The sequence below is a fragment of the Microbacterium sp. genome, assembly GCF_041641055.1.
Taxonomy (GTDB): domain Bacteria; phylum Actinomycetota; class Actinomycetes; order Actinomycetales; family Microbacteriaceae; genus Microbacterium.
Genome location: NZ_JBEPZB010000001.1, coordinates 1 through 115,343, shown reverse-complemented (window position 1 = coordinate 115,343; position 115,343 = coordinate 1). Strand labels below are relative to the sequence as shown.

Below are 115,343 nucleotides of genomic sequence, written 5' to 3'. Positions count from 1 at the left end.
ATCCCGCAGCGGCAGGCCCCGAGCTCGGCGGCCTCGACCTCGACCTGCTCGAGGCGCTCAACATCGACGTCGGAACCCTGAACATCGCACTGCTGACCGACGGCACCACGCCGGGACTCCTGCAGCTCGGTGACCTGGGCGCCGCGCAGAGCTTCAGCTCCTCACCCACTCAGACGCAGTCGATCGCGTCCTCCGGCACGATCACCTCGGGCGGCGCCATCGACGCCGGAGCGATCGACGGGAGCGTGAACCCCGGCACTCTCGAGCTCACGGACCTCTTCGACCAGCTGGCTGTCGCCGGCCTCACCGACGCGGTCCTCGACGAGGCCTCCGTGGGCATCGGCGCGCTCGCCTCTCGCGCCGAGTCGACGACGGACACCGTCTCGTCCGAATACCGCATCGCGGACCTCGGTCTCGACCTGCACAGCAACCTGGTCGGCGGTCTGTCGACGACGCTCGCCTCGGCGATCCAGGGCACGGTCACCCCGGTCAGCGATCTCGCCGGCCCCGGTGGCGCGCTCACCGGGCTCGTCACCACTCTCGTCGACACGATCAACGCGATCCCCGATGTGCCGCTCGTCGCGGCCTTCGAAGCGACCGGCGGCACGGTCGCCATCGCCGGCCTCGACACCGTCGGCCAGACGGTCGCCGACGAGGTGCTGCTCGAGCCGCTCGAGAACACCACCGGCTCGGTCCTCGTCGACCTGAGCGACGGCACCATCACGGTCGACCTCGCCCAGATCCTCGTCGAGACCGGAGCGGGCGCGGACCTCAACTCGATGCCGGCGAACACGGCCGTGCTCTCCGCCACCACGATCGCCGCCATCCAACAGGGCATCACCTCCGCGCTGACCGGCACGCACCCCGAGAGCCTCAACGGCAAGGTCTCCTCGATCCTCGAGACCACGCTCGACTCACTCGTCGCGACGCTCACGATCGGCGTCGACCTCACCAACCCGCTCACGGGGATCGACCTCGTCTCGGGTGACGTGACCGTGGTCGGGTCGCTCGCGCAGTTCGCGGGCACCGCCACCCCGGCACCGGTGGTCGACACCGACATCTCGCTCGCCGGACTCAACATCGGCGCGCTGCTCAACCCGGTGGTCGGCGCCGTCACGACGGCGATCGCCGGAACGACGGGTCCCCTCGTCGGAACGGCGCTCACGAGCGTCATCCCGCTCGTGCAGCCGGCTCTCGCCGCGCTCACCGGTCCGGTGCTGTCGACCCTCGACCCGGTGCTGCAGGGAGTGCTCTCGGGAGTCGCGACCATCACGATCAACGAGCAGTCGACCCCGGGCGACATCCCCGGTGACAGCTTCACGGTCCGTGCGCTCGGAATCGACCTGCTTCCCGCGGTCGGCGGCGGGGTGGAGCTCGATCTCGCCTCGTCCACCGTGAAGTCGGCGGTGGCGGCCGTGGCGGCGATCGACGCGGCAGACACCGTGCAGGCGGGAACGAACCTTCCCGTCACCGGCTCCGGCTGGCCGGCGAACACCGACATCTCGGTCGGCCTGACCGCTCCCGGCGGAGGGATCGCGAACGACCCCGTCACGGTCACGACCGACGGGTCGGGTGCATTCACCCTCAGCTACTTCATCCCCGTGGCGACTCCGGCAGGCGCCGGGTACACGGTGACGGCGACGGACGGCACGAGCACGGCCACCGACACGACCGAGGTCACGGCGGCTCCCGTCGCGACCGTCGACGCGGCGGCGACCGTCCAGGCCGGCACCGACCTCGCGGTCTCCGGCACGGATTGGCCGGCGAACACCGAGATCTCCGTCCAGCTGACCGCACCGGGGGGCGCGGACGTGGGCGGTCCTGAGACGGTGACGACCGACGGCTCGGGCGGCTTCACGCTGGCCTACCCGGTCCCGGCATCCGCCGAGCCGGGTACCGGGTACACGGTGACGGCGACAGCCGGAGCGATCACCGACACCGACACGACCGAGGTGACGGCCGCTGCGGCCGTCGACGCGGCCGACACGGTGCAGGCGGGTACCGATCTTCCGATCACGGGCACCGGGTGGCCGGCGAACACCGAGGTGTCGGTGCAGCTGACCGCTCCCGGCGGCGCGGCGGTCGGCGGTCCTGAGACGGTGACGACCGACGGCTCCGGCGGATTCACGCTGGACTACCCGGTCCCCGCTTCGGCCGAGCCGGGCGCGGGCTACACCGTCACGGCGACGGTGGGAGGCCAGACCGCCACCGACACGACCGAGGTGACGGCCGCCGCGACCATCGACGCGGCAGCCACCGTCGAAGCCGGCACCGACCTCGCCGTCACCGGCGCGAACTGGCCGGCGAACACCGAGATCACCGTGCAGCTGACGGCGCCGGGAGGCGCGAACATCGGCGGACCCGAGACGGTCACGACCGGTGGGCTCGGCGGATTCACGCTCGACTACCCGGTCCCGGCCGGCACCCCGGCAGGGACGGGCTACACCGTCACGGCGACCGTGGGAACGCAGACGGCGACGGACACGACGGAGGTGACTGCGGCGCCCGTCGTCGTGGATGCCGCAGCGCAGGTCCCGGCCGGAAGCAACCTGGCCGTCACCGGTTCCGGCTGGCCCGTGAGCTCCTCGGTGTCGCTGCAGCTGACCGCCCCGGGTGGCGGGGCAGATGTCGGCGGCCCGGTGACCGCGACCACGGACGAGTTCGGCGCGTTCACGGCCAACTACCCGGTGCCGTCGGGGACCACCCCCGGAACGGGGTACACGCTGACCGCGACCTCGGGTGCGTTCACCGACACGGACACCACCGAGGTGACCGCCGGCGATCCGGGCGACGTCAACACGAACGCGGCGGCCTCGGCATCCGCTTCTGCAGACGCGACGGCAGACGGCGACCCGTCGGCACAGGCGGCAGCGGAGGCGGCGGCGCTCGCCGACGCGACCTCTGCGGCCTCGGCGGCGGCCACGGCCGACGCCACCTCGGCGGCGGAATCCGCAGCGACGACCGATGCGTCGGCCGCGGCGACGACCGATGTCACCTCGACGGCCAACGCCTCGGCGGCGGTCGCGGCGCAGGCGGCAGCACAGGCCGACGCCTCGGATGACGTGAACGCCGACGCGTCGACGGCGGCGGAGTCCAACTCCGCAGCCTCCTCCGAGTCGGCGGCCACCACGGATTCGTCGACGGATGCGTCGTCCGAAGCCTCGGCCAACACGAACGCGGCGGCCTCGGCATCCGCATCGGCCAACGCCGACGCCACCACCGCGGCGATCGCAGAGGCATCCGCGCAGGCGGCGGCCTTCGCCGACGCGACCGCGGAAGGATCGGCAGCAGCCGACCCGGCAGCGGAGGCGGCAGCGGAATCGGCGGCCACGGCGACCTCGTCGACGGCGGCCACGGCCGATGCCACGTCGGAGGCGAACGCCGGCGCGGCGATCGCGGCACAGGCCGCGGCACTCGCCGATGCGACGACGGACACCGCGGCCGAGTCCTCGGCGACGTCGGACGCCTCGACGAGCGCGGCATCGAACGCGAGTGCGGCGGCCATCGCCGACGCCTCGACCGATGCCTCCGCTGATGCCGTCGCCGCGGCGGACGCCTCGGCGGAGGTCAACACCAACGCCTCCGCCTCGGCGGCGGCATCGGCGCAGGCCGACGACGACAGCAACGCCTCGGTGGAGGCTGCGGCAGTCGCGGCGGCACTGGCGGATGCGACCAGCACGGCGTCGGCGGCAGCAGATGTCTCGGCGGACGCCGCGGCCTCGGCCGCAGCCACGGATGACGCGTCGACGGATGCCTCGACCACGGCCACGACGGATGCGAACGCCTCCTCCGCGGCCGCAGCACAGGCGGCCGCTCAGAACGATGCGACCTCCACCAGTGCGGCGGACACCTCGGCCTCGGCCGATGCCGACCCGAACGCCTCGGCGGCTGCGGCGGCCAACGCGTCGTCGTCGGCGACCGCATCCGCCTCCGCTGCGGCCGATGCGTCGGCGGAGGCCACGGCAGAGGCGTCGGCGGAAGCGGATGCGGCGGCCGACCCGAGCGGGGACATCGCGATCACCATCAAGGTGCCCGTGCTCGAGCGCGGCGAGCGCCAGACCGCAGTCGGCACCGGGTTCCTGCCCGGTGAGTCCGTCAGCGGGGTGATGTCGTCCGAGCCGATCGCGCTCGGCACGCAGGTCGCCGATGAGGACGGCACGGTGACCTTCACCTGGACGATTCCCGCTGACACCGATCTCGGAACCCACACCGTGACGCTGACCGGAGTGACGTCCGGCAGCGTGGCGGCCACGTTCCAGGTCGTCGCCACAGGACTCGCCACGACCGGTGGTGACGTCCAGACCGGATGGCTCGCGCTGGCGGCGCTGCTGCTGACGCTGGGTCTCGGGGTCACGAGGTTCGCGAGGTCGCGACGCCCGATGGTCCAGACGGAGTAGATGGCAGTGCAGGTGCGCTGAGAGGTCGGGGCCGCCACAGCGGCGGCCCCGGCCGACGGCCGCGAGAGGGATGTGGATGGGCACGATGAGCAGGACCTCGCCGAACCAGGAGCACGCAGACGCCGCCGATGCGGCGGTCGCTGTGCGGCCCCGACCGACCTGGTGGGTGAAGCTCATCGCCTTCGCCGCCTGTCTGCTCACGCTCTGGCACGTGGGGGCATCCTTCCTGTGGATCGCTCCGTACTCGGCGTTGCGTGAGATCCCCACCCAGCAGGTGCTCGCGAGCTACATGCTTCCGATGTTCGGTCAGTCGTGGAGCGTCTTCGCGCCGGAGCCGATCAACGGCGACTACCACTTCAACGTCCGTGCCGTCATCGAGAAGGACGGCGAGGAGATCGAGACCGGCTGGGTCAGCGCGACCGACGTCGAGCTGTCGATGATCAGGTACAACCTGTTCCCGCCCCGCGCCGGCATCCAGTCCAGCGAGGTGGCGAGCGGTCAGATGAACGCATACAACAAGCTGAACGCCGACCAGAAGGCGGTCGTCGGGCTGGACTTCGACGAGGGCGAGTGGGAGGACTGGATGGTCCGCTCCTTCGACGAGCTCGAGGGGGACAATCCGTCGACCGAGGCGTACATGGCCGAGGAGCACCTCTCCACGGCGTACGCCACGCAGGTCGCGTATGCGATCTGGGGAGCGGATGCCGTGGTCAAGGTGCAGTACCGGGTCAGTCGGCAGAACGTGGTGCCGTACGCCGACCGCAACGATCCGAGCGCGCAGCGCCCCGATCCCACCTTCTCGACGACGGGGTGGCGCCTCCCTATAGAAGAGGAAGGGCAGAGCCGCGAGAACTTCGCGGACACCTTCCGCGCGCAGTTCGAGAGGATCCAGCCGTGAGCGCGCCCACCAGGACGGTGCCCCGGAAGCCCGCTCGCACCGCTCCGGCCTCCGCTCCCGACACTCCGGTGACGACCCCGGACTCTCCGTCCGCCCCGGCATCCGCCCCCGCGACAGCACCCGGGCGGGCCACCCCGCCGCGCTCGTTCGTGACCAGGCTGCTGAGCTTCGTGTCGGCGATGATCGCCGGCCTGTGGGCGATGGTGCTCTCGGCCATCGACCGGATCTCGGCGTTCGTGGGCGACTGGCTGTTCAACGGCAAGAAGGCGCTCTACGGCTTGGCCGTGACGCGCATCCTCTTCGGGGTCACGGCGATCGGACTCCTGGCGTCGAACTTCAGCACACGTCTGTACGCGTTCGGCTCCGGTTCGGCCTGGAACGGCGAACTCGCCGAGCCCGTCAGCGACTTCCCGAAGATCTGGCTGTTCAGCGCCTTCCACGCGGCGATGGGCAATGACGTCCTCTATACGGCGCTCTACCTGCTCCTCGGCATCCTCACCGTGCTCTTCGTGCTCGGCTGGCGCTTCCGCATCGTCCTCCCCGTCTTCTTCTGCCTGTGGGTCGGCTTCATCGAGGCCAACGACATGGTGGGAGACCAGGGCGACAACATGTTCCGCATCGCCCTGCTGCTGCTCCTCTTCGCCGACCCCGCTGCACGCTGGTCGCTCGATGCCCGGCGACGGGCCAAGAACGGGGAGTGGTTCGCTCCCGACAGCCAGCCCGCGCTGCTGGGCACCATGTTCCACAACCTCGCACTGGTCGCGCTGACGGCGCAGGTCTGCTTCGTCTACGCCTCCGGCGCGCTGTACAAGGCGGGAGGCGATCCCTGGAAAGAGGGGTACGCCGTCTACAACCCGCTGCAGACCGCCCGCTTCGGGACGTGGCCGGTGCTCAGCGACCTCGTGACGGCGTGGGGTCCGATGGTCGTCGCGGCGACCTGGGGATCCATCATCCTGCAGGTGGCCTTCCCGCTCATGCTCCTCACGCGCCCGACCCGGCTGCTCGGTCTCGTCGGCATCCTCTCGTTCCACATCGGCATCGGTGTCCTCATGGGCCTGCCCTGGTTCTCTCTGACCATGATCGCGATCGACTCGATCTTCATCCGCGACCGGACCTGGGCGCGGCTGAGCGCGGGGACGAAGCGTCGGTGGGAGCAGGCCAAGACGGACTCGCCGACGCCCGTACCGGCCGAGACCTGACCGGCGGACTGTGGTCTGACGACAACGCCGCGGGGACTCGTGCCGGGACATCGTTGGAGGAAGGGCACAGGGCACTTCGCCTCCGGTTGTGGCAGACCTACCATGGGAGCATCCCTACTTCCCTCTGAGAGGAACGCTCATGGTCGACGCCGCCGTCCGTCCGAAGACGACCCGCCCTCACGCCGCCAGCACCGACGCCGAGCTGTCGATCGACATCGCCCGCGTCACCGATCTGCTCATGGGCACCTGGGCCGACACCCGCCGCGAGGCGCGCGAGATGATCAAGGACTCGGCGTTCTGGCGCAAGGACGAGCTCGGCAAGGACGAGCACCGCGAGCGCGTGCTCAGCCAGCTGCACCTCCTCGTCGACAACAAAGCCGTGCACCGCGCGTTCCCGAAGTCGCTGGGCGGCGAGGAGAACAACGGCGGCAACATCGCCGGGTTCGAGGAGCTCGTCGTCGCCGACCCCAGCCTGCAGATCAAGTCCGGAGTGCAGTGGGGACTGTTCGGGTCGGCCATCCTGCAGCTCGGCACGACCGAGCACCACGAGAAGTGGCTCCCCGGCGTGATGGACCTCTCGATCCCCGGCGCCTTCGCGATGACGGAGATCGGACACGGCTCCGACGTGGCGGCGGTCGGGACGACCGCGACGTACGACCCCGAGACCGAAGAGTTCGTCATCAACACCCCGTTCCGCGGCGCGACGAAGGAGTACCTCGGCAACGCGGCACTGCACGGGATCGCGGCGACCGTGTTCGCGCAGCTCATCACGAACGGCGTCAACCATGGTGTGCACTGCTTCTACGTGCCGCTGCGCGGAGAAGACGGCGTCGACCTTCCGGGAATCGGTCGCGAGGACGACGGACTCAAGGGCGGCCTGAACGGCATCGACAACGGTCGGCTCAGCTTCGACCACATCCGCGTGCCGCGCACGAACCTGCTCAACAAGTATGGAGACGTCGCCCCCGACGGCACCTACTCCAGCGCGATCGACAGCCCCGGCCGCCGGTTCTTCACCATGCTCGGCACTCTGGTGCAGGGTCGGGTCTCGCTCGACGGCGCTGCGTCCTGGGCATCCGCTCTGGGGCTGAAGATCGCCATCACCTATGCCACGCAGCGGCGCCAGTTCGACGGCGCCGACGGGCAGGAGGTCGTGCTGCTCGACTACGGCAAGCACCAGCGCCGCCTGCTGCCCCGACTCGCCACCACCTACGCGCAGATCTTCGCGCACGACGAGTTCCTGCAGAAGTTCGACGGAGTGTTCTCCGGCCGCACCGACACCCCCGACGACCGCGAGGACCTCGAGACCCTGGCCGCCGCGCTCAAGCCGCTGTCGACCTGGCATGCGCTCGACACCCTCCAGGAGGCGCGCGAGGCCTGCGGCGGCGCCGGCTTCATGTTCGAGAACCGCCTCGTCGGGCTCCGCGCCGACCTCGACATCTACGTCACCTTCGAGGGTGACAACAACGTGCTGCTGCAGCTGGTCGGCAAGCGCCTGCTCACCGACTACGGCAAGCAGTTCACGGGCAAGGATGCCGCGGCGCTGGCGAAGTTCGCGGTCGGGATGACGGCGGGCAAGGTGTTCCACGGAGCCGGGCTGCGGCAGTTCGGACAGTCGGTCGTCGACCTCGGCCAGGTGGCGCGTTCGGTCGAGAACGGGCTGCGCGAGGAGCAGCAGCACCAGCTGCTCGCCGAGCGTGTGCAGCAGATGGTCGCGGACATCGCCGGTCGTCTGCGTGCGGCGGGCAAGGACAAGGCGCTGGGGGCGCGGCTGTTCAACGAGAACCAGGCCGAACTGATCGAGGCCGCTCGCGCACACGGCGAGCTGCTGCAGTGGGAGGCGTTCACCGACGCCGTCCACCGCATCGACGACGCAGACACGAAGAAGGTGCTCACCTGGCTGCGCGACCTCTTCGGTCTGCAGCTGATCGAGAAGCACCTCGCCTGGCACCTGATCCACGGCCGACTGTCGACGCAGCGCGCGGCGGCGGTCTCGCGCTACATCGACCGCCTGTGCGCGCGGCTGCGTCCGCATGCCCTCGACCTCGTCGACGCGTTCGGCTACGAGCCGGAGCATGTGCGGGCGCCGATCGCCTCCGGTGCGGAGCGCGAGCGGCAGGACGAGGCCCGCGAGTACTACGCGGCGCTCGCGGCCTCCGGCGACGCCCCCGTGCAGGAGAAGGCGCTGAAGAAGAACGCGAAGCGCTGAGGGCGGCGCTGACGCAGCGCTGCTCGAGCGACCGAGACCGGCTGGGATCCTGTGATCCCGGCCGGTCTCGTGCGTGGGGTGTCGAGGCGGGGAGTCAGGACCCGGGCTGAGGAGGGTACGGCGCAGGCGGGTACGGGGCTTGGGCTCCGGGGTACTGGTCTCCCGGGTGCTCCGCGGCCGGGTACGGCGCGGGCGGGTACTGGTCTCCCGGGTGCTGTGCGGGCGGGTACGGGTACGCAGCTGCGGCTCCCGGCGCGTGCGGGTCTTGGGTTCCGCTCAGGCGAGCCTGCGACCGCACCCGCACGAGCACGGCGGTGAAGGCGAGATAGCTGACTCCCGCTGCCGCTGCGGCGCCGTAGAGCAGCAGACCCGGGATCACGGTGTTCACGCCCCGAGGGAGCGTGAACAGCACACGGCTGGCCCACTCGGGTGCGACGAGCATCAGCAGGCCGCCCACGAGCAGGACCAGTGCAGGCAGGATGAGGGCGAACGGCGACCAGCGCGACACGAGGACGCCGGCGAACACGAGCAGGATGCCCGCGAGGACCGCCGCTGCGGCATCCGGTCGCGGGTCGAACTGGAAGCGCTGCACGGCGAACAGCATCCCCTCTGCGACGCCCCAGGCGAGCGCCCAGGCGCCGGCCGCGAGCAGTACAGGCGCCACGACGATCCCGATGATCCCGAGCGCGGTGCCTCGCGGGCGTGGATCGCGACGGACGAGGAAGAGGACCAGGCCCATCGCGCCGAGCGCCGTGAGGACGGCGAGCGGGATGCCGTAGACCAATCCGTCGCCCCATTCCTGGGGGACCACCCGGTAGAGCAGGGGAAGCGTCCCGGGGAGGATGGCGACGACCAGAGGGGCGAGCGCGAAGCATCCGACGACGATCAGACCGGCCGAGCTCCAGATCCCGGTGAGGACGACGAGGACCAGCAGCACCACGGCCAGCGATTGCAGCAGCAGCGGGCCGACCAGGCGGCCGATGTCGCCGTCGAATCCGAACTCGAAGAAGGTGCGGTTCATCGTCACCCCGCCCATCGACAGGAGGACGAGTGCGATGGGTGTGATCACGAGCGCGATCGCGGCGGTGAGCAGGCGGGCGGGCATGGATGAACGGCGCATGGGACTTCCCCTCCGGAGTCGTAGCCCCACCGTACCGACCCTGTGCAGCGGGGCACCAGGGTGGCGCGAGTAGTGTCGATCTGGCTCATCCGAATCGAGCCGCACCGAACCACCCGAGGGAGCCTGAGATGACCCGCGTCAACGCCTATGCCGCACCGAGCGAAGCCGCACCGCTCGAGAAGACCGTCATCGAACGTCGGGAGCTCGGCCCGCACGACGTGCTGATCGACATCGCCTTCGCCGGCATCTGCCACTCCGACATCCATACGGTCCGTGGGGATTGGGGCCCGCAGAGCTATCCGCTCGCGCCGGGACATGAGATCGCCGGCACCGTCGCCGCTGTCGGGTCCGAGGTCACGAAGCATGCCCTGGGCGACCGCGTCGGCGTCGGCTGCCTGGTGAACTCGTGCGGCGAATGCCGCAACTGCCTGCGCGGCGATGAGCAGTTCTGCTCGAACGGCGCGGTCTTCACCTACGGCAGCGCCGACCGCGACGGCACCATCACGCAGGGCGGATACTCCGAGCAGGTTGTCGTGACGGAATCGTTCGTCGTCCGCATCCCTGATGCACTGGGACTGGATGTCGCAGCACCGCTGCTGTGCGCCGGCATCACCACGTACTCGCCGCTTCGCCACTGGAATGTCGGCCCCGGCAGCAGAGTCGCCGTGGTCGGACTCGGCGGGCTCGGCCACATGGGAGTGCAGATCGCGCACGCCCTCGGCGCCGAGGTCACGGTGCTCTCGCAGACGCTGAACAAGAAGGACGATGGCCTGCGCCTCGGCGCCGACCACTACTTCGCGACGAGCGACCCCGAGACGTTCCGCTCGCTGCGCAGCTCGTTCGACGTCATCCTGAACACCGTCAGCGCGGTCGTCGACCTGCGCTCCTACCTCGGGCTGCTCGACGTGGGCGGTTCGATGGTCTGCGTCGGTGCTCCGGCGGAACCGCTCGAGGTGACCGTCGGGTCGCTCATCGGCGGACGGCGTTCGCTCGCCGGGTCGAACATCGGCGGCATCCGCGAGACCCAGGAGATGCTCGACTTCTGCGCCGAGCACGGCATCGCCGCGGAGATCGAGGTGATCAGCGCCGAGCAGATCAACGAGGCGTACGAGCGCGTGCTCGCATCCGATGTGCGGTACCGCTTCGTGATCGACGCCGCGACGTTCGCGGGCTGAGGCCGGCCGGTTCGCTGGCTTGCTGGATCGCTGGCTTGCTGGATTGGCTGGAGCGTCCCGCGCATGAGTGACGCCCGAGTCGCCGAGTTCCTCACCCGCCTGTCGGCACGTGACGCTGCGGCGGCCTGGTTGGCGCGCGAACTGATGCAGGCCGGATGGTCGGTGCACGACTTCTTCGGCCCGGTGCAGATGGACGTGTGGCAGCTCGTCCTCCGACGCGGGTCGTGCGGCGTGCGGTTCGGGATCGAGCGGGGGTACTCCGATGGAGTGGCCGTCGCGGATGAAGTGACGGGCGGCGATGCGGCGGCTGTCGCCGACCGCGCGGTCGCGTACCGTCCGATCACGGTGGCGATGTCAGAGACGAAGCCCGCGGTCGCCTCGGTCATGAGCGACCCGGCAGCTGCTCTGGAGTGGTTGATCCGCCGATCGGGGTGAGGGGTCTCGGCCTGCCCTGGACCGTTCTCTGTTCTTCTCCCTCCTTCTGTTCTGGTCGGGCTTCTCGTTCTCCGGCTCTCGGCTTTCGCTTGCGGTTCTCGGCTCTCGGTCTTCCGCTTTCGGCTCTCAGCTCTCGGCGTTCCGCTTTCAACTCTCGGCGTTCCGCTTTCAGCTCTCGGCGTTCCGCATTCAGCTCTCGGGCTTTCGGGCTCGGGCTTTCGGGCTCGGCTCTCGGCGTTCCGCTCTCAGTCTCGGGCTTTCGGGCTCCTCTCGTTCGGCCTCTTCTTGCTCTCCTCTCGGGCCATCTGCCGGTCCTTCCCGCAGCTTTTGCGTGCTATGCCGGGAGATTGGAATACGGGGTTTGATCTGGGGTTCTGGGGGTGGTTTCGGGGGTCGAATGTCGGTGGGGTGGGGTTGACTGGCGGGTATGAACAGCACCGTGCAGCGTTTGGATCAGGTCATCAGCGACCTGTCCGGTGTGCTGTGTGATGACGTGCTGGCGGGGTTGTCGGACGCGGATCGGGTCGAGGTGCTGCAGCGGGCGGGGGCGGCGTTTCGGCGGGCGGAAGCGGTGGTGGTGGAGACGCTCGCGACGGCGGATGCGGTGGGGTTCCCGCATGCGGTGGGGTGTCGGAACACGACCGAGTTGTTGCAGCGGACGGTGCGGGTCGAGGTGCGTTCGGCGACACGGGTGGGAACGACGGTGACGCGGGTGCGGCGGGAGTCGAGCCTGGTGTCGGGGGAGCGGCTCCCGGGCCGGTGGCCACATATGCGGGAGGCCCTGTTGGATGGGGTGGTGGGGGTGGCGGGGTTTCTGGCGGCGACGGGTCCGATCGAGAAGGTCTGGGACCGGTTGAGCACCGACCAGCGCCTCGCCGCGGACCTCGCCCTGGCTGGTGCTGCCCGCGGGCACAGTCTCGCCCCGGTCGATGACCCGGATGGTGATGACCTCGACGCGGACGGTTCGGGTGATGACGATGAGAGTGCCGAGGTCCCTGATGCGGATGCGGAGGCGGGCATCGATGAGGATGGTCCGGCGCCGACGACGGATGATCTGTCGAGTCTGGCGGAGGGTCTCGCGTCGATCTTCGATCCGGATGGGGAAGAGCCCAAAGATGAGGATGCGCGGCGTCGCCGCGGGGTGACGATCGGCCGGTTGAAGAACGGGTTGCACGCGATCCGCGGGTATCTCACCCCGGAGGTCGCAGCGCAGTTGCTGCTGATCATGGACGCGATCCTGAACCCCAAAGGCCCCGGAGCTCCGATGCCCGGGGTGTTCTTCACCCCCAGTGACACCAGCGACCCCAGCGACACCGGCGACACCGACGACATCGACACCGAGACCGAGACGGCGGACGCTGACGCCAGCGCTGGTGCCGCTGCCGACGATGCTGATCTTGATTCTGATGGCTCTGCCAACGATGGCAGCGCGGATGACGGGGACACGCCCGATCCCGAAGGGGAGGATCCGTTCAATTCGGATCCGCGGAACGTGTTCGATGACCGCACGACGGAACAGAAACGTCATGACGCTCTCGCCGCTGCGCTCGCGATCGCCGCCCGACACACGGACATGCCGACCCTCGGTGGGGCGGCACCGACCGTGGTCGTCACCGTCGACGCGACCGATCTTGCCACCGGGACCGGGTGGGCGACGATCACCCGCACCGGCGCGCACCTGCCCGTCTCGATCGCCGCGCACGCCGCGTGCGCGGGCGCGATCCAGCGGGTCCTGTTCGATGAGGGCCGCATCATCGGGATCACCAGCACCGACCGGGTCTTCACCGTCCACCAACGCCGTGCGATCATCGCCCGCGACAAGGAATGCCTCATCCCGGGCTGCCACGTTCCCGCATCGTGGTGTGAGATCCATCACGTCACCGAGCACGCCCGGGGCGGTCCCACCCATACCGACAACGGTGTCCCGTTGTGTTGGTGGCACCACCGCTCCCTGGACACCTCACCGTGGGAGATCCGCATGCACAACGGCCTCCCCCAAGTCAGAGGACCAGGATGGTGGGACCCCGCCCACCACTGGCGCACCCCACGACACAGCCTCCCACCAGGCAACACCCCAGCCGACTCAACGAGCCCACCGAGCAACACCCGACAACACGGCACACGTGTCGACTCGGCGAGCCCGCCCACGAGCTCGAGGATTCTGATCAGGCCACCGGCGATGTCGGCGCGCACGGATAGCGTGAGGTCATGACCTCTCTGATCGCAGGCCCCGACGACCGAGTGCGCTGCGCGTGGGTCGGCGACGACTCCGAGTACCGGCGATATCACGACGAGGAATGGGGGACGCCGCTGCGCGGCGACCGCGCGCTGTTCGAGAAGATGGCGCTCGAAGGCTTCCAGGCGGGCCTGTCGTGGATCACCATCCTCCGCAAGCGCCCCCACTTCCGCGAGGTCTTCGCCGGGTTCGACCCGGCGACGGTCGCCGAATTCGATGAAGCCGACGTCGAGCGGCTCATGCTCGACCCGGGAATCATCCGCAACCGCGCCAAGATCGAGGCAACGATCGGCAACGCGCGCATCGTCCGGGGGATGGCGGACGGCGAGCTCGATACCCTGATGTGGTCGTTCGCCCCCGATCGCCGAGACAGGCCCGCGTCATTCGCCGAGGTGCCAGCGGTCACGCCGGAATCCACCGCCATGAGCAAGGAACTCCGGCGCCTCGGATTCCGCTTCGTCGGACCCACCACGATGTACGCCCTCATGCAGTCGGCAGGCATGGTCGACGACCACGTCGAAGGGTGCTGGAGAGCCGCAGCAGACACCTGATCGGGGACCGCTGCACCGTGGGCAGTTCTCCCCATCGTGGCCGGTATTCCGGCCGGTTAGGATGTACGGGTGTGCCGTGCATCTTCTGTGCGACGGCCGAGAGTCTGTGAGTGGACGACCCTGGGGGGGAACCGGGCATGAAGGCGCTGTCATGGATGCGTGCGAGACCGAAGACACTGGCCTCGGCGGCAGGGGTGACGGTGGGAGTCGTCGCCCTCACCACCATGGCCTTCACGTATGACGGATTCCCCACCACCAAAGTCGATCTGAACGACGGCGGCGTCTGGATCACCAAGACCTCCAGCCTGCTCGTCGGCCACTTCAACCACGAGTCCACCGTGCTCGACGGCGGCCTGCGCACCACCGGCGAGAACTTCGACATCCTCCAGGACGAGACCAACATCCTCGTGACCGACTCGAGCGCGTCGACGGTCACCGCGATCGATCCGTCCCGCGTCTCCCTCGGCGACAGTGCGCGCATTCCCTCGACCGCCAAGGTCGCCCTCGGACATCAGACCGCCGCCATCCTCGACCAGAAGTCGGGCGACCTCTGGGTCCTCCCGGTGAAGGGCATCGCCGGCTTCAAGATCGAGGCGGCAGAGCCCGTCGCCGAGCTCGGGGCGAACGCCGACATCACCGTCGCAGAGGACGGAACCGTCTTCGGAGTCTCATCCGAGCGCGGCGAGGTCGTCACCGTGCCCGTCGACAACGAAGGCGAAGCCCTCGATCCGTCCAGCGCCTCCGTCGGTGACATCGACGACTCCGAGGCTCCCACCATCACCGCCGTCGGTCGCACCCCGGTCGTCCTCGACGCCGCAGCCGGCGTCGTGACCACCCCCGGCGGCTTCCGCACCGAGATCAAGGATGCGGCGGACGCCGTCCTGCAGCCCGCCTCCGCCACGACCGATGCCGTCGCGCTCGCGACGAACTCCGCGCTGGTGACCGTGCCGCTCGACGGCAGCGAAGCCGTCGTCACCGACGTGGGGGGCAACGGCGCTCCCGCAGCCCCCGTCTCGCTGCGCGGCTGCACCTACGCCGCCTGGGCGGGCTCCGCGGTGTTCCTGCGCGAATGCCCGGGCGAGGGCAACGACGTCAACGAGCGGATCGAAGGGGCCGAGGAGTCCAAGGGGCTCACCTTCCGCGTCAACCGCGACGTCATCATCCTCAACGACGCCGTCGGCGGCGCCGCCTGGATGGCGAACGAGAGCCTGCAGCGCGTCGACAACTGGAACGACCTCACCCCTCCGGAGGGCGAGACCGAGAACGAGGACGACTCGACCGAGGAGACGGTGGAGACGACCCTTCCGGACCGCAAGGAGGAGAACACTCCGCCGATCGCCGAGGACGACGACTTCGGCGTGCGCCCCGGCGCATCGACGCTGCTCCCCGTGCTCGACAACGACAACGATCCCGACGGAGACGTGCTCGTCGCCGCCCTCGCAGAGAAGCAGCCGTCCATCGGCACGGTGCAGCCCATCCAGAACGGCGGCTCCCTGCAGATCGCCGTCGACGAGAAGGCCACCGGTTCGACCACGTTCCAGTACGAGGCGAACGACGGGCGAAAGGGCAAGGACACCGCGACCGTCACGCTCAGCGTCCACGACTTCGACGTGCACAACGCCCCGGTTCCGAAGCGCAACACCGTGCTCACCGTCGAATCGGGCGGGACGATCTCGTACAACGTGCTCCCCGACTTCATCGACCCCGACGGCGACGACATCTACCTCAAGGGCGTCGAGCCCGCACCGGGCGACGAGGTCGACTTCAGCACCGACGGACAGATCACCTACAAGGCCACCGCGAGCATGCAGGGCCGCAAGGAGGTCGGGATCACGGTCGCCGATGGCTTCGGAGAGACCTACGTCGGCACCATCACGCTCGACGTGAGGCCCGCCGGATCCACGGATCCGAAGACCAACGCCGACCACGTCATCACCCGCGTCGGCGAGCAGGTCACGGTCGCGCCGCTCACGAACGACACCAGCTCCGGACGCGAATCGCTGCGTCTCGGCAACGTCGACGAGGTCCCCGGGGCGACCGTCTCGCCGGACTACACGAACAAGACGTTCACCTTCACGGCGGAAGCGCCTGCCACCTACTACGTGCAGTACCTCGCCACCGCAGGCCCGAAGAACGCGCAGGGACTCGTCCGCGTCGACGTCCAGGAAGCCAGCGAGACCGACCTGCCGCCGGTCGCCGTGCGAGACGTCGCGCTGCTGCCCAGCAGCGGCGACGTGCTCGTGGGAGTCCTCGCCAACGACATGGATCCCGCCGGCGGCATCCTCGTCGTCCAGTCGGTGAGCCTCGAACCCAACTCGGGCGTCTCGGTCTCGGTCATCAACCACGAGACGCTGCGCATCACCGACCAGGGTGCCCTCAAGGACCAGGTGCGCATCAAGTACCGCATCTCGAACGGATCGAAGTCCGCCGAGGGCGAGGTCGTCGTCATCCCGATTCCCGCGCCCGACAAGATCATGCCGCCGGTGGCGAACCCCGACACGGTGTACGTCCGCGCGAACGACGTCGTGTCGATCCCCGTGCTCGACAACGACACGCACCCCAACGACGACGTCCTGCACGTGGTGCCCGAACTCGTCGAGGCGCCGGAGCCCGAGGACGGCGAGGCGTTCGTCTCCCAGGACCTCGTCCGCTTCAAGGCCGGTCCCGAGGCGAAGACCGTCTACCTCACCTACGAGGCCGTCGACTCGCGCCAGCAGAAGGCTGCCGGGTACGTCACCATCCAGGTCATGCCGATCGACGAGAAGACCAACGCCGCACCGCGCCCGCAGGACATCGTCTCGCGAGCACTGGCCGGCACCGAGGTCAGCATCGCGGTGCCGCTCGACGGCATCGACTCGGACGGCGACTCCGTCGAACTCCTCGACATCGCCTCCAGCCCGAGCAAGGGGCGGATCGTCGAGACCGGCGCGAACTACTTCACGTACGAGGCGTTCGACGAGTCGGCAGGCGTCGACACGTTCAAGTACCGCGTGCGCGACCGCCTCGGAAAGGAGGGCATCGCCACGATCCGCGTCGGCATCGCCCCCGCCGAGGAGATCAACCAGCCGCCGTACGCGGTGAAGGATGCCGTCGTCGTGCGTCCCGGCCGCGAGATCGCCGTGCCGGTGCTCGCGAACGACTCCGATCCGGAGGGCGACAAGATCGTCCTCGTCAGCGAGAAGAACGACGGTCTCGAGGTCCCCGAGAACCTGACCGCGCGCGTGTCCGGAGACCGCGTGCTGGTGCAGGCGCCCAACGAGTCGCTCGAGACGTCGCTGCAGTACACGATCCGCGATGCCCGCGGAGCGACGTCGACCGCGACGCTGCAGGTCACGGTCGACGAGAACGTGCCGCTGCAGGCACCCGTCGCCCGCGACGACCGCGTGCGCCCCGAAGACCTCAAGGACGGCACCCTCACCGCCGACGTCCCGATCCTCAAGAACGACGAGGACCCGGACGGCACCACGGATGCGCTCGAGGTCACCCTGGGCGACGGCGCGACCGCCCTCGACAACGGCTCCGTGCGCGTGACCGTCGAGGAGGAGCAGCAGCTCATCCGCTACACGCTCACCGACCGCGACGGACTCGAGGCCTCCGCCTTCATCTTCGTCCCGGCGATCTCGGGCCTGCGTCCGATGGTCGACCTCACGAAGCCCGTCGAGGTGATCAGCGGCGAGACCAAGGTGCTCCCGCTGTCCGAGTACGTCACGGTCGCCGGCGGCGGCACCGCGCGGATCACCGAGCACGCGAAGGTGACCGCGGTGTACTCCGACGGCTCCGACCTCGTGCAGGATGCCGAGAACCTCGTCTACACGTCCAAAGCCGGCTACTTCGGTCAGGATGCGATCACGTTCGAGGTGACCGACGGCGACGGCCCCGACGACCCCGAGGGGCGCAAGGCGACGCTGACCATCCCGATCGACGTGCTGCCGCCGGACAACCAGCAGCCGGTCTTCGTCAACAGCCAGATGCAGGTCGCGCCCGGTGAGGATGCCGTGTCGCTCGACCTCGCCGCCCTGACGACCGACCCCGACCCCGAGGACGAGGGCAAGCACGAGTTCACTTTCGTCGACGGCGACGGTGACGGGGTGTCCGCCGAGGTCAAGGGCTCCGAACTGCTCGTCAAGGCGTCGTCCGACGCCAAGAAGGGCACCGCGATGACCCTGAACGTGCGGGTCACGGACGGCGAGACAGAACCGGTCGACGGCACCGTCACCGTGCTCATCTCGGCGTCGACCCGCGCGATGCCGACCGCCAACACCGACACGATCCCTGAGTCCGACCAGGGCAAATCCGTCACGGTGCCGGTGCTCGCCAACGACTACAACCCGTTCCCCGAGACGCCGCTCAAGATCGTGTCCCAGAACGTCGAGGCCGGCATGGGGACCGTGACCAAGAACGGCGACGAGCTGGTCGTCACCCCGGCGGCGACGTTCGTCGGAACCATGGTGGTGCGCTACCGCATCCAGGATGCGACCAAGGACGTCGACCGCGAGGTCAACGGCCAGGTCGTGGTGACCGTGCAGGGCGTCCCCGACGCACCGGGCGCTCCCGTGGTGACGAGCGTGCAGGACCGCACGGTCGTCCTCTCTTACTCCGCCCCGTCGAACAACGGTGCCGAGATCACGAAGTACACGGTGAAGTCGGTGAACGGCAACGCGTACTCCAAGGAGTGCCAGTCGACCACCTGCACGCTGGACGGTCTGACCAACAACGTCAAGTACACGTTCCAGGTGACGGCGACCAACCGCGTCGGCGAAGGCAAGCCCTCGGCCGCCTCCGGTGAAGCACGTCCTGACGCACGCCCGGACACCCCGAACCCGCCCACGCTGAAGTTCGGCGACAAGTCGCTCACGGTCAACTGGACCACGCCCACCACTCCGGGCTCGCCGGTGCAGAGCTACACCCTCGAGATCTCTCCCGCGCCGCCGTCCGGCGTCGCGCAGAAGGAGGTCACGGGCAACTCGATCGTCTGGGAGGGCCTCGAGAACGGCTCCAACTATCAGGTGCGCGTGCAGGCCCACAACCTCGCCCCCGAGCCGTCGAGTTGGAGCAACTGGTCGGCCTCGGAGATCCCCGCAGGACCTCCGATGGCGCCTGGTGCGCCCACGACGACCGAGCTCGCGCCGGTCGGAAACCAGGCCCAGATGCAGGTGAACTGGCAGCCCCCGAACTCCAACGGCGACGCGATCGCCAGCTACACGCTGGAGGTCTACGAGGGATCGTCCCTCGTGCGCACGATGACCCCCGGGGCCGGAGCCTCGTCGCAGGCCGTCACGGTGCCGACCTCCGAGACGCCGTACACGTATCGCATCCGAGCGCAGAACAAGGCGGGCTGGGGAGAATGGTCCGGCATGTCGGCTCCTCGGCGTGGAGTCGTCGCGCCCGGTGCGCCGACCAGCCTCGCCGCCGCGCCGCACGACCGTTACGTCGACGTCACCTACAACCCGGGCTCGCGCAACGGCGCCAGGGAAGGCGAGATCAGCTACCAGTACACGCTCAACGGCGGAGGCAGCTGGCAGACCCTGAGCGGCAACCGCATCGGCGGACTGACCAACGGCACGACCTACAACATCCGGGTCCGTGCGGTGGCGAGCGTCGACGGCGGCACCTACGCCGGAGCCGCGTCGAACCAGGCGACGGCGGTGCCCTACGGGCCGCCGTCCACACCCGAGGCGGGCGCGCAGAATCTCGGCACCCAGGTGAAGCTGACCTGGAACTCGAACGGGACCGGCAACGGCCGGGCGATCGAGACGACTCAGATCGATACCGGCAACGGCTGGGAGACCGTGCCAAAAAACGGCGAGCGCATCGTCGGCAACGGGTACCAGCAGACGCACAGCATCCGCGTGCGGGCGCAGGACTCCGCCGGGCAGTGGACGCCGGTGGCATCGGCATCCGCTCGCACCAGCGACCCGCCCGCCGAGGTGCTCAAGACCGGGAAGGGCGCGTCGGGCAGCTGGCCCGGCGAGTGCGACACTCCGACCTGCGCCTATGTGACGCTGAAGGTGGAGAACTTCCGGAGTCCCGGCACGTACACGCTGCGCTGCGACGACGGCGGCCGGTTCGGCAACTCGAGAAGGGCCGTGCCCGAGAACGGCACGGTGCAGCTGGGATGCTTCTACGGCAACCCGGGTCGATCCATCCGCGTCTACATCGTCGAGCTCAACCGCTACGCCGACGCACTCGTCTGGTATTAGAGCGACCGGCGACGGCGCGACCCGATGACCTTCACAGAACAGGGAAACCCACACTCATGAGCATGACCCCCGAACAGGCCGCCTGGTTCCACGGCACCTTCACGCGCCTCGTCGACAACATCGACAAGGCGGTGCAGGGCAAGCGCGAGATCGTCGGCCTCGTGCTGTCCGCGATGCTCGCCGAGGGCCACGTGCTGCTCGAGGACGCCCCCGGCACGGGAAAGACCAGCCTCGCGAAGGCGCTGGCCTCGACCGTGCAGGGCACCAGCACGCGCATCCAGTTCACGCCCGACCTGCTGCCGTCCGACGTGACCGGCGTCACGATCTACGACCAGCAGTCGCACCGCTTCGAGTTCCACAAGGGCCCGATCTTCGCGTCCATCGTGCTGGCCGACGAGATCAACCGCGCCTCGCCGAAGACGCAGTCCGCTCTGCTCGAGGTCATGGAAGAGTCGCGGGTAACCGTCGACGGCGTCACCCATGAGACCGGGCGCCCGTTCCTCGTCATCGCGACGCAGAACCCCATCGAGCAGGCGGGAACGTACAAGCTCCCCGAGGCGCAGCTCGACCGCTTCCTCATCAAGACGTCGATCGGCTACCCCGACCTCGCGGTCACCGAGAGCATCCTCGCCGGTGCCTCTGACCGCAACCCCTCGGCCGGCCTCTCGGCGATCATCACCACCAGCGCGGTCGCCGACATGGCAGACCTCGGCGCCTCGGTGCACGTCGAGCCCGCCGTGCTGCGCTATGTCGCCGAGCTGGCTGAGGCGACGCGTGAGGACCCGGCGATCCGCCTCGGCGTCTCGGTGCGTGGAGCCATCGCGATGATCCGCATCGCGAAGGTCCGTGCAGCCTCCCAGGGGCGCCACTTCGTGCTGCCCGACGACATCAAGGCGCTCGCGCGTCCGGTGTGGCAGCACCGTCTGCTCCTGGATGCCGAGGCGGAGTTCGCCGGCACCTCGAGCGACTCCGTCATCGCGCGCGTGCTCGAGAACGTCGCCGCACCGCAGGCACGAGCAGCGGCCTGATGACGACGGAGGCACTGCCGACTGCGGCCGCGCCGATCGACCGCGACGCCGGCTGGCGTGACGTCGCGGCGGTCATCGGCGCGCGCATCCTGGCGCGCCTCCGTCTGATCGCCGCCGCCATCCGACCGCTCGCCTGGGTGCTGATGGCCCTCGCGATCGGCTTCTGGATCCTCGGGCAGGTGGCCGGATGGGCCGAGTTCACGATCGCGGCGGTGGTCATCGCCCTCACGGTCGCGCTGTGCGCGCTCTTCTTGATCGGTCGCACCGCCTACGACGTCTCCCTCGATCTCGCCCGCACCCGGGTCGTGGTCGGCGAGCGGGCTGTCGGCGCCCTCACCCTCGCGAACCGCGGTGCACGGGCGATCCTCCCGTCCAGGGTGGTGCTGCCGGTGGGCTCCGGCCGAGGAGAGTTCGGCATCCAGCGACTGGCACCGGGGGAGGAGGCGGAGGAGCTCTTCGCCATCCCGACGCAGAAGCGCGGAGTCGTGAAGGTCGGCCCGGTGAGCGTCGTGCGTGGCGATCCGCTCGGACTGTTCGAGCGCGCCCATCGTCGGGACGACCCCGTCGACCTCTATGTCCACCCTCGTACGGTGCTGTTCGACGGTCAGTCGCTCGGCTACCTCCGCGACCTCGAGGGGCTGCCCGCGGCGGATCTCTCGCGCGATGACGTCTCGTTCCATGCCCTGCTCGAGTACCAGCCGGGCGATGACCTGCGCCACGTGCACTGGCGATCCACCGCGCGCACCGGCACCATGATGGTGCGCCAGTACGAGGAGACCCGCCGCTCGCACTTCGTGATCGGCCTCTCGCGCTCCAGCGGCGACTACGCCACCGACGAGGACTTCGAGCTGGCCATCTCGGCCGCCGGATCGATCGGCCTCCGGGCCATCCGCGATTCGCAGCGCGTCGACGTCAGGGTCCAGGGGCGTGAGCTGGCAGCCGGCACCGGCAAGCAGCTGCTCGACTCGCTCTCGGCCGTCGAGAGCTCCAAGCCCCGCGACGGGGGCATCGACCACCTCGCCGGAGTGCTCGCGAGGACCATGCCGCTCGCAAGCGTCGTCGTGCTCGTCTGCGGCTCGCGAGTGAGCACGGACGATCTTCGGCTCGCGTGCTCGCGACTCCCGTACGGCGCCAAGGTGATGGCGGTCGTCGCCGACCGGTCGGTCTCGGCACCGGCACTTCGCCGGATCGGCGATGCGGATGTCGTCACGATCGGCGCGCTCGAACAGGTTCCCCTCGCACTGCAGAAGGTGCTCGCATGACCGCTCTCGCCACCGAATGGGGCGGACTGCCGCTCCGACGCTGGATCCTCGATGTGAGTGCCACGGCGCTGCTGATCGGCGTCTCCATCGTCGGGTTCTGGCCCACCTTCGCCGGCCCCTCCTACCTCCCCGGCACGATCGGCGCGCTGCTCCTCGGGCTCGCCGTCGCGGTCGTCGCCGCGTGGCGTCGCTGGGGCATCCTGATCGTCACCGGCCTGACGATCGCCGTCTACTTCGTCTTCGGCGGCGCTCTCGCACTCCCGCACACGGCGATCTTCGGGTTCATCCCGACGATCGACACGCTGCAGCGTCTCGCGATCGGCACCGTGACGTCCTGGAAGCAGCTGCTCACGACGGTCGCGCCGGTGTCGACGGCCGACGGGCACCTGCTCGTGCCGTTCCTCCTCACCCTCGTGGTCACGGTGCTGACGGCATCCCTCGCCCTGCGCCTCGGCCAGGTCGCGTGGGCGCTGCTGCCGGCCGGCGTGATGCTCGTGATGGTGATCGCCCTCGGCACCCCCGAGCCCGCGTTCCCCGTGCTGCAGGGACTCGTCTTCGCAGTGCTCTCCATCGCGTGGCTGGCGCTGCGTCAGCTCTGGGCACCTCAGAACGCCGCGATCTCGGTCAGCGAGGTGGACTCTTCCCGTGCCTCGCACATGCGTCTGCGCCGCCTGATCGCGGGCGCGGCGGTGCTCGCGATCGCCGGTGGCGCCGGTGTCGCGACGAGTGCGATCGCAGCCCCCGTGCAGCCGCGCCATGTCTTCCGCGACGTGATCATCCCGCCGTTCAACATCCGCGATTACCCGAGTCCGCTCCAGGCGTTCCGCAAGAACGTGCGCGACGAGGCCGGGGACACGCTCTTCACCGTGAGCGGTCTGCCGAAGGGCGCCCGCATGCGGATCGCCGTCATGGACCAATTCGACGGCATGGTCTACAACGTCACCGACGGCGGCCCCGGCTCCTCGAGTGCGTTCGGCCCCGTCCGCACCAACATGTCGCCGGATGCCGAGGGCATCCCGGTGACCCTCAAGGTCGAGGTCGACGAGTACCGGAGCGTCTGGCTGCCCGATGCCGGAGCCGTCTCGCAGATCGAGTTCACCGGCGAACGTGCGGAGGAGCTGCGGCGGTCGGCGTACTACAACGTCGAGACCGGCACCGCGGTCGTCACGTCGAAGCTCGCGGCCGGCGACACCTACACGGTGGACACCGTGATCCCGAGCGAGCTCGACGACACCCAGCTCGCGGAGGTGAAGTTCGGCACCGTGCCGCTGCCGACGCAGAGCAACGTGCCGGAGGAGCTGACCTCGCTCGCGTCCGAGACGGTCGCCGATGCGGAGTCGCCCATCGAGCAGGTGCGGGCGCTGGAGACCTTCCTCGCCGACGGCGGCTTCTTCAGCCACGGCCTCGAAGGAGAGGTGCTGTCTCGGGCAGGGCACACCGCCGAGCGCATCTCGACGCTGATCGGCGGCGACCAGATGATCGGCGATGACGAGCAGTACGCCGTGGCGATGGCGCTCCTGGCGCGTGAGGTCGGCATCCCGGCGCGCGTGGTGATGGGGTTCTACCCGGACGAGGACAAGGAAGGCGAAGCGGTCTTCGAGGCCACGGGCGACAACGTGCACGCCTGGGTCGAGGTGAACTTCGAGGGAGTCGGCTGGCTCACCTTCAACCCGACGCCGCCGGAGGACAAGGTCCCCAACGACCAGAACACCAAGCCTCGGGTCGACCCCAAGCCGCAGGTGCTGCAGCCGCCGCCCCCGCCGCAGGAGCCGGTCGATCTTCCTCCGACGCTCCCCGACGACCGCAAGGGCGACGACGAGACGCTCAACATCCTGGGCATCATCGGCACGATCCTCGCGATCGGCGGGATCTCGTTGGCGATCCTCGCGCTGCTGGCGTCCCCGTTCATCCTCATCGGCGCCTGGAAGGCCGCCCGGAGACGCGCGAGGCGTCAGGCGGAGCGTGCGGCCGACCGCATCAGCGGCGGATGGGACGAGCTGGCCGATCGTGCCGTCGACTACGGCGCGCGGATCGCTCCCGGTGGCACGCGGACAGAAGAGGCGGCGACGGTCGCCGAGACCCTCACGCTTCCGCAGGTCACCACCCTGGCCCAGCGGGCGGATGCGGAGGTGTTCGGCCCCTCGGAGCCGAGTGCCGAAGACGTCGAGGCGTTCTGGGCGGAGGTCGACACGATCGTCGGCGGCCTCGGCAAGGACGCCGGATTCTGGAAGCGCACGAAGGCGCGTCTGAGCCTGAGGTCGCTGATGGGCGGCACCGCCGTGTCGACGGGGCTGCAGAACCTCAAGGACGCCGCGGCCGCGCGCGTCCGGCGCGAACCTGGCACCATCAAGAGCAGCACTCGTACGACGACGTCCACCTCACCCGAGAGCGAGACACCATGACTCAGGTCCCGTTCGGCCAGATCGCGCCGATCTCCCGGCGCGCGATCGCCTACCTGATCGACGCGCTCATCGCGGGGGGCATCGGCACCGTGCTGACGATCGTGCTCGTGATCGCCGCCAACCTCTCCGGCTCGCTCGAAGGCTCCGTGGCGACGCTGGTCATCGGAGGACCGATCATCAGCCTCGTCCTTCTGGGCTGGTTCGTGTTCTACACGTTCATGCAGGCCGGTGCCGGGTCCATCGGCATGCGCACGCAGGGCCTCCGGCTGATCTCCGAAGACGGGACTCCTCTCGGATTCGGCCGCGCCCTTTTGCGCAACGTGATCTTCGGGCTCGCCGCGGGGATCGTGGTGGGGTACTTCACCCCGCTGTTCGACGGCTCCGGTCGCTTCCAGGGCTGGCACGACAAGGTGGCGAGGTCGCTGATGCTGGATGCCCGTGGCGAGGGCGCCTCGCACGCGCCGCGTCCCTCGGATGCGCACGCAACCGGCACAGCGCAGGTCGCACCGCCGGTTGCGCAGGGAGCGCCGCCCGTTCCGCAGGGAGCCCCGCTCGCGCAGGGCGTGCCGGCCATCCCCGGCATCCCGGTGCCGCCGTCCGTACCCGCTGCCCCCGGCATCCCGGTTCCGCAGAGCGGCGCGCCTGCTCCGTCGTTCGCACGGCCTGACGTCGCACCGGCTGCCCCCTTCGGAGCGCCTCCCGCACCCGGGTTCGCGGCGCCGGCAGCTCCCGGGTTCGCGACGCCGGCAGCTCCGGAGTACGCGGCTCCGGAGTACGCGGCTCCGGCGGCACTCGAGTATCAGGCCGCCCCGCAGCCCGCTGCCCCGGTCCTCTCCGACGCACCGGCCGCATCCGCGGCACCGGCCGCATCCGCAGCACCGGCCGCATCCGCTCCGGCGGAGGCACCGGCGTACAGCTCTCCGGCGGCACAGCCGGCCGATGACGGCGGACTCATCGCGTATGTCCCCGGCATCACGGTGGACGCGCCGCCGCCGCGCACGGCCGACCAGGGCGCGTCGTCGCAGCAGGCCACGCCGGAGCGACCGGCTGCTCCGGCATTCGCGACACCGGAGCCGGCGCCCGCGTTGCCCGCTGCGCCGGCATTCGCCGCGCCTGCTGCGCCGGCATTCGCCGCGCCTGCTGCGCCTGCTGCACCTGCCGCACCGCCCGCCCCCGCCGCGCCCACCGCCGGCATCGCCGCTTCCGCAGACGCTCCCGAGGAGGACGATCTCGAGGAGACGCGCATCAGCATCCCTGGTCATCGACTGGTCTTCACCTGGGACGACGGGACCCGCGTCACGGTGTCGCGACGCACGGTCTTCGGACGCAATCCGGGCCCCGAGGACGGTGCGATCCTCGTGCCGGTCCGCGACGAGACGCTGTCGCTCTCGAAGACGCACTTCGAGGCCGCCGCCTCGACCTCCGGCGGCTGGATCCTCGACCGGTACTCGACCAACGGTATGACGATCGTGCGCGACGGACAGCGCATCGCCTGCCCCGCGGGCCAGCGCGTGCCGGTGCGCCTGGGAGACGCGATCGAGATCGGCGATCGCATCGTGACGATCGGGGGATACGCATGAGCGTCGCCTTGGCGGTATCGACCGGTGCGGCGACGCACACGGGTCTGCGTCGCACCCTCAACGAGGATGCTTTCCTTGCCAGCGCCCCGGTCTTCCTGGTCGCCGACGGCATGGGCGGTCACGAGGCGGGTGAGCGAGCGAGCGCCGCGGTCATCGAGGAGTTCTCCCGGCACATCGGACAGCCGGCACTCGCGCTCGACGAGGTGCGCGACGCCGTCGCGGTCGCACGGGCCGAAGTCGAGTCGCTGTCGACCTCGAGCAACGGGCGCGCCGGCACCACCCTCAGCGGCGTCATCATTGCCACGGTCGACGGCATGGGCTACTGGCTCGTGCTGAACATCGGCGACTCGCGTGTCTACCGCCTGGAAGACGGCGATCTCGAACAGGTCAGTGTCGATCACTCGGTGGTCCAGGAGCTCGTCGACTCCGGGGAACTGCGGCCGGAGGATGCGCAGACCGATCGTCGACGCAACATCATCACCCGCGCGATCGGCGCGGGCAGCGACGGTGAGGTCGACTACTGGTTGTTCCCCGCAGAGATGGGCGACCGGATGCTGATCTGCTCCGACGGCCTGTCGTCGGAGCTCACCGACGGGGCCATCCGGGAGATCCTGATGGTCGAGTCCGATCCGCAGCGCGCCGCCGATTTCCTCGTCTCCAGCGCGGTGCACGCCGGCGGACGCGACAATGTGACCGCCGTCGTCATCGACGCGATCTCCGTCGCCTCCCGCCCGGGCACCCTCGTGGAGACCGACGAACCAGACATCGCGGATACGCGTCCGCGCGAAGCCGCAGGAGGAGTCCGCTGATGCGTGTGACCTATCGTCCGGGAACGTGGAACGCCCTCGTCCGCGAGCAGGCACTGCTCGTCCTCCCCGCCACTGCTGACGCCGCACTGGTCGCCGACGCCTGGACCGGATCCGACGGCATCCGGGAACTCGGAGCCCTCGTCGATCTGCTGACCTCGCGCTCCGGAGGATCCCTGTCCTCCGTGCCCGACTTCGCCGCCGTGGTGATCGCCGGACAGGACGTGCGCGTCGCTGTGCGCGGCGTGCCCGAGATCGTCGTCGAGACCGCAGAGGGCCAGACGCGCATCACCGGCACCGACGTGACGACCTGGAACGAGCGGCTGGTCCGCGGGGCGACCCGCGTCGATGTCGTCGTCGAGCCCGCGGATGACGCCGAGCTGCCGGTGATCGCCGGAGTCGTCCGTGCGGGCGCGCTGGTGCTCGACATGGCGGAGGACTCGCACGCCGGCACCTCAGGCCCAGCGTCAGCCGGGATCTCCGCGGATGCCGCCCCCGTCGCCGCCGCCGAGTCTGCCGCCGCGCCTGCAGCTGCAGCGCCCGTCGGTCTGCCGACGGTCGGGGCCGGTGCGGCGGGCGGGAGCGGCGTGGCGGTCCCGCCTGTTCCCACCCCTTCGGTGGCCATCCCGCCGGTCGCGGTCCCTCCGGTTCCCGTGCCCGCGGTGGCTGCCCCCGCCCCCGCCGCCGCAGATGAGCCCAACATCGAGGACACTCTCCTTCCCGAGCCGGACCCGGCTGACGGTGACGATGCCGAAGTCGAGGATGCCGACGCCGCGCGTGCTGTCCCAGACGACGCGGAGGCCGAGGGCGCCGCGGCGGACAGCACCGACGCCCCCTCCGACATCGACGAGTTCGAGATGCTCTTCGGACAGACGATCCACCGCCCCGCATCCGAATCCGCCGTGCCACCCGCGGACTCGGACCTTCCGGCGGACGTCGCCGTCACGGGCGACCATGACGGAGCGACCATCTCGGCGGCCGAGGCGAGGGCGCTCCGCAAGGACGCCGCACCCGTCTCACCGGAGGCACCGACCGTCGCGCTCGACGTCGTGCCGAGCGAGGGGCGCATCCGTGTCTCCACAGGACAGGTGGTGACGCTGGATCGCACGGTCATCATCGGCCGACGCCCGCGGTCCACCAGGGCGAGCGGAGCCAACCTTCCGCACCTCGTCGCGGTCGAGAGCCCGCAGCAGGACATCTCCCGCAGTCACCTGGAGGTGCGCCCCGAGGGCGACACGGTCGTGGTCATCGACCTGCACACCACGAACGGATCGACTCTTCTTCGCTCGGGCTCCGACCCCGTGCGGCTGCACCCGGGTGAGCAGACGATCGTGATCTCCGGCGACGTGGTCGACCTCGGCGACGGAGTGACCGTCGCGTTCGAGGATCTCCCGTGAATCGGCGCCCCTCGCCGCCGCCCGAGCTGCCCGGCTTCACATATGTGGAGCCGCTCGGCACGGGCGGCTTCGCAGACGTCTTCCTCTACGAGCAGCAGATGCCGCGACGCAGGGTCGCGGTCAAGGTGCTGCTCGCCGACCGGATCACCAGCAGCGCGGCGCAGGAGTTCGCCGACGAGGCCAACGTCATGGCGATGCTGTCGACGCATCCCGCGATCGTCACGATCTACCAGGCGGGAGTGGCCGGCGACGGGCGTCCGTACCTCGTGATGGAGTACTGCCCGCGGCCGAACCTGCAGCTGCGCGCGCGCAAGGAGCCGTTCTCGGTCGCCGAGGCCCTGCGTGTCGGCGTGCAGGTCGCGGGTGCCGTCGAGACCGCGCACCGCGCGGGCGTCCTGCACCGCGACATCAAGCCGGCCAACATCCTCGTCACCGAGTACAACCGCCCGGCTCTCACCGACTTCGGCATCGCGTCGACGACCGGGGCCACGGGCGAGGCGTCTGGCGGCATGTCCATCCCGTGGTCGCCGCCCGAGTCGTTCGCGGATCCGCCCCAGAGCGGACCCCGCACCGACGTGTGGGCGCTGGGGGCGACGCTGTTCACCCTGCTCGCCGGGCGCTCACCGTTCGAGAGGCCAGGAGAGCGCAACTCCAGCGCCGACCTCATCGAGCGCATCGAACGCGCCGCGCTGCCCTCGCTCGCACGACCGGATTCCCCCGAGAGTCTGCAGCGCGTGCTCGAGCGGTCGATGGCCAAGAACCCCGACGCCCGCTACCCCAGCGCCGTGGCTTTCGCCCGAGCGCTGCAGAAGGTGCAGATCGAGCTGTCGCACTCGGTCACCCCGATCGACATCGTCGACGACCACCCGCCGGCCGAGGACCTCGACGATGACGGCGACGGCCTGACGCGCGTCAGGGAGATCGTCAGCATCGATCCGGACGTCGGATCCTTCACCCGGCCGTCGGCGGCGACGCAGCCCAAGGGCACCGCGTTCCCGACTCCCGATGTGCCGCGCTTCGACAGCCCGGATCCCGTCGACGAGGCCACCCAGCTCCGGACGCCGGGCGCTGCCCCGGTCTCCGCGCCGGACGACGACGATCGCACGATCGCGCGCGGCCCCGTCGTCGTCTCCCCGCATCCGGCATCGTCCGCGGGGGCGCCTGTGTCCCCGTCGTTCACGTCGCCGTCGCCGCAGCCCGCCCAGAGCTCGCCCGGGCAGACCTCGCCCGCGGCGACTTCCGCCGCGAAGAACTCCGGAGCCGGCGCGGGGGCCACAGCAGCGGCTGCGACCGCTGATGCCCCCGACCGTTCGGCCCGCAGCCGTCGCGGACGCACGATCGGACTGGTCGCCGCCGGCGTCGTCGTGGTCGTCGGTGCCATCGTCGGCCTGAACCTCATGGTCGCGAACATGCCCACGCCCGAGCCTGCCGCCACGGGCGACGAGGTCGACCCGAAGGACATCGTGTCGGATGTCGTGCCCAAGGTCTCGGACCTCGAGGGCACCCGCTCCGGCGACACCGTCACCTTCACCTGGACCAACACCGACGAGCTCGAGGGTGACAGCTTCATCTGGATCCCCGTCGACCTCACCGGCGAGGGCACACCCTCGACCACGACCGACACGACGGTCACGATCACGGATGCCGCGCCGGGTCAGGTGTGCGTCGATGTGGCGCTGCGTCGCGACGACGGACGCGCCTCGGAACCGGTGCGGGGGTGCGTGAAATGAGCGGGACCGGCACGGTCACGGTCGAGTTCGCCGGCGAGTACTTCACCATCGAGCCCGGCAGCAGGTTCACCGCCGGGCGCGAAGGCGACCTGGCGATCGACGACAACCTCTTCCTGCATCGCAGCTTCCTCGAGATCGCCGAGTCCGGCGGCCTCTGGTGGCTGTCGAACATCGGCTCGCGGCTCACGGCATCCGTGACCGACCGCACCGGCGGTGTGCAGGCCTGGCTGTCGCCCGGTGCCAGGCTGCCCCTCGTGTTCGATGCGACGACCGTCGTCTTCAGCGCCGGTCCCACGACGTACGAGCTCGTCGTGCATGCCACGCAGCCCGCGTTCCGCCCGACCCAGCGCGAGAGCACCGACGGCGACTCCACGATCGGCGACGTGCCCCTCACGGCCAGCCAGCGGCTGCTGATCCTCGCCCTCGCCGAGCCGCAGCTGCTGCGCGACGGCACGGGTATGAGCGAGATCCCCACCTCCGCGAAGGCGGCGGCCCGCCTCGGCTGGACCGTCACGCGATTCAACCGCAAGCTCGACAACGTCTGTGACAAGCTCGACCGCATCGGCGTGCCGGGGATGCGCGGCGGACAGCGCTCCTTCGCCACCAACCGCCGGGCTCGCCTGGTGGAGTACACGATCGCCTCGCGCCTGGTGACGCGCGAGGACCTCGCCGAACTCGACCGGCCGCAGGGCACCGAGGACGAGGATGCCTGACCGCGCCACGGAGCACTCGCCGTGTACGAGCTGAGCGCACTGGGTCTCTCCGCGGTCCAGGAGGACGAGTGGCGTGACTACTTCGGTCGGGGGCGGGCGTTCGCCGCGCCCCTCGACCGGGATGCCGTCCGTCGGCGGATGCGCGTCAACGCCGTCGTGATCGGGGTCGCGTCCGCTGTCCTGGCGTTCGCCGCGGCAGGGCTGTTCGCCGTGCTCTTCCTGCATTTCGGCGGACCGGTGACGGTGCTCCTGTTCGCGCTGCTCGTGATCGCGGCCGGCGTCCTGCTGCTGCGCTTCGCCCTGCTCCGGCGTCGACTGCGCGGCGGGCCGGTCTCGGGTGACGACTATCTGGTGGTCAGTGCTGAGGGCATCCGTCTTGCCGGTCACGTCGATCTGCCGTGGTCGTCCGTCATCGGCGGGGTCGGGTTCGATGATCGTGATGCGGCCGTCCCGTTCCTGCGAGGCCCGGCGGCCGCGGTCGAGCGTGCGGCCGGACGCGTGCAGTCCGAGTTCGTGCTCGGCGTCCGCGGGGTGCGTGCGCTGCGCGACGCGGCGCCGCGGGAGCTGCACGGACTCTTCGAGGTGCTCGGGACGCACGGCGGCATCCGCATGCCGATCGATACCATGGTCGCGCCCGAGAACGTCCGGGCGTCGCTCGCGGCGATCTGCATCGCCGGACTCCGCGCCGGCGTCGATGTCGAGGTGACATCGGACAGGGCGGCGATCTACACCAGAACGGTCGCCCTGCTCGGGCCCGAGAAGTCTGCCCCGTCCACGTCGGGGCAGGGATGAGAGGGAGATGATGGCCGACCTGCGCGCCAGCCGATGTGAACAGCTCGTCGACCCGGTGACGGCATTGACCGTCGCCGTCGTGTCGTGCAACGAGCGCATCCCGCAGAGCTTCACCGACGTGATCCGTGCCGCCGAGGATGTACGCGCGATCGCCGAGCTCGGCTCGGCCGGGGTCGACAGCTCCGATTACGTCGAGTGGGCCGCCGGGGCGCCGGAGACGCTCGGCTCTCTCGTCGAGGCCGCCGAGGCGAAGGACTCGAAGGGGGTCTGGGAGGCGTTCTCGCACCCGCAGTACGGTCTGCACCGCGTCGCTGCCGCCTGCAACGGCCTGCCGAAGTGGGCGCCGCCGGCGGGGTCCGAATTCGTCTGAGTTGCTCAGGAGCCCGCGCGCTCAGCAGCCCGCTGCGGCGTCGAGGTCGGGCAGCTCGACGGCCTCGCCCCAGCCGGAGAACTCCAGCTGGAGGCTTCCCGCGGCATCCGCTCGGGTGAGGGACACCGGCAGCGCCGGGCCTTGCGTCTGCACGCGCAGCGCGCCCTGAGTGCCGTCAGCACCCAGGATGAGGTCGACGCCGCCATCGCTCGGCGCTCCCAGCGCGGAGGCGTCGGAGGTGTGCTCGGCGAGTGCCTGCAGCGGGTGCAGGAGCGCTCCCCAGCGCGTGACCGCCGGGTCGTCGTCGGCGACGCAGGAGAACTCGCCCACCGGACGATCGCTGCCCGCCTCGCCGACGGTCGCCGCGGTGGGGTTGAGGTAGGTCTGTCCGTCGGTCGACACGATGACGGTGGTCTGACCGTCGACCGTGAACTGCGCGACGGTCTCCTCGCTCGACCCGCGCACGTCGATCTCGAGCGCTCGACCGCGTGCGGTGAAGGTGCCGGTCATCGTGGCGGGCCCTGCCTCGCGGACGGCGGTGAGCACCGTGGCGCGCGCGGTGGTCGCGTCGAGCAGCACGAGCCCGTTGCCGGAGGTCTCCTCGTCCCAGGCGCCGAGATCGATGTGGGTGGGGCTCGGCGCAGGCTCCGCGGGCTGCGTGGCGCCCGCGCACCCCGCGAGGACGAGCACGGATCCCAGCGCGAGGGCGGTCAGCCGTGCGTCACTCCGCCGGGGCATCCGCCACACATCCCGAGACCGCGCCCTGCGCGTCGAGCGTGGCGCGGTCGAGCTTGACCTCCGCCTTCTCGTTCCCGTCGGCGGGGCGCACGACGATGCAGGATCCCTCGTCGACGATGGCGGCGGCACGCGGCAGCCAGGCCTCGGTGCCCGTGACGAGCTGCGACACGTCGAGACTCGGACCCGACGGGCCGTCGACCACGATCACCTGATAGGGCACCTCGGGCCCCGACCAGTCGGCGCGCACGACGTTGTCGGTGACCTCGAGGGTGAGGTCGGATGCCGTGGCCCGCCCGGACAGGCCGCCCACGATCACGAACACGAGGAAGGCGATGAGTGCGAGAACGGTCGTGCCGATGGAGATCAGGAACGCCGGATGCCGCCACAGCGGACGCTGCTTCTCGGGCGCCTCCTCGAGCTCGGGGAGGACGTCGCCCGACGTCTCGAGCGTGCGGATGGCGCCGGGCGCGACCTGCATGCTCGGGCGCGGCGAGTCCCAGCCGAGCTGGCCGTCGAGCGCCGCAGGAGCCGGGGTGCGCGACGCGGTCCACGGCACGGGGGCGGCGGTGATCATCCCGCCCGCCGGTCGCTCGCCGACCGGCGCAGCGTTCTGCTGCCGGCGTGTGCGCGGGATGTCGCTCATCGATCTGCTGCAGATTCTCCGTCGTGGTCGGGCGCGTCTATCCTAGTCATGGCCTGCCTCCGACCTGGGAGTCCCATGACCTCGACGCACCGACGCCGGCGAGGAGCTCGCGCTCTCGTCGCGGTGCGGAGTGCCGCGATGACCGCCGTGCTGGTGGCGTCCGCGCTCGCGTCCCCCGGTATCGCCGCGGCCAACGCGTCCGACGAGAACGCGACCACCCCGCAGGGCGGTGCCGTCGAGGTGTCCTACACCGAGACCACCGAGATCCGCTCGGGCGAGGGCTGGCGCATCGACTGCGCGGGCGTCGGCACGCTGGAAGGCATCGACGTGGCCTGCGCCGACGACGGCGTCACGCTCGTGTCTGCGGGTTTCGACGCCGATCTCGGCATCCAAACGCTGACCGTCCCGCAGGTCTCGGGGGCGACGCGCATCTCGCCCGTCTACCGCGTACGCCTCGAGCCGCCCCCGGTGCCGGAGGTCTCCGTCGACCGTCTGGACCTGCCTGTCGTCGTCGGCGAACAGGCTCTGGTGCCGCTCTCGGCGCTCGGCATCGCCTGCGCGGTCTGCACCGCCGACGGGGGAGCGACGATCCGCGTGGACACGCCGCCGTCCGGCGTCTCCGCCGGGGTCAGCGAGACGCACCTCGCGCTCCGGGGAGAGAACGCCGGTGATGCGATCGTGCCGCTCACGATCACCGACGATGCGGGGCAAGCCGTCTCCATCGAGCTCACGGTGACGTTCGTCGCCGCTTCCGCTCCTGCCGAGGCCCCGACGATCGGCGCTCTGCACGTCGTCGGCGACGTCGAGGCCCTCGATCTCGTCGAGCAGACCTGGGGCGACGTCACGATCGTCTGCAGCACCCCGCAGTCCATCGGTCTCCGGTGCACCGAGGACGGCGGCATCGAGCGCACCGGCACCGCAGCGGGCGCCGACGACGGCGCCACCGCCCTCCCCGCGCAGCTGCTGTTCCGGGTCGTGGCCGACGACGGCCGCCTCGCCTGGGGCAGCGTCACGGATGACGCGGACGCGGATGTCGCAGACCTCGTCGCTCCCTCGTGGGAGAGTGAAGCGCCGCTGTCTCTCGTCACGGTCCCCGTCGACGAGCAGCAGGCCGACGCTGCAGTTCCGCTCGCCGGCCTGGCCCGGCTTCTGGAAGGGATACCCGCATCATGAGCCTTCGGCTGACCGTCGCCGACCGCCCCGGCGCGCCCCAACCCGAGTCCTGGATCGTCAAGGTCGACGAGGCCACGACGATCTCCGAGATCGGCGAGTCGCTCGACGTCCCCGCCGACGAGCTCGCTCCGGGTACCGATCCGTCGTCGGCGTTCACCGTCACCGGCATCCGCAGCGGCGTCGTCGTGCCCTCCCGCCACCAGGTGGTGCTGGCGCCGGGCACCCTGCGCCTCGAGTTCGTCGCCGGCCCGTTCGCCGGGGAGTCCGTGCCGATGACCCCGGGGGTTCCGACCACCATCGGCCGCGGATCGACGGCAGCCGTACGCATCGCCGATCCGCACCTGAGCGAGGAGCACGCGACCATCACCGTGTCGGGCGGCGTCGCCGACGACGGCTCCCTGCTGCCCCTGACGGCGCACGTCGAGCTGACGGCCCCCGACGGTGCGCTCGTCGTGAACGGCACCGGCGATGCCCGCGCGGCCGACATCGTCCCCGCCGACCTGATCCAGCTGGGCAGCAGCGTGATCCGCATCGGCGCGGCTCCCGCATCCGACGCCGACATCACGATCGACGAGGTCGGTGCCAGGGCGTTCAACCGCCCCTCCCGCATCCGTCCGTCGCAGATCCCGCCCGTGATCACCCTCCCCGGCGACAAGCCCGAGGAGCAGGACGCCTCGCCGCTGCCGTGGCTCTCCGCGATCGTGCCCGTCGTGCTCGGCATCACCCTCGCGTTCGTGTTCCAGCGTCCGATCATGCTGCTGATGGCCGCCGCGTCGCCGGTCATGGTGATCGGCTCGTTCTTCGCGAACAAGAAGCTCGCGCGCCGCAAGGGCGAGCGCAGCGAGGCCGACTGGATCGAGGAGATCGACTCGGCCCGCAAGCGGATCGCGGTGCACGTGCGTCAGCAGCGTCTGACGAGCTGGTACCACCACCTCGACCCCGTGTACATCCGCGACGTCGTCACCCGTCCGCTCTCCCGGCTCTGGGAGCGCCGCCGCAGCGAGGAGGACGCGCTGCGGGCACGGGTCGGCGTCGCCGACGTGCCGCTGGACGTGCGCTTCGAGGGCGGTCCGCAGAAGGAGCGACGGAACGATCGGCGGGTCGGCGTCTCGCCGTCCCCGGTCGCGGTCGACCTCGCATCCGGTCCCGTCGGCGTCGCCGGCCCTGCCGACGTCGCCAGCGGTGTCGTGCGCGCCATGCTGACGGGCCTCGTCGCGCTGCGCTCGCCGCGTGATCTGCAGGTCGCCGTGCTGTGCGACCGCGACCAGGAGCACGCGTGGTCCTGGGTCCAGTGGCTGCCGCACGCGCAGCCCGGCGTCGGCCCCGTCGCCCTGATCGGCAACACCGACCTCACCCGCCGCGAGAGGATCCGCGAGATCGGCACGCTCCTCGACATCCGGATGCGCATCGGCAAGGACCGCCGGCTGGACTCCGAGTCGCAGATCGTCCTGGTCGTCGACGGCGCCCGCCGCTATCGCATGCTCCCCGGAATGGTGACCATCCTCGAGCAGGGTGCCAAGTACGGCATCCACGTGATCGCCATCGACTCCGACCGCTCGCGACTCCCCGAGGAGGCGACCACGGTCGTCGTCGCCGACCCCGGCGACCCGCTCCTCGGCCGTGTCGAGTCCGGCGACGCGTACCACTCGCCCGTGCTCTTCGATCAGGTGAGCGTGGGCTACGCCGAGGAGATCGCCCGCGCGCTGTGCTCGATCGAGCACGTCCGCGGTGTCGGCGACGACGCCACCGTGCCCAGCAGCGTGCGCTACACCGAGCTGCTCGGCATCGATCTCGCTGACCCGCAGCCGATCATCGATCAATGGCAGGTCGTGCCGCGCCAGTCGTACGTCGTGATCGGCGCCGGCGCCGAGGGCGAGTACGCGATCGACATCGCGACCGACGGTCCGCACGCACTGGTGGCCGGAACCACCGGTTCCGGAAAGTCGGAGTTCCTGCAGGCGCTGGTCATCTCGCTGGCGCTCGCGAACCGGCCGGACGCGCTGAACTTCGTGCTGATCGACTACAAGGGCGGCTCGGCGTTCGCGGACTGCGCCCGCCTGCCGCACACGGTCGGCATGGTCACCAACCTCGACGCTCGCGAGACCGAGCGCGCCCTCGCCTCGCTCGACGCCGAGCTGAAGCGCCGTGAGCGGGTTCTCCGCGACGAGATCGGCGCCAAGGACGTCGACGCCGCCTGGGAGAAGGATGCCGAGGCCGCCGCCAGGCTCGGCCTCGCGCGTCTGATGATCGTGGTCGACGAGTTCGCCGAGCTCAAGACCGAGCTGCCCGACTTCATCAACGGCCTCGTCCGCATCGCCCGAGTGGGTCGATCCCTCGGGGTCAACCTGGTGCTCGCGACGCAGCGCCCGTCCGGCGTCATCACACCCGAGATGCAGTCGAACATCAACCTGCGCATCGCCCTCCGCGTCACCGATCGCGCCGATTCGACCGACATCATCGGCGTTCCGGATGCGGCGCTGATCTCGGCATCCACGCCGGGTCGCGGCTACGTCAGGGCCGGATTGGATGCGGCGCCCGCACCCTTCCAGACCGCCCGGGTCGCCGGGCTGCGGATCGGACACCAGCGCACCACCCGCGTGCTGCCGCCGGCTGCGCGATTCGACTGGCAGACGGTCGGCCTGCCGCCGCGCTTCCCCGCCGCCGAGACGCAGTCGCATCGTCCCGACCAGGACGACACCGACCTGCGAGGACTCGTGCAACTCGCCAACCAGGCGGCGACCGCCCTGGGCATCGAGCGCAGCCCGTCGCCGTGGCTGCTGCCGCTGCCCGACCTGCTCCCGCTCGATCGCTTCGACGAGTCGTCGGCGCCCGAGGGCGGTCTCGTGCTCGGTCTCGTCGACGTGCCGTCGAAGCAGAAGCAGCAGCCGCTCGTCTGGAACGTGCTCACCGGCTCGCACCTGCTGTTCTTCGGTGGCAGCCGCTCAGGGCGCACGACGGCCGTGCGCACGCTGCTCGCGCAGGCCGTGCAGCGCTTCACCCCCGCCGACCTGCACATCTACGCGGTCGACTACGGCACCGGGGCGCTGCTGCCGTTCGTCGACGCCCCGCACACCGGCGCCGTCATCACGCCTCAGGACGCCGCGCGTCTGCCGCGCCTCCTCGACCGGCTGGGCATGGACCTCTCGCGCCGGCAGGCGCTCCTGGCCCGCGCCGGCGTCGGCAGCATCGCCGAGCAGCGGCGGCAGGCGGATGCTCGTGACGCGCTGCCCTACAACCTGGTCGTGATCGACGGATGGGAGCGTCTGGGTGCCTCGATGAGCGCCGACGACATGGTGCTCGTGCGCGACCAGATCATGCGCCTGCTCCGCGAAGGTCCGGCCGTCGGTCTGCGGCTGATCCTCACGGCCGACCGGTCGGTCTCCTCCGACAAGGTGTCGACGTTCATCGACACGCAGTACGCACTGCGGATGCGGGACATCAACGACTACCGCGGTGCCGGCATCATGATTCGCGACATCGCCCCGAACATGCCCCCGGGTCGTGCCCTGTTCGGCTCCGAGGGCACCGAGGCGCAGTTCGCGGTGCTCTCCGCCGACCCGAGCGGCGAGGGACAGACGTCCGCAGCCCGCGGCATCGTCGAGTACGTCGGAGGCCACTTCGGCCAGTTCCCGCAGCTGGCCGAGCTGCCGCAGCCCATGCGCGTCGACCCGCTGCCCTCGCGCATCGGTCTCAGTGTCGTCCATTCGCTGCCGCTGCTGGGCGGCGCGACCGCCGAGACCCCGGTGGTCGCGGTGGGTGGCGACCACCTGTCGCGTGTGACCGTCGACTGGCCGGGCATCGGCGGCTTCGTCGTGGCCGGCGATCGCCGCAGCGGCAAGACGCACACACTCGCCGCGATCGCGCATCAGCTCGGCTGGCACAAGACGCCGATGGTGATCGTCGCCCGCGAGGGCTCGATCCTGGCCGAGGTGGGCAAGAGCCACGGCGTGCCCGTGCTGTCTCCGCGTACCCCGGAGGATGAGATCGCCACGGCACTCGAACCGGCGGATGCGCCACTCACGATCGTCGTGGACGACAGCGAGTCCATCAGGGACACTCCACTGGACAGAGCCCTCGGGGCCGCTCGCTCGCACGCGCGCTTCATCGTCGGCGTCGGAGCCGAATCGGCGGGCTCGTCGCTCACCGTCGCGCTCACCGAGGCGAAGAAGGGACGCACCGGCATCCTGCTCTCGCCGCCGTCGACGATCGTCGGCACGCAGGTGTTCGGCGTGCAGCTCGCGCGCACGCATGTGGGACGCGCGGCACCGGGCAGCGGGGTCTTCTTCAGCGACGGTTCGTACATGCCGGTGCAGGTCCCCGACCTGACCGCGTGACGATCCGCCGCCCCCGGAGGGCGGGATAGAATGACCCGGGCGCTACGGCTGCGAGCAGGGCGGCCGGACGACCACAACGGGGGAGACAGTCGATGAGCACTCAGTGCCGGTTCTGCGGCGAGGCCGTGCGACCGGACAGCATGTTCTGCCCGTCGTGCGGACAGCTCATCGGGATGTCCGGAAGTGTCGTGCCGCCCTTCCCCGGCGGTGCCGCGTCGACCTCGTCGGGAGCGCCCGTCGAACAGCGCCCCTCCGAGCCGCTTCCGCCGGTCCCGCTTCCCGCACCGCTCACCCCCGAGCCCGCGCCGCAGGCAGTCGCAGGGCCTCCACAGACGCCCGCACCGCAGAACGCTTCGGCACCGCAGAACGCGCCCGCACAGTCCGCGCCGCAGCCGCAGGTCTCACCGGCAGCTCCGGCCATCCCGACGACGGTGACGCTGCCGGACGGCCGACTGCTCGGACTCGATCAGGTGCTCGTGTTCGGGCGTTCGCCCGGGCGCGGTGCCGCGGCATACCAGGGCGTCCCCTTCCGTCTCGACGATCCGGAGCGAGCCATGTCCCGCGTGCATCTCGTGCTCGCCCCGGCAGCCGGCGCCGTGATCGCGACCGATCCGGGTTCGGCGAACGGCACTCTCCTCGAGCGGGACGGAGTGCAGTACGCACTCGTCTCCGGTACTCCGAGCGCGCTCGTCGCGGGAGATCGGCTGCTGCTCGGAGACGCCGTCCTGCGCATCTCCTGACGCCGTCGGAAGCATGGATGGGGAGTTCTCCCCATCGGCTCGGGACCCTCTCGTGTGTTACGAATGTACCCGGACCAATTCCGCGGCATCGCCGCATAAAGCAGGGGGTATGACATGGCTGAGATCAAGGTAACTTCCGAGTCGCTCGCGGGCGTCGCGAACCAGCTCGCATCGGGTGCGACGTCGATCGAGTCGCAGCTCGGAAACCTCAAGTCGCTCGTGCAGGGACTCATCGCCGGCGACTGGGGCGGATCCGCCTCGCAGACGTTCAACGAGCTCTACGAGCAGTGGGACGCCGCGGGCATCCAGCTCAAGGAATCGCTGAACGGAATCAGCGACCAGCTCTCGAAGGCAGCGCTCGCCTACGAGGAGTCCGAGAACAACATCGGCAACAGCTTCCGTTCCTAAGTTCTTCCACCCGGTGCGCCGGGTCTGCTGATGTGAGGGGGGTGCCTCGTGGTGCAGTTCCATGTGTCCACACCGGCGCTGGGGTTCTCGGCGTCGTCGATGACCGGTGCGGTCGCGCAGTTCGATGCGCAGCTCGCGCAGGTCACCGCCGCGGTGAACGCCGTGGTCGGATCGACCTGGACGGGGAGCGCGGCCGACGCGTTCCTCGAAGAATGGACCGGGTTCCTCACCAGCGCCGGGGTGACCCGCGAAGCGCTGATGAGCATCGCGGTGCGGCTCCAGAGCGGTCAGAGCACCTACGACGGGAATGAGGCGCAGCTCACTGCGGCATCGCGCTCGTCGAACGTCAGCATCCGCGTGCCCGGCACCGGGGGAAACAGCAGCGGAGGCAGTGCGCAGGCGTCGGCGACGCAGGCGACCTTCGTCACCGAGAACGTGCAGGCCATGCCTGCCGACGTCACCATCGACGCCAGTGCCACCAGGGGAGACAGCGCATGAGCGGCCTGCACACGTACGAGACGGCTGACATCCGCGGACTCGAGTCCGCGCTGAAGCAGCTGCACGGATACTGCAGCGAGCTGCAGGCCCACGCCGCCAGCGCCACCGGCGCCGTCAGCGCGCAGTGGAGCGGTATCGCCAACACCGAGTTCGTCAACTGCGTGCAGACCTGGCAGGTCGGCGCCACCATCCTCACCTCCTACGCCGAGTACCTCGCCACCTGGGCGGGCGACGCCGCGACGCAGTACGAGTCCGCGCAGTCGTCGGTCGGCAGCATGTGGGGCGGCGGCGGCGGTGGCGCCGGCGGCGGCGGCGGATCCACGGCGGTGTGATCCGATGGTGAGAATAGATCCCGCGAAGTTCTCCGCGGCAGCAGACGCATACGACGCCATCTCCCAGCAGGCCCTGAACTACGCCATCGAGGCGCGCGGCTCGCTCAGCGGTTTCGGCGGCATCGCCGGCACCGACCCCGGCGGAGAGTCCTTCGCCGAGTCCTACGACGCGATGGCCGCAGCGGCCCTCCAGACGCTCTACGACATCGCCGTCGCGACCCGCGGTCTCGACCGCACGCTGATGGCATCGGGTGGCACCCACGCGCAGGCCAACGCCAACGCCGAGCGCATCGTCTACGACGCCTCGTCCGCGTTCGTGCTGCGACCGGCGATCGCCGAGTCCTCCGTCGCACCGCCGCCCTCCGCCTTCGGCGGCCGGCCGGACACCATGGTCCAGGGCCTCGACAGCGCGGCTGTCTGGGTGTGGGACCAGATCCTCAACTTCATCGGCACGCTGTTCCCCGACGGCGACCCCGAGCAGCTCGAGGCCGCAGGGACCGCCTGGGCCGGCATCCTCAGCGACATCCGGAGCCTGCGCACCGACATCCGTCTCGGCGACAACGTGCTCGCGGGCATCGAGAGCGGCGAGATCGCGGCGATCCAGCAGAAGATCGACGACTTCGCCGACGGGCTGACGATCTTCCTCAGCGACGACGAGGGCATCGGCCAGATCGACAACATCTGCCGGGAGTACGCGACGACCATCCGGGACACCCTCGAGGAGACCCGTCAGATGATCGCCCAGCTGGTGATCGAGGTCATCGCGGGTGCGGGACTCAGTTTCGCTCTGTCGTTCGTGACCTTCGGCGCCGCGGGTGTCGCCGGCGCCGCGGCCATCACGGCTCGGATCGGCGTCATCGCGGCCAGGATCGGCGGCCTCGTCGCCCGGTGCGTGGCGACGGCCGGACGCCTCGCGTCCCGCCTCCATGGCATCATCCCCGGGCTCGTCCGGGCCGGAGCCCGGTTCCCGAAACTGACCAAGGCGGGCATCGAGATCGTGTCCGGCACGGCATCGTCTGTGCTTGCCGAGACCGTCCAGGGCAGTGAGGCCAACTACGGTGCCGCGTTCCTCTCCGGATTCGCAGGAAGCTCCATCGCCGCCGGGATCGTGGCCCCGTTCGGCCGGGCCGGTGAGCGGTTCGCCGTCCAGGCTCTGGCGAACGGTACCGGTGGTGCCGGAAGCACGGTTGTGGACTCGGCGGTGCGCGGCGAGGAGATCACCGCCGCCTCCATCGCCATGGGCGCGGGTCTCGGCGTCGCAGGTTCCGCGCGTCTGCCCGGACGCCGCAACCCGGGCGCGGCCTCGGGCGGCAGCGGCGGTGGCGGCGTGCACGTCAACGACTACGACGGGCCTTCGGGCACCGGCGATGCGGCGAACGCCTCGGGCGGCGACGGCGGAGGAGCTCCGCGCTCCGACTACGACGGCCCCAGCGGCCAGGGCGGCGACGTCGGCGGCAGCGGTGGCGAGGGCGGCTCGGCCTCCTCGAACCACGGCGACGCTCCCACGGCGACCGACATCCACGTCACGCCCGAGGGCAACGGCGGCGGCGACGGCGGCAACAGCGGCAGTGGCGGCAACAGCGGCAGCGGTGGCGACGGTGGTCACACCAACGCAGGCGGCGACAACACTCCTGCGCCGGAGAACACGCCTGCGCCGGAGAACACTCCTGCGCCGGAGAACACTCCTGCGCCGGAGAACACGCCTGCGCCGGAGAACACGCCTGCGCCGGAGAACACTCCTGCGCCGGAGAACACGCCTGCGCCGGAGAACACTCCTGCGCCGGAGAACACGCCTGCGCCGGAGAACACGCCTGCGCCGGAGAACACTCCTGCGCCGGAGAACACTCCTGCGCCGGAGAACACGCCTGCGCCGGAGAACACGCCTGCGCCGGAGAACACTCCTGCGCCGGAGAACACTCCTGCGCCGGAGAACACTCCTGCTCCCGAGAACACTCCTGCTCCCGAGAACACTCCTGCTCCCGAGAACACTCCTGCTCCCGAGAACACTCCTGCTCCCGAGAACACTCCTGCTGGCGGCGACTCGTCCAGCACGGGCGCCGGCGGCAGCACGTCGACCACGCCGGAGGCTCCGGCAGCCCCGGTCGGCACCGGCGGCGACTCGACGTCGACGGGCGACTCCTCGACGTCGACCGACCCGGATGCCGGAGTCGATGGACCTCCACCCGTGGATCCTGATGGCGACCTCGGTGTCGACCCCACGGCGGACGGCGCGGATGCCGACGCGGGTGACAGCACGGCGGACGGCGACGGCGACGGCGCGGACCCGACGGCTGACGGCGCTGACAGCGACGACGCCCCGGTGCACACTCCGACCGATTCGACGTCGTCGACCGGCGATCAGTCGACCCAGCAGTGGGGCGACGGCGGACCCGCGCAGGATGCGCACGGACGTGACTACCTCGAGCGTGAGGACGGTCGTCGCACTCTCGCCGGCGACCCCGACGACACGTATCGTGACCGCGCCGGTCGGCTGCACGACGAGGACACGCACCAGTTCGTGCCCGACCACAACCGACCGGATGTCAACGACCTCCCCGTCGATCGGGCCGTCCGAGGCGACACGACGGAGGTCGGGCTCGACGGAGATGCTCAGACGGCGCACCAGTCGCAGGTCGACGCTCGCGCCGACCTGCAGGCCGATGCGAACGCCGCCGCGGCTCGCGTCGACGAGCTGGCGGATGCTGCGGGGATCGACCCCCGCCTGCTCGACGGCTCCTCGCACGACGTGCAAACGACGCTCGAGACCCTGAAGAGGGACGGCGTCATCTCGCCTCGGCAGCAGGCCGAGCTCGACAGGGCCATCACCGCCGAGCGGGACGCTCTGGCCGATCTCCGAGGTTCGTCCGAGGAGCTGGGCGACCAGGCGGCCGGCGCCGTGTCGGCGGCTCGTGGAGAGACCACGCTGATCCCGCCGGGCGGCGCAGGCGCCGGCCAGTTCGACCACGTGACCATCACGGGCGACCCGTCGCCGACGCTGCACGTCTACGAGGCGAAGGGCGGCAATTCGTCGCTCGGCTATCGCACCGTCGACGGCGTCCGCGCCGAGCAGGGCACGACCGCGTACCTCAACGACATCGCAGGCCGCGACACCCGCCTCGCAGACAGTCTCGACGCCTACATGCAGAGCCCTGACGCCGACCCGCGCGTGGTCGAGGCGATCCGCAACGGCACGCTCGACGTGCGCTACGAGCTCGTCCAGGCGCGACCGGACGGCACCATCCGCGTCACGGACTTCCAGATCGATCGCAGCCAGGTCCGCGTGCCCGGCTCCGACGACCCGGCCGCGTCCCCGGCGGGCGCTGAGCGGACCACCCCCGGCGCTGACGGGACGACCGCGCGCGCTGAGGCGACGACCGACGCCCCTGACCCGACGACCGCCGCTGAGGCGACGACCGACGCGCCTGAGCCGACGACCGCCGGTCCTGAGGCCGCTCACGGTGGCGACACGACACAGGATGCCGGCGCGACGGATGGCGAGTCCTCCATCGACGGCGACGGCACCGACGGCGACGACACCGACGGCGACGACCTCGACGGCGGCAGCGGCGTCGGCGGCCCCGGCGACGGCGGCGACCCCGTCGATCCGACGAACGGCGCCGGCCACGGCGACGGGCCCGACCGCAGCTCCGACCAGATCATCCGTGAGTTCGCCGAGGCGAACGGTCTGTCGAACCAGGATCTGCACGACCTCCGGCACACGCCGGCGTCGCAGCTCTCGGCGGATCAGCGCGCTCAGCTCCTCGAGCTGCGCGGTCTCATCGATGCGCCCACACCCGACACCCGACTGGTGAAGGTGATCCCGTTCGACGACGTCAGCCGCTACCAGTACGGTCAGTACGGGCCGCAGGTCGGCGGGTTCGTCGCCCGCGCGAGCGACCTGAATCCGTGGGCCGGACTCGACCAGGTCGTGGCCGATGCTCGCCTGGACTACACGCCCAACAGCGGCCAGGTGAACCCGTACACGGCGCCGGGTGCGGACTCCTACGGCTTCATCGAGTTCCAGACCGACGACGTCGACCTCCTCGGCGTGCCGTTCTCGCCGGAGTTCGACGGCACGGCGGAGTACGACCAGCCGTTCGCCGGATCCGGCTTCCTGCTGAACCGCGACGACGTGTGGCGGCCGGAGTACGAGGCATCCGCGCGGATGGATCTGTCGGCAGGAGCGCGTCTGTGGGCGGTCGGCCCTGATGGCCCCCGCCTGGTGGGCATATACGTCCCCGGTCGCGGATTCTTCAGCCCCGGCTCCGGCTCGTGACCGACGCGCTGGAGAAGCGGGGCCTCCACGCCCGGTGGAAGGGCGTCGACTACCGGCTGGTCCGCAAGGGTTCGGGGTGGGTGCTGCAGACGGACAGGGCGACGCCCGGATTCGACGAGGCGGCGTTCACGAAGAATGCTCCTGCACGCTTCGAGCGGAAGGTGGATCCGAAGGAGAAGCTCGAGTGCTTCCGGATCTCCCACTCCGGGTCGTACCGCGGTATCCCGGTGGAGATCTCGCCGAGCAATCAGGGCCGCGTCATGGCGGTCACGAAGGATCCGCGAGCGCGGGACAACGGGTTTGATAGCTTTGAGCGCGATGCCTGGGTGAAGCTCATCCCGGCGAACGATCGGGATCTGAGGATCACCGAGACGCGCACCCCGGTTCCCGCACCGTGGCTAGGGGCCGACCCCGGAGGAAGACGATGACCGAACTGATCTTGGCAGTGACGCCCGCGCGAGGTCGTGCGTGGCTGAGCCAGGGAATCGGCTGGGTCGCAGGGTACGTCGTCCGTCGCGACGATGTGGTCGCGGCGACCACGCCCGCCGCGCTGTTCGCCGAGCTCGGGCTCGCCTACCCCGGCTCCCCTTTCAGCGCAGACGCGCCCTCCATCGACACGCTCCGGATCCCCGCCGCGTCCTACCTCGCTCTCGAGTCGCCCGGGACCGGCGATGTCATCCCGCCCTTCCGGGATCACCCTCCGCTCAGCGGCACCGGGTTCGTCGAGAGCGCCTCCGCCATGGTGCCGTACTGGTGGCTCGCGCCCAGCGCTCTCCCGGCGGGCACGAGCCTGTGGCGGACGCACGCGGACGGTCGCGAGGAGATCCTCGCCGGCTATGCGCACGTCGCCGAGGGGTGGGTGTCCACCCGACCGGACTTCGTCCTTCAGCCCGTCCCGCCGCGCTCTCCCGAGCTCGTCGGAGTGTGGGCCGAGATCGCGGGAGAGCGGATGCTGGCCGACCTGCTTCCCGACGGGACGGCGATCGTGTGCGCTCCCGACGAGCGCGAGGGCATGCGGCAGTCGTCTCGCGGTGTCTGGTGGCGCACGGCGACCGAGGGCGAGATCGATCGCCTCTTCGCCGTTCGCGTGCTGGGGCGCTGGCGCAACCGCCGCGTGCAGCTCGTCGGAATCGAACGGGGTGAGTCGGGCGACCGCGCCCACATCGTCTTCCTCGGGCACGATGCGATCGACGCTGAGTCCCTCGGGCTCACGAAGACCGACGCGGGCGTGTACGAGGGTGTCGTCGATGCCGGCGAGGTCCGCGACCTCGGTGAGGAGCAGACCGAGATCCCGGCAGCGACGGCCGCCGCGGATGCCGCACAGTGATCCTTCTTCCGCCGCACGTGATCGATAGGGTTCTTGTATGAGCTGGAAAGTGATGACCCCGACCGAGGTCTGCGACCTGATGGACTTCTGGATCGCCGCTCCGTGGCCGCTGACGCAGGACGAGACCCAGAAGCTCGCCGTCGAGCGCTTCGGGTGGACCATCGAGGTCGAGAACGGGACGCCGTACCTGATGAACACGGTCTCGAACTTCACGTTCACCGATGTGATGACCACCGATTCGCGCGGCCGGATGATGCACCTGACCCTCGACATCTCCGACACCATCCGCGAAGTCACGGAGGAGTCGACGGCGTTCCTCGGCGATGCGTTCACGCTGATGGTGCGAGAGGGGTCGTCGCGATGGGGCGACCCGAAGAACCTGAAGGTGAAGGACACCGTGTCTGCGCGCTGGGACGTCGCCGGCGGTGCGCGGGTGACCTTCAACTTCGCCCCGAAGGGGCTGTCCGCGCGCTTCGAGACACCGCAGGGTGCCGAGGTCGAGCGCAAGCTGGGCGACCGCTGATGTCCGACTGGGATGAGTTCGGGCAGCGTCTCGCGTCCACGTTCCGCCAGGTGTCGGATCGGGTGTTCCTGATCATCGCGTCGGAGTCCGATCCCGCGCGATACGTGCAGTTCGCCGGCCAGAGCGACCGGCTGGATGCAGAGGCGCCGGCGACGGACGTCGTGGCGGATGCCGACGAGTCGGCTCTGCGCGGCGCCGGGTGGTCGGCTCCGAACAGTGCGCAGCCGAACTGGTCGTCCTCGTTGGTCCTCCCTGCCCTCACGGCCGAGTACGAGGAGCTGGCGGCGCGCTGCGTCGTCGCACTGCGGGATGCGTACGGCATCCACGGTCCGGACGAGCTGGCCTATCGCGCCTGGCGCGAGGGTGAGCAGATGCCGACGGGCGAGACGTGGACGGCCGAGCAGATCGGCCGCCTCGACCGCGGAGCGGAGTCGCTCGAGCTCGACGCGCTGGGGATCGCCTCCGTCTGAGGGTGCCAGCGGAAGAGCCCCATCTCAGGGGCTTCGTCCGCGAAGCCGGTCAGCGGGCCGCGTCGGCCAGGTGCCGGGCGTTGTGGCTGAGCACCTTGACGATGATGCCGTGCCGCCGCAGCTCCTTCGCGGTACGCGCGCCCTCATCGGCGTCGCGCCCCAGCGCGTGGATGTTCGCGACGACGAGGACGTCGCCGGTCTTGAGCGTGGCGATCAGCCGCGAGAGGCGGTCGCTCCAGCTCTCCAGGATGTCGGGCGCGGGGTGACGGAAGCCTTCGATCGGAACGCCGAACCGCGTCAGATCATCCCGCTGCTCGACGACCGACGGCATGCCGTCGCGGGAGACCACGAGACCGACCAGGCGGGAGCCGTCCGGGCGGGCGAGCCAGAAATCGCGGTTCTGCTGCAGCTCGGTGAAGCACTTCGGGCACTCGGCGGCCGCGTGCGGCAGGTGCAGCGGGCTCGTCAGGGCCTCATCGACGGATGCCGTCGCCTTCATGGGATCGATCGCCTCGCTCATCGCGCACCTCCGGCATCCATTCTGCCCTGATCGGAGCCTCCGCGGTGACGTTTCAGAGCAGCCCGAGCGATCGCACCGCTTCGCGCTCGTCGACCAGCTCGGCGACCGACGCATCGATGCGCGCGCGGGCCCAGTCGCTCACCTCGAGACCTTCGACGATCTGCCATCCTCCGTCGACGGATCGCACCGGGAACGAGGAGATGAGGCCCTCGGGCACGCCGTACTCGCCGTGCGAGACGACACCGGCGGAGGTCCAGTCCTCGGTCCCCTGCACCCAGTCGCGCACGTGCTCGATCGTGGCGTTCGCGGCGGAGGCCACCGACGACGAACCACGCACCTGGATGATCTCCGCACCGCGCTTCGCGACGCGGGGGATGAAGGTCTCGTCGAGCCAGGTCGGCACGTCGCCGACGATGGCCTCGAGGGCGGCGACGACCGGCTCCCCGCCGACCGTCGCGTGCGAGACGTCCGGGAACTGCGTCGCCGAGTGGTTGCCCCAGATGGGCAGCCGGCGGATCGTGTCGACCGGCACGGCGAGCGTCTGCGCGAGCTGTGCGCGCGCTCTGTTCTCGTCGAGGCGGGTGAGGGCGCTGAACCGCTCCGCAGGCACGCCGTCGGCGGATGCCGCGGCGATCAGCGCGTTCGTGTTCGCGGGGTTGCCGACGACGGTGACGCGCACGCCCTCTGCAGCGTGCGCGGCGATCGCGGCGCCCTGCGGCCCGAAGATTCCCGCGTTCGCCGCCAGCAGGTCGCCGCGCTCCATGCCGGGTCCGCGTGGACGGGCGCCGACCAGGAGCGCGAGGTCCGCACCCTCGAAGCCGACGGCGGGGTCATCCGTCACCTCGACGTGCTCGAGCAGGCCGAACGCGCCGTCCTGCAGCTCGAGGGCGGCGCCCTCCGCCGCGCCGAGCCCCTGCGGGATCTCGAGCAGCCGCAGCCGTACCTTCTCGTCGGGACCGAGCAGGTCCCCGGCCGCGATGCGGAAGAGCAGCGCGTATCCGATCTGTCCACCGGCACCGGTCAGCGTGATCGTGGTCGTCATGACACGAGCCTACGACTCGGGGGATGCCGTGGCGCGGAGTACCCTCATGGCATGACGTTCAATCCCGATGCCGATGTCTCCGGCAACACCGCCCGTCGTCGAGGACGCGGCGCCGTCGTGGCAGGTGCCGGCGGTGTCGGACTGCTCGGCATCATCGCGCTCATCGCCGGTCCGCTGCTGGGCATCGACCTGACAGGCCTTCTCGGGGGCGGAGGTGCGACCGGCGGTGGCAGCGAGCCCGCCGGCGGCAGCGTGATCGAGGACTGCCTGACGGGTGAGGATGCGAACGAGAACGTCGACTGCCGTGTGGCAGCCTCGCAGCTCGCGCTGGACGGCTTCTGGGAGGACTACATCGGCGACTACCGTCCCCCGCAGCTGGTCATCGTCGACGGGGCGACCTCGACCTCGTGCGGCACGGCTTCCAATGCGGTCGGACCCTTCTACTGCCCGCCGGACGAGACGGTGTACATCGACCCGACGTTCTTCGACCTCATGCAGCAGCAGTTCGGCGCATCCGCCGGCGACCTCGCCCAGCTCTACATCGTGGGGCACGAGTGGGGCCATCACATCCAGTACATCCGCGGGATCATGGACAGCTACCCGAACAACGGCACCGGCCCTGACAGCAACGGCGTGCGCATCGAGCTGCAGGCCGACTGCTACGCGGGTGCATGGATCGGCCAGATGACCAAGGAGAAGGACAAGAACGGCGTCCCCTACCTCCTGGCGCCGACCGACGCCGAGCTCGACGACGCGCTGAACGCGGCGAACACCGTGGGTGACGACAACATCCAGCAGCAGTCGGGGTCGGTCAACCCCGAGAGCTTCACGCACGGCACGAGCGAGCAGCGGAAGTTCTGGTTCGCCAACGGCTATCAGAACGGCCTCGACGTCTGCGAGGAGCCCCTGAGCGTGTCGGGCGACAAGCTCTAGCCTCGAGAGTCAGACGCCGTCGATGCTGGTGAGCCCGCGCGTCGCGGCGAGGTCGTGCTTCCTGGCGTCGAAGTAGCGGTCGGGCTCGACGGCGAAGGGCTCGGTGTCGATCCACACCCTGTTCCCGTCGACCCGGAGCACGCCCACATACATCGCTCTGTCCGCCTCCGACGACCAGATCGTGAGCAGTCGCTCGTCTGCCCGGTTCTTCTGCAGCGCAGCGAGCGCGGCGATCACGCCTGCGCTGTCCGCGCTCCCGGTGCGGATAGCCGCCAGAACCTGCTCGATCGGGAATCCGGCGGCGTAGCCGTGGATCACCGCATTCCGCAGCACTCCGCCACCCTTGACGCGCCACCGCCTGGCGCCGACGAAGATCATCACGAGGCAGATCACGAAGATCACCGGTGGCATTCCGAACGCCGCGACGATGGCCAGTCCGCTGCGGATGCGACCGCCCAGGGTCTCAACCGTGGCGAGCGGATTGAGGTAGACCAGCAGGGCCAGGATCACCATGATCCCCGCGATGATGCCCCACGTCGCGGTCTTGCGCGGCGAGCGCTCCGATTCGAACAGATCGGGGCGGGTGGCGAACCAGGCGGAGAGATCGCGGGACTTCGACCGCAGCGGCGTGAAACTCATCTGATCACGCTAGCGTGGTCTCGTACGACTTGTTCTGACCGGGGGGTCGATGACGATGAACCTGGATGCGCTGTATCCGCCGATCGAACCGCATGAGAGCGGCGAGCTGCTCGTCGGCGACGGGCACCGGATGTACTGGGAGATCAGTGGAGCGCCCGACGGCAAGCCCGTGGTCTTCCTCCACGGAGGACCGGGAAGCGGCACCTCCGCGTGGCAGCGCCGCTTCTTCGATCCGGAGGTCTACCGGATCGTGCTCCTCGACCAGCGCGGCTGCGGGCGCAGCACCCCGCACGCGAGCGCCGCTGACGCCGACCTCCGCTTCGTCACGACCGCGCACCTGATCGCCGACATCGAGCTGCTGCGCAAGAACCTCGGCATCGACCGGTGGCAGGTCTTCGGAGGCTCGTGGGGGAGCGCACTCGCGCTCGCCTATGCCCAGGCGCATCCCGAGGCGGTGAGCGAACTCGTCCTGCGCGGCATCTTCACGCTGCGCCGGGAGGAGCTGGAGTGGTTCTACGAAGGAGGTGCCGCGGCTCTCTTCCCCGACCTCTGGGAGGAGTTCATCGCCCCCATCCCGGTGCTCGAGAGGTCGCGGATGATCGAGGCGTATCACCGACGCCTGTTCGACCCCGATCCCGCCGTGTACGAGCCGGCCGCCCTCGCCTGGTCGCGGTGGGAGGCGTCGACCGTCACCCTGCGTCCGGACGCCGCGCAGATCGAGGCCATGTCGGTTCCGCGGACGGCGACCGCGTTCGCCCGCATCGAGAACCACTTCTTCGTCCACCGCGGCTGGTGGACCGAGGGGCAGCTGATCGCCGGCGTCGACCGCATCCGACACATCCCCGCCGTGATCGTGCAGGGGCGACACGACGTGTGCACGCCGATGATGACCGCGTGGGACCTGCACACCGCCTGGCCGGAGGCGGAGTTCGTGGTCGTCGACGACGCCGGGCACTCCGCCACGGAGCCCGGCATCCAGCGCGCGCTGCGCGAGGCCACCGACCGATTCGCGCTCTGACGACCGCGCGCTGACGACCGCCGCGCGCTGACGACGGCGCTCTCAGGCGCGCAGCGCCTTCGCGAGTGTCTTCAGCAGGCCGATCAGGCCGCCGTCCGCGCGGTACCGGGTGAGTCCCTCGCTGACCGCCGCTCCCGTCCGGGCGGAGACGAACCACGGCGGCTTGGGAAGGATGCTGAGGCGCCCCCCGCCGTTCAGCACCGGCAGAGACCGGGGGAAGGGACGGAACGGCCCTCGGATGGCGGAGCGCTCCACGTCGTCGAGCAGAAGCGCGTTGTGCACCACTCCGATCCCGCTGCCGACATCATCGATCGTGCTGCCGGGGTACGCGCCCCAGGTGAGCGTCGGCGTGATGAATCCGAAGGCGGTCCAGCCGTTGATCGCGATGGATCCGTAGCGCAGCCCGGCGATGGCGCGTCCGAACCCGGAGCCCAGTGACTTCTCCGTCGCCGGATCGATCAGCAGGTTGGCGCCGAGCGTGCCCTGCAGCCGGTCGTTCGCGTAGGCGACCGCCGCATCGAGGAACGCCTGGCCGGTGCCGGGAATCGACACCACACCGAGCACCGGAGCGAAGTACTCGGTGGTCTGCAGCGCCCCGGCGTCGTCGTCCTCGTCCAGCTCGACCAGCACGCGATCGCCGAGCACCAGCGCATCCGGGTATGACTCGGCGGCGAGGTCCATCCGCGCGGGTGACCCGGGGTACCAGATCGGTCGCTCCGGGGCCTGCGCGTAGGCGCGGCGCAGCGCGATGCGGAACTGCTCGGCCTGCGGCCAGTCCTCGGACATCACGACGACCTGGCCCGCGATGCAGTTGTGCCCGCTGTTCTGCAGCCGCATCGTCGCGACGTGCTCGGCCTGGTAGGTGAGGTCGGCCTCCGTCCACTCGCCGGGCACGATGATGATGGGCGAGACGCCGCCGAGCTCGGCCGTGATGGGCTTCTTCAGCTGCGGGCGGTTCTCGCGACGACGACGCGTCGCTGCAGCGCCGGTGCCCCAGACGATCGCGTCGAAGGTCGCGGCAGAGCCGGTGATGTGCACGTGCGCGAGGTCGGGATGCGTCGTCAGGTAGCCGCCGACCGCTGGCCCGCCGCGCACGATGCGCAGCAGCCCTGGACCGATGAGCGGCGCGAAGGCGCGCTTGTAGATCGGCACCAGGGCATCCTGCGTGGGATTGACCTTGAGCAGGGCCGTGCGGTTGTGGGCCAGGAGTTCGTAGAGCACGTCGAGCACGGGGATCGAGGTGATGTTGCCCGCGCCGAGCACGAGGCCGACGCCGCCGGACTCCGTGGGGGTGCGCTGCGCGAGACCCGCGGCGGCGCGCGCGCCGCGTGGGGTCGTTCCCGGCTTCAGCCAGACCTCTCCGGTGTAGCCGGAGAGCAGGATGCGGTCGATGCCGGTGAGCGGGAACGCCTGCACCGCCGTGCGACCGCCCGGGGCCCGCCCGACCGTGAGACCGTCCAGGGGGTTGGTGCCGTCCGCGAGTCGCGTGAGGGTCTCGATGTAGGCGTCGAGTGCCCCGAGCACGCTGTACGGTCCGCTGAGCCACTCTTCGCCCCGCAGCGGATGCCGCCCGTCCAGGCCCTTCGAGGCGGCGGCCGTCTGTGCCCAGTCCTCGGCGGAGGCTGCGACGCTCGTGCGCACCGCCTGCAGCAGCGTGACCCGCTGAGCGAGCGTCAGAGCCGACCACGTTCGCGTTCCGACGTGCAGCTCGGCGATCGCGGCGTCGAGGCGCTCCCGTTCCGCCTCGCCGAGATCGGCGGCGTCGGCCGCGGCCTTCGTCGTGGTGGACGGGGTGGTCGCAGAAGTCATCGGCGTCTCCTTCGGGCGGGATCCCAGCTTAGGCCGCGTCCCTCTCAGGCGTCCCTCACGCGTCGATGTCGTGGCGCCGCAGGCGGTAGCGCCGCAGCGTCAGCAGACTCGCCGCCATCAGCACAGCCGGAAGGATGCTGAAGCTCCACACGATGCCCGTGACGGCCGTATCGGGCTGCGTGGCGGTGGTCCCGGCGACGGTCGAGACATACCCGGTCGCCGCGAGGGTCAGCGACACCGCGGTGGCGCCCAGCGCGAAGCCGATCGTCTCGCCGGCAGTCCACACGCCGGTGAAGGTGCCTGCCCGACCGGCGCCGCTGCGGCGCTCATCGTGGGAGATCACATCGGGGAGCATGGCCATGGGCAGGGACTGCAGCCCTGCATACGCGATCCCGGCCAGGGCGATCGATCCGTACATCCATGCTCCAGGCACCCAGGCGGCGACGATGAGCGATGCCGCGGCGGTGAGGAAGACCGTGCTCGCGATGGCGAACGCCCGCTCTTTGCCGATGCGGCGTGAGACAGCGGTCCATGCCGGGGTGGCGACGAATGCCGGGCCGACCAGCGCGAGGAAGACGAGCGTCACGGCGTCCTCGGAGCGCAGCACCCATGTGGCGACGTACTGCGCCGCGGCGAGCATCGTGCCGGTCGCGAGCGCCTGCAGCAGGAACGTGCCCAGCAGCGCGCGGAACGGCTGACTGCGCCGCAGAGTGTCCAGTGCGGCGGAGTACTGCTCGCGGATGCGCGTCGGCGGGGTGTCGACCGGTTCTCCGCCCTTCGAGGGTGCCTCTGTGCGCTGCGGCGCGGCAGCGTCCGCCGCGCGCGAGGCGATGAGCATCCCGATGCCGATCGTGAGACCGGCCACGACGCCCATCAGCAGGTAGCCGGACACGGGATCGGAGCCGGCGCGGCGCAGCTCGGGGCCGCCGGCGCCGAACAGCAGGATCGCGGCCGTCAGCACGACGACGCGCCAGCCGAGCAGTCGCGTGCGCTCGTCGTAGCCAGAGGTGAGCTCTGCGGGAAGCGCCACGTACGGCACCTGGAAGAGGCTGAACGAGGTGGCGGTGCCGAGGAAGGCGAGGAGCACGCAGATCGCCCCGGCGACCGGCCCCCACGACGGCGGTACGGCGAAGGTCAGGGCGAAGAACACCGGGAGCGTGAGCGCCCCGAGCACCATGAGGCCGCGGCGTGAGCCGGCGCGGCGGTACTGGCGATCGGATGCCGCGCCGATCAGCGGATCGATCACGACATCCCAGATCTTGGCTGCGGTCACGATGAAGCCGGCGGCGAGGGCCGCGACGCCGAGGTTGTCGGTGAGGAAGTACGTCAGCACCAACCCGGGCAGAGTGGCGTAGCCGCCGGTGCCGAGCGAGCCGATCGCGTAGAGCGCGATGGTGCGCGCGGACAGGCGGACGGATGCTCGTTCGGGCCGAGCCTCGGTGCTCATCGCGCCAGTGTATCGGTGCGCGACGAGCCTCCTCCGGTCAGATCAGCGAGAGCTCGCGCAGCTTCGCCTCGACATCGGCGTTCGACGGCTCGACGTGGTGCGAGGAGTCGGGGTAGACCACCACGGGGATGTTCGTGCGGCCCGAGATCTCCTTCGCGACGTCTGCCGCCGCGGGCTCGGCGACGAGGTCGACGTAGGTGTACTCGATGCCGAGCGAGTCGAGCTGCTTCTTCGTGCGGATGCAGTCGCGGCACCAGTCGGCACCGAACATCGTGATGGCGGATTCTGCAGGAGAGGTCATGCATCCAGCCTAGAACCGCCCGGCTGAGCGAGGGCCGACAGCGGATCCTGCCGTCTCGGCAGCAAGCCATTGCGAGGTAAGGGTTACCTTACCTATGCTGAAGGCATGAGCACCGCCTGCGAGCACGTAGAGGATCCGGACTGGGAGAACATCGCGGGTGTCGTGCTGATCGCCGGTGATTCGACCGACGCCGGTGCCATCGCCTCGATCGCGGCGCGCATGCCGTGGGACGCCGAAGGGGTCATCCTCATCGAGGCATCCGCGCGCATCCAGTTCCGCCACATCGACGTGCCCGAAGGGGTGTCCGTCCGGTGGCTGCTGCGTGGCGACGGCGTCCGTCAGCATGCGAAGGGAGAGCGGCTCGCGACCGCGGTGCACTCGTGGTGCGTCGAATGGACCTGCGGCGAACCGCAGCTGCAGTGGACGGTCTGGCTCGGGGCGCACACCCCGCCGCATGTCGCCCGCATGGCGCGCAGCCTGCTCGGCGTGACGAACTGAACTCAGCGCGTCGGGAGCTGGACTCAGCGCGTCGGGAGCACTGGACTCAGCGCGTCGCGAGCACTCGACTCAGCGCGTCGCGAGCACGGGGGCGCCGCCGAGATTCGCACCCGCCGTGATTGCATCGAGGGCACGACGCAGCGACGAGCTCGACGTGTGCGCCGTGTACGGGAAGTACACGACCTCGACGCCGACCTCGGCGAACTCGCGCTCGAGGCGGAGTCCCTTGTCGGTCCCGCGCCAGTCGTCGCCCTTGAAGAAGTGCGTGAACTGCACCTCGCGCCAGGAGTCCATCTTCGACGGAGTCGTCTCGACGTAGACGTCGTCGACGAACGAGATGTGACGGACGATCTCCGCCCGCTCGGCGGTCGGGATGACGGGCTCGATGCCCTTCACCTGCCGCAGCATCTCATCGCTGACGACACCGGCGACGAGAATGTCGCAGTGCTGCTTGGCGTGACGAAGAAGGTTCAGATGCCCGACATGAAACAAGTCGAAGGCACCAACGGCGTAGCCGATGCGCGTCCCCATGATCTCCCCAGATCAGTGATTCCCCAGAGAGCGGATCCCCATCCGCTCAGCGACTCCCACAGCCGCATCGGGCCAGCCTAGCAGGTACGGGTTTCGCTGCCCATAGGAACCCATGGAACTATGGACTCCGCAGTGGATTCCGGTACAGCCGAAGGGGGAGGCGCGTGAGGACAGCGGTCACCGTCATCGTGCCGACCTTCAATGAACGCGACAACGTCGCCGAGCTGGTCTCCCGCACCGCGACCGCGCTCGCCGCCTATGACGCGGAGATCCTGTTCGTCGACGACAGCACCGACGACACCGCCGCCGAGGTCGATCGCGTCGCCGCCGACGCTCCGCTGCCGGTCCGCGTGATCCACCGCGACGACAACACCGGCGGACTCGGCGGCGCCGTCGTGGTGGGCCTGCAGGCCGCATCCGCCGATCTGTGCATCGTGATGGACGGCGACCTGCAGCATCCGCCCGAGCTGCTTCCGGCGCTGCTGCGTCGACACGACGAGGGTGAGGCGGATGTCGTCGCCGCGTCGCGGTACATCGGGGGCGGGGACACCAGCGGCCTCGGGACTGCCGTGCGGTTCGGGGTGTCGAGGGCCGCCACGTGGCTGACGCGGGCGATGTTCCCCATCCGACTCGCGCGCAGCACCGATCCGATGACGGGATTCTTCCTCGTCGATCGGCGTCGCCTCGATCTGCCGGCCCTCAAGCCGCAGGGCTTCAAGATCCTGCTCGAGATCCTCGCCCGCACCGATCTGCGCATCGCGGAGATCCCGATGGAGTTCGCGGAGCGTCGGCACGGCACCTCCAAGGCGAGCCTGCGGCAGGGTGCCACCTTCGTCGCCCATCTGGCGCGACTGCGCTTCGGCAAGATGTCGCTGTTCGCCCTGATCGGGCTGATCGGCGCCCTCGCCAACCTCGGCATCATGTGGCTGCTCACGACCACCGGTGTGCCGTACATCTGGGCGGCGATCATCGGTGCCGAGGTCACGATCATCGGCAACTTCATCCTGCAGGAGCGCTTCGTCTTCGCCGACATGCGCACCGACGCCCGGGGGCTCGGCGGTCGCTTCGCCGCATCCTTCACCTTCAACAATGTCGAGGCCGCGCTGCGCATCCCGGTGATGGCGCTGATGGTCGAGTCCTGGCACATCTCCAGCGTGCTCGCGACGGGACTCTCGCTGATCGTCGCGTTCTTCGCGCGGTTCCTGTTCCACTCGCTGGTCGTGTACGCGCCGCAGCGCCGCAGGAGGACCGAGCCGGTCGGCAGCGAGCCGAAGCCCGACACCGCCGCGCTGCGCATCATCCGGGCGATCGATGCCGAGGCGATGAAGCCGGGCGAGCTCTAGCGCGTCAGTCGACCGGGCCCGCGAGGTACGCCTCGAGCGCGGCGTCCGCATCGCGGGGCGTCCACCCCGTCGAGATGATGCGGCCGAGATCGAGCACGCTGTTGAGCGGTCGGGGCGCGACCGGAGCCTCGCTGCCGGCGAAGTACTCCGCCGTGCTCACATCGCTCACCGCGGCCGGATCGTGGCCCGTCACTCGATAGACCGAGCGGGCGATGTCGGCCCACGAGTGCGGCTCGCCGCCGCCGGTGACGTTGTAGACCCCGAAAGGCGCCTCCGCGGCCAGCAGATGCAGGATCGCCGCGGCGAGGTCGTCGGTGAACGTGAGGCGTCCGATCTGGTCGGCGACGACGCGGGGTGCGATCCCTCTGTCCGCCAGCGACGCCATGGTGCGCACGAAGTTCTGTCCTTCGCCGATCACCCAGGAGGTCCGCACGACGTAGTGCCGCGGCACCGTCGCGACGATGGCGTCGCCGGCGGCCTTGGTCTGCCCGTAGACGCCGAGCGGGTTCACCGGATCGTCCTCGAGGTACGGCGCGGATGTCGACCCGTCGAACACGTAGTCGCTCGACACGTGCACGAGCGTGATGCCGTTCTCCGTCGCGATGCGCGCGAGCGCGGCGACGCCCGCGACGTTCGCGGCCCAGGCCTGCGTGCGTCCCTCGGGCGTCTCGGCCCGGTCGACCGCGGTGTAGGCGGCGGCGTTGATGATCGTGCCGTAGTCGCGCCAGCGGCGAGCGTTCGGAAGGTCGGGGTCGGCGAGGTCGAGGGCCTCCCTGGTGGCGTACTCGACGTGCGAGGCATCGCCGAGGGCGGCACGCAGAGCGAGTCCGAGCTGCCCCGCGGATCCGATGACCAGCGTCGTGCGAGGGCCGATCGGCCTCACGTCGGCGAGCCGCGGGTGGGCGAGGTCCTTGGGGGAGATCTCGACCTGGTCGAGCGGGATCGGCCAGGCGATCGCGGCGGTCTCGTCGGCGAGGTTGAGGAAGGAGTACGCGGCGTCCGGCGACCAGTGGTCGTTCACGAGGTACGTGTATGCGGTGTCCGCCTCGAGGGTCTGGTACGAGTTGCCCACCCCGCGCGGCACCAGGATCGCCCTGGACGGATCGATCTCCGCAGTGAACACCGCGCCGAAGGTGTCGCCGGCGCGCAGGTCGACCCAGGCCCCGAAGATGCGGCCGGTGGCCACCGAGACCCACTTGTCCCAGGGCTCGGCGTGGATGCCGCGGGTGGTGCCGATCGCGTCGTTGAACGACACGTTGTTCTGCACGGGGCCGAAGTCGGGCAGACCGGCGGCGACCATCTTCTCGCGCTGCCAGTTCTCCTTGAACCAGCCGCGGGAGTCGCCGTGCACGGGCAGATCGACCAGCAGCAGCCCGGGGATCGGGGTGCGGGTGACGGTGAGCGCCTTGCCGAACTCCGTCATCACTGTCCCTGGGCGGCGTAGAAGGACTCGGTGGCGTCCTTGGAGGGAGCCCACCAGTCCTCGTTCGCGCGGTACCAGTCGATCGTCGAGGCGAGTCCCGATTCGAAGTCCGAGTACTGCGGCTGCCATCCCAGCTCGGTGCGCAGCTTCGTGGAGTCGATCGCGTAGCGAAGGTCGTGTCCTGCACGATCGGTGACGTGGTCGTAGGCGTCCGCCGGCTGGCCCATCTGCGTGAGGATCAGCTCGACCACCGATCTGTTGTCCTTCTCGCCGTCCGCGCCGATGAGATAGGTCTCCCCGATCTCACCCTTCTCGAGGATCGTGAGCACCGCGGACGAATGGTCGTCCGCGTGGATCCAGTCGCGCACGTTGAGCCCCGCCCCGTAGAGCTTGGGACGGATGCCGCGCAGGACGTTGGTGATCTGGCGCGGGATGAACTTCTCGACGTGCTGATACGGGCCGTAGTTGTTCGAGCAGTTCGAGATCGTGGCCTGCACGCCGAAGGAGCGCACCCAGGCCCGCACGAGCAGGTCGCTCCCCGCCTTCGTCGACGAATACGGCGAGGAGGGGTTGTAGGGCGTGCTCTCGGTGAAGCGCTGCGGATCGTCGAGCTCGAGATCGCCGTAGACCTCGTCGGTCGAGATGTGGTGGAACCGGCGCTCGTGACGGCGCGCCGCCTCGAGCAGCGTGTACGTCCCGATGATGTTGGTGTCCAGGAACGGACGCGGATCGTGCAGCGAGTTGTCGTTGTGCGACTCCGCCGCGTAGTGCACCACCGCGTCGACGCCCGCGAACAGCGAGTCGACGAGTTCCGCATCCGCGATGTCGCCCTCGACGAGCTCGACGCGGTCGGCGGGGAGACCGGCGAGCGAGGCGCGGTTGCCGGCATAGGTCAGCTTGTCGAGCACCGTGACGTGCGCGTCGGTGTGCGCGACGACGTGGTGCACGAAGTTGGATCCGATGAAGCCGGCACCGCCGGTCACGAGCAGGCGGGTCATGCGCGCCCCCTCTCGAGGAGTCCGAGGAGGTACGAGCCGTACCCCGACTTCACCAGGGCGTCCGCGCGGTCGCGCAGCTCGTCGTCCGTGAGGAAGCCCTGTCGCCAGGCGACCTCCTCCGGGACCCCGATCTTCATGCCGGTGCGACGCTCCATCGTGCGGACGTAGTCGGCGGCATCCGTCATCTGATCGAACGTCCCGGTGTCCAGCCATGCGGTGCCGCGGGGAAGCACCTCGACCTGGAGCTTGCCGCGCTCGAGGTACTCGCGGTTCACGTCCGTGATCTCGTACTCGCCGCGTGCGCTGGGTGCCAACGTGCGGGCGATCTCGATGACGTCGTTGTCGTAGAAGTAGAGTCCGGGCACGGCGTAGTTGCTCTGCGGATCCTTCGGCTTCTCCTCGAGCGAGACGGCTTGTCCGTCGCCGTCGAAGGACACCACGCCGTATGCCTCCGGCTCGGCCACCCAGTAGGCGAACACGGCGCCGCCGTCGATGTCGGCGAAGCGCTTGAGCTGCGTGCCGAGGCCGGGGCCGTACAGCAGGTTGTCGCCGAGCACGAGAGCGACGCTGTCGTCGCCGATGAAGTCTGCGCCGATCGTGAAGGCCTGGGCGAGGCCGTCGGGGGATTCCTGCTGCGCGAAGGTCAGCGAGATGCCGAACTGCGAGCCGTCGCCGAGGAGGCGTTCGAAGTGGGCGGCGTCGTGCGGCGTGGTGATCACCAGGATGTCGCGGATGCCGGCGAGCATCAGCGTCGACAGCGGGTAGTAGACCATCGGTTTGTCGTACACCGGGATGAGCTGCTTCGAGACTCCGAGGGTGATCGGATGCAGGCGAGTGCCCGAACCGCCCGCCAGAATGATGCCCTTCATGATCCCCCTCGTGAAAACGTCGATGTCCATGGTGGCGTCACACAGAGGACGGCTTCCCCTCGCCATCCACGACGACCCCCACAGTCGTACGGATCGACTCTATCGGTTCGAGTGCGGAGGCACCGAGAGCGGCGTGAGAAGAGCCGTCGACGCCGCCTTCCGTCTGATGACCTCGGCCACCGGGATCGCGGTGATCGCGAACAGCAGCGCGAGGGTGCGGGAGGACGTGAGCAGCGGACTGAAGAAGGTGTCCCAGGCCCCGAGCAGCGTCAGCAGCACCGCGAGCCCCGACGCCGCGCGCATCGAGACGCTGCGGGCGACCGCGTAGACCGCGCAGGCGACGAGCATGATCGCGAAGACGGCCCCCACAGGTCCGAAGCGGAGCCACATGTCTCCGAGCACCGAGTGCACCTCGTACTGACCGCCGAACATGTAGCCCTCGACGTATCCGTTGTTCGGGTCGTAGTTCAGGCCGCTCATCCCGGTCTTGGCGATCCAGACGTCCTGCGAGGTCGGGAGCACGCCGCTCCCGAATCCCTGCGGTCGATGGGAGATCAGCGCGGTGGCTGCGCCGAGCTCGGGACGGCCGCCGGCGATCAGGGATCCGGAGGTGTCGATCTGCGCCTGGGTGCGCTGCTGTGCGGCATCGCCGAGCGCGCCGTCGAGGATGAGTGCCTGCAGCAGGCTGAACGCGCCCAGGCTGAGCACCCCGAGCATCAGCAGCGTCTGCAGCGGACGGGGTCGTCTCCTCCCCGGCGGCATGAAGGACTGCCACAGCACGATCACCCCCGACAGGAGCAGGAACGAGGTCATCGAGCGCGAGTCCGACACCAGGCAGATCCCGGCGAGCACGGCGAGCGCCAGCAGATCGAGCCAGCGTCGCGCGCTCGTCGACGTCAGGCCCAGGACGATGATGATCACCGGCACCGCGAGCGAGTACTTCCAGAGGTTCGCCGAGTTGCCGCCGGTGAGAGCGACGTTCGCCAGGGCGCCCAGGCCGAAGGCGACGGCGGTGCCGCCGATGCCGAGCTGGGTGCGCGCCCAGAGCAGCGTGCCGATCCCGCCCGCGAGGGACAGCAGCGTGAACGTCTGCTCGAGCAGGAGTGACGCGGATGTCGGTCGCATCGTCTCCGTGCTCGTCAGCACCGCGCCCCAGACCGCGGCGACGACCGCCAGCCCGAGCAGCGGGCGGACGAAGCGGAACTGCTTCATCGCCGGCCACCACACCGGGAGCAGGGCCACCGCGGTCAACAGCGACAGGCTCACACCGGGGCCGAACTGGTAGCGGATGGCGGATGCGGCGGCAGCACCGGCGGCGATGATCGACGTCGTGGTGTACTTCTCCGCCTGGAGCATGCGTCGGCTCAGGATCAGCGCAGGTCCCCGCGGAACACGGCGGTCCGCGCGCCGAACAGGTAGTCCACGGTGATGGTGACGTCTTCTCGATCGGCTTCGGCGACGGAGAACAGGTAGGTGCCCTCGGCGGATTCTCCGGGTGCGAGGGTGCCCTCGAAGGGAGCGCCGCCCGGCTGGGTGAGCGTGCCGGCGGGAGCGCGATCCTTGCCGGAGTACGCGTTTACCGTGACGTACTCGAGGTCCAGAGGCTCCTTCCCGGTGTTCACGACGAGCACCGTGGCCCGGATCGCGGGGCCGGAGGTCTCTCCGGCCGACGTCGCCTCGCCCTGCACGGCCTGGAGGCTCGACAGAGAGAGCTCGATGCCGTCGTCGGCGACGATCGTGGCGTCGGGAGCCACCGGCGACAGCTCGGGGAAGGCGCCCTCGCTCTCCGTGGGGGCGGGAGTCGGCGTCTGCGTCGCTCGCGGCGCGTCGGGGCTCACGATGTCGCGCGGCGGCACGGTCGGCGTCGACGACGGCGACGGCGCGGTGCCTCCTCCGCCCGAGAGCAGCGGCGGCACGACGAATGCGGCCACGACGGCCAGGACGATCACGGCGACGAGCACAGACAGTGCGATCCACCCTCGACGACGAGTGGACTCCGATCCCTCGTGTGCATCCACCGTGTGACCCCCATGACCGATACCGCGCGGCGCCACCCGTCGACACGAGTGGCGTGATCAGAGTTTAGACCGAAGTGCCTGAACCCGATCGAGCGGTCGTCAACAGGCGCTTCCCGTCGCGAACACCTCGCCACGCGGCTCGCAGGGGCGGCAGCGGACGGAGGAACTGCCGCCGACCGCCACGCAGCAGCACCTGCCACGCGTTGCGTGCGGCGGAGCGCGACCACGCCTCGGCATCCTCGGGCTCCAGCAGCAGGCCCGCGAACAGGAGTCGATTGCGGATGTTGTAGTAGTAGTACAGCTCGGATTTCTCCTCGGGCCGCTGCGAGGCCGATCGGTGCGTGCCGCCCTCGTCATGCACGGCGAGGGCGCCCTCCACGACGACCAGCCGTGCGCCGGCCCGGCTCGCCCGCACCGAGATGTCGACGTCCTCCCAGTACAGGAAGTACGCGTCGTGGAATCCGCCGACGCTGTCCCACAGCCGGCGGGAGAACCACAGGCAGGCACCGCTCAGCCACGGCATCCGCTCCGCGTCCGGCTGCTCGCGCCGCCGCCGAGGGCCGCCCATCGAGCCGTCGGCGAGGTAGACGTCCATCCCGGCGAACCAGGTGCGGCCGTGCTCGTCCTCGACGCGCGGTGACGCGAGGGTCATGCCGTCGGCGGTCGCGTCGGCGAGGGCGTCGATCGATGCCGCATCGATGTGGGCGTCCGGATTCAGCAGGAGGATGTCGGTGACCCCGAGGTCGCCGAACGCGACCAGGGCGCCCGCGTTCACGCCGCCGCCGAAGCCCGCGTTGTCGGGCATGGCGACCAATCGCCACCCCTGCGCGGCGCACAGCACCTCGACGCGGTCGCGCTCCTGCGCGCTGGAGAAGTTGTCGACGACGACGATCGACGCGGTCGGCACCGCCCTCGCCGTCGCCGTCAGATTCTTCTCCAGCAGCTGCGACGAGCCGTAGTTGACGACGATGATCCCCAGTGCACGAGACGTGCTCATCGGTGGTCCTCCCAGGTCGCGACGGATCCACCCTCCGCGCGGAAGGCCCTGTCGATATAGTGAAGGCTACATTTCGGCGCCGCCTGGGGGAGTTGTCGTGTCAGAGATCCGAGCCGCCATGTCGCGGCTGAAGCAGGCGCAGAAGTCGTCGAAAGGCGCGGCTGCGTATTCGCGCTACGTCAATCGACCGCTCGGCAGACCGCTCGCGGCCACCGCGTACGTCCTGAAGATGACCCCGACCCAGGTCACGATGGTCAGTGCGCTGTGCACCCTGACAGGCGTCGCGCTGATCGCCCTGCTCACGCCGACGGTGTGGTCGTCGATCGCCGTGGCCGCTCTGCTCGTGCTCGGCTATGCCCTCGACTCCGCCGACGGACAGCTCGCGCGCCTCACGGGCACCGGGTCGCTCGCCGGCGAGTGGCTGGATCACTTCTTCGATTCGCTGAAGCTGGCCACCATCCATCTCGCGGTGCTCGTGTGCTGGTTCCGGTTCTACGAGATCGACGACATCTGGCTGCTGGTGCCGCTCGCGTTCGCCGCGATCGCCAACACGTTCTTCTTCGGGATCATGGCCGCCGACTTCCTCCGCCGGATCCATCGGCTGCAGTCCCCCGTGGCGACGGACGAGGCCCCCCGCGAGGCCTGGCGATCGGGTTCGCTCTACTCCATCGCCGTGATCCCCACCGACTACGGCTTCCTCAGCCTCTCGTTCGTCCTGCTGTGGTGGCAGCCCGGATTCATGTTCGTCTACACGGCGCTGGCGGCGGTCAACGCTCTCATGCTGTGTCTCGCCGCGCTTCGCTGGTACCGCTCGATCCGAGGATTGGACAGCCATGGCTGACTCCGCCAGACCGCTCCGAGTGATGCAGTCGTTCGGAGCGCCGCGCGTCACCACGAATCCGTACATCACCATGCTCGACGCCGCGCTCGCCGCCTCGAGCGAGGTGGAGCACCTGCGTTTCTCGTGGCGGGGTGCGCTGTTCGGCAGGTACGACGTCTTCCACTGGCACTGGCCGGAGGTCAAGCTGCACGGCGGCAGCGCCGTGTCGTCCGTCGGCAAGTACGTCCTCGCCTCGCTGCTCGCTCTGCGGCACACGCTCGACCGTCGTATCGCCGTCGTCCGCACGGTGCACAACCTGGAGCTGCCCGACGACAACGCCGCGCGGCTGTGGCTGCTGCGACGCATCGATCGGCAGGCGGATCACCGCATCGTCCTGAACGAGACGACCCCGCTGCCGGCAGGCACCGCGCAGTCTCTGATCCTGCACGGTCACTACCGTGATTGGTACCGGCCCGCCGCCGACGCGGCACCGGTCCCCGGCCGGCTGGGCACCTTCGGCGGCGTCCGTCGCTACAAGGGCGTCTCGGGATTCGTCGACGCCTACGCGCAGGCCGTCGAGATGGATGCCTCCATCAGCATGGTGATCGGCGGAAAGGCCTCCAGCGCGGAGCTCGCCGAGGATCTGCGGGCACGGGTCGCCGGCCTTCCGGGCGTGACCCTGCAGCTCGAGTTCCTGAGCGACGACGAGCTCGTGGACCTGGTCACCTCGTCCGAGCTGGTCGTCCTCGCCTACCGCTTCATGCACAACTCGGGCAGCGTGCTCGCCGCGCTCTCCCTCGATCGTGCCGTGCTCGTGCCGCGCAACGCCCCGAACGAGGCGCTCGCCGCCGAGGTGGGGGCGGAGTGGGTGCAGATGTACGACGACGAGCTCGACGGTCGGCGCCTCCTGGACACCCTGTACGCGGTGCGGAGCATCGACGGGGCAGCGCGCCCTGATCTGTCCCGGCGCGAGTGGGCCGACGCCGGTTCCGCTCATGCCCGCGCCTATCGTGCCGCGCTCCGCGATCGCCGTGCACGACGCACGCCGCGCGGAAGCACGGGGGCGCGCGCATGATGCGCGAGGCGGCGTTCCGGCTGAAGACGGCACTGGGCGGCCGGAGCAGCCTCGACGCGTACCGCGAGTTCCTGGCGATGGACGCTCTCGACGGCGCCGCGATCGCGGAGGTGTCCGCGCAGCGCTCCGCCGCACATGCGCGGTTCGCCTTCGAGCACAGCGCGTTCTATCGGGACCTGTACTCGTCGCACGGCTTCACGGCGGCAGAGCTAGAGGACCCGGCGTCGTTCTCGGCGCTTCCGATCGTCGACAAGGCGATGCTGCGGGAGAACTTCGACAGCATCCGCACCGATGAGGCGAACGACCGCACCAGCATGGTGTCGAAGACCGGGGGGAGCACGGGCCTGCCCCTGCACCTGCTGCGCGACCTGCGATTCCCGGCCAGGGCGCTCGAGTGGCGTCTGTTCCAGTGGTGGGGTGTCAGGCCCTGGGACGACCGCGGCATCGTGACGCGCCACGTTCTCACCGGCGCCGCCCGGCTGCGGCACGACGTCGGCTGGCTGCCCTCGCGGCGTGTCCAGCTCGACGCCTTCCAGATCACCGATCAGGCCGTCATCGACTTCACGAAGGCCTGGAACCGGGTGCGACCCCGATTCCTGATCGGCTATGGAGGGGGAGTGCTCGACACCGTGCGCAGGATGCAGCGGCTGGGCCTCTCGGTGACCCCTCCGCGGGCGGTCGCGGTGACGGCCGCGCCGCTCACCGCCGGCACTCGGGCCGAGATCGAGTCGGCGTTCGGAGCGCCCTGCTTCGACCACTACCGGTCGGCGGAGATCCCGTGGATGGCCGGCGAATGCGCGCACCAGACGGGCTTGCACGTGTTCGCCGACGCCCGCCGGATCGAGATCGTCGACGCCGACGACTCGGTGGTTCCGGACGGCACCGAGGGCGAGGTCATCGTGAGCGACCTGACCAATCGAGTCTTCCCGATCGTGCGATACCGGCTGGGGGACATCAGTCGGATCCTTCCCGGGGCGTGCGCCTGCGGACGAGGCCTGCCGCGACTCGGCGCCATCTCCGGCCGCTCCTCCGACGCCGTCCGTCTGCCGGACGGCACCACGATCGCCGGCGCTCTGGGGCACATCTTCGACGATTCGCCTCTCTCGATCCGGCAGTTCGAGATCGTCCAGGAGGCGGACTACTCGGTGACGTTGAGGTGCATCCCGAGCGACGCGCCGGACGCACAGCGGGGCATCGACGCCGCGGCGGCACGACTGCGTTTCGCGACGAAGGGCCTCGTGCCGGTGACCGTCGAGCTGGTCGACGGCATCCCGCAGGTCGGCGGCAAGATGCGGTTCATCCGCAGCGCCGTCCCCGCGCCGTCGGGGGATGCTCCGGCGGCGGATCCTACGTAATATCTCGGTTTCACAACGATCGACGCGCCGTCTCCGTATAGACTGGCTCTGGCCGTCGCCCTCCGGGTAGGCGGTGCGTACCGAAACTGCACACCATCTCGCCCGGAGGGGGCTAGCTGGAGGGGCGCGGTGTACGCGGGCTGAAACCCCAAGGAGACAAGCTGTTGCGTTTGCGACATACATTTACCCGACCCCACCCCTCCCATCAGATCGCCGCGGGAACGACCGCGGCCATCGCCGCCGGCGCCCTGCTGGTCGGCCTTATCGGCGCCCCCGCTCAGGCGGCTGAGACGCCAGACCCCGATCCGACATCCACACCGGCCGCGACTGCGCCCCCGACCGACGCGCCGGCACCGACCGCCCCCGCCGATGACGCCGAGCGGACGACCGAGTCGCCTGTCGACGCGGCGGCGCCGGACGGTTCAGCCGATGCTGCCGCCGGCGAACAGCGTGCGGCCGCGGCGACCGCACCGGTCGTGCTGCTCGACGACGACTTCTCCCGTGACGCGACCGCAGGATGGGGGCGCTCCGACAACGGCCTCGCCTACTCGTCCTGGTCCTCGCGCACGACCGTGGCGAGCGTCGACGGCGAGGCAGCCGCGATCGCTCTCGATCCTGGCGAGTCCGCGTACCTGACCCCTCGTGCGGTGAGCGCCGACGACGTGAGGATCTCGGCCGACATCCGACTCACCGAGAGCGGCGGGCGCAGCTACTACGCGTTCACCACCCGCGTGCAGAGCGACGGATCGTCCTATCGGGTGCGCGTCTTCAGCGACGCCGACGGGCGGCCGCAGCTGTCTGTCGTGCGGAGCAAGGGCCGTGTCGACACCGAGCTGAAGTCGGTCCTGCTTCCGACGAGCCTGCTCGGCGACTCGTGGGTCACGTTCGATGCGAGCGTGACCGGCACCGACGCCGTCGTGTTCGAGGCGCGGCTGACCCCGAGAGGCGAGAAGCCGGGAGCGCCCCAGCTCACGGCGACAGATCGATCGAGTGAGCGGCTGTCCGCCGCCGGAGGACTCGCGGTGTGGGGCTACGCGTCCAGCAGCGCCAAGGGCCAGACCGTGCTCCAGCTGGACTCGCTCACCGCTCTGGTCGCCACCACGCCGCTGAGCGGCGAGGAGCCGACCGTGCCGACCGAGCCGGAGCAGCCGCCGACGGAGCCGGAGCAGCCGCCCACGGAGCCCGAGCAGCCGCCCACGGAGCCGGAGCAGCCGCCGACGGAGCCGGAGCAGCCGGAGCAGCCGAACACGTCGACCCGTGGGTCCGCGACCGTCGGCACCGCGTCGTATCCGGTACCCCAGGGAGCCGTGTTCGTGAACGGCGCCTCGACGTCAGGCACTCAGAACGGCCGCGCCGAGACACCGTTCCGCACCGTCCAGGCCGCCGTCAACGCCTCGCCCGCCGGGTCGACGATCGTCATCCGCCGAGGCGAGTATCACGAGTCCGTCAACGTGCCCTTCAGCAAGACGCTCACGATCCAGGCGTATCCCGGTGAGGCCGTGTGGTTCGACGGCTCGACGAGGGTCTCCTCGTGGAGTCAGTCCGGGTCCACCTGGGTGAGCGGCGGATGGACGGCCGAGTTCAGCAGCGACATGCTCAACGGCAACGCGAGCTGGTTCGTCGACCCGAAGTACCCCACGGCGAACCGTCCGGACATGCTGTTCATCGACGGCGTCGCTCAGAAGCAGGTGGCGTCCGCCTCGCAGGTCGTCGCAGGCACCTTCGCGGTGGACTACGCCTCGGATCGCCTGATCCTGGGTACCAACCCGGCAGGCCGCCAGGTGCGCGTCAGCGATCTCCCGCAGGCGCTGAACGTGCAGTCGGCGAACTCGGTGCTGCGTGGCTTCGGCGTGCGTCGCTACGCGACCTCGTACGACGTGCTCGGCACCGTGCGCATGCACAACGTCGGAACCGTGCTGCGCGACCTCGTGATCGAGGACAACGCCACGATCGGTCTCTTCGTCGGGAACGACAGGGCGACCGTCGACAACCTCACCATCCGTCGCAACGGTCTGCTGGGGTTCTCGCTCACCACCGCGTACAACTCGACCGTCACCGACTCGCTGTTCACCGACAACAACGTGGAGCGCTTCAACGGCGCCCCGGTCGCGGGCGGGATCAAGGTCACGCGCTCGCGGGGGGTTCTGATGAGCAACGTCGACACGAGCCGGAACGTCGGCAGCGGCACCTGGTTCGACGAGTCCTGCTTCGATGTGAAGATCGTCGATGTCACCTCCAACGACAACACGGAGATCGGCATCCACGCCGAGCTCTCGTCGCAGGTGACGATCGCCCGCAGCCAGACCTTCGACAACAAGGAGGGCATCCGGATCTTCGACAGCGAGAACGTGCTGATCACCAACAACGACCTCGGCAACAACTCGCGCCATGACATCAACCTGATGCAGGACGAGCGGAGACAGGCTACTCATCGGGTGGGCCGTGACCCGCGTGTGAGCGGGGTCGATCCTACGGTCACCTGGATCACGCGCAACATCTCGATCAACAACAACGTGTTCGGAGCGGGCGGACCTCGAGCGATCTTCGCGCATGACACCGCGACGGGGCGAGCAGTCGACACCTGGAACCTCAGCATCACGGGGAACCTGTTCAGCAGTTCGACCGGCGGGCCCTCGATGGTGACCTGGGGCGGTTCGGGTGATGTCTACGAGACGTTCCAGACCCCGCAGGCGCTGGCGGCGGCGAAGAACCGGACGTGGGTGAATGCCATGACCGCACGCCCTGAGCCCTTCGGGTCCATGACGGAGGAGATCAAGGCCAATGCCTCGGTCGCCGTCCCGCTCAGCTCCCGAGTGGCGACGCTGCTCGGGGTCGCGGCAGGGATCGAGTTCCTCGGCAGCGGTCGCTGAACCGTCCATCCGCCCGTCGTCGTCCTCCGGGGCGGCGGCGGGCGGATCGCGTCCGGGGCCGACGACGCTCCGTCAGCGGGCACAATGGAGGCGTGACCCAAGACACACGAGCCCCCTTCCTCCTCGTCCATGCGGGGTGGGAGCTGTTCGGCTCCGACCGGATGCTGCTGGAGAGCGCGATCGGGCTTCGGCAGGCAGGGGAGCGTGTCGTGGTCGCACTGCCCGAGAGCGGACCGCTGGTTCCGCGTCTCCAGGCCGCGGGCGTGGAGGTGCTCATCCCCCCGACCTTCGTGCTGCGCAAGTCCGCACTCCGGCCCCGCAACTGGCTGCGCACGGTGCGCGATGTGATCCGAGGCAGCGTCGCGGCCGTCACGATCGTGCGGCGCCTGCGTCCCCGCGCCCTCTACGTCAGCACGATCGTCCTGCCGCTGTGGCCCGTGATCGGCCGGCTTCTGCGAGTGCCCACCGTCACGCACGTGCATGAGGCCGAGGCCTCGGCCGCCCGTGTCGTGAACCTGGTGCTCTACGCGCCGCATCTGGCGTCGCATCGGCTGATCGTCAACAGCGAGTTCACGCTGCGCACGGTGGGGGACAGCATCCCGGCCCTCGCCCGTCGGTCGACGGTGATCCCGAACGGGGTCGCCTCCCCGACCGACGTGCCCTCGGCGCGCGTACGTCTCGACGGCTTCCGCGTCGTCTATGTCGGCAGGATCTCGCACCGCAAGGGACCGGACGTCGCCCTCGAGGCCGTGGCGATGCTGCGGGAACGCGGGGTGGACGCGACCCTTCAGCTGATCGGAGCGGTCTTCGCCGGCAACGAGGCGTTCGGCCACGAGCTCACGGCGCAGATCGCCGCACATGGCCTCCAGGACCATGTGGTCCACCACGGATTCCGTGCCGACATCTGGCCGGTGCTCGCCGACGCCGACGCGATCGTGGTGCCGTCCCGTCAGGACGAATCGTTCGGGAACACGGCCGTGGAGGGGATCCTCGCGGCGCGCCCGGTCGTGGTGAGCGACATCCCGGGGCTGCGGGAGGCGGTCGGCGAGTACGACTCCGCCCTCTTCGTCGAAGGCGGCGACGCCCATCAGCTGGCCGAGGCGCTCGTGCGCATCGTCGACGACTGGTCGACATTCGTCGCCCGAGCGGAGGCCGACCGGAGTGCCGCCGTCCGCCGGTTCGCTCCCGAGGCCTACCGGCGGTCCGTCGCGGAGTTCATGCAGAGCGCAGCGCGCGGCTGATCGAGGGCTCGGGGTCGGCGCGGACCGTCGGGTCAGGCCGTCTTGGCCTTGGCTTTGGTCTTGGTCTTCGTCGCGGTGTTCGAGGCGGTTCCCGGACGCTCGTTCGACGCCGATTCCGCCGTCTCCGCCGGGGTCTGCGGTGCCGCCTCCGTCGACGACAGCGCGCCGTCCAGGAACCTGTCGAGCTGTCCGTGGAAGTGCTTCACGTCCTGGACGGTGGCCCGCAGCATCGCCTCATGCTCGCGGTCCGACCCGTGGTGCGCGTCGGCGATGTCGTACGGGTTGCGGCGTCGAGCGCCGAACAGGGTTCGACGGGCAGCGGGCAGTGTGACGAAGCCGCGTCGCGCGTGCAGCGCCTGTGCATAGCGGCGCACTCCGCGCAGATCTTCCGCATCGGAACGGAACTGGGCCTGGAGCTCGAGCTCTCGCTCCGGCACCGGCTCCGCGCCGAGGTGGACGGCCTCGCGCAGCGTGAACATGCGAGAGCGCACCTCGGGGACGAGCGCGGCGACGGCGGAGCGCTCCGCACGACTCGCGGTGAGGATGAGGTCTGCGCTGCGGAGCGTATCCGCATCCAGCGCCTCTGAGCGATGCGCCCGCTTCTGCTTCGCGGTGTTCCCCGACTCGGCGTCGGCGATGGATGCCGAGACCTGGCAGATCTCCAGCCCGCCGGGACCCACGCGGGTGCCGGCACTCGAGATGTGCCAGTCGCTCATGCCGGGCTGCGCACGCATCACGATCTCCATCAACGGCGATCGGCACACGTTGGCTTCGCAGACGAAGATCAGTCTGTCAGTCACAAGTTCCCCCTCGTGGAACCGTCGACTCCGGTTCGATCCTCAAACATAGGCGATAATGGTGCGGATGACGCATCTCGCGACGTCGCGTCGCGTTGTGTCGAGGGGATACGGGGACACATGACACTGCAGGACTACTTCCAATCGCTGAAGAGCCAGTGGATCGTGATCGTCCTCCTGACCCTGGTCGGTGGCGGATCCGCATACGCCTACTCGCAGTTCGTCGATCCCGAGTACCGTGCCGAGTCCCAGGTCATGGTCATCCCCACTCGAGGCGAGAACACGAGCGAGCTGCTCCAGGGGTCGAACTACGTGCAGAGCCTGGTCCAGACCTACACGCTGCTGGTGAGCTCTCCCACCGTGCTCGACCCGGTCATCGAGGAGCTGGGTCTGGATGAGACGCCCAACCGGCTCGCCCGGCGGATCGACGTCAACGTGCCCCTCAACACCGTCGTGATCGAGATCGGCGTCACGGACGCCGACGGCGAGAGCGCGAGTGACACCGCCAACGCGATCGCGCAGGAACTCGCCGAAGCAGTCCGGAACGTCTCGCCGACGAGTGCCGACGGCGAGCCCGCGGTGCGCATCGAGACCATCTCGCCGGCCCGTACGCCCACCGTCCCGGTGTCGCCGAACACGCGCAACAACGTGATCCTCGGCGCCGGCGCCGGGTTCGTGGCCGGTGTGGTGTTCGCCATCCTCCGCCGCCGCCTGGCAACGAGGATCACCACTGCGCGGTCTCTGAGCGAGGTCACAGAGGTCGCGCTGCTGGGCGAGATCCCCGAGGCCGCCGACAAGCAGGCCATCGCCCGAGTCATCCGATCGCAGCCGGACGGACGGGTGGCGGAGGCGATGCGTCAGGTCGCGGCGAGTCTCAAGTTCGTCGAGGTCGACAAGCACCGGCGCGTGATCCTGGTCACCTCGTGCTCCGCGCAGGAGGGCAAGTCGTCGGTGAGCCTCGGCCTTGCCATCACGCTCGCCGAGGGCGGCCGTTCCGTGCTCTTCATCGAAGCCGACCTCCGCCGGCCGAGCACCGCCAGGTACACCCAGCTCGAAGGCGCCGTCGGCCTCACGACGGTCCTCATCGGCGATGCGGAGCTCGCCGACGCCGTCCAGCAGTGGGGACGCCCCGGGCTCGACATCCTGACCGCCGGCGCTCAACCGCCGAACCCCGGGCAGCTGCTCTCCAGCGGGGGCCTTCACCGGGTCGTCGAGGAGGCGCGCGAGTCCTACGACTACGTCATCATCGACACGGCGCCCGTGCTGTCGGTGAGTGATGCCCTGTGGCTGTCGACGATGGCTGACGGCACGCTGTTCGTGGTGCGCTCGAACCGGACGAAGGGCGCAGATCTGACGCGAGCGCTCACCTCCCTCGAGTCCACCAGGACTCCGGTGCTCGGTATCGTGCTCAACGGCGTGCGAGGCGCGGCGAAGAACCCGTATTACACGGACGAACGCGCCAAGGGCCTGGGTCCGCGGCTCCTGCGTCGCGGCGCGCTCCGGTAGTCGTCGTGAACTCGCTTCTCGCCCTCGGCGCTCGGGCGCTGACGATGGTGATCTCGCTCGTCTGCGGAGTGATCACCACCCGCATGATCCTCGGTGAGACCGACATCCAGCACTATGCGCTCTATTCGCTGCTGATCACGATCCCGTCCCTTTTGACCTTCACCGATCTGGGCAGCGGGGCCGTCCTGGTCAACGCCGTCGCGACCAGCGACGACATCCGGACGGATCGCAGGCTCCGTCTGCAGATCACGTCCGTGGGCCGGGTGCTGCTGATGTTCGCCACCGGGCTGATGCTGATCAACACCGTGCTGCTCGTGACGGGCGGCTGGCGGGCTCTGTTCGGAGACGCGGGTGCGATTCCCGGTGCAGCGCTCGCGGCGTTCCTCTGCGTCACTCTGTTCAGCCTGTCGATCACTCTCGGCGTCTGGTTCCGCATCCTCCTCGGACAGCGCCGCAACCACATCGTGATCCTCGTCCAGGGCATGATCTCGCCCGTGACGCTCGGGGGCGTGTGGCTGATGCTGACGTTCGGAGGTCGGGACTTCGACTCGTATCTGGCCATCGCGTCGTATGGGGCGTCCCTGTTCTCGGCGATCGTCGGCTTCGCGCTCGTCACACGATCGACCGCCCCGCTGATCCCCGATGCGCTCCGGATGCTGCTGCGTTTCCGCAGCGTGCGCGGTGTCAGGGTGATGGATGTCGGCTGGCCGATGCTCGCCCAGATGGTGACCTATCCGATCGCCGTGGGATCTCAGCGCTACGTGCTCGCGCAGTTCGGCACGCCGACCGATGTGGCCGAGTACGGGGTCGCCGGCCAGGTCTTCTTCGCGCTCAACGGTCTGGTGATGGCCGCCGGTGTCGCGCTGTGGCCGCAGTTCGCCCGACTGCGGCACAAGGGAGAACTGCGTCGCGGACCGTTCCTGCTGTCGCTGATCTTCGCGGGCGCGATCGCTGCGGCCACCTTCCTGGTGTGGTGGGTCTCGCCGTGGCTCTTCGGGTTCATCACCCAGGGCGAGCTCGAGGTGCGGACGCTCACCATCTTCGCCTTCGGCTGCATGATCATGCTGACGGCCGCCGTGTACCCGCTGGGGATGTTCATCATGGACAAGCCCGGGATCCGGTTCCAGGTCGTGCCGACCCTCGCGATGGCGACCGTGAGCATCATCCTCTCGCTGGTGCTCACCCCGCTCCTCGGCATCGTGGGTCCGCTGATCGGCGTCTCCTTCGCGCTGATCGTGTGCCAGATCATCCCGTACTCGATCTACATCCACCGACACCGCGAGCGTCTGCTCGGGACGGGGGAGGAGCCGAGGGCCGAGGCCCCGACGGAGGTCGGCTAGCCCGGCCAGTCGCTCTGCGCGCGCCGCGCACGGCGTGCGGTGGGATGGATCGACTCACCCCGGGCGATGCGGATCGCGAGCTCCTCATAGGCGGCGGCGACATCGTCCCACGAGAACGCCTCGGCGGCGCGGCGACGCATCGCCTCGGCGTTCGAGGTCACGGCGGTCGGATCGGCCTCGACGGCGTCGACGGCTCGGGCCACGTCGGCGGGACCCTCGAAGTACCACCCACTGCCGTCGAGGACTTCGCGGTTGAACACGACGTCGTACGCGACCACGGCGGTGCCCGCACCCATCGCTCGCAGCAGCGAGGGGTTCGTGCCTCCGACGGAGTGCCCGTGCAGATAGGTGTACGCGTGGTGATACAGCGCGTCGAGGAGCTCCTGGTCGTACACGGCGCCGAGGAGTCGGATGCGGTCGTCCGCCGCAGCGATGCGGTCGATCGCGGCCGTGTACTCGGCTGCATACGGCGCCGAGCCGACGACGACGAGCGGCTTCTGCGCCGCGGACGCCGCGTATCCCTCGACGATCTCGCGCACGTGGTTCTCGGGCTCGAAGCGCGCGACGACGAGGTGGTACCCGCCGGGTTCGAGACCGAGGCGTGCGATGCCGTCCGCGGGCGCGTCGTCGAGGAGCGGGGCACCGTAGCGGATCAGCTCGCTGGGGACGTCGAACTGGTGGTCGTAGTAGTCGGCGATCCCCGGGGCGTCGGAGATGATCGCGTCGGCGGTCTGCACGCCGAACGCCTCGGCCCAGCGGTAGTAGGCCTTGCCGCGGGAGCCCCACTTCGATCGCCGCCACTCGAGTCCGTCCATGTGCAGCGCCACCGGGATCCGGCGGGCCCGAAGGAGCGGGAGGAACGGCGAGTTCGCGGCGTTGAAGACGAACGCGGCGTCCGGGCGGGCCTTCGTGACCGCGTGCAGCGTGGAGAGGGCGGTGTGACTCAGGGTCTCGAGGGCCTTCTGACGCACGGCGGGGAGCGTGACCCTGCGCATCCCGAGATGGGTGTCGCCGACAGTGCCGGCGTCCCGACCGTAGACGAGGACCCGGTGGCCGCGGTCGACGAGTCGGCGTCCCACCTCCTCCACCGCGGTCTCGAATCCGCCGTAGGCGGCGGGGATCCCGCGAGTGCCGATCAGGGCGATGCGGAGCGTCGGCGTCGAGGAGGTCGAATCGGAGCGCATCGCATCAGTATGCCTGAGCCGGGGCTCGGCGTCGGTTCGGTCGCGGCTATCCTGGCGGGGTGTCGACACCGCGCAGAGCAGACCGTCCCCTGTCGTGGGGGTTCCCCGCTGAGCAATCGGTCACCGCATGGCAGGAGCGCCACGCGCGCGGTGAGGTCCCGAGCGTGTGGCCGTACGGCCTGGACGGCCTGCGCGAGTCCGGAGCGGTCGAGGTGCTCGATCTTCCGGCACCGGGGCGTGTCGCTCGGCTGCGCGCGCGGGCGGGGATCGGACGCCGTCCGAGCCCCGGGCTCGCGTTCACATGGGACGAGAACGCCGCGTTCCGTCTGCAGGTGATGCGACCGCATGCTCGTTTCATCTCCGGGGTGATCTGGCTCACCGACATGGTCGAGCGCGGTACGGTCCCGGCTCGACTCATCGAGGTGCTCGGGCGTGCGGAGGCGCTCTGGGTGCTCAGCGAGGCACAGGTCGCTCCGCTGCGTGCGCTGTTCGGTCCGAACGGTCCCCGCGTCGTCGCAGTGCCGTTCGGGGTGGATGCGCAGTTCTTCTCCGCGCGTCCGTACCCCACGCGTCCTCGCGTGGTGAGCATCGGCAACGATCGCGATCGTGATCCCCAGACGCTCTTCCGCGCTCTGGCACGCGTCCGCGATGCGCGACCGGACGCAGAGCTGATCGTGCAGAGCTCAGCCTCAGGCGTGCCGGACGGCATCGAGATCGTGCCGCGGATGACGCACGGCGAGCTGCGCGAGCTGTATGCGACCGCGAGCGTGGTCGCGACCGCGACCCGTCCGAATCTGCATGTCTCGGGCATGACGGTCACGCTCGAAGCCCTGGCCACGGGACGCCCGGTGGTCAACACGGACACCCCGGGCATGGGCCAGTACGTGTCGGAGGGGCGCACCGGCCATCTCGTTCCCGTCGGTGACGACGAGGCGATGGCCCACCGCCTGCTGGCCCTGCTGGACGATCCGATCCGGGCGGATGCGATGGGGCGCGAGGGGCGCCGGACGGTCGAGCAGAGCTTCACCACGCAGGAGATGTGCGCACACCTTGCCACCATCCTGCGAGCTCCGGCGGAGTGACACGCACCTCCGAGGTGATCGGCCGAAAGTCGTAGTGGCGGGACTGGACTCCGTGCGCTAGTCTTGGCGCGGATGCGTCTATGGGGGACGCGGGGGAATCCAACATGCTTGCCGTTCTTCGGCAGTGCCTATGGGGAGGCGCTATGCGAGTCCAACGACTCGATTCAATCGATCATGACTTCACGTCGCGATCATCATCTTTCCGCCGTATCGCGATCGCGGTCGTCGCCACTCTGGTGATCGGGCTCCTGGGGTCGGTGCTCGCTGCGCCGTCAGCGCAGGCGGACACCGCGCCGACGGATCCGACTCTGCCGGCCACGGTGAGCGCCGATGCGCTCCCGACGACGCAGATCAACGGCATCGTCTGGGCCCAGGCCGTCGCCGGCAACAAGGTCTTCGCCGGTGGTCAGTTCACGAGTGCGCGCCCGGCAGGGGCGGCGGCCGGGACGAACGAGACGCCTCGTTCCAACCTGCTCGCGTACAACATCGCCACCGGTGCGCTCGACATGTCGTTCAACCCGCAGGTCAACGGCCGGGTACTCGCCGCCGCCGTCTCACCCGACGGCACGCGCCTGTACATCGGCGGCGGCTTCACCGCCGTCGACGGTCAGAACCGCTACCGCCTCGCGGCGTTCAACACGGCGACCGGCCAGCTGATCGCCAACTGGACCCCCGGCACGAACACGATCGTCCAGGGCATCGTCGCCACCGACACGACCGTGTACGTGACGGGCGAGTTCTCCAACGTCAACAACACCACCCGCACGGGTGTCGCCGCGCTGAGCGCCTCGACCGGTGCGGTGCAGGCCTTCAACCCGGTGCTGGCGGGCGGCTACGGCGCGCGCGCCGTCGTGGTGTCGCCCGACAAGTCGAAGGTCGTCATCGCCGGCTCCTTCACGTCGACCAACGGATCGACGAACCCCGGACGCGGCATGGCCGCGCTCGACGCGACCACGGGCGCGAGCATGCCCTGGGCGATCAACAACGTCGTCCGCAACGCGGGGACCGCATCGTCGATCTACTCGCTCGCCTCTGACGGCGACAGCGTGTACGGCAGCGGCTACGACTTCGGCGGCTCGAAGACCGAGGACGACTTCGAGGGCGCCTTCCGCGCCAGCTGGAGCGACGGCTCGATCGTGTGGATGGAGGACTGCCACGGCGACACCTATTCGGTGTACCCGACCGGCGGCGCCCTGTATACCGCGGCGCACTCGCACTATTGCGGCAACATCGGCGAGTTCCCGCAGCTCGACCCGTGGAACTTCAACTTCTCCCTCGCGTTCGACAAGAACCCGTCGAACCGCACGATCACGCCCGACATCTACGGATACCGCAGCTTCACGGGCAACCCTGCCGCGCGTCTGCTGCACTGGTACCCGACCTGGCAGCCGGGAACGGTGTCCGGCATGAACCAGGCCGCGTGGTCGGTCACCGGAGGCGGGGACTACCTCGTCTACGGAGGAGAGTTCACCGCCGTGAGCGGCACGGCCCAGCAGGGTCTGGTCCGCTTCGCGAAGCCGGGCACCGCACCGAACAAGGTGGGACCGACCATCAAGGGCGGCGCCTATCAGATCAGCGCGCAGTCCTTCCGTGCCGGCCAGGTGCGTGTGGCCTGGCCCGCGAACTACGACGCGGACAATGCCAAGCTCACCTACGAGGTCTACCGCCGCGACATCGCGCAGCCCGTCTACTCGACCACGGCTGATTCGACGTTCTGGGTGCGCCCGCGCATGATGTACTCCGACACCGCCGTGACTGCGGGTCAGGTCTACGAGTACCGCGTGAAGGTCACCGACCCGAACGGCAACACCACGACCTCCGACTGGACACCCGTCACGGCCGCCGATTCCGGCACCGCGAACACGTACAACACGGCGATCCTCGACTCGGCTCCCAAGTACTACTGGCCGCTCAACGAGGCGACCGGCACTTCAGGGATCGACTGGGTCACCGGCAATGATCTGAAGCTGGCCGGCGGCACCACCCGGGGCCTCCCCGGACAGGTACAGGGAGAGACCTCCGGGTCCACCGGGTTCAACGGCTCCACGGGGACGGCCGCGTCGTCGTCTTCCGAAGTGGCGTCGAACACGTTCTCCGTCGAGGCCTGGTTCCAGACCACCAGCACCAGCGGTGGCAAGATCGTGGGCTTCGGGAACAACCCGACCGGCGTCTCCGGCAGCTACGACCGCCACATCTACCTGAGCAACACGGGTCAGATCACGTTCGGCGTGTACCCGGGTGGAACCCGCACGCTCACCAGCAACAGCGGCTACAACGACGGTGCGTGGCACCAGGTCGTCGGCACGATGAGCTCCGCCGGAATGGTGCTGTACGTGGACGGCGTGAGGGTGGGCGTGCGTACCGACACCACGACCGGACAGGACTACACCGGTTACTGGCGCGTCGGCGGTGACAGCCAGGGCGGCTGGCCCTCTGCGGGCTCCTCGAACTTCCTGAACGGACGCATCGCCGACGTCGCCGTCTACTCCACGGCGATCTCGCGCAACGATGTCGACGCGCACTGGGTGGCTTCGGGCCGCACGTCCGCGTTGCCGGCAGCGCCCGCCGACGCGTACGGCAAGGCCGTGTACGACCTCGATCCGACCCTCTTCTGGCGTCTCAACGAGACCACGGGCACCGTCGCGGCGGACGCCGGACGGGACGCGAGCACCGGAGGATACAAGACCAACGGCACCGCCACCATCCAGCGCGGCCAGACCGGCGCGATCGCCGGGACCACCAACAAGGCGATCCGCTTCACGTCGTCGAAGTTCGGTTCCACCTGGAACAACCGTCAGACCGTGATCAGCGATCGTCAGTACGTCTCGCCGAGCACGTACTCGATCGAGACGTGGTTCAAGACGACGTCCACGGGTGGGGGCAAGCTGATCGGCTTCGGCAACAGCAACTCCAACAACGCCAACGCGAGTGCCAACTACGACCGTCACATCTACATGGATTCGACCGGTCGGCTCAAGTTCGGTGTCTACAGCGGCGGCACGCAGGTGTTGACCGCCCCGAGCACCTATCGTGACGGCCAGTGGCACCACGTGGTGGCTCAGCAGTCCGCGAACGGCATGCAGCTGTTCGTCGACGGCACGGAGGTCGCATCGAACGGCGTCGCGACCGCCGATCAGTACAGCGGCTACTGGCGGCTCGGGGGCGACACGACGTGGGAGGGCGACCCCTTCTGGGTCGGCTCGCTCGACGAACCGGCCGTCTATGCCTCGCCGCTGACGGCGAGCCAGGTCCTGCAGCACTACCAGCTGGGTTCGACCGGTACGCCGAACGAGCTCCCGGTGGCGCAGTTCACCACGGCGGCGACGGATCTCTCGATCGCGTTCGACGCCTCCGCCTCGACCGACCAGGAAGGCCCCATCGCGGCATACACCTGGGACTTCGGTGACGGGCAGACGGGAACGGGCGTCGCCCCGACCCACGTGTACGACGCAGCGGGCACCTACACGGTGACTCTGACGGTGCGCGACGGCGGTTCACTCACCTCGTCGATCAGCCATGAGGTCATCGCGCGGAACCCGAACGTCGTGCCGACGGCGGCCTTCACGGAGAGCAAGGACTTCCTGGCTCTCTCGGTCGACGCCTCGACCAGCGCGGACAGCGACGGCTCGATCGCCGCGTACGCCTGGAACTTCGGTGACGGCGCGACCGCCACCGGAGCGACGGCAGCGCACACGTACACCGCCTCCGGCACCTATGAGGTGTCGCTCACGGTGACCGACGACCGCGGCGGCTCCGCCACCACCACGAAGTCGATCACGGTCGAAGCGGCGAACGTCGCGCCGACGGCGGTCGCGAATGTGGTCCGCGGTGCGGACGGCATGTCGATCACCGCGAACGGCTCGGGATCCAGCGACAGCGACGGAACGATCGCCGCCTACGCCTGGAACTTCGGTGACGGTGCGACGGGATCGGGCGCCACGGCGACCCACACCTACGTCGCGGCGGGCACCTACACGGTGACCCTCAAGGTGACGGACGACGACGGCGCGACGCACCAGGTCACGGCATCCGTGACCGTCGCGCCGGCGGCGACGGAAGACGTCATCGCGAAGGACGCGTTCGAGCGGACCGCATCGTCATCGTGGGGCAGCGCAGATGTCGGCGGCGCGTGGACCACCACGGGCGGCTCGGCAGCCTTCTCGGTCGGCGACGGTGTGGGCAAGTTCGCGCTCGCACCTGCGGCGACACGCGAAGCACGTCTCGCCGCAGTCTCGGGGACCAACACGGTGACCTCGCTCACGCTCGCCTCGAGCAATGCGACGAGCGGAGGTGCATTCAACTTCACCGTGAACGGGCGTCAGGTCGGCAGCGACACGTACTCCGGCCGGGTGAAGGTCGAAGCGACCGGTGCGATCCGGCTGTACCTGCTCCGGAACGAGACCGCCATCGGCAACAGCGTGCTCCTCTCGGGCAACTACACCGCGGGGGAGAAGCTCTCCATCGCCCTGTCGGTCCGAGGCACCTCTCCGACGAGCCTGGCGCTGAAGGTCTGGCGCACCGGCACCACGGAGCCGACGAGCCCGCAGCTGCAGGCGACCGACACGACGGCTGCGCTGCAGGCGGCGGGTTCCGTCGGGCTGAAGATGGCCGTGTCCTCGGTCTCCTCGGTATCGACCGTCGTCACGATCGACGACTACAAGGTGGTGACGGGCGCCGTCGTGGCTCCCGTCAACCAGGCGCCCACGGCCGCGTTCACCTCGTCCGTCTCCGCTCTGACCGCGAACGTCGACGGTCGCACGTCGACCGACTCGGACGGGACGATCGCCTCGTACGCCTGGACCTTCGGAGACGGGGGGACGGCGACCGGCGCGACCGCATCGCACGCGTACGCCGCCGCAGGTACGTACAACGTGACGCTCACGGTGACCGACGACAAGGGCAAGACCAACGCCGTCACCGCGCCGGTGACGGTGACGGCTCCCGTCGTGGACCCGCCCGACCCGGGTGACCCCGTGCCGCTGGCCACCGACGAGTTCGATCGTGCCGTCACCGGTGGGTGGGGTGCGTCCGACCTCGGAGGCGCCTGGGCCACGACCGGTGGGAACGCCGCCTTCTCGGTCGCGGCCGGAAAGGGCACCATCTCGCTGGCGCCGTCGCAGACCAGAGAGGGCCGCCTGGCCGTCTCGGGCACCAGCGCGGTGCTGGATGCGACTTTCGCCTCCGATGTCGCATCGGCTGGCGGCACCACCAGCATCACACTCCACGGCCGCACTGTCGGCACCTCCGTCTACTCGGCGAGGGTGCGACTGGAGCCGGCGGGCGTCGTGCGGGTGTACATCCTCCGCGATGAGACGGCGATCGGAAACAGCTTCGTGCTGCCGACGACGTACACCGCCGGACAGGTGCTGCACGCACGGTTGTCCGTCACGGGAACCAGCCCCACGACCATCGCCGCCAAGGTGTGGGTCGAGGGGCAGACGGAGCCCGCCAACTGGCAGTTGCAGGGTACGGATTCCACGGCTGCCCTCCAGGCGGCCGGCGGCGTGGGCATCAAGACGTCGAGCAGCTCAGCGTCGACGAATCCCACGACGAAGATCTCGTTCGAGCGGTTTGCGGTTGTGATCCCGCAGTAATCTGCACGCGGAAGGGGGGCGCGTGGCTTCGGCCATGCGCCCCCTTTTCTGCATGCTCCCCGGGGGCGGGCGCATGCTCGAGGAGGCGGGCCAGGGACGGCATGTGGCCCCGAGGACGGAGCAGAGGAGAAACTGTCCGAACCGGTCGGAGGCGGTGACGGCGGACCCGGGTCGCCAGGAGGGACAGGGGTGGCGCGCCACTTCGTGTGGTTCAGGGCAGCCACGGGCCCCGGAGCGCGAGTGGTCGAGTCGTCAGGATGCGCTGGATGCGCCCGCCGCGCTGGATGCACCCGCCGCGCTGGATGCAGCGCGCGCGTACTCGGGTGTGATGCGACCGAGCGCGCCGAGGATTCGTCCCTCGGCGAACCAGGCGCGGCGGCGTAGGACCGCGTGGGCGGCGATGTCACCGCGCAGGCGCGCGACCATACCCCTCGCGGAGAAGACGAGCAGGCGGATGACACCGCCCACGAGGTGCGCCCCGCGCAGTGCCACACGACGAGCTGCGGAGGGATGCCGCGTGAGCAGGGTCGTGCGCATCTGTCCCTGGGAGACCGTCCGGCGCCGCACGAACTCGCGGGACGTGCGAGTTACCGGCACCTCATCGCGGACGACGGAGTCCGCCGAGGCGACGATGGCGCCCCCGGCGGCGAGCAGCGCGCGCCCGAACAACATGTCCTCGCCGCCGGCGAGACCGAGGCTGGTGTCGAAGCGAACGCCCAGTTCGCGTACCTGTGCCGCGTCGACGAGGACATTCCCGGTCGCCAGTGCATCGAGGCGCTGCCCGGTGGTACGACGTCGACGCCGCATGAACCCCCCGGCGATGATCCACGGGTCGGTGCCCTCTGGCCAGACGTAGTCGACGTACCCCATCACCACTGCGGGCCGATCGGACGACCAGACCGAAAGCAGCGCATCCAACCATCCCGGTTGGGGGAGCACATCATCGTCCACCATCGCGACGAGCTCACCGTCGCGCGCCGCGTCGAGCGCTGCCTGCCGTGCGGCTGCGATGCCCGGCGTCGCCTCGGAGACGTAGTCGACACCGAGAGCGGAGGCTTCCGCTTCCGCCGATCGAAGCGGATCGTTGTCGACGAGGGCGATGCGGAGCCTGGCCCCCGCCGCTCCCGCGTTCTCACGGATGGCGGCGATGAGCGGTGGAAGCAGCTCTGTGCGACGGAACGTCGTGACGGCGACGAGAACGGGAGGGCTCTCGGCGGAGCGCGACGCGGTAGTCATTCGTTCAGTATGCCCCGCTGGGCTGCACCATGACCTTGGCAGTGCGCCACATGATCTGAAGATCGTTCATCACGGACCAGTTCTCGACGTACCGCAGATCGAGTCGCACGCTCTCATCCCACGAGAGGTCGCTGCGGCCGGAGACCTGCCAGAGACCCGTGATGCCGGGCTTGATGTAGAGGCGACGGAACACGGTGCCGTCGTACGCCGTGACCTCGCTCGGCAGCGGCGGGCGCGGTCCGACCACGCTCATGTCGCCGATGAGGACGTTCCAGAACTGCGGCAGCTCGTCGAGCGACAGCTTGCGGAGGATTCTGCCGACCCGCGTGACACGGGGATCGTCCTTCATCTTGAACAGGAGACCCGCGCCCTCGTTCTGAGCCTTGAGCGCCACCAGCTGCTGCTCGGCATCCGTCTTCATCGAGCGGAACTTCATGATCTTGAACGTGCGGCCGTCACGGCCCACCCGCTCCTGCGAGAAGAAGAGCGGTCCCGGGGAGTCCAGCTTGACCAGGATGGCGAGGAGGGGGGTGATCAGTGCGATCGGGATCAGAGCAACCGACGCGACAGCGATGTCGAGCGCGCGCTTGAGCACGTGCTGGCCGCCTTCATACGACGGGATCTGCACCTGGATCAGCGGGAGACCCTCGACGGGTGCGAAGGAGATCCGCGGACCCGCGACGTCGGTGAGACGGCTGGAGAGGACGAGCTCGGCGGCGGTGCCCTCGAGCTGCCAGCTCAGGTGCTTCACGAAGTCGGGCTCCCCGTCGGGACGGCTCGCCACGATGATCGTGTCGGCGCCGAGCTCGGCCGCGACCGTCGACACCGAGTTGACGTTGCCGAGGACCGGGAAGTGCGCGCCGCCGACCTCGACGTCGCGTGCATTGCCGTCGAGCAGCGTCGCGCCCACCACCTGGTAACCGGAGGCGCCGATCGGATGCAGCGTGCGGACGACGTATTCCACATCGTCCCTGTTGCCGACGACGAGCGTGCGCGAGGCGAAACGCCCCTGCGCACGCTGCGCCGTCAGCCAGTGCCGCCACGCCCAGCGGGTGACGAGCAGCAGGAGGACACCGAGCGGCAGGCCGACGAGCAGCACGAGCTGCATCGTCTGCCAACCCAGCACGACACTGAGCATGGCGATGATCCCGAACGCCAGCCCACTGGCGTGGACCACGCCGCGGTACTCGGTGGCGCTGGCACGGAACAGCGCTGCATCACGGGTATGCAGAGCGCTGAGCATCAGATACCAGAGCGTGGCCAGCGGGATGCCGCTGCGCAGGGCCTCTTCCCCTGCGACACCCGCCATCAGCTGGACCGCTGCTGTGATCGCGACCGCGAACAGGATGACCCCAGCATCCGAGATCCGCAGTCGCATCCGATAACGCCGCTCCCACTGGCGGCGTCGCTCCAGCGTCGCAGACACGCGCGGTGTGACCACCGTGCGTGTGAGCGACTTGGCGGCTCGCGGTGCGGCGATCGGCGTGAAGACCGAACCCGTGCGAGAGATGCTCAGGGCATCCTCGACGGAAGTCATGCCGAGGCCCCTTGAGCCGTGTATGTACGCAGAATTCCCCAGTGCGCCATGATTTCCCCAGTGTTTCCCCAGACCACGGACCCCACGTCCATGGCATCGTCTGCATCCCGACCCCTCGGGATTCCTGTTGCAACCGTGATCCCACATCACGGAGGTGCGATCACCGTCCCACACGGTGGCGCTGGCAGCAGGCACTGCAGACTTCGTTCACTCTAGCGGAAGCGATCGTTCAGCGGAAGGTAATTCACGCGACTGGACGAACTAATTTGCAGGGGTGTACTCGGCGGCCGAGAGACGCGGCTATCCTGACCGGCGTGAACTCCCTCTCCACGCCGCGTCTGCGTCTGACCCGCATGGTCCCACGGGACCCCGCCCAGCCCCACCGTCCCGCCAGCACCCTCGAGCTGTTCTTCGACCTCGTGTTCGTGGTGGCGGTGAGCATCGCCTCGGCGCAGCTCCACCACGCCCTGAGCCACGGCGACTTCGTCCACGGCATCACCTCGTACGCGATGATCTTCTTCGCCGTCTGGTGGGCGTGGATGAACTTCACCTGGTTCGCCACGTCCTTCGACACCGATGACTGGCTGTATCGGGTGACCACGATCGTGCAGATGGGTGGTGTCCTGGTGCTCGCGGCCGGTATCCCCGCCGCTTTCGAGCACGGCGACTTCCGGGTGCCGGTGATCGGCTACATCGTGATGCGCGTCGCGATGATCGCGCAGTGGCTGCGCGCCTCGCGCGCTGCGGGCGAGCTGCGCTCGGCGGCACGGCGCTACGCGATCGGCATCGCCGTGGTCCAGGTGCTGTGGATCATCTTCCTCATCGTGCCGTCGGGGCCGCCGCAGATCGTCGCCTTCGTGATCTGCGCGCTGCTCGAGATCAGCGTCCCGGTGTTCGCCGAGTACCGGAGGCAGACGCCGTGGCACCCCCATCACATCACCGAGCGATACGGACTGTTCACCCTGATCGTGCTGGGTGAGAGTCTGCTCGCCTCGGCGAACGCCATCATCGACGCGAGCCACGAGCTGGAGTCGTTCGTCCCTCTGATCTCCATCTCCGCGCTCACGCTCGCGGTCACGGCGTCGCTCTGGTGGATCTACTTCTGGGCCCCGCACCACCGCGCCATCACGACCTTCGCCTCCTCGCTGCGCTACGGGTACACCCACTACATCGTGTTCGCGGCGGCCGCCGCGTTCTCGGCCGGTATCGAGGTGCAACTCGACGTGCTGACGGGGGTGAGTCACCTCTCGAACGTGCAGGCGTCGTTCACCGTGACCATACCGATCGCCATCTTCCTGCTCGGGATCTGGTGGGTCGCCATCCGGGCGAACGCGGACCGGGTGGTCAATACCGTGGTCCCGCTCGGTGCCGTGGTGGTGCTGCTGGATGCGGCGCTGCCGATCCCGGTCGCGATCTCGGCACTCGTGCTCATCGCGATCGTGGTGGTCCTGGTGCTGCACCCGCCGGTGGAGAGGCGCTCATAGGCGGCGCATAGCGCGGACAGGGGGCGTTGATCGACTCGACGGTCAGCATGGGATCCACGCCCGAACCGCGAGAGGAACACGATCATGAGCCGGATCCCCGAACCCGTCCATACACCGGAGGGTCCCACCTACGAAGGTCGACTGCTCGACCGCGTCGATGAGGAGGTGGTCGATCAGGGCGCCGCATTCGACATCCGCACCGTGATGACCCGGCGGGGGATCCTCTCCCTCGCGGGCCTCGGCGTCGGTGCGTTCGTGCTGGCGGCGTGCACGCCCGCCGCCAGCGCCCCCTCGGTCGACGGCGGATCGTCAGCGACGCCCGGCGCCGGCAGCGCCGCCGGCTCGGAGAGCACGGCCGCAGGAGAGATCCCCCAGGAAACGGCAGGGCCATACCCGGGAGACGGCTCGAACGGCCCGGACATCCTCGAGCGGTCGGGTATCGTCCGTGCGGACATCACCACATCGATCGACGGCTCGGCGACCGCCGACGGCATCCCGCTCGAGATCGAATTCCAGGTGCGCGACCTCGCGAACGACGGTGCGCCGCTCGCGGGCGTCGCGGTCTACGCCTGGCACTGCACGGCGCAGGGCGAGTACTCGATGTACTCCTCGGGTCTCGAGGACGTCACCTACCTCCGAGGGGTACAGGTGTCGGATGCCGACGGGAGAGTGGCTTTCTCGTCGATCTTCCCCGGGTGCTACGCGGGCCGCTGGCCCCACGTCCACTTCGAGGTGTATCCGGACGTGGAGGCGATCACCGACTCGGCGAAGGCGATCGTCACCTCGCAACTCGCATTCCCGGAGGATGCCTGCTCGGCGGTGTACGCGGATCCACGCTACGAGGGTTCGGCCCGCAACCTCGCGCAGATCAGCCTGTCGAGTGACAACGTCTTCGCAGACGACTCCGCCGCACTGCAGCTCGCCACGATGACGGGAGACACGGACAGTGGGTACACGGCGGCCCTGGTGGTCGGCGTCGACTGACCCTGAGCGAGGCAGACCGGTGCGACAGGCCCCCTCGCACGGGATCTGCTAGACTGAGTGCGCACCGTGTGTTCTGGCCCCCCTCTAGGCCGCCTCGGAGCCACTGATCAGGGCCATTACGGACCACGCACATCGATGCGCGCGGCATCCGCCCTCGATCTCACCGTTTTGCGGGTCGCGACAACGCGCGCCCGTCACACAGCAATGAGTATCAGCATGACCACGACCACATTTCCCTCCTCCGATCCGTTGACCTGGAAGCAGGCCGACACCGACGTGCACGTCGCGACCAGGGCTGGCGAGTTCGCCGGCTTCATCGAGTTCGACGGCACCGTCCACCTCGTCCGCGACCAGCGCGGGACGGCGCTCGGCTCCTTCGCCTCTCTCGACGAGGCCCGCGCGGCACTCGAGAGCGTGCCGGAGCGCCGATCATCGACCTTCTCCTTCCGCCTGCCGCGCGGACTGTCGCGTCGTCCGCGGCGAGCGCGCGCCTGACCGCCTCCTGTGACCTCACACAGAGTTGTCACAGAGTCGGAACGTATTCCCCACAGCGCATGTGCGGCGGGTTAGCCTGAGGTAAGCGTTGGGCGATCTGCCTTGGGCTTTCCACAGCTCAAGGGCTCCAATCGACAGGAGAGCAACATCTCCATTTCACAGGTCGAAAAGACCGCAGCCACGCTCGGGCCGGTGCGCCAGACGTATTCCGGCAACGCAGAGATCCCGCCGATGACCCACGCCTACAAGCAGGTGTCCCAGGTCGTCCGCGAGACCGGACTCCTGCAGCGCGCCGGCTGGTTCTACATCTTCGTGGGTGCAGGCCTCGCCGTCGCCCTCGGGGGCGCCATCACCGGCTTCATCCTCCTCGGCGACAGCTGGTTCCAGCTCCTCATCGCCGGTGCGCTCGGCATCATCCTCACGCAGGTGGCCTTCCTCGCGCATGAGGCCGCGCACCGCCAGATCCTGTCATCGGGTCCGGCGAACTTCCGCCTCGCACGCATCCTCGCCGCCGGTGTCGTCGGCATCAGCTACTCCTGGTGGGACTCCAAGCACACCAAGCATCACGGCAACCCCAACCAGGTGGGCAAGGACCCCGACATCGAGGTCGACACGATCTCGTTCCTCGAGACGGATGCCGCGCAGTCGCGCGGTCTCATCCGACTGATCACGCGCAAGCAGGGCTGGCTGTTCTTCCCGCTGCTGACTCTCGAGGGCCTGAACCTGCACTTCCTGGGCATCAAGCACCTCGTGACGAGCAAGAAGGCCAAGGGGCGCTGGATCGAGCTCGGCCTGATCGCGCTGCGCTTCGCCATCGTGCTCGTCCCCGTCTTCCTGATGCTGCCGCTCGGCATGGCGTTCGCCTTCATGGGCGTGCAGCTCGCCGTCTTCGGCGTGTACATGGGCGCCTCGTTCGCGCCGAATCACAAGGGCATGCCGATCATCGACCCGAGTGCCCGCCTCGACTTCTTCTCGAAGCAGGTGCGCACGTCGCGCAACATCCGCGGCGGATGGTGGGCCACGTGGCTCATGGGCGGTCTCAACTACCAGGTCGAGCACCACCTGTTCCCGAACATGCCGCGCCCGCACCTGTCGAAGGCCCGTGAGATCGTCCGCGATTACTGCACGGCCAACGACGTGCCGTACACCGAGACGAGCCTCGGACGCTCCTACGCGATCGTCATCGAGTACCTCAACCGCGTCGGGCTCGCGGCCCGCGATCCGTTCGACTGCCCTGCGGCATCGCAGTTCAGCCGCGCCTGATCCGACATCCTCTGCTGGCGGCATCCGTACCGACAGACGAGAACGGCCCCATCCTTCGGGATGGGGCCGTTCTCGTGTGCGATGACCTCAGCGCGACGTCTTCTCGTCGGCCTCGACCACCTCGATGGTGATCTTCCCGTCGATGGTCTCGTCGTCGTCGAGGAGCTCGTCCTCGAGTGCTTCATCGCCGCGGAACTCCTCTGAGGGGGAGTCGTCCTCTGCCGTGTCGTCCTCGACGGCTTCAAGGCCGACGACCTCGACCTCGGCGTCGTCGTCGTCCGCGACCGTCGCGACGGCTCCGAGCGCCGTCGCCTCGTCGCTGAAGATGCCATCGGGGCGGATCAGCTCACGCACCTCCGCCATGAAGCTGGCGAGCTGCTGCTGCTGCCAGCGCAGCTGGCGGGCGTGGTCCTCGGCGTCGCGCAGCACGGTCGAGGTGTGGTTGGTGACGGAGTCGACGATCTTCTGCGACTTCACGCGGGCGCGATCGAGGGTGTCGCGGGCGCGCACCTGAGCATCCGCTTCGATCGTCTGCGCCTGCGAGCGCATCAGTCGCTCGTAATCGTCGGCCTTCGCCGAGATGCGCTGTGCGTGCTCGAGCGATGCGGCGACCTGCTCGTTGGCGTCGGTGGTGATGCGCTCCGCGTGCGCGACGGCCTGATTGTGCAGCACGAGGAACTCCTGCTGGGCGTCGTCCTGACGGCGGGTGAGCGTCTCCTCGAACTCGAGGACGCGGGCGTTCATCTCGCGGACCTCACGTTCGGCGTCTGCACGCAGCTGCGTCGTCTCGCGCGTGACGAGGGAGCGCAACGCGGCGGCGCCCTTCTCCGCCTCCGTGCGGATCGCCGTGGCCTCCTGCGTCGCCTGGTGGACCTTCTCGGCGGCGTGGGCGGCCTCGCGCTCGAGGGTCGCCTGGTGCGCGGTGTACTCGGTGTCGATCTTCAGGCGCACCTGGTCGGCGTCGTGCTGTGCCTGAGCGATGATGCGGGTGACGTCGGCGTCAGCTTCCGCGCGCTGCGTCGTGACCTCTTCGCGAGCGGCGGCCATCAGGCGATCGGCCTGCACGGCGGCGTTCTGGATCAGCACGTTCGCCTGCTCCTCGGCGACACGCAGGATGGCCTCGAACTGCTCGCGCGACGGGGCTTCCTGGCCGTCGGCGCGGGGGGTGTCGACGAGCTCGTTGGTCAGCGTCGCGACCTGCTGCTCCGTCTCGGCCGCCTTCGCCTTGAGGGCGACGAGCTCGGCCTCGAGCTCGTCGCGAGCGGTCCGCTCCTGCTCGCGCAGCTCCTCGACCGCGTCTTCGTGGCGAGCCTCGGTCTCGGCGAGATCCGCCTTGGCCTGCTGCAGCTGATTGCGCAACGCGCTGAGGGCGGAGTCGACCTCGGCCTTGTCGTAGCCGCGGAAGGACGCGGTGAAGCCGGACTGCTCCCGAGGCGTCTCTTCGATCAGCTTGTCGAAGAAGTCGGGAGTCCGGTCGTTGTCGGGGGAAGCACTCATGGGTCAGCCTTTCCGGCGCAGGTCACAGGGACTGAGACTGTGAGGTGAATGATGCCGCCGCATGCCGGCTGCGAGCGAGTCGGTGCGTCGTCGGCAATACCACAGCCTACTTGCGACGGCAGGGAGATGTGCACCCGATCTCATCATCCGGGAATCGGTACGCGGCATACAGCTCGACCGCGGTCAGACGATGTTCCACCGCTCGGTCTCGGGGTCGCGACGGTGGGCCGCCGCGGGGCCGTCGTGTGCGGTCAGCCCGCGAGCGACCGCGGCTTCGGAGACACGGGTGCGCAACTCCGCCCAGGAGGCCGAGGTGTTCGGCATCCCCAGGTACTCGCGGAACCCGTCGAGCTGCAGACGTGTGCCCTGCGGATCGTCGACGAGCCGCGCCACGGCATCGTCGGGCTCGACGAAGCGGATGCCGTAGCGGCCGTCGGAAAGGGGGCTGAATCGGCGTGGCTGCTGCAGCGCGACCGTGTCGACGAGCTCGCGCACCGTGGCTTCCGGTGCATGGACGACGATGGTCCTGGACAGCTCGTCGAGGATCGCGCTCCGCCGACCCTCCGCGTACCGCTGACCCGCCCTGTCGCCGGCGGATCGGCTCGACCTTCGGATCCATCGCGGCAGGAAGACGGCGAGGACGAGGACGGCCGCGATCACGACGACGAAGAGCAGTGCGTTGTCCACGCCTCCAATGTAGAGCGCTCGGTCGACCGGGTCATGCTGGTAGGAATTTCGCTATGGGGCTATATTCAAAAACATGACGATCATCCACAGCGTCCATGCCCGGCTCCGCAGGCGTCTGCTGATCAGCTATCGGGTGGATCCCCGCGTGGCGGCGACCCTTCTGCCGACCGGTTTCCGCCCGCAGATCGTCGACGGCGCAGCTCTTGCGGGGGTGTGCGTGCTCGGTCTCGAGTCCATCAAGCCCTTGGGCATGCCCGGTCGCGCTGGCCTGCGCTCCGAGAACGCCGCCCACCGCATGGCAGTCGAATGGGATGGAGAGCACGGCGTCGAGAGCGGGGTCTTCATCTTCGAGCGTCACAGCTCCGCATGGCATCCGGTGCTCTTCGGAGGGCGATTGTTTCCCGGCGTCCACCGGAGGGCGCGATTCCGCGTCGAGGAGTCCGCCGACCGCTACGCGCTGACCATGGAAGCAGGTGGGCACAGCATCCATGCTGATGTCGAGGTGGGAGGGGAGTGGTCCAGCGGGTTCTTCCCCTCGGTGCAGGAGGCATCCGACTTCTACCGCTCCGGAAGCGTCGGCTGGTCTCTCGGACGCGATGAGCGTCGTGCCGAGGCGGTGACGCTGACCGCCGAAGGGTGGAACGTCGAGGGTGCCCGAGTGCACGGCTTGCGGTCCTCCTTCTTCGAGGCCCTGCCCGAGGGCGCTGCCGTGTTCGACAGTGTCGTCGTGATGCGGGATCTGCCCGTGGTGATGTCCGACGGTCGGCGCGGACGGAGCTGATTCTGATCTTTTATGCGGATGGATGCTTGCAGATCACGAGTCATTCCATACGTTTGTATTCATGAACCAACCGAATCGCCGTCCGGGGACAGCTGTGCACCGCCTGTCCCGACTCCTCGCGGGAGTCGTCGCGGCGATCGCCGTCGTCGCGGGAGTCCTCGTTCCACCTCCCGCCGCGCAGGCCGCTGCGGCCGAGGGCATCTTCGTCATGCCCGTGAGCGGGCGTGTCGCACATCTCGTGAAGGGGTGTCCCGCGGGAAGCCGCCCGACTCACGAGGGCGTCGACATCAACCTCAACTCGAATACGCCCATCTACGCGGCTGCAGGCGGGACCGTGACGACCGCCACCAACTCCAACGCCACGAGCGGCTACGGCTCGCAGGTCGTGATCACCCACCCCAGTGGACACACGACGCGGTATGCCCACATGGTCTACGGCTCTCTGGCTGTGAAAGTGGGGGCGGTCGTCCCTAGGGGGACAGTCCTCGGTCGAGTGGGAAGCACCGGGAACAGCACGGGGCCTCATCTTCACTTCGAGATGTTCCGCAACGGAGTCAATGTCACGAACAGATACTTCATCTGCGGTCAGGTGAATGTCACGGCGCTTGCGCCTCTCGAGCCTCGGCCGTCCAAGCCGGTCAACGCCGACTACAACGCCGATGGCAAGGCCGACATCCTCGGCGTGTCCAGTGCGGGGCGGATGACCGCGTACAACGGGAACGGCAAGGGCGGGTGGGCCTCAGTCGCCCTCGGTTCCGGCTGGGGAACGACGCGACTCATGGTCCACGGAGACTTCAGCGGAGACAACAGGGGCGACTTCGTCGCAGCACGCACCGATGGAAGCCTGTGGCTCTATCGCGGAACGGGAGGCAACCGCTTCGCCGCGTCACAGATCGGGCGCGGCTGGAACGGCCTGACGATGATCTCGGGGGGAGCTGACTACAACAGCGACGGCATCGCGGATCTCGTCGCAGTGGGAGGCGACGGGTACCTGTACCTGTATGCGGGCACCGGCGGGGGAGGTGTCACCGCAGCGGGGACCATCGCCCAAGGGTGGGCCAACAACGACGCGATGGTCGCGGGCGACTTCAACGGCGACGGCGCCGGTGACATCATGGCCAGAGACAAGGCGGGGAAGCTGTTCTTCTACCCGGGGAACGGGTCGGGCGTCGGCGCGCCGACGCAGGTGGGCCAGGGGTGGAGCGGGGTGACCGCTCTGACAGGTGGTGCCGACTACACCGGCGACGGGCGACCCGACCTGCTGGCACGAGACTCGGCCGGCTCCCTCTGGCTCTATCCGTGGCTCGGATCCGCATTCGGCGCCCGCACCAAGGTGGGAAACGGGTGGAACGTACACCGGCTGATCCTGTGATCCTGGGCGACCAGCATCCTGCGCATGCGACATAGCAGTCGCCAACCCCCGAGTCAATGGTCAGGCCCCGATGAGCGTCGTCGGCGCCCCCGCCATACGCTGAGAACACGACGAGCCGCGATCATCGCCGCTCTCCGTCGGTCGAACCGGATGGTGCCTCGAGTTCTCTCGGTCTTGAGTACCCATGGGGGTGGGTGCGCATGCGGACCTTCTCATCGACTGCTCCGGTCCTCCCCGTTCGGGCGCGGGAGGACCGGAACCTCTTCCGGCACCGCGTCCTTCGGCTACTTCAGCGAGAGCATCCTGCGCACCGCACGCACTCCCGCGTTCGCGCTGCGCTCGCGCATCGCCGACTCGAGCTCCTCCAACGACTCCCGCGTGTTCACGCGCGGCTCGTCGAGGTAGAGGTCGCGGAACACGAGATACCAGAAGTCGGTCAGCATCAGCCGGTACAGGTCGTTGAGTGCTCTGTCGGTGAGGAACTCGAACAGCGCGACGTGGGCCTCGATCCAGCCTCCGCCCGACTCCACGGAGTCGATGGCGTCGCGGATCAGCTCGCACGCGATCACGAGATCCTGCTCTGACAGCGCGAGCGCCGCCTCGCGGATGATCTCGCCGCCCTGCGATGCCGCGAACTCGCGAGTGATCCGCGAACGCTCATCGGTGATGTCGGTCACCATCGAATAGCGGTTGGCGTGCACCTCCATGAGGCCCGCCCTGGCGAGGCGCTGCACGGCTTCGCGCACGGGCGTGCGGGTCACGCCGAGGTCGTCCGCGATCGCCTTGTCGCTCAGCTTGGCCCCGGGCGCGTACGTGCCGTCCGCGATGGATGTGGCGAGGCGGCGGAAGAGCTCCTCCGGCCCGAGGTTCCGCTGCGCCCCAGACGCCGCGGGTTGATCTAGTCCCATACCGGCATACTAGGCGCGGTTTCAATGTGGATGCATGAATCCGGGGGTGAAACTTTCGACGTCCTCGATGAAACCGCGACCTTGACAGCAAACTGAGCGTGCTCATAATAGAGTTCAATCTTTTTTCGAGACCCACCGGAGGGCCCCCATGGTCAACGCATTCCACCGCACCCCGATCACCTCGTACACGAAGCAGGCAGGCGCCCGATGAGAGCGTTCGTCCTCTCGAAGTACAAGACGCCCGTCCGTGAGGCGGACGTGTCGGAGCCGGTCGTCGGTGAGCGCGACGTACTCGTGCGCGTGCAGGCCGCAGGGGTGAACCAACTGGACGTGAAGATCAGCGCAGGCGAGTTCGCGCCCATCCTGCCGTACCGGCTGCCGATCACTCTGGGGCACGACCTCGCCGGCACCGTGATCCGGGTGGGTGCGCGTGTCCGTGGATTCGCCCCCGGTGACGAGGTCTATGCGCGCCCGCGCGATCACCGCATCGGGACATTCGCCGAGCGCATCGCCATCGACGAGAGCGATGTCGCTCACAAGCCGGCGGCTGTCTCGATGGAGGAGGCCGGGTCGCTGCCGCTCGTCGCGCTCACGGCGTGGCAGGCGCTGGTCGAGCTCGGCGATGTGCGCCCGGGGCAGAAGGTGCTCATCCATGCGGGAGCCGGAGGTGTCGGCTCGATCGCGATCCAGCTCGCGAGGCATCTCGGTGCCGAGGTCGCCACGACGGCCAGCGCTGCGAACGCCGAGTTCGTCCGTCTGCTGGGCGCCGATCACGTCATCGACTACCGGTCCCAGGACTTCGAGGAGCTCCTCAGCGGGTACGACCTCGTGCTGGACAGCCTCGGGGGCGAGAATCTCGAGAAGTCGCTCCGGGTCCTGCGCCGCGGTGGCAGGGCGATTGGGATCTCGGGCCCGCCGACGCCTGCGTTCGCCAGGCAGGCGAGGCTGAACCCGCTGGTGCGCCTGGCCATCGGTGCGCTGAGCCGTCGCATCCGTTCTCAGGCGAAGCGGCTCGGGGTCGACTACTCCTTCCTCTGGATGCGCGCCAGCGGTGAGCAGCTCGGCCGGATCGCCGACCTCGTCGACGGGGGCAGCATCCGTCCGGTCGTCGGTCGTGTGTTCCCGTTCGACGAGGCGGAGGCCGCGCTCGACTCGCTGTCGGCGGGCGGGTTCCGGGGCAAGGCCGTCATCGCCGTTCCGTGAGCGATGCCGGCCGATCGGGACACCGCGGCGCCCCGATCGGCCGCTCGCCCGCTAGCGGACGCTCTGTCCGAGCTGCGGGTACAGCGCCTCGAGAGGGCCGCTCAGAGCGGCTTTGACCTGGATCGACGTCTCGTCGGCGAGGACTTCGAACTCGCCTGCCTCGGTCGCGTCGAGCACTGCGGCGACCAGCGCGGCGGGATCGAGCTTCGGGTCGGTGACATTCGCCGCCATGGCCGTATCGACATAGCCGACGTGCACGCCGACGACGTGCACACCGGCGGGGGCGAGTTCGATGCGCAGCGAGTTCGTGGCCGACCACAGTGCGGCCTTGGTCGCGCTGTAGATTCCCGCGACCGCGAACCAGCTGAGGGCGGAGTGGATGTCGATGATCGCCGCGCCAGGGCGCCCGGACAGGAGAGGGGCGAACGCCCGTGCGAGGAACAGCGGTCCCAGGAAGTTGGTCTCGACGTTCGCGCGGATCTCCTCGTCGGTGTGCGAGAGGATGCCGGGGCTGGACACCGACGCTCCGGCGTTGTTGATGAGGACGGAGACGTCGGAGGCAGCGGCGGCGGCCGCGGCGATCGAGGCCGGGTCGGTCACGTCGAGCGTGAGGGGGACGATGCGCTCGTCATCCCAGTCGCGAGGGGTGCGGGCGGAGGCATAGACCTTCGCCGCACCGCGGGCGAGGGCCTGGTTCACGAAGTGCGAGCCGATGCCGCCGTTCGCGCCGGTGACGAGGACGACTGCTCCTGAGAGTGCGGGCATGATGTGAGCTTTCTGTCGAGTCACTTCGGCAGCCCCGCCGGCCGGGATCGGCCGGCGGACGCGTGAAAGAATGAATCCGATTCTCACTCGCGCGATAGTGACTATTCTCATAACTGAGCTTGATCAGTATTTGTTCCCAGGAGGACCGATGTCGCTCGATGCCACGCCCCTCGGACGTCGCGAGCGCAACAAGCGCGACAAGCTCGAGCGCATCACCGCCGCCGCGGGGGAGCTGTTCGCCGCGCGCGGGGTCGACGACGTCACGACGCAGGAGGTCGCCGATCGAGCGGACATCGGCACCGGCACGCTCTTCCTCTACGCCCGAACGAAGGGCGAGCTGCTGCTGCTCGTGCAGAACTCGATGTACGCCGAGGCCATTGATCGCGGCCGAGCGGATGCCGCCGGCATCGACGACGTGGGAGCTGCGGTCCTGGCCGTCGTGCGACCGGTCGTGGAGTGCAACCGCAAGCAGATCGACAACGGTCGGACCTACCTTCGCGAGATCGTGTTCGGGGATCCCGAGGAGCCGCACCACCGGGATGCGCTGGCGCTGACGGCGCAGACCGAGGAGGTCGTCGCCGAGGTCATCGCGCGCGCGAGCGGCGTGGATCCCGAGGTCGCCCGCGCCCGCGCCCGCATCGTCTCGGCCGTCATGTTCCTGACGATGGCCGCCTCGATCAACGTCCACCTGTCGGTCGACGAGGTCGTCGAGGAGATCGCCGGCCAGCTGCGCACGCTGCTCGCCGCCTGAGGCGTCGGAGTGTCGGCGACCGGCTCCGCGTGATCTAGTTCTGCGCAACGAACAGCGCGGCGCCTGCCTGCGCGGAGGTGAGCAGGTTGTCCTTCGGGAGCGAGGCGCCGTCTGTGATCGCGCCGATCCAGGTGTCGGTGTCGGCCACGGCGGCGAAGTTGGAGTGCAGAAGTGCCATGAGCGTCTCGTGGACGGTGCGCGCATCGACGTGACCAGCGGCGTTCGCGATACTGATCGCACCGGTCGCGTCGGACAGCACCTCGACCTGGATGCCGTGCATCTCGGCGTCCGCTGCGGAGGCGATGATGCAGTTGTTCGTCATGTAGCCCGCGAGGGTGACCGTGTCGATCTCATGGCGACGTGCCCAGTCGACGAGGTCGGTGCCGGCGAAGACCGAGCTGAACCGCTTGGTGATCGGCGTCCAGTCGCTCGTTCGACGGGCCTCGATGTCGGGGTGCAGGGCGAAGCCGACGGTCGTGGGGTTGAAGACAGGAGCGTCATCACCCGCGGTGTGCTGGACGACGACGACCGGCACACCGTCCGCAGCGGCCGCGTCGATGGCAGCGGTGACGCGGGCGAGCGATCGGTCGACCGGAGGGTGCTGGATCGTCAGCGGTCCATCGAAGTACTCCTGCTGGATGTCGACGAGGACGAGGGCGCGGTTCGCGTCGGTCATGGGTGCTCCTTCGATCGGGGCCGCGAGTGCGGCGACTCCTGCCAGTCTGCTGCGCGTCGGCGTCGGGGGCCATTGGCACGGAGGCGGCGATACGATGAAATCAGGCCATCGAACAGAGGGGTGCGGATGAAGATCGCGATCTATGCCTTCGATGGCGTCACGATGTTCCACCTGTCCGTCCCACAGATGGTGTTCGACGAAGTCCGACGGCAACGACTCGGCGAATGGGAGAGCATCCTGTTCGCCGATCGCGCCGGTGCCGTGCGGACAGCCGAGGGGTACACCCTGAGCGGGGTGCAGGGACTTGAGGCGACATCCGACGCAGATCTGATCGTGATCCCATCCTGGGGGGACGGGGGCACGGCCTGGGATCCCGCTGCGCACCGAGCGGTCGTGGCCGCGCACGGCCGAGGTGCTGCGGTGGCCGGTCTCTGCCTCGGTGCCATCGCGGTGGCCGACCTCGGGTTGCTCGACGGGCGCAGCGCCGCCACTCACTGGAACGCCGCCGACAGGCTGGCCCGCGCGCACCCCGACGTCGTGGTCGACGCCCGAGTGCTCTACATCGACCACGGGGATGTGATGACGTCGGCCGGCACTGCATCCGGGCTCGATGCCTGCCTGCACGTCGTCCGATCCCGCCTGGGCGCCGAGGCGGCGAATCAGGTCGCGAGGAGCCTCGTGGTCGCGCCCCATCGCCAAGGCGGTCAAGCACAGTACATCCAGCGTCCGGTGCCGCGGGGTGCCGCCGACGATCCGATCGGGGTCGCGACAGCGTGGGCGATGCGGAATCTCGCTCACGACCTCGCCGTCGACCGACTGGCGCAAGCCGCTCGCATGAGTCGCCGGTCCTTCGTGCGCGCGTTCCGCGACTCGACCGGCACGACGCCCGCCGCATGGGTGCGTTCTCGACGACTCGATGAGGCTCGACGCCTGCTGGAGACGTCGAGCCTCTCGGTCGACCAGGTCGCTGCGGCGTGCGGCTTCGGGAACCCGGTGACCCTGCGTCAGAACTTCGGCACCGCGTTCGGATGCACGCCGTCGGACTACCGACGGCGGTTCGACGCGCGCCCCTGACGGCGTCAGTCGTGCTGGCCCCAGAACGCGTCCTCCGCGGGCGCGTCCTCGGAGAAGAGGTGCACCTCGACGATCTTCCCCTCGCGCACGGTGAGCAGGTCGACGCCGCCCATGTCCATCGAGATGTCCGAGCGTCGGCCGGAGAACCGCACGGGTACGGCGACGAGCTCGCCGTTGACCATGGCGGGGCCGGTGACGGCGAGGGCAAAGGTGCCGGCAGAGATCTCCATCATGCCGCCCAGCAGAGCGCCGACGCCCTCGATGCCGGTGTGCACGCCGGAGAAGCGGTGGGCGCCCGGCTGGTGCCAGACGACGTCCGGGCTGAACTGCGCCATGACGGTCGGGATGTCGCCGCGGCCCAGGGCGTCGAAGTACGTGCGGGCGATGGTGGCGGGGTTGAGGTCGGTCATCATTCTCTCCTTCGGTGGTGGTGACATAATGGTTACATTCGGTAACCTGTTACCTCAACGTAACTAAGGGAGGCGGTTTCGATGGATGATCCGGTCTGGAATGTGATGCTGCCCACGTGCCCCTCCCGGACATCGCTCGCCCGGGTGGCCAACAAGTGGACAGCGATGATCGTGATCGCGCTGAGCGACGGCCCCGCTCGGTTCGGCGCGATCCGCGAGCGCGTCGGTGGGATCAGTGCGAAAGTGCTCGCGGACACCCTCCGCGACCTGGAGCGCGACGGCCTCGTGACCCGCACCGCATACGACGAGATGCCACCGCGGGTCGAGTACGACCTGACGGGGCTGGGGCTCACGCTGCGGGAGCCGCTGACCGCTCTCGGCCGCTGGGCTGAGGGGCACATCGAAGAGGTGCTCGCTGCGCGAGACGAGTACGACCGCCGGTGAGGCGGCGGGGCCGGGTCGAGTGGTGGGCGTGGCGCGTTCCGGCACCATCAGGAGTGTGCGCTATAAGTCACTTCCTCTTGTGTGCGTTATAAGTCACATATATAGTTGTGCGTTATAAGTCACTTGCGAGGTGGAGATGGAAGTACGCGCTGCGTCCGACTTCGGGGCCCTCGTCGCTGAGCGTCGCGAAGGTCTGAGTATGTCTCAAGCTGAGCTCGCGCGCCGCGCCGGCGTTACTCGCGAGTGGGTCGTGCGCTTGGAGAACGGGTCCACGACCGTCACGCTCTTCCGGCTCATGCGCGTTCTCCGGGAACTCGGCCTCGTCGTCGACGTCAGCGAGGTCGACGATGGCGAGTGAACTGTTCGCGTATCTCGATGGCACCGCGATCGGCGTTGTCGAACAGTCGGCTGGCGGCGCCTTGTCCTTCACCTACGACACCGACTACCGGGCCCGACGTGGAGCCACGCCGCTCTCACTCTCCCTGCCGCTTGTGCGCGCCGGGCACAAGAACAAGCCGGTGCGCGCTTTCCTGCAAGGGTTGCTTCCCGACAGCACGGGCCGGCTCGCGGAACTCGGACGCGAGTACCGTGTCAGCGCCAGCAATCCTTTCGCGCTGCTCTCGCACATCGGTCGTGACGCGGCCGGTGCGGTGCAGCTGCTTCCGCCCGGTGAGGCGAGCGCTGACGCAGCCGAACGTCATGGCGATGTGAGAGAACTCACCGATACCGACTTCGCGGAGCTCGTCGCGGACCTTGTCCGCAACGGTGACACTTGGGGGAGGCGTACGGATGACGCACGCTGGAGTCTTCCCGGTGCGCAACCGAAAGTCGCGCTGTTCCGCACCGAGCAGGACCGATGGGCGGTGCCGCAGGATTCGACACCGACCACGCACATACTCAAACCAGCGGTCGCACCCTATCCTGACCATCACATCAACGAGTTCATGACGATGGCCGCGGCGCGTGAGTTGCGGCTTCACGTCGCTGACGACTTCTTGGTGACCACCGAACGTGGCCACGCGGTGTTCGTCTCCACGCGCTACGACCGCCGGCTCGAAGACGGACGTTGGCATCGCCTCCATCAGGAGGACCTCTGTCAGGCGCTGAGCGTGCCGCCGGATAGGAAGTATCAGTCCGAGGGTGGGCCAGGAGTCGCAGCGATTGCCCGCCTCATCAACTCCCTGCCTGACGCCGAAGACCGACGAAACAACGCACGACAGTTCTACGAGGCTCTCGTGTTCTCGGTGGCGTCTCTCGGTACCGACGCGCACGCGAAGAACTACTCGCTTCTGCTGCGGCGCGACCGTGCCACGCTCGCCCCGCTCTACGACCTCGGCAGTTTCGCTCCGTATCTCACCAGGGGCGGCAGCAGCCCGAAGCTGGCCATGTCGATCGAGGGCGAGTACAACGTCGGGCGGATCGGCGTCGATTCGTTGGTCAGGGTGGGGGCGCGGATCGGTGTCGACCGCGATTGGGCTGAGGCGCGCGCCCATGAGATCACGGACGGCATCGTGATCGCCTACGCGGCGGCGGCGGATGCCGCGCGAGCGCAGCTGGGCGACGACCCTTTCGTCGGGCGGATGGTCGACAGCATCCAGGAATACGCGTCATCACGTGGGTGGAGCGCGTGACGACCGGCACAAGTCGCCGGGAAAAGCGGAAACCCCCGCCATGTAGAAGCTAGGCGAGGGTTCCTAAGGTGACTGTAATGATCACCCTGTGGCTCCGACGGGCGTCGATCCCGTGACCTCACGATTTTCAGTCGTGCGCTCTACCAACTGAGCTACAGAGCCGTGCGACCGGCGAACCTGTCGCATCTAGACGAAAGGCCCTCTTCGAAGAAAAGGGCCCGTCGCTTAGAGCGACCCTGACGGGACTTGAACCCGCGACCTCCGCCGTGACAGGGCGGCACGCTAACCAACTGCGCTACAGGGCCATACTTGTTTTCAATTGTATCGGAAGGAGTGACCCCAACGGGATTCGAACCCGTGCTACCGCCGTGAAAGGGCGGCGTCCTAGGCCGCTAAACGATGGGGCCGAAGTCAGTCCCAGGGGACTTCCTTGCCGACGCTCAAGCATAAGGGAAGATCCGAGCAAAACGCGAATCGAGGGCGAGCCTGCTGCCTCCCGGGCGTGTTCAGGAGGACGATGGACTCGTATCGCTGTGCTCGCTGATGCTGTCCGCCACCTGGTGCGGATGTGAAAGAAGTTGTTAGTGTGGCATTTGTGAAACCGGCGGAAGGGGCCGTGTGAACGACAAGCACTCCACGCTGGATGCTGCCGCGGCGGCATCCGACGATTGCGGCTGCGCGCCCACGCCCGCCGAGAGCAAGGCCTTCTGGCAGAAGGGCTCTCTGACGCGCCGCAGCGCCATCAGCCTCGGCGCTCTCAGTGTCGTCGCGCTCAGCGCCTTCGGCGTCACCTCCGGTGTGACCGCCGCCTACGCCGCGTCGTACCCGAGCTGGGACGACGTCCAGAACGCCATGAAGAACGAGGCCGCCAAGGCCAACGAGGTCAAGCGCATCGAGGGGCTCATCCAGAGCCTCACCCAGAAGGTCGCCGACACCCAGGCCCAGGCCCAGATCGCGTCCGACGCCTACTACGTCGCCCAGCAGGAGTTCTTCGACGCCATCCGCGTCGCCGAGGAGCTGCAGACGCAGGCCGACGCTCAGGCCGCGATCGCCGACGAGGCGGCCACCAAGGCCGGTCAGGTCGCCGCGCAGCTGTACCGGAACGGCGGGGACGACACCTCGCTCGAGCTGTTCTTCGCTGGCTCCGCCGACAACGCCGACGAGCTGCTCTCGCGCCTCGGCACGATGGACAAGCTCCTCGAGTACAACCAGTCGGTCTACGACAACGCGGTCGCCGCCCGCAACTCGGCGCAGTCGCTGAGCGACCAGGCCGTCGTCGCGCGCACCGAGCGCGACCGCCTGCAGCAGGTCGCCGAACAGAAGATGGTCGAGGCCCAGGCCGCCGCGGATGCCGCCCAGGCCGCTCTCGACGAGCAGACCGAGAACCTCGCCACCATGGAGGCTCAGCTCGCCGCCCTCAAGAGCAAGACGGCGACCACGGTCGCCAGCTACAAGGAGGGCGTGCGCAAGGCCGAAGAGGAGCGCAAGCGTCGTGAGGCCGCCGAGGCCGCAGCCAACGCCGGAGGCAACGACGGCGGCAGCAGCGGCGGTGGCGGCAGCCCCGGTCGCGGCGGCTGGGTGCGCCCGCACGGCGGTCACCGCAGCTCGGGCTACGGTCCTCGCACGCCGATCTGCGACTCCGGCGGATGCTCCTCGAGCTACCACTACGGCGTCGACCTCGCCAACGGCTGCGGTGCGGCGATCTACGCGGCGCACTCCGGCACGGTGGACGCAGCCTTCTACAACGGCGGCTACGGCAACTACATCCGCATCCAGCACGGCGGCGGCATCGCGACCGGGTACGCCCACATCAAGCCCGGCGGCTACGCGGTGCGCAGCGGCCAGTGGGTCGAGGCCGGTCAGGTCATCGCCTACGCGGGGAACACCGGCGGGTCGTTCGGATGCCACCTCCACTTCGAGGTCTACATCAACGGCGGCTACACCAACCCCATCAACTTCATGGCGGGCAAGGGCGTCTCGGTCTGAGCCTCCTTCCGTCACGCACGAGACCCCCGGCCGCTGAGCGGAACCGGGGGTCTCGTGCGTCGGGCCGATGGCCCGTCGGGCAGGTGTCAGTGGCCCTGCTCGCCGAAGCGGACGATCGCCTCGTCGAGGATGCGCTGCGCCTCTGCCGCGTCGCCCCACTCGTCGACCTTGACCCACTTGTTGGGCTCGAGGTCCTTGTAGTGCTCGAAGAAGTGCGCGATCTCCTTCTTGGTGTACTCGGCGATGTCGCCGATGTCCTGGATGTGGGCCCAGCGGGGGTCCTTCGACAGCACGGCGACGAGCTTGTCGTCGCCACCGGCCTCGTCGCTCATCTTGAGCACGGCGACCGGGCGGACCTCGACGACGACGCCGGGGTAGATGGCGTGGTCGAGCAGGACGAGCACGTCGAGCGGGTCGCCGTCCTCGCCGAGGGTGTTGTCGAAGTAGCCGTAGTCGGCCGGGTATCCGAAGGTCGTGTAGAGCACGCGGTCGAGGTGCACTCGTCCGGTCTCGTGGTCGACCTCGTACTTCACGCGGCTGCCGCGCGGGATCTCGATGACGGCGTCGTGTGCGCCCATGCGTGTGCTCCTCAGAAAAGACGGGTGGATGCCGCGCACTAGCCTACCCGCGGGGCGCTCCCCGGCGAGTCGCCGCCTGCGCGGCGTCCGCCGATCCTCCGGAGCACCTTCGTGACGACGCCGCTGAGCAGCAGGACCAGGAGACCCGCGTAGCCGTAGGGCTGGACGAACACGGCGATGGCCAGCGCGATCAGGAACAGGATGATCGCCGCGAGGTCGCCGATCACCCCGGCCTGCGCGACTTCGGCAGGCGTGGTCGTAAGGTCGGGGTGGCGCAGCAGGTACAGCCAGCCGGCCAGTGTGGTCACCTGGGTGAGGATGAGGGTGCCGATGTACACGACGGCCTGCAGGGCATCCGTGTCCATCTGACCGATCATCGCAGTGGGCACAGGCAACCAGACGATGGTCGCCATCCATGCGACGTTGATCCACAGCAGCGGCGCCGTGATCCACTCCGCGTCGCGGTACTGCCGGTGGTGGCCCATCCAGAAGGTGGCGATCAGGACGAAGCTCAGACCGAAGCTGAGCAGCTGGCCCGAGTGCTCGGTGAAGAACTCGGCGGTCGTCAGCCTGTCGGCGGCGGCCTCGGACACGGACTCCATCAGAGGCAGGATCAGCAGCGTCATCGCGATGGCGACGACCGCGTCGACGAACGCCTTGAACCGCTCGGTCCGGAACCTCAGCACCTGTTCAGTCACGGCGCCAGGCTAGCGTGGACGCGTGCCCTCACTCTCACCCGCAATCGCCGAGATCCGCCTGGCCGTGCGCACCGCGCTCGCCGATCTGCCGGAGGGCTCGACGGTGGTCGTCGCGCTCTCGGGGGGAGCCGACTCGCTCGCGCTCGCCGCAGCCACAGCCTTCGAAGCACCGAAGCGGGGGATCCGCGTGGGGACGCTGACCGTCGATCACGGGCTGCAGGACGGGTCGGATGCCGTCGCCTCGCGCGCTGCGCAGACGGCAACCGCGCTCGGCCTGGGCGCGTTGATCGTGCGGGTCGACGTGGGAGGCGAGGGGGGACCCGAGGCCGCGGCACGCGAGGCCCGGTATCGAGTGCTGGCGGATGCCGCGGCCGACGTGAAGGCCTCGGCGGTGCTCCTCGGCCACACGCTCGACGACCAGGCCGAGACCGTGCTGCTCGGGCTCGCTCGCGGGTCCGGTGCCGCGAGCCTGCAGGGCATGGCCGTCACGCGCACCGACGACGACGGCCTCCGCTGGGTGCGGCCGCTGCTCGGCGTGCGTCGCGAGACGACGCGGGCGTTCTGCGTGGCATCCGGACTCGAGGTCTGGGACGACCCGCACAACACCGACGACAGGTTCGCCAGGGTGCGGGTGCGCGAGCGGGTGCTGCCGGTGCTGGAGGCCGAGCTCGGTCCGGGTATCGCCGAGGCTCTCGTCCGCACCGCCGAACAGCTGCGGGAGGACGCCGAGGCGTTCGACGAGATGATCCACGAGACGATCGAGGACATCGTCGAGCACGCGGAGGCCGGGATCTCGGTGAGCGTCGCGGCCCTCGCCGCCAACCCCGCGGCACTGCGCAACCGGATCATCCGCCTCGTCGTGGACAGCGAGTTCGGCGTGAGCCTGACCCGGCTGCAGACGCTGGAGGTGGCGAGGCTGGTCACGGACTGGTCGGGTCAGGGGCCGATCGACCTGCCGGGGTGCTCGGCTGCCCGTGCCGGTGGGCGGGTCGTCTTCACTGCTCGATAGCGACGACACTGCGGCCCCCTCGAGGGAGGCCGCAGTGCTGAGTCTCCAGGCGGTCTGCTACTTCTTGCCGCCGCCGAGGAGACCGCCGAGGATGTCGCCGATGCCGCCTCCGCCGCCGGACGAGTTGCCGCCGCCGAGGAGCCCGCCGAGGATGTCGCCGATGCCGCCGCCCGAGGAGCCGCCGGAGGAGTTGCCGCCGCCGAGGAGTCCGCCGATCACGTCGCCGATCCCGCCGCCACCGGAGGGTGCCTCCGCGGAGCCGGAGCCCGTGGACTTGCCCTTGTTCGCGTTGGCGATCAGGCCCATCACGATCGGGGCGAGGATCGGCAGCAGCTTGCCGAAGTCGATGCCGGCGGTCTCCTTGGACTCGGTGAGCTTCTGCGTCACCTTCTCCTTGTCGGAGCCGAGGATGTGCGAGACGATCTTGCCGCCGTCGGCCTGATCGATGTCGTCGACCTTCGCAGCCCCTGCCGTTCCCTCGTGGCGCTTCAATGCGTCCTCGATGGCGGAGGAGCCCTCCGGCGTGGAGGCGTTCTTGGCGAGGCCGCCCAGCAGCACCGCACCGCCCTGCTCGACGGCTGTCTTCGCGACGTCGGGGGAGACCCCCAGTTTCGCGGCGATGTCATCGATCGGGACCTGCGTGAGGATGTCGTCGAGAGCCATGGGAAGTTCCTTCCGTCAGGGGCGTCCGCCCGTCACACCGCCCAGAGTAGTGCGGATGCTGCGGACGCACCCGGAATATCGCTCGTGCCTCTGCTGATCCGTGGCGGGAGCATCGGTGCGCGTCACCTAAAATCGATCCATGCGCGCCGCGGAAATCCAGGACGACCTTGACCAGATCCTCGTCACAGAGGAGGAGATCCTCGCCAAGCTCGACTCGCTCGCCGCTCAGGTCGCGATCGACTACGAGGGGAAGGACCTGATCCTCGTCGGCGTGCTCAAGGGCGCCGTCATGGTCATGGCCGACTTCGCGAGGGCGCTGCCCTTCCACGCCCCGATGGACTGGATGGCCGTGTCGAGCTACGGCGCGAGCACGAAGTCCAGCGGCGTCGTGCAGATCCGCAAGGACCTCGACACCGACCTGAACGGCAAGCACGTCCTGATCGTCGAGGACATCATCGATTCCGGACTCACGCTCAGCTGGCTTCTCGAGAACTTCGGGTCGCGCGGCGCCGAGTCGATCGAGGTGCTGGCGCTGCTGCGCAAGCCGGAGGCTGCGAAGGTGGTCATCGACTGCAAGTACGTCGGCTTCGACATCCCCACCGACTTCGTGGTCGGGTACGGCCTGGACTACAACGAGCGCTACCGCAATCTCCGCGACGTCGCGGTGCTGGCGCCCCACGTCTACAGCTGAACCGCTTCTGCCGACACCGCTACGCCGTGGGTGAACGCACAGCGGCCACCTAGGGCGTGCGCGATACGCTGATCCGACCATGGATGTCAAGAAGCTCACTCGGAATCCGCTGATCTACGTCGCTCTGATCGGTCTGCTGCTCTTCGGCGGCTTCCTGCTGATCTCGAACCTCGGCGCGCCGAAGCAGATCACGACCCAGGAGGGTCTGAAGCTGCTCGCCGGCGAGTCCGTCACCGAGGTCGTCACCACCGATGGCGACCAGCGCGTGGACATGACGCTGTCGAAGGCGTTCGAGGGCTCCGAGAACGTGCAGTTCTACTACGTCGAGGCTCGCGCGGACGAGGTCGTGAAGGCGATCAACGACGCGGATCCCAAGGACGGCTTCAATGACGCCGTGCCGCGAGCGACCTGGTTCGACGGCATCCTCTCTCTCCTGCTTCCGCTCGTGCTGCTCGGCCTGCTGTTCTGGTGGCTGCTGTCCTCGATGCAGGGCGGCGGCGGCAAGGTCATGCAGTTCGGCAAGTCCAAGGCCAAGCTCGTGAACAAGGAGACGCCGACGGTCACCTTCGCCGACGTCGCCGGTGCGGACGAGGCCATCGAGGAGCTCCACGAGATCAAGGAGTTCCTGCAGGACCCGGCCAAGTTCCAGGCCATCGGCGCTCGCATCCCGAAGGGCGTGCTGCTGTACGGCCCTCCGGGAACGGGAAAGACGCTGCTCGCCCGCGCGGTCGCCGGCGAGGCGGGAGCCCCGTTCTACTCGATCTCGGGTTCTGATTTCGTCGAGATGTTCGTCGGTGTCGGCGCATCGCGAGTGCGCGACCTGTTCAACGTGGCCAAGGAGAACTCGCCCGCCATCATCTTCATCGACGAGATCGACGCGGTCGGCCGTCACCGCGGTGCAGGCATGGGCGGCGGGAACGACGAGCGCGAGCAGACGCTCAACCAGATGCTCGTCGAGATGGACGGCTTCGACCCGAACGCGAACGTCATCGTGATCGCGGCGACGAACCGTCCCGACATCCTCGATCCCGCGCTGCTGCGCCCGGGCCGTTTCGACCGTCAGATCGGCGTCGACGCCCCCGACCTCCGCGGTCGTCAGAAGATCCTCGAGGTGCACAGCAAGGGAAAGCCCCTGGCCAAGAGCGTCGACCTCGAGGTCGTCGCCCGCAAGACCCCCGGCTTCACGGGTGCGGACCTCGCCAACGTCCTGAACGAGGCCGCGCTGCTGACCGCCCGCTCCAACGCGCAGCTGGTCGACAACCGCGCCCTCGATGAGGCCATCGACCGTGTGATCGCCGGCCCCCAGCGTCGCACGCGTGTGATGAAGGACAAGGAGAAGCTCATCACCGCCTATCACGAGGGCGGTCACGCGCTCGCGGCGGCGGCGATGAACTACACCGACCCGGTGACGAAGATCACGATCCTTCCGCGCGGCAAGGCGCTCGGCTACACGATGGTGCTGCCGCTGGATGACAAGTACTCGGTGACGCGCAACGAGCTGCAGGACCAGCTCACCTACGCGATGGGCGGCCGCGTCGCCGAGGAGATCATCTTCCACGACCCCACCACCGGCGCGTCCAACGACATCGAGAAGGCGACCTCGATCGCCCGCAAGATGGTGATCGAGTACGGGATGACGACGCAGGTCGGTCCGGTCAAGCTCGGCTCCGAGGGCGGCGACATGTTCGTCGCGCGCGACATGGGCCGCGGCCGGGAGTACTCCGAGAAGGTCGCCGAGCGGGTCGACGCCGAGGTGCGCGCACTCATCGAGCAGGCGCACAACGAGGCGTACGAGGTGATCAGCGCTAACCGCGAGATCCTCGACCGGCTCGCGCTCGCCCTCCTCGAGGAGGAGACGCTGGACCACAACCAGATCGCGGAGATCTTCACCGAGATCAAAAAGCTCCCCGAGCGTCCCCTCTGGCTGTCCAGCGAGGCCCGGCCCGTGTCGGAGCGTCCGCCGATCGAGGTTCCCAAGAAGGACGTCTCCCTCGCGGCGTCCGTCGAGGCGCCGGCAGCGGCACCGCGCACGCAGTCCGGCTCGGCGGGCGCCGGGCAGGCTCGACCTGCGACGGCCTGAGTCGTGGCAGTCGACCGCGCACGCGTCGAGCGGCTCACGCGGGAACTGCTCGAGGCGATCGGGGAGGATCCCGACCGCCCCGGTCTGAAGCAGACGCCGGCGCGGATGGGAGACCTGTACGCGGAGTTCTTCTCCGGAGTGGGGGAGGATGCCGGGGCGCCGCTCGCGCACACGATCAGCGTCACGCGTGGCCCTGCCCCTGACACTCTCGCGTCCGGCGCGGTCCTGCTGAGGGACATCCGCTTCCGCTCCGTCTGCGAGCACCACCTGCTGCCGTTCGCCGGTCGCGCGCACATCGCGTACCTGCCGGGCGAGCAGGTCGTCGGACTCGGCGCCCTGGTGCGGGTCGTCGAGATCCTCGCCACGCGGCCGCAGGTGCAGGAGCGCCTCGGCGAGCAGATCGCCGACACGATCGCGGAGCACCTCGACACCCGCGGCGTGCTCGTGGTGCTCGATGCGAGCCACGGCTGCGTGACAATGCGCGGCGGGCGACAGCCCGAGGCATCGACCCTCACGATCGCCGCCCGCGGCGAGTACACCGAGCCGATCGCACGCGCGGAGCTCATCGCGCTGATCGGGTCCTCCGGCGCGGGGACGGCGCACGGATGACAGGCATCTGGGGCATCGTGAACGTCACGCCGGACTCGTTCAGCGACGGCGGACGCTATCTCGACGTCGATCGCGCCGTCGAGCACGGCCTGCGGATGCGCGCCGACGGCGCCACGGTGCTCGATGTCGGCGGGGAGTCGACTCGGCCGGGAGCCGAGCGGGTCGGAGCAGAGGTCGAGCAGGAGCGCGTGCTCCCCGTCATCGAGCGGCTCGTGGCCGCCGGAGCGCCCGTCAGCATCGACACGCTCAACGCCTCGACCGCCGCAGCCGCCGTCCGCGCGGGGGCGCGCATCGTGAACGACGTCTCCGGGGGGCTGGCCGACGCCGACATGCTCGCCGTCGTCGCGGGGTCCGGTGCGGACTACGCCATCGGTCACTGGCGCGGATTCTCCGATGACATGTATGCCCGCGCCGAGTACCACCGGCCGGCCCGCGAAGTGGCAGGCGAACTGCAGGAGCGGGTCAGTGCGGCCGCTGCTGCAGGGATCGCCCCGTCGCGCCTGATCGTCGATCCCGGTATCGGGTTCGCGAAGGCGGGCGCCCAGAACTGGGATGTGCTGCGCGGTCTCGACGAGATCGTCGCCCTGGGGCCCCGCGTGCTCGTGGGCACCTCGCGCAAGCGGTTCCTCGCCGAGACGCTGCAGCGAGCGCATACCGACGCCGAGGTGTCGGAGGCTCGCCGCGACCTGGCCACCGCCGTGACGAGCGCCCTGGCCGCACGCGCGGGCGTCTGGGCCGTCAGGGTGCACGACGTCTGCGCGACTCGCGATGCCCTCGCCATCGCCCACGCCTGGGAAGGATGACCATGGGTTCCCTCGACGAGATCGTCCTCACCGGCCTCACGGTGTTCGGCAGGCACGGCGTCTACGACCACGAGCGCGAGAACGGGCAGGAGTTCACGGTCGATCTGCGCCTGAGGATGCCGTTGCTGGATGCCGCGGCATCCGACGACGTGGCCGACACCGTGCACTACGGCGAGCTGGCCGAGCAGGTCGCGGCCGTCGTCGCCGGTGAACCCGTCGATCTGATCGAGACGCTTGCCGAGCGCATCGCGGAGGTGGCGCTCAGCGATCATCGCGTGCGCGAGGTCTCCGTCACCGTGCACAAGCCGCACGCGCCGATCGCCCTCACCTTCTCGGATGTCGCCGTGACCGTGCACCGGTCGCAGAAGCAGCCGGCCGCAGAGGAGCCGCGATGAGCAGGAATCTGGCGAACCCGCCGAGCGTCCCCGGCCCCCGTCCCGGTCGCCGGGAGGCGGTCGCCGTCGTCGCCTTCGGCGCCAACCTCGGCGACCGCGAGGCGACGATCCGTGCGGCCGCTGAGCGCATCGCCCGCCTTCCTCTCGTCAGCGATGTCCGGCTGTCGTCGCTCGTCGAGACCGTGGCCCTGCGTCTCGACGGTCCCGACCCCGACGCTCCGGGGTACGTCAACGCGGTGGCGCTCGTGAGGACGCGACTCGCCCCGTCGATCCTGATGGGCATGCTGCACGCCATCGAGGACGAACACGGACGTCAGCGCCATGAGCGCTGGGGCGATCGCACGCTCGACCTCGACCTGATCGCCTACGGCGACGAGTCCTCGGACGAGGAGGACCTGCAGCTGCCGCATCCGCGCGCAGCCGAGCGGCTCTTCGTCCTCGAGCCGTGGTTCGAACTCGACCAGCGCGCGGCGCTCCCCGGGCACGGCCCCATCGCCGACCTCATCGCCCGGCTGCGTGCGGAGGACCCGTCGTGAAGCGCACCTCCGTGGGGGTCCTCATCGTCCTCGCCGTGTTCGCGGGCGCCGGGGGGTTCGTGCTCGACCACATGCTGACGGCGATGGGGCGCACGACGTTCACTCCGTCGCTGCTGCTTCCGGTGCTGCTGCTGCTCATCGGGGCGGCCTCCCTGGGGGTCGCATGGCCGGTGCGATCGAGCGTCCGCGACGGCGTCCGAATCGACCCGTTCCGCGCCACCAGGGCGGTCACCCTCGCCCGCGCCTCCAGCCTGCTCGGAGCGATCATGGCGGGCTTCGGCGCCGGACTGTTCGCGTTCCTCCTGTCGAGGCCGATCGATCCCCCGGTAGGGTCGACTGTGGCGATGCTGGCGCTGATCGGAAGTGCGATCGTGCTCGTCATCGCCGCGCTCGTCGCCGAACAGTTCTGCACACTGCCGAAGGATCCTGATGACTCAGAACCCACAGATCGAGCCGGGGACCCCGGCCCCGCTGAATTCGGCGGAGGTCACTGACCTCGGAGCCCTGGACCGGGGCACGTACTCGCAGCTGCGCACCGCGCGCAGCGAGGCGAGGCTCGAGCTCGACGGGTCGTGGCACCAGATCTCGCCGCGCTACGTCGTCTCGCAGGTCGTGCAGAACGCGATCTTCATCGCGGTCGTGCTGGGGATCGCGGCCGTCCTCGCGCTGTGGCTGCAGCAGACCTGGGTGTGGATCCCTGCCGGCGTGATCATCCTCATCACGCTGCTGACCCTCGTGATCCTGCCCCGACAGGCCAAGGCCATCGGATACATGCTCCGCGCGGACGACATCGTCTTCCGCAAGGGCATCCTCTGGCAGCGGATGATCGCCGTCCCCTACGGGCGCATGCAGCTCGTGGACATCACACAGGGTCCGCTCGACCGCGCCTTCGGCGTCTCGCAGCTCAAGATGGTGACCGCGGCGGCCACCACCGGCGTGCAGATCCCCGGCCTCGCCCAGGCTGCGGCCGAAGCCCTGCGCGACACGCTCATCGAGGTCGCCGAGACCCGCCGGACGGGCCTGTGAGCGACCAGCAGCTGCCCGCACCCGCATCCGCCTCCCCATCAGGAGAGCAGGGCGGCGTGCGTGCGGAGAACGCGACGCTCGCCGACGGCGAGTGGCATCGGATGCATCCGCTCACCCCCCTGTTCAAGGGCGGGCTGGCGCTGATCATCATCGCGGGTATCGCGATCGCGAACCTGCGTGACCGGCTGATCGCCTGGGTCGTCGACCTCTTCACTCCCGAGGAGGCGCACTACGACGACTACAACGGCGGCGACCCCGTCGACTGGGTCCTCTCGAACAACCTGATCCTCGTGGTGCTGCTCGGCGTGCTCGCGCTCGTCCTGGTGCTCGTGGCGATCTTCTGGTTCATCTGGCGATTCCAGCAGTTCCGCATCACCGGCGACCACGTCGAGGTGCGCAAGGGCATCGTCTTCCGCTCGCACCGCCGCGCTCCGCTGGACCGCGTGCAGGGCGTGAACCTCACGCGCCCGTTCCCCGCTCGTCTCATCGGACTCGCGAAGCTCGAGGTGGCGGGCGCCGGAACCGACTCCAACGTCGAACTCGAGTACCTCGCGACCGCTCGGGCGGAGTCGGTCCGGTCGGACATCCTCCGTCTCGCGTCGGGAGCACGGGCGGCGCGGCAGTCCGGGCTCATCGGCGCCCCCGGTGCCCAGCCGGTCCCGCAGGAGGGATCGGCAGCACCCGGCGCACCCGGATCCATCCGCGGACAGCTCGTGGGCTCGATGAACGAGGGCGTCAACGGTCTGCTCGCCGGAGTGGACCTCGCCGACGTCGAACCCGAGAGCATCGTCAAGATCCCGACGGGACGGCTCATCGGGTCCCAGGCGATCTCGGGTCTGCTGTGGCTGGTGTTCTTCGGAGTGATCTTCGGCGTCGCGATCGGCTCGATGGCCATCGCCTCCGTCTTCGACGACGACCCGATCGAGGGGCTCCTCGGTCTCGGCATCAGCCTGGGAATCGGGATCCCGATGGTCATCGCCGTCGTGGGTATCACCTGGGCGCAGATCTCGAAGTCGCTGCGCTACTCGATCGCCCCGACGCGCGACGGTGTGCGGATCACCTACGGCCTGCTGACCACCGTGACCGAGACTCTGCCACCCGGCCGGATCTTCGCGGTCGAGGTCACGCAGTCGCTGCTGTGGCGTCCGTTCGGCTGGTGGACGATCCGGATCAACCGCATGAGCGGCAAGAGCGCCGCGCAGCAGTCGTCCGGCTCCGCCCAGCAGTTCAGTGTGGTGCTCCCGGTGGGTAAGCGGGCAGACGTCGAGCGCGTGCTCGCGCTGATCCTTCCGGATGCGCCGGTCGCCGACATCCCGCTCGTGTGGGAGCACGGCATCCTCGGTCCGGTCGAGGGAGACCCGTACCGCACCATCCCGCGTCGCGCCTGGTGGCGACGACCGCTGTCCTGGAAGCGCCACGGCTACGCGCTGACGGAGTTCGGACTCCTGCTGCGCCGCGGCATCGTGTGGCGCAAGCTCGCGATCTTCCCGCTCGCCCGACTGCAGGGAGTGTCGCTGTCGCAGGGGCCGATCGACCGGGCGCAGCGCGTGTCGGGAGCTCAGGTGCATTCGGTGCAGGGGCTCATCACCGGGTATCTCTCGGGCCTCGAGCGGGACGACGCGCTCCATCTCATCGACAGCGTCAGCGCCGCGGCGGCCGCCGCAGCGGCTCGCGACCACACCCACCGCTGGGGGGAGTACGTGACGGAGGCCGACGGGTCGCCGGTGCCGGGTGGATACCCCGGAGCCGCGAGCGAACAGGGTCCGCCTGCGCCGCCGGTGGGTCCGCCCACGCCGCCGGCTGGGCCGCCTGCGCCTCCGGTTGCGCCGCCTGCTCCGCCGGTTGCGCCGCCTGCTGGT

Annotated in this window: 95 protein-coding genes and 3 tRNA genes (1 of these 98 running past the window's edge); 66 read left to right on the top strand and 32 right to left on the bottom strand. The window is 69.3% G+C overall.

Features of this window, described 5'->3' with window-relative positions:
• The 4 genes from ACESK8_RS00490 to ACESK8_RS00475 all read left to right on the top strand — a co-directional run.
• Positions 1-4,397, top strand: the 3' portion of a protein-coding gene (locus ACESK8_RS00490; RefSeq protein WP_372966823.1) for a choice-of-anchor G family protein. The gene continues 235 nt to the left of window position 1, outside the view; only the last 4,397 of its 4,632 coding nucleotides appear in the window; the start codon falls outside the window, past its left edge; its stop codon occupies positions 4,395-4,397.
• An 85-nt stretch (positions 4,398-4,482) separates the two neighbouring features.
• Positions 4,483-5,295: a DUF5819 family protein gene (locus ACESK8_RS00485; RefSeq protein ID WP_372966822.1), complete on the top strand. Its 813-nt coding sequence runs from the start codon at positions 4,483-4,485 to the stop codon at positions 5,293-5,295.
• Entirely contained in the window at positions 5,292-6,494 is a 1,203-nt protein-coding gene (locus tag ACESK8_RS00480) for an HTTM domain-containing protein (RefSeq protein WP_372966821.1), read from the top strand. Before ACESK8_RS00485 ends, ACESK8_RS00480 begins: the two co-directional genes overlap by 4 nt.
• 139 nt (positions 6,495-6,633) lie before the next feature.
• Positions 6,634-8,703, top strand: coding sequence for an acyl-CoA dehydrogenase (locus ACESK8_RS00475; RefSeq protein WP_372966820.1), 2,070 nt, complete (start codon positions 6,634-6,636; stop codon positions 8,701-8,703).
• Positions 8,704-8,797: 94 nt separating this feature from the next.
• Here the strand turns inward: ACESK8_RS00475 and ACESK8_RS00470 are convergent, their stop codons facing one another.
• The gene (locus tag ACESK8_RS00470) at positions 8,798-9,823 is read right to left on the bottom strand and encodes a hypothetical protein (RefSeq protein ID WP_372966819.1); all 1,026 of its coding nucleotides are present in this window, start codon (positions 9,821-9,823) and stop codon (positions 8,798-8,800) included.
• 128 nt (positions 9,824-9,951) lie between these two features.
• Between ACESK8_RS00470 and ACESK8_RS00465 the strand changes: the two genes are divergently transcribed.
• From ACESK8_RS00465 to ACESK8_RS00395, 15 genes are all read left to right on the top strand, one after another.
• Positions 9,952-10,998 (top strand): NAD(P)-dependent alcohol dehydrogenase, encoded by a 1,047-nt coding sequence (locus ACESK8_RS00465; protein WP_372966818.1) that lies wholly within the window; start codon positions 9,952-9,954, stop codon positions 10,996-10,998.
• Positions 10,999-11,061: 63 nt separating this feature from the next.
• Positions 11,062-11,433: a hypothetical protein gene (locus tag ACESK8_RS00460; RefSeq protein ID WP_372966817.1), complete on the top strand. Its 372-nt coding sequence runs from the start codon at positions 11,062-11,064 to the stop codon at positions 11,431-11,433.
• A gap of 427 nt (positions 11,434-11,860) precedes the next feature.
• Positions 11,861-13,645 carry a DUF222 domain-containing protein gene (locus ACESK8_RS00455; RefSeq protein ID WP_372966816.1) on the top strand — a complete coding sequence of 595 codons (1,785 nt, stop codon included), beginning with the start codon at positions 11,861-11,863 and terminating at the stop codon, positions 13,643-13,645.
• On the top strand, positions 13,642-14,220 hold the full coding sequence (locus ACESK8_RS00450; protein ID WP_372966815.1) for a DNA-3-methyladenine glycosylase I: 579 nt from the start codon (positions 13,642-13,644) through the stop codon (positions 14,218-14,220). Before ACESK8_RS00455 ends, ACESK8_RS00450 begins: the two co-directional genes overlap by 4 nt.
• Before the next feature lie 137 nt (positions 14,221-14,357).
• On the top strand, positions 14,358-20,420 hold the full coding sequence (locus ACESK8_RS00445) for an Ig-like domain-containing protein (RefSeq protein WP_372966814.1): 6,063 nt from the start codon (positions 14,358-14,360) through the stop codon (positions 20,418-20,420).
• A gap of 56 nt (positions 20,421-20,476) precedes the next feature.
• Positions 20,477-21,448, top strand: a complete 972-nt coding sequence (locus ACESK8_RS00440; RefSeq protein WP_060928622.1) for a MoxR family ATPase — start codon at positions 20,477-20,479, stop codon at positions 21,446-21,448.
• Complete coding sequence (locus ACESK8_RS00435; protein WP_372966813.1) at positions 21,448-22,710, top strand: DUF58 domain-containing protein; 1,263 nt, start codon at positions 21,448-21,450, stop codon at positions 22,708-22,710. Before ACESK8_RS00440 ends, ACESK8_RS00435 begins: the two co-directional genes overlap by 1 nt.
• Complete coding sequence (locus ACESK8_RS00430; RefSeq protein WP_372966812.1) at positions 22,707-25,112, top strand: transglutaminaseTgpA domain-containing protein; 2,406 nt, start codon at positions 22,707-22,709, stop codon at positions 25,110-25,112. The genes ACESK8_RS00435 and ACESK8_RS00430 overlap by 4 nt, the downstream gene beginning before the upstream one ends.
• The gene (locus ACESK8_RS00425; RefSeq protein ID WP_372966811.1) at positions 25,109-26,692 is read left to right on the top strand and encodes an RDD family protein; all 1,584 of its coding nucleotides are present in this window, start codon (positions 25,109-25,111) and stop codon (positions 26,690-26,692) included. Before ACESK8_RS00430 ends, ACESK8_RS00425 begins: the two co-directional genes overlap by 4 nt.
• Positions 26,689-27,501, top strand: a complete 813-nt coding sequence (locus ACESK8_RS00420) for a PP2C family serine/threonine-protein phosphatase (RefSeq protein ID WP_372966810.1) — start codon at positions 26,689-26,691, stop codon at positions 27,499-27,501. The genes ACESK8_RS00425 and ACESK8_RS00420 overlap by 4 nt, the downstream gene beginning before the upstream one ends.
• Entirely contained in the window at positions 27,501-28,895 is a 1,395-nt protein-coding gene (locus ACESK8_RS00415) for an FHA domain-containing protein (RefSeq protein ID WP_372966809.1), read from the top strand. The genes ACESK8_RS00420 and ACESK8_RS00415 overlap by 1 nt, the downstream gene beginning before the upstream one ends.
• The gene (locus ACESK8_RS00410) at positions 28,892-30,625 is read left to right on the top strand and encodes a protein kinase (protein ID WP_372966808.1); all 1,734 of its coding nucleotides are present in this window, start codon (positions 28,892-28,894) and stop codon (positions 30,623-30,625) included. Before ACESK8_RS00415 ends, ACESK8_RS00410 begins: the two co-directional genes overlap by 4 nt.
• On the top strand, positions 30,622-31,338 hold the full coding sequence (locus tag ACESK8_RS00405) for a hypothetical protein (RefSeq protein ID WP_372966807.1): 717 nt from the start codon (positions 30,622-30,624) through the stop codon (positions 31,336-31,338). Before ACESK8_RS00410 ends, ACESK8_RS00405 begins: the two co-directional genes overlap by 4 nt.
• Positions 31,339-31,359: 21 nt before the next feature.
• Entirely contained in the window at positions 31,360-32,130 is a 771-nt protein-coding gene (locus ACESK8_RS00400) for a hypothetical protein (protein ID WP_372966806.1), read from the top strand.
• Positions 32,131-32,140: 10 nt separating this feature from the next.
• Positions 32,141-32,500, top strand: a complete 360-nt coding sequence (locus ACESK8_RS00395) for a hypothetical protein (protein ID WP_372966805.1) — start codon at positions 32,141-32,143, stop codon at positions 32,498-32,500.
• A 21-nt stretch (positions 32,501-32,521) separates the two neighbouring features.
• Here ACESK8_RS00395 and ACESK8_RS00390 read toward each other — a convergent pair whose 3' ends face one another.
• Positions 32,522-33,238: a hypothetical protein gene (locus ACESK8_RS00390; RefSeq protein WP_372966804.1), complete on the bottom strand. Its 717-nt coding sequence runs from the start codon at positions 33,236-33,238 to the stop codon at positions 32,522-32,524.
• Positions 33,222-33,881 carry a hypothetical protein gene (locus ACESK8_RS00385; protein WP_372966803.1) on the bottom strand — a complete coding sequence of 220 codons (660 nt, stop codon included), beginning with the start codon at positions 33,879-33,881 and terminating at the stop codon, positions 33,222-33,224. Before ACESK8_RS00385 ends, ACESK8_RS00390 begins: the two co-directional genes overlap by 17 nt.
• 75 nt (positions 33,882-33,956) lie before the next feature.
• Between ACESK8_RS00385 and ACESK8_RS00380 the strand changes: the two genes are divergently transcribed.
• The 11 genes from ACESK8_RS00380 to ACESK8_RS00330 all read left to right on the top strand — a co-directional run bounded on the left by ACESK8_RS00380 (position 33,957) and on the right by ACESK8_RS00330 (position 47,962).
• On the top strand, positions 33,957-35,054 hold the full coding sequence (locus ACESK8_RS00380) for a hypothetical protein (protein WP_372966802.1): 1,098 nt from the start codon (positions 33,957-33,959) through the stop codon (positions 35,052-35,054).
• Positions 35,051-39,388, top strand: coding sequence for an FtsK/SpoIIIE domain-containing protein (locus ACESK8_RS00375; RefSeq protein ID WP_372966801.1), 4,338 nt, complete (start codon positions 35,051-35,053; stop codon positions 39,386-39,388). Before ACESK8_RS00380 ends, ACESK8_RS00375 begins: the two co-directional genes overlap by 4 nt.
• 92 nt (positions 39,389-39,480) lie before the next feature.
• A complete protein-coding gene (locus tag ACESK8_RS00370; RefSeq protein WP_372966800.1) occupies positions 39,481-40,128 on the top strand; it encodes a hypothetical protein in 648 nt (215 codons plus the stop codon).
• 114 nt (positions 40,129-40,242) lie between these two features.
• Positions 40,243-40,536: a WXG100 family type VII secretion target gene (locus ACESK8_RS00365; RefSeq protein ID WP_060928559.1), complete on the top strand. Its 294-nt coding sequence runs from the start codon at positions 40,243-40,245 to the stop codon at positions 40,534-40,536.
• Positions 40,537-40,584: 48 nt separating this feature from the next.
• Entirely contained in the window at positions 40,585-41,034 is a 450-nt protein-coding gene (locus ACESK8_RS00360; protein ID WP_372966799.1) for a WXG100 family type VII secretion target, read from the top strand.
• On the top strand, positions 41,031-41,366 hold the full coding sequence (locus tag ACESK8_RS00355; protein WP_060928561.1) for a hypothetical protein: 336 nt from the start codon (positions 41,031-41,033) through the stop codon (positions 41,364-41,366). The genes ACESK8_RS00360 and ACESK8_RS00355 overlap by 4 nt, the downstream gene beginning before the upstream one ends.
• 7 nt (positions 41,367-41,373) lie before the next feature.
• Positions 41,374-45,642 carry a hypothetical protein gene (locus ACESK8_RS00350; protein ID WP_372966798.1) on the top strand — a complete coding sequence of 1,423 codons (4,269 nt, stop codon included), beginning with the start codon at positions 41,374-41,376 and terminating at the stop codon, positions 45,640-45,642.
• The gene (locus ACESK8_RS00345) at positions 45,639-46,070 is read left to right on the top strand and encodes a hypothetical protein (protein WP_372966797.1); all 432 of its coding nucleotides are present in this window, start codon (positions 45,639-45,641) and stop codon (positions 46,068-46,070) included. Before ACESK8_RS00350 ends, ACESK8_RS00345 begins: the two co-directional genes overlap by 4 nt.
• Positions 46,067-46,969 carry a hypothetical protein gene (locus ACESK8_RS00340; RefSeq protein WP_372966796.1) on the top strand — a complete coding sequence of 301 codons (903 nt, stop codon included), beginning with the start codon at positions 46,067-46,069 and terminating at the stop codon, positions 46,967-46,969. The genes ACESK8_RS00345 and ACESK8_RS00340 overlap by 4 nt, the downstream gene beginning before the upstream one ends.
• Before the next feature lie 37 nt (positions 46,970-47,006).
• Positions 47,007-47,492 (top strand): DUF6301 family protein, encoded by a 486-nt coding sequence (locus ACESK8_RS00335; RefSeq protein ID WP_372966795.1) that lies wholly within the window; start codon positions 47,007-47,009, stop codon positions 47,490-47,492.
• A complete protein-coding gene (locus ACESK8_RS00330; RefSeq protein WP_372966794.1) occupies positions 47,492-47,962 on the top strand; it encodes a hypothetical protein in 471 nt (156 codons plus the stop codon). Before ACESK8_RS00335 ends, ACESK8_RS00330 begins: the two co-directional genes overlap by 1 nt.
• A gap of 49 nt (positions 47,963-48,011) precedes the next feature.
• Here ACESK8_RS00330 and ACESK8_RS00325 read toward each other — a convergent pair whose 3' ends face one another.
• Both ACESK8_RS00325 and ACESK8_RS00320 read right to left on the bottom strand, forming a co-directional pair.
• Complete coding sequence (locus ACESK8_RS00325) at positions 48,012-48,482, bottom strand: recombinase family protein (protein ID WP_372966793.1); 471 nt, start codon at positions 48,480-48,482, stop codon at positions 48,012-48,014.
• Positions 48,483-48,534: 52 nt separating this feature from the next.
• Entirely contained in the window at positions 48,535-49,524 is a 990-nt protein-coding gene (locus ACESK8_RS00320) for a malate dehydrogenase (RefSeq protein ID WP_372966792.1), read from the bottom strand.
• A 51-nt stretch (positions 49,525-49,575) separates the two neighbouring features.
• Here ACESK8_RS00320 and ACESK8_RS00315 point away from each other — a divergent pair, with 51 nt between their 5' ends.
• The gene (locus ACESK8_RS00315) at positions 49,576-50,457 is read left to right on the top strand and encodes a neutral zinc metallopeptidase (RefSeq protein WP_372966791.1); all 882 of its coding nucleotides are present in this window, start codon (positions 49,576-49,578) and stop codon (positions 50,455-50,457) included.
• A 9-nt stretch (positions 50,458-50,466) separates the two neighbouring features.
• Here ACESK8_RS00315 and ACESK8_RS00310 read toward each other — a convergent pair whose 3' ends face one another.
• Positions 50,467-51,096, bottom strand: a complete 630-nt coding sequence (locus tag ACESK8_RS00310) for a hypothetical protein (protein ID WP_372966790.1) — start codon at positions 51,094-51,096, stop codon at positions 50,467-50,469.
• 49 nt (positions 51,097-51,145) lie between these two features.
• Here ACESK8_RS00310 and pip point away from each other — a divergent pair, with 49 nt between their 5' ends.
• The gene (gene pip, locus ACESK8_RS00305) at positions 51,146-52,114 is read left to right on the top strand and encodes a prolyl aminopeptidase (RefSeq protein ID WP_372966789.1); all 969 of its coding nucleotides are present in this window, start codon (positions 51,146-51,148) and stop codon (positions 52,112-52,114) included.
• Positions 52,115-52,156: 42 nt separating this feature from the next.
• Here pip and ACESK8_RS00300 read toward each other — a convergent pair whose 3' ends face one another.
• Genes ACESK8_RS00300 through ACESK8_RS00290 form a run of 3 tightly spaced genes read right to left on the bottom strand, consistent with a single transcriptional unit; the run spans position 52,157 to position 55,671 of the window.
• The gene (locus ACESK8_RS00300; protein ID WP_372966788.1) at positions 52,157-53,923 is read right to left on the bottom strand and encodes an aldehyde dehydrogenase family protein; all 1,767 of its coding nucleotides are present in this window, start codon (positions 53,921-53,923) and stop codon (positions 52,157-52,159) included.
• Positions 53,924-53,978: 55 nt separating this feature from the next.
• Positions 53,979-55,370, bottom strand: a complete 1,392-nt coding sequence (locus ACESK8_RS00295; protein ID WP_372966787.1) for an MFS transporter — start codon at positions 55,368-55,370, stop codon at positions 53,979-53,981.
• Positions 55,371-55,407: 37 nt separating this feature from the next.
• A complete protein-coding gene (locus tag ACESK8_RS00290; RefSeq protein WP_372966786.1) occupies positions 55,408-55,671 on the bottom strand; it encodes a glutaredoxin family protein in 264 nt (87 codons plus the stop codon).
• A 105-nt stretch (positions 55,672-55,776) separates the two neighbouring features.
• Between ACESK8_RS00290 and ACESK8_RS00285 the strand changes: the two genes are divergently transcribed.
• Positions 55,777-56,169, top strand: coding sequence for an SIP domain-containing protein (locus ACESK8_RS00285; protein WP_372966785.1), 393 nt, complete (start codon positions 55,777-55,779; stop codon positions 56,167-56,169).
• A 69-nt stretch (positions 56,170-56,238) separates the two neighbouring features.
• Here the strand turns inward: ACESK8_RS00285 and ACESK8_RS00280 are convergent, their stop codons facing one another.
• Positions 56,239-56,700, bottom strand: coding sequence for an adenylyltransferase/cytidyltransferase family protein (locus ACESK8_RS00280; protein ID WP_372966784.1), 462 nt, complete (start codon positions 56,698-56,700; stop codon positions 56,239-56,241).
• A gap of 164 nt (positions 56,701-56,864) precedes the next feature.
• On the opposite strand from ACESK8_RS00280, the gene ACESK8_RS00275 reads away from it, so the two are divergent.
• Positions 56,865-58,043 carry a glycosyltransferase gene (locus tag ACESK8_RS00275; RefSeq protein ID WP_372966783.1) on the top strand — a complete coding sequence of 393 codons (1,179 nt, stop codon included), beginning with the start codon at positions 56,865-56,867 and terminating at the stop codon, positions 58,041-58,043.
• 4 nt (positions 58,044-58,047) lie between these two features.
• Here the strand turns inward: ACESK8_RS00275 and ACESK8_RS00270 are convergent, their stop codons facing one another.
• From ACESK8_RS00270 to ACESK8_RS00245, 6 genes are all read right to left on the bottom strand, one after another.
• On the bottom strand, positions 58,048-59,466 hold the full coding sequence (locus tag ACESK8_RS00270) for a sugar nucleotide-binding protein (protein WP_372966782.1): 1,419 nt from the start codon (positions 59,464-59,466) through the stop codon (positions 58,048-58,050).
• Entirely contained in the window at positions 59,466-60,464 is a 999-nt protein-coding gene (rfbB, locus tag ACESK8_RS00265; protein WP_372966781.1) for a dTDP-glucose 4,6-dehydratase, read from the bottom strand. Before rfbB ends, ACESK8_RS00270 begins: the two co-directional genes overlap by 1 nt.
• Complete coding sequence (gene rfbA, locus ACESK8_RS00260) at positions 60,461-61,333, bottom strand: glucose-1-phosphate thymidylyltransferase RfbA (protein WP_372966780.1); 873 nt, start codon at positions 61,331-61,333, stop codon at positions 60,461-60,463. Before rfbA ends, rfbB begins: the two co-directional genes overlap by 4 nt.
• Before the next feature lie 99 nt (positions 61,334-61,432).
• Positions 61,433-62,689, bottom strand: coding sequence for a hypothetical protein (locus ACESK8_RS00255; protein ID WP_372966779.1), 1,257 nt, complete (start codon positions 62,687-62,689; stop codon positions 61,433-61,435).
• 14 nt (positions 62,690-62,703) lie between these two features.
• Positions 62,704-63,351 carry a hypothetical protein gene (locus tag ACESK8_RS00250; protein ID WP_372966778.1) on the bottom strand — a complete coding sequence of 216 codons (648 nt, stop codon included), beginning with the start codon at positions 63,349-63,351 and terminating at the stop codon, positions 62,704-62,706.
• A gap of 64 nt (positions 63,352-63,415) precedes the next feature.
• A complete protein-coding gene (locus ACESK8_RS00245; RefSeq protein WP_372966777.1) occupies positions 63,416-64,348 on the bottom strand; it encodes a glycosyltransferase family 2 protein in 933 nt (310 codons plus the stop codon).
• Between the two features lie 97 nt (positions 64,349-64,445).
• Between ACESK8_RS00245 and ACESK8_RS00240 the strand changes: the two genes are divergently transcribed.
• From ACESK8_RS00240 to ACESK8_RS00220, 5 genes are all read left to right on the top strand, one after another.
• A complete protein-coding gene (locus ACESK8_RS00240; RefSeq protein WP_372966776.1) occupies positions 64,446-65,189 on the top strand; it encodes a CDP-alcohol phosphatidyltransferase family protein in 744 nt (247 codons plus the stop codon).
• Positions 65,182-66,243, top strand: coding sequence for a glycosyl transferase (locus ACESK8_RS00235; protein ID WP_372966775.1), 1,062 nt, complete (start codon positions 65,182-65,184; stop codon positions 66,241-66,243). The genes ACESK8_RS00240 and ACESK8_RS00235 overlap by 8 nt, the downstream gene beginning before the upstream one ends.
• Positions 66,240-67,598 carry a phenylacetate--CoA ligase family protein gene (locus ACESK8_RS00230; protein WP_372966774.1) on the top strand — a complete coding sequence of 453 codons (1,359 nt, stop codon included), beginning with the start codon at positions 66,240-66,242 and terminating at the stop codon, positions 67,596-67,598. Before ACESK8_RS00235 ends, ACESK8_RS00230 begins: the two co-directional genes overlap by 4 nt.
• Positions 67,599-67,762: 164 nt before the next feature.
• Positions 67,763-70,468 carry a right-handed parallel beta-helix repeat-containing protein gene (locus tag ACESK8_RS00225; protein WP_372966773.1) on the top strand — a complete coding sequence of 902 codons (2,706 nt, stop codon included), beginning with the start codon at positions 67,763-67,765 and terminating at the stop codon, positions 70,466-70,468.
• A gap of 92 nt (positions 70,469-70,560) precedes the next feature.
• Complete coding sequence (locus ACESK8_RS00220) at positions 70,561-71,709, top strand: glycosyltransferase (protein WP_372966772.1); 1,149 nt, start codon at positions 70,561-70,563, stop codon at positions 71,707-71,709.
• Between the two features lie 32 nt (positions 71,710-71,741).
• On the opposite strand, the gene ACESK8_RS00215 is transcribed toward ACESK8_RS00220, so the two are convergent.
• The gene (locus ACESK8_RS00215) at positions 71,742-72,509 is read right to left on the bottom strand and encodes a hypothetical protein (RefSeq protein ID WP_372966771.1); all 768 of its coding nucleotides are present in this window, start codon (positions 72,507-72,509) and stop codon (positions 71,742-71,744) included.
• Positions 72,510-72,626: 117 nt separating this feature from the next.
• On the opposite strand from ACESK8_RS00215, the gene ACESK8_RS00210 reads away from it, so the two are divergent.
• Positions 72,627-74,012: a polysaccharide biosynthesis tyrosine autokinase gene (locus ACESK8_RS00210; protein WP_372966770.1), complete on the top strand. Its 1,386-nt coding sequence runs from the start codon at positions 72,627-72,629 to the stop codon at positions 74,010-74,012.
• A gap of 5 nt (positions 74,013-74,017) precedes the next feature.
• Entirely contained in the window at positions 74,018-75,352 is a 1,335-nt protein-coding gene (locus tag ACESK8_RS00205; protein WP_372966769.1) for a hypothetical protein, read from the top strand.
• Here ACESK8_RS00205 and ACESK8_RS00200 read toward each other — a convergent pair.
• Positions 75,349-76,536: a DUF1972 domain-containing protein gene (locus ACESK8_RS00200; protein ID WP_372966768.1), complete on the bottom strand. Its 1,188-nt coding sequence runs from the start codon at positions 76,534-76,536 to the stop codon at positions 75,349-75,351. The genes ACESK8_RS00205 and ACESK8_RS00200 overlap by 4 nt on opposite strands.
• 59 nt (positions 76,537-76,595) lie before the next feature.
• On the opposite strand from ACESK8_RS00200, the gene ACESK8_RS00195 reads away from it, so the two are divergent.
• Together ACESK8_RS00195 and ACESK8_RS00190 are read left to right on the top strand one after the other, a co-directional pair.
• Positions 76,596-77,618, top strand: a complete 1,023-nt coding sequence (locus ACESK8_RS00195) for a glycosyltransferase family 4 protein (RefSeq protein ID WP_372966767.1) — start codon at positions 76,596-76,598, stop codon at positions 77,616-77,618.
• Between the two features lie 143 nt (positions 77,619-77,761).
• A complete protein-coding gene (locus tag ACESK8_RS00190; RefSeq protein WP_372966766.1) occupies positions 77,762-83,212 on the top strand; it encodes a PKD domain-containing protein in 5,451 nt (1,816 codons plus the stop codon).
• A gap of 252 nt (positions 83,213-83,464) precedes the next feature.
• Here ACESK8_RS00190 and ACESK8_RS00185 read toward each other — a convergent pair whose 3' ends face one another.
• A complete protein-coding gene (locus tag ACESK8_RS00185) occupies positions 83,465-84,448 on the bottom strand; it encodes a glycosyltransferase family 2 protein (RefSeq protein WP_372966765.1) in 984 nt (327 codons plus the stop codon).
• A 4-nt stretch (positions 84,449-84,452) separates the two neighbouring features.
• A complete protein-coding gene (locus tag ACESK8_RS00180; protein ID WP_372966764.1) occupies positions 84,453-85,985 on the bottom strand; it encodes a sugar transferase in 1,533 nt (510 codons plus the stop codon).
• A 353-nt stretch (positions 85,986-86,338) separates the two neighbouring features.
• Between ACESK8_RS00180 and ACESK8_RS00175 the strand changes: the two genes are divergently transcribed.
• The 4 genes from ACESK8_RS00175 (at position 86,339) to ACESK8_RS00160 (ending at position 90,211) form a co-directional block, all read left to right on the top strand.
• Positions 86,339-87,469 carry a low temperature requirement protein A gene (locus ACESK8_RS00175; protein ID WP_372966973.1) on the top strand — a complete coding sequence of 377 codons (1,131 nt, stop codon included), beginning with the start codon at positions 86,339-86,341 and terminating at the stop codon, positions 87,467-87,469.
• Positions 87,470-87,553: 84 nt separating this feature from the next.
• A complete protein-coding gene (locus ACESK8_RS00170; RefSeq protein ID WP_372966763.1) occupies positions 87,554-88,453 on the top strand; it encodes an intradiol ring-cleavage dioxygenase in 900 nt (299 codons plus the stop codon).
• Between the two features lie 216 nt (positions 88,454-88,669).
• On the top strand, positions 88,670-88,948 hold the full coding sequence (locus tag ACESK8_RS00165; protein ID WP_372966762.1) for a hypothetical protein: 279 nt from the start codon (positions 88,670-88,672) through the stop codon (positions 88,946-88,948).
• A gap of 147 nt (positions 88,949-89,095) precedes the next feature.
• Positions 89,096-90,211, top strand: a complete 1,116-nt coding sequence (locus ACESK8_RS00160; RefSeq protein WP_372966972.1) for a fatty acid desaturase — start codon at positions 89,096-89,098, stop codon at positions 90,209-90,211.
• Between the two features lie 87 nt (positions 90,212-90,298).
• Here ACESK8_RS00160 and ACESK8_RS00155 read toward each other — a convergent pair whose 3' ends face one another.
• Positions 90,299-91,708: a cell division initiation protein gene (locus tag ACESK8_RS00155; protein WP_372966761.1), complete on the bottom strand. Its 1,410-nt coding sequence runs from the start codon at positions 91,706-91,708 to the stop codon at positions 90,299-90,301.
• Between the two features lie 183 nt (positions 91,709-91,891).
• Positions 91,892-92,395 carry a hypothetical protein gene (locus tag ACESK8_RS00150; protein WP_372966760.1) on the bottom strand — a complete coding sequence of 168 codons (504 nt, stop codon included), beginning with the start codon at positions 92,393-92,395 and terminating at the stop codon, positions 91,892-91,894.
• A gap of 73 nt (positions 92,396-92,468) precedes the next feature.
• Here ACESK8_RS00150 and ACESK8_RS00145 point away from each other — a divergent pair, with 73 nt between their 5' ends.
• Both ACESK8_RS00145 and ACESK8_RS00140 read left to right on the top strand, forming a co-directional pair.
• Positions 92,469-93,176, top strand: a complete 708-nt coding sequence (locus tag ACESK8_RS00145; protein ID WP_372966759.1) for a DUF2071 domain-containing protein — start codon at positions 92,469-92,471, stop codon at positions 93,174-93,176.
• A 61-nt stretch (positions 93,177-93,237) separates the two neighbouring features.
• Complete coding sequence (locus tag ACESK8_RS00140; RefSeq protein ID WP_372966758.1) at positions 93,238-94,548, top strand: peptidoglycan DD-metalloendopeptidase family protein; 1,311 nt, start codon at positions 93,238-93,240, stop codon at positions 94,546-94,548.
• Between the two features lie 284 nt (positions 94,549-94,832).
• Here ACESK8_RS00140 and ACESK8_RS00135 read toward each other — a convergent pair whose 3' ends face one another.
• The gene (locus ACESK8_RS00135; RefSeq protein WP_372966757.1) at positions 94,833-95,456 is read right to left on the bottom strand and encodes a GntR family transcriptional regulator; all 624 of its coding nucleotides are present in this window, start codon (positions 95,454-95,456) and stop codon (positions 94,833-94,835) included.
• 207 nt (positions 95,457-95,663) lie between these two features.
• On the opposite strand from ACESK8_RS00135, the gene ACESK8_RS00130 reads away from it, so the two are divergent.
• Positions 95,664-96,659: an NADP-dependent oxidoreductase gene (locus tag ACESK8_RS00130; protein ID WP_372966756.1), complete on the top strand. Its 996-nt coding sequence runs from the start codon at positions 95,664-95,666 to the stop codon at positions 96,657-96,659.
• Between the two features lie 51 nt (positions 96,660-96,710).
• On the opposite strand, the gene ACESK8_RS00125 is transcribed toward ACESK8_RS00130, so the two are convergent.
• A complete protein-coding gene (locus tag ACESK8_RS00125) occupies positions 96,711-97,424 on the bottom strand; it encodes an SDR family oxidoreductase (protein WP_372966755.1) in 714 nt (237 codons plus the stop codon).
• 148 nt (positions 97,425-97,572) lie between these two features.
• Between ACESK8_RS00125 and ACESK8_RS00120 the strand changes: the two genes are divergently transcribed.
• Positions 97,573-98,175: a TetR/AcrR family transcriptional regulator gene (locus tag ACESK8_RS00120; protein ID WP_372966754.1), complete on the top strand. Its 603-nt coding sequence runs from the start codon at positions 97,573-97,575 to the stop codon at positions 98,173-98,175.
• Between the two features lie 34 nt (positions 98,176-98,209).
• Here the strand turns inward: ACESK8_RS00120 and ACESK8_RS00115 are convergent, their stop codons facing one another.
• Positions 98,210-98,851, bottom strand: a complete 642-nt coding sequence (locus ACESK8_RS00115; RefSeq protein ID WP_372966753.1) for an isochorismatase family protein — start codon at positions 98,849-98,851, stop codon at positions 98,210-98,212.
• A 126-nt stretch (positions 98,852-98,977) separates the two neighbouring features.
• Here ACESK8_RS00115 and ACESK8_RS00110 point away from each other — a divergent pair, with 126 nt between their 5' ends.
• Positions 98,978-99,925, top strand: a complete 948-nt coding sequence (locus ACESK8_RS00110; RefSeq protein WP_372966752.1) for a GlxA family transcriptional regulator — start codon at positions 98,978-98,980, stop codon at positions 99,923-99,925.
• A 5-nt stretch (positions 99,926-99,930) separates the two neighbouring features.
• Here the strand turns inward: ACESK8_RS00110 and ACESK8_RS00105 are convergent, their stop codons facing one another.
• Entirely contained in the window at positions 99,931-100,335 is a 405-nt protein-coding gene (locus ACESK8_RS00105) for a nuclear transport factor 2 family protein (RefSeq protein WP_372966751.1), read from the bottom strand.
• Between the two features lie 81 nt (positions 100,336-100,416).
• Here ACESK8_RS00105 and ACESK8_RS00100 point away from each other — a divergent pair, with 81 nt between their 5' ends.
• The 3 genes from ACESK8_RS00100 (at position 100,417) to ACESK8_RS00090 (ending at position 102,410) form a co-directional block, all read left to right on the top strand.
• Positions 100,417-100,779, top strand: a complete 363-nt coding sequence (locus tag ACESK8_RS00100; RefSeq protein ID WP_372966750.1) for a winged helix-turn-helix transcriptional regulator — start codon at positions 100,417-100,419, stop codon at positions 100,777-100,779.
• A 136-nt stretch (positions 100,780-100,915) separates the two neighbouring features.
• A complete protein-coding gene (locus ACESK8_RS00095) occupies positions 100,916-101,137 on the top strand; it encodes a helix-turn-helix domain-containing protein (protein ID WP_372966749.1) in 222 nt (73 codons plus the stop codon).
• On the top strand, positions 101,127-102,410 hold the full coding sequence (locus ACESK8_RS00090; protein WP_372966748.1) for a HipA domain-containing protein: 1,284 nt from the start codon (positions 101,127-101,129) through the stop codon (positions 102,408-102,410). Before ACESK8_RS00095 ends, ACESK8_RS00090 begins: the two co-directional genes overlap by 11 nt.
• 89 nt (positions 102,411-102,499) lie before the next feature.
• Here ACESK8_RS00090 and ACESK8_RS00085 read toward each other — a convergent pair.
• The 3 genes from ACESK8_RS00085 to ACESK8_RS00075 all read right to left on the bottom strand — a co-directional run bounded on the left by ACESK8_RS00085 (position 102,500) and on the right by ACESK8_RS00075 (position 102,817).
• Positions 102,500-102,572 (bottom strand) — tRNA-Phe (locus tag ACESK8_RS00085).
• 69 nt (positions 102,573-102,641) lie between these two features.
• Positions 102,642-102,715, bottom strand: a tRNA-Asp gene (locus ACESK8_RS00080).
• Between the two features lie 29 nt (positions 102,716-102,744).
• Positions 102,745-102,817, bottom strand: a tRNA-Glu gene (locus ACESK8_RS00075).
• Positions 102,818-103,028: 211 nt separating this feature from the next.
• Here ACESK8_RS00075 and ACESK8_RS00070 point away from each other — a divergent pair.
• Positions 103,029-104,396 (top strand): M23 family metallopeptidase, encoded by a 1,368-nt coding sequence (locus ACESK8_RS00070; protein ID WP_060926387.1) that lies wholly within the window; start codon positions 103,029-103,031, stop codon positions 104,394-104,396.
• An 86-nt stretch (positions 104,397-104,482) separates the two neighbouring features.
• Here ACESK8_RS00070 and ACESK8_RS00065 read toward each other — a convergent pair whose 3' ends face one another.
• Positions 104,483-104,974: an inorganic diphosphatase gene (locus ACESK8_RS00065; protein WP_060926386.1), complete on the bottom strand. Its 492-nt coding sequence runs from the start codon at positions 104,972-104,974 to the stop codon at positions 104,483-104,485.
• A 38-nt stretch (positions 104,975-105,012) separates the two neighbouring features.
• On the bottom strand, positions 105,013-105,672 hold the full coding sequence (locus ACESK8_RS00060; RefSeq protein WP_372966747.1) for a TMEM175 family protein: 660 nt from the start codon (positions 105,670-105,672) through the stop codon (positions 105,013-105,015).
• Positions 105,673-105,694: 22 nt separating this feature from the next.
• Here ACESK8_RS00060 and tilS point away from each other — a divergent pair, with 22 nt between their 5' ends.
• Positions 105,695-106,681 carry a tRNA lysidine(34) synthetase TilS gene (gene tilS / locus ACESK8_RS00055; RefSeq protein WP_372966746.1) on the top strand — a complete coding sequence of 329 codons (987 nt, stop codon included), beginning with the start codon at positions 105,695-105,697 and terminating at the stop codon, positions 106,679-106,681.
• 57 nt (positions 106,682-106,738) lie between these two features.
• Here tilS and ACESK8_RS00050 read toward each other — a convergent pair whose 3' ends face one another.
• Positions 106,739-107,344, bottom strand: coding sequence for a DUF937 domain-containing protein (locus tag ACESK8_RS00050; RefSeq protein ID WP_372966745.1), 606 nt, complete (start codon positions 107,342-107,344; stop codon positions 106,739-106,741).
• Positions 107,345-107,483: 139 nt separating this feature from the next.
• On the opposite strand from ACESK8_RS00050, the gene hpt reads away from it, so the two are divergent.
• From hpt to ACESK8_RS00005, 9 genes are all read left to right on the top strand, one after another.
• Positions 107,484-108,035 carry a hypoxanthine phosphoribosyltransferase gene (gene hpt / locus ACESK8_RS00045; RefSeq protein WP_372966744.1) on the top strand — a complete coding sequence of 184 codons (552 nt, stop codon included), beginning with the start codon at positions 107,484-107,486 and terminating at the stop codon, positions 108,033-108,035.
• 79 nt (positions 108,036-108,114) lie between these two features.
• Positions 108,115-110,115 carry an ATP-dependent zinc metalloprotease FtsH gene (ftsH, locus tag ACESK8_RS00040; protein ID WP_372966743.1) on the top strand — a complete coding sequence of 667 codons (2,001 nt, stop codon included), beginning with the start codon at positions 108,115-108,117 and terminating at the stop codon, positions 110,113-110,115.
• Between the two features lie 3 nt (positions 110,116-110,118).
• Complete coding sequence (folE, locus tag ACESK8_RS00035; RefSeq protein ID WP_372966742.1) at positions 110,119-110,724, top strand: GTP cyclohydrolase I; 606 nt, start codon at positions 110,119-110,121, stop codon at positions 110,722-110,724.
• The gene (folP, locus tag ACESK8_RS00030; protein WP_372966741.1) at positions 110,721-111,527 is read left to right on the top strand and encodes a dihydropteroate synthase; all 807 of its coding nucleotides are present in this window, start codon (positions 110,721-110,723) and stop codon (positions 111,525-111,527) included. Before folE ends, folP begins: the two co-directional genes overlap by 4 nt.
• A 2-nt stretch (positions 111,528-111,529) precedes the next feature.
• A complete protein-coding gene (gene folB, locus ACESK8_RS00025; RefSeq protein ID WP_372966740.1) occupies positions 111,530-111,922 on the top strand; it encodes a dihydroneopterin aldolase in 393 nt (130 codons plus the stop codon).
• Positions 111,919-112,458, top strand: coding sequence for a 2-amino-4-hydroxy-6-hydroxymethyldihydropteridine diphosphokinase (gene folK / locus ACESK8_RS00020; protein WP_372966739.1), 540 nt, complete (start codon positions 111,919-111,921; stop codon positions 112,456-112,458). Before folB ends, folK begins: the two co-directional genes overlap by 4 nt.
• Positions 112,455-112,952 carry a DUF3180 domain-containing protein gene (locus ACESK8_RS00015; protein ID WP_372966738.1) on the top strand — a complete coding sequence of 166 codons (498 nt, stop codon included), beginning with the start codon at positions 112,455-112,457 and terminating at the stop codon, positions 112,950-112,952. Before folK ends, ACESK8_RS00015 begins: the two co-directional genes overlap by 4 nt.
• Positions 112,888-113,484, top strand: coding sequence for a PH domain-containing protein (locus ACESK8_RS00010; protein WP_372966737.1), 597 nt, complete (start codon positions 112,888-112,890; stop codon positions 113,482-113,484). The genes ACESK8_RS00015 and ACESK8_RS00010 overlap by 65 nt, the downstream gene beginning before the upstream one ends.
• A partial coding sequence (locus ACESK8_RS00005) for a PH domain-containing protein (RefSeq protein WP_372966736.1) occupies positions 113,481-115,343 on the top strand: 1,863 nt, incomplete at its 3' end. The genes ACESK8_RS00010 and ACESK8_RS00005, both read left to right, overlap by 4 nt.

What these genes read in the sequence shown, in the direction of transcription:
- ACESK8_RS00485 (WP_372966822.1), top strand. Translation starts at nt 4,483, where the DNA reads ATGAGCAGGACCTCGCCGAACCAGGAGCACGCAGACGCCGCCGATGCG.
- ACESK8_RS00475 (WP_372966820.1), top strand. Translation starts at nt 6,634, where the DNA reads ATGGTCGACGCCGCCGTCCGTCCGAAGACGACCCGCCCTCACGCCGCC.
- ACESK8_RS00470 (WP_372966819.1), bottom strand. Translation starts at nt 9,823, where the DNA reads ATGCGCCGTTCATCCATGCCCGCCCGCCTGCTCACCGCCGCGATCGCG.
- ACESK8_RS00465 (WP_372966818.1), top strand. Translation starts at nt 9,952, where the DNA reads ATGACCCGCGTCAACGCCTATGCCGCACCGAGCGAAGCCGCACCGCTC.
- ACESK8_RS00460 (WP_372966817.1), top strand. Translation starts at nt 11,062, where the DNA reads ATGAGTGACGCCCGAGTCGCCGAGTTCCTCACCCGCCTGTCGGCACGT.
- ACESK8_RS00455 (WP_372966816.1), top strand. Translation starts at nt 11,861, where the DNA reads ATGAACAGCACCGTGCAGCGTTTGGATCAGGTCATCAGCGACCTGTCC.
- ACESK8_RS00450 (WP_372966815.1), top strand. Translation starts at nt 13,642, where the DNA reads ATGACCTCTCTGATCGCAGGCCCCGACGACCGAGTGCGCTGCGCGTGG.
- ACESK8_RS00445 (WP_372966814.1), top strand. Translation starts at nt 14,358, where the DNA reads ATGAAGGCGCTGTCATGGATGCGTGCGAGACCGAAGACACTGGCCTCG.
- ACESK8_RS00440 (WP_060928622.1), top strand. Translation starts at nt 20,477, where the DNA reads ATGAGCATGACCCCCGAACAGGCCGCCTGGTTCCACGGCACCTTCACG.
- ACESK8_RS00435 (WP_372966813.1), top strand. Translation starts at nt 21,448, where the DNA reads ATGACGACGGAGGCACTGCCGACTGCGGCCGCGCCGATCGACCGCGAC.
- ACESK8_RS00430 (WP_372966812.1), top strand. Translation starts at nt 22,707, where the DNA reads ATGACCGCTCTCGCCACCGAATGGGGCGGACTGCCGCTCCGACGCTGG.
- ACESK8_RS00425 (WP_372966811.1), top strand. Translation starts at nt 25,109, where the DNA reads ATGACTCAGGTCCCGTTCGGCCAGATCGCGCCGATCTCCCGGCGCGCG.
- ACESK8_RS00420 (WP_372966810.1), top strand. Translation starts at nt 26,689, where the DNA reads ATGAGCGTCGCCTTGGCGGTATCGACCGGTGCGGCGACGCACACGGGT.
- ACESK8_RS00415 (WP_372966809.1), top strand. Translation starts at nt 27,501, where the DNA reads ATGCGTGTGACCTATCGTCCGGGAACGTGGAACGCCCTCGTCCGCGAG.
- ACESK8_RS00405 (WP_372966807.1), top strand. Translation starts at nt 30,622, where the DNA reads ATGAGCGGGACCGGCACGGTCACGGTCGAGTTCGCCGGCGAGTACTTC.
- ACESK8_RS00395 (WP_372966805.1), top strand. Translation starts at nt 32,141, where the DNA reads ATGGCCGACCTGCGCGCCAGCCGATGTGAACAGCTCGTCGACCCGGTG.
- ACESK8_RS00390 (WP_372966804.1), bottom strand. Translation starts at nt 33,238, where the DNA reads ATGCCCCGGCGGAGTGACGCACGGCTGACCGCCCTCGCGCTGGGATCC.
- ACESK8_RS00385 (WP_372966803.1), bottom strand. Translation starts at nt 33,881, where the DNA reads ATGAGCGACATCCCGCGCACACGCCGGCAGCAGAACGCTGCGCCGGTC.
- ACESK8_RS00380 (WP_372966802.1), top strand. Translation starts at nt 33,957, where the DNA reads ATGACCTCGACGCACCGACGCCGGCGAGGAGCTCGCGCTCTCGTCGCG.
- ACESK8_RS00375 (WP_372966801.1), top strand. Translation starts at nt 35,051, where the DNA reads ATGAGCCTTCGGCTGACCGTCGCCGACCGCCCCGGCGCGCCCCAACCC.
- ACESK8_RS00370 (WP_372966800.1), top strand. Translation starts at nt 39,481, where the DNA reads ATGAGCACTCAGTGCCGGTTCTGCGGCGAGGCCGTGCGACCGGACAGC.
- ACESK8_RS00365 (WP_060928559.1), top strand. Translation starts at nt 40,243, where the DNA reads ATGGCTGAGATCAAGGTAACTTCCGAGTCGCTCGCGGGCGTCGCGAAC.
- ACESK8_RS00355 (WP_060928561.1), top strand. Translation starts at nt 41,031, where the DNA reads ATGAGCGGCCTGCACACGTACGAGACGGCTGACATCCGCGGACTCGAG.
- ACESK8_RS00340 (WP_372966796.1), top strand. Translation starts at nt 46,067, where the DNA reads ATGACCGAACTGATCTTGGCAGTGACGCCCGCGCGAGGTCGTGCGTGG.
- ACESK8_RS00335 (WP_372966795.1), top strand. Translation starts at nt 47,007, where the DNA reads ATGAGCTGGAAAGTGATGACCCCGACCGAGGTCTGCGACCTGATGGAC.
- ACESK8_RS00330 (WP_372966794.1), top strand. Translation starts at nt 47,492, where the DNA reads ATGTCCGACTGGGATGAGTTCGGGCAGCGTCTCGCGTCCACGTTCCGC.
- ACESK8_RS00325 (WP_372966793.1), bottom strand. Translation starts at nt 48,482, where the DNA reads ATGAGCGAGGCGATCGATCCCATGAAGGCGACGGCATCCGTCGATGAG.
- ACESK8_RS00320 (WP_372966792.1), bottom strand. Translation starts at nt 49,524, where the DNA reads ATGACGACCACGATCACGCTGACCGGTGCCGGTGGACAGATCGGATAC.
- ACESK8_RS00315 (WP_372966791.1), top strand. Translation starts at nt 49,576, where the DNA reads ATGACGTTCAATCCCGATGCCGATGTCTCCGGCAACACCGCCCGTCGT.
- ACESK8_RS00310 (WP_372966790.1), bottom strand. Translation starts at nt 51,096, where the DNA reads ATGAGTTTCACGCCGCTGCGGTCGAAGTCCCGCGATCTCTCCGCCTGG.
- pip (WP_372966789.1), top strand. Translation starts at nt 51,146, where the DNA reads ATGACGATGAACCTGGATGCGCTGTATCCGCCGATCGAACCGCATGAG.
- ACESK8_RS00300 (WP_372966788.1), bottom strand. Translation starts at nt 53,923, where the DNA reads ATGACTTCTGCGACCACCCCGTCCACCACGACGAAGGCCGCGGCCGAC.
- ACESK8_RS00295 (WP_372966787.1), bottom strand. Translation starts at nt 55,370, where the DNA reads ATGAGCACCGAGGCTCGGCCCGAACGAGCATCCGTCCGCCTGTCCGCG.
- ACESK8_RS00290 (WP_372966786.1), bottom strand. Translation starts at nt 55,671, where the DNA reads ATGACCTCTCCTGCAGAATCCGCCATCACGATGTTCGGTGCCGACTGG.
- ACESK8_RS00285 (WP_372966785.1), top strand. Translation starts at nt 55,777, where the DNA reads ATGAGCACCGCCTGCGAGCACGTAGAGGATCCGGACTGGGAGAACATC.
- ACESK8_RS00280 (WP_372966784.1), bottom strand. Translation starts at nt 56,700, where the DNA reads ATGGGGACGCGCATCGGCTACGCCGTTGGTGCCTTCGACTTGTTTCAT.
- ACESK8_RS00270 (WP_372966782.1), bottom strand. Translation starts at nt 59,466, where the DNA reads ATGACGGAGTTCGGCAAGGCGCTCACCGTCACCCGCACCCCGATCCCC.
- rfbB (WP_372966781.1), bottom strand. Translation starts at nt 60,464, where the DNA reads ATGACCCGCCTGCTCGTGACCGGCGGTGCCGGCTTCATCGGATCCAAC.
- rfbA (WP_372966780.1), bottom strand. Translation starts at nt 61,333, where the DNA reads ATGAAGGGCATCATTCTGGCGGGCGGTTCGGGCACTCGCCTGCATCCG.
- ACESK8_RS00255 (WP_372966779.1), bottom strand. Translation starts at nt 62,689, where the DNA reads ATGCTCCAGGCGGAGAAGTACACCACGACGTCGATCATCGCCGCCGGT.
- ACESK8_RS00245 (WP_372966777.1), bottom strand. Translation starts at nt 64,348, where the DNA reads ATGAGCACGTCTCGTGCACTGGGGATCATCGTCGTCAACTACGGCTCG.
- ACESK8_RS00235 (WP_372966775.1), top strand. Translation starts at nt 65,182, where the DNA reads ATGGCTGACTCCGCCAGACCGCTCCGAGTGATGCAGTCGTTCGGAGCG.
- ACESK8_RS00230 (WP_372966774.1), top strand. Translation starts at nt 66,240, where the DNA reads ATGATGCGCGAGGCGGCGTTCCGGCTGAAGACGGCACTGGGCGGCCGG.
- ACESK8_RS00210 (WP_372966770.1), top strand. Translation starts at nt 72,627, where the DNA reads ATGACACTGCAGGACTACTTCCAATCGCTGAAGAGCCAGTGGATCGTG.
- ACESK8_RS00200 (WP_372966768.1), bottom strand. Translation starts at nt 76,536, where the DNA reads ATGCGCTCCGATTCGACCTCCTCGACGCCGACGCTCCGCATCGCCCTG.
- ACESK8_RS00190 (WP_372966766.1), top strand. Translation starts at nt 77,762, where the DNA reads ATGCGAGTCCAACGACTCGATTCAATCGATCATGACTTCACGTCGCGA.
- ACESK8_RS00185 (WP_372966765.1), bottom strand. Translation starts at nt 84,448, where the DNA reads ATGACTACCGCGTCGCGCTCCGCCGAGAGCCCTCCCGTTCTCGTCGCC.
- ACESK8_RS00180 (WP_372966764.1), bottom strand. Translation starts at nt 85,985, where the DNA reads ATGACTTCCGTCGAGGATGCCCTGAGCATCTCTCGCACGGGTTCGGTC.
- ACESK8_RS00175 (WP_372966973.1), top strand. Translation starts at nt 86,339, where the DNA reads ATGGTCCCACGGGACCCCGCCCAGCCCCACCGTCCCGCCAGCACCCTC.
- ACESK8_RS00170 (WP_372966763.1), top strand. Translation starts at nt 87,554, where the DNA reads ATGAGCCGGATCCCCGAACCCGTCCATACACCGGAGGGTCCCACCTAC.
- ACESK8_RS00165 (WP_372966762.1), top strand. Translation starts at nt 88,670, where the DNA reads ATGACCACGACCACATTTCCCTCCTCCGATCCGTTGACCTGGAAGCAG.
- ACESK8_RS00155 (WP_372966761.1), bottom strand. Translation starts at nt 91,708, where the DNA reads ATGAGTGCTTCCCCCGACAACGACCGGACTCCCGACTTCTTCGACAAG.
- ACESK8_RS00145 (WP_372966759.1), top strand. Translation starts at nt 92,469, where the DNA reads ATGACGATCATCCACAGCGTCCATGCCCGGCTCCGCAGGCGTCTGCTG.
- ACESK8_RS00140 (WP_372966758.1), top strand. Translation starts at nt 93,238, where the DNA reads ATGAACCAACCGAATCGCCGTCCGGGGACAGCTGTGCACCGCCTGTCC.
- ACESK8_RS00135 (WP_372966757.1), bottom strand. Translation starts at nt 95,456, where the DNA reads ATGGGACTAGATCAACCCGCGGCGTCTGGGGCGCAGCGGAACCTCGGG.
- ACESK8_RS00130 (WP_372966756.1), top strand. Translation starts at nt 95,664, where the DNA reads ATGAGAGCGTTCGTCCTCTCGAAGTACAAGACGCCCGTCCGTGAGGCG.
- ACESK8_RS00125 (WP_372966755.1), bottom strand. Translation starts at nt 97,424, where the DNA reads ATGCCCGCACTCTCAGGAGCAGTCGTCCTCGTCACCGGCGCGAACGGC.
- ACESK8_RS00120 (WP_372966754.1), top strand. Translation starts at nt 97,573, where the DNA reads ATGTCGCTCGATGCCACGCCCCTCGGACGTCGCGAGCGCAACAAGCGC.
- ACESK8_RS00115 (WP_372966753.1), bottom strand. Translation starts at nt 98,851, where the DNA reads ATGACCGACGCGAACCGCGCCCTCGTCCTCGTCGACATCCAGCAGGAG.
- ACESK8_RS00110 (WP_372966752.1), top strand. Translation starts at nt 98,978, where the DNA reads ATGAAGATCGCGATCTATGCCTTCGATGGCGTCACGATGTTCCACCTG.
- ACESK8_RS00105 (WP_372966751.1), bottom strand. Translation starts at nt 100,335, where the DNA reads ATGACCGACCTCAACCCCGCCACCATCGCCCGCACGTACTTCGACGCC.
- ACESK8_RS00100 (WP_372966750.1), top strand. Translation starts at nt 100,417, where the DNA reads ATGGATGATCCGGTCTGGAATGTGATGCTGCCCACGTGCCCCTCCCGG.
- ACESK8_RS00095 (WP_372966749.1), top strand. Translation starts at nt 100,916, where the DNA reads ATGGAAGTACGCGCTGCGTCCGACTTCGGGGCCCTCGTCGCTGAGCGT.
- ACESK8_RS00090 (WP_372966748.1), top strand. Translation starts at nt 101,127, where the DNA reads ATGGCGAGTGAACTGTTCGCGTATCTCGATGGCACCGCGATCGGCGTT.
- ACESK8_RS00065 (WP_060926386.1), bottom strand. Translation starts at nt 104,974, where the DNA reads ATGGGCGCACACGACGCCGTCATCGAGATCCCGCGCGGCAGCCGCGTG.
- ACESK8_RS00050 (WP_372966745.1), bottom strand. Translation starts at nt 107,344, where the DNA reads ATGGCTCTCGACGACATCCTCACGCAGGTCCCGATCGATGACATCGCC.
- hpt (WP_372966744.1), top strand. Translation starts at nt 107,484, where the DNA reads ATGCGCGCCGCGGAAATCCAGGACGACCTTGACCAGATCCTCGTCACA.
- ftsH (WP_372966743.1), top strand. Translation starts at nt 108,115, where the DNA reads ATGGATGTCAAGAAGCTCACTCGGAATCCGCTGATCTACGTCGCTCTG.
- folP (WP_372966741.1), top strand. Translation starts at nt 110,721, where the DNA reads ATGACAGGCATCTGGGGCATCGTGAACGTCACGCCGGACTCGTTCAGC.
- folB (WP_372966740.1), top strand. Translation starts at nt 111,530, where the DNA reads ATGGGTTCCCTCGACGAGATCGTCCTCACCGGCCTCACGGTGTTCGGC.
- folK (WP_372966739.1), top strand. Translation starts at nt 111,919, where the DNA reads ATGAGCAGGAATCTGGCGAACCCGCCGAGCGTCCCCGGCCCCCGTCCC.
- ACESK8_RS00010 (WP_372966737.1), top strand. Translation starts at nt 112,888, where the DNA reads ATGACTCAGAACCCACAGATCGAGCCGGGGACCCCGGCCCCGCTGAAT.